This is a genomic window from Vibrio sp. GLN_1 (assembly GCF_043106015.1).
In the GTDB taxonomy this organism is placed as follows: domain Bacteria; phylum Pseudomonadota; class Gammaproteobacteria; order Enterobacterales; family Vibrionaceae; genus Vibrio; species Vibrio parahaemolyticus.
Genome location: NZ_JBICMD010000016.1, coordinates 1 through 115343, shown reverse-complemented (window position 1 = coordinate 115343; position 115343 = coordinate 1). Strand labels below are relative to the sequence as shown.

Genomic DNA, 115343 nt, shown 5'->3' with positions numbered 1-115343 from the left:
GAAAGAAAAAAGCTCATGGCATCTATCTTACTGATACCATGAGCCTTTATTGAAAGTGCATTTATAGCGACGATTTTGCTTTTTTTCGCTTGAGTAAGCCTAGGAGCATCAATGCGAACACAACCGCGGCGCTCGCCCAGATTGCGTATTTGTAGTGGCTATATAAATGGCTGAGTGCGCTGAGGTGCTCAAATGCAAAATGCGTAAGTAAACTGAACACCAAAACCCAAATGGTGGCAGCGAGTGCGTTGCCGAGTAAAAACTCTCTGCGTGGCATTTTTGCTATCCCACATGCCAGAGGCATAAATTGCTTCATCCCCTCAATAAATCGGCTGACCACCAAACAAGCAGGGCCATATTTTTGAATGGTGATTTGGAGTTTCTGCATTTTAGGGCCAGAGATGTAACCTTTTTTATCTAGCCATCCTTCAAAGTAGTAGCCAAGCAAGTAGCCACAAGTATTGCCTAAAAAGCAGCTGAGCCAAGATATAACCATAACCATAGTCAGATTCATGACTTGTTCTGAGGCCAGAATTGACGCTGCGATCATCAGAGATTGCCCGGGCATGGGAATGCCAATACCTTCAAAAAAGATGCTAACAATAAGCGCAAGGTAGCCGTACTGCTCCAGCAGAGGCTTCATGGAGATGAGTAAAGCGTTAATGTGTTCCAAATGCTTTCCTCTAATAAAATCGGAAGGAAATGGGAGTGATACTCCTGTTGTTTTCTCTGGTCAATTCTTGTTTCTCATTCCCGAGAAAAACTGACACACCTCTGATAATTGTGTTTACCTGATGCGCTGTTGCGCTGGATTCCGCTCGCCGTTTGGTTCGCGACGGCGAGCGGTCATTACCATGGCTTGGGTCTCAGGCTACTCTTTTGGTGCTGTGAACGCACCGTACAAATCGAGGCGTCGATGGCGCAAGTTCGTTACCGAGCCTTCGGTGTTGAGCTGTTTCAGCTTGGTTAAGTCAACATCGGCAAAGATGATCATTTCCGTATTTGCACTGGCTTCCGTCAATGTGGCGTCGTGGGGGAAATAAATGTCTGAAGGTGAGAACACCGCTGATTGAGCATATTGAATGTCCACGTTGTCCACGCGCGGTAAGTTGCCGACACTGCCGCCAATCGCCACATAACACTCGTTTTCGATCGCGCGAGATTGAGAACAGATCCGCACACGTTGATAGCCGTTTTTGGTATCGGTCCAGAATGGCACAAAAATAATTTGCGCACCTTGTTCGGCGAGCATACGACCTAACTCAGGGAACTCGCTGTCGTAACAAATCAGAATGCCGACCTTACCAGCATCGGTTTCGAACACTTGTACATTATCACCGCCATCAATTACCCAGTCTTTTTGTTCGTGTGGCGTGATGTGGATTTTGTACTGAGCGTTAATTTCACCATCGCGTTGCAGTAAGTAAGCAACGTTGTAGAGCTTGCCATCTTCGATGAGCGGCATACTGCCAGCAATGATATTGATGTTGTAAGTGACCGCCATTTGCGAGAAACGGTTTTTGATCTCTTCTGTAAAGCTAGCAAGAAAGCGAATAGCTTCAACCGAGTTTTGATCGTTTTGCAATCCCATCAACGGAGCGTTGAAGAACTCGGGAAACAAAGCGAAGTCGGCTTTGTAGTTGGCCAGAGAGGAGATAAAAAACTCGGCTTGATCGAGCAAGTCTTCCAAATCGTTCATCGCGCGCATTTGCCATTGCACCACGCCAATACGAATCAAGGTTTTCTCAATGTCGTGAACGGATTGAATGTCTTCCTCGTAGAAAAAATTATCCCACTCTAGCAACGTGGCGTAGCCTTTTGAGGCGTTATCTTCTGGCAAATAGCCACGCATGATGCGTTTAACATCAAAGTCATTCGCAAGCTGGAAGGAGAGGATCGGGTCGTGCAATTCACGGCGTTTTACTTTGTCGATGTACTCTGCAACGCTTAGTTCGTTCGCGTATTGGTGGTAATTCGGAATGCGGCCACCGGCTAGTATTGCTTTAAAGTTTTTGCTGCGGCACAACTCTTTGCGCGCGTCGTAAAGACGTCGGCCCAAGCGAAGCCCACGGTAATCAGGGTGAACAAACACATCTAGGCCATACATGGCATCGCCTGTCACTTGGTTCTGAATGACGTTATTTTCGGTGATGATGTCAGTGTACAGGTGAGGAAGTGAAAATCGGTTGTAGTCCACTTTGATCGTCAGCGCAGCGCCGACAATTTTGCCGTTATCCTCAATACAGATTTGTCCATCGGGAAACTGATGAATGAGATCCATGATGGTCAGGCGCGGCCATGAGCCGCCCACATCAGGAAAAACGAGGTCCATTAATTCCGCGAGCTCTGGGTAATCGGTCGGCTCAATGGTACGTAAAGAGAGTCTTGGCGTGTTGCTGTCCATATCCTACTATCCATTTATCCTTTTCAAATAGTATGGATGAGAATGCCACAAATTTAACCATACTTACATTTGAGGCGCGGTAGGTGATAGGCTCTGCACAATCTTCATATTTATACTGGTTTCATATCGGTAGCTTTATGTATGATGGGTAAGTTTGTCTTTTAACCAGTCATGAAAAAGTGCCACTTTTCTTGACGTTAACCGGAAGTTTGGGACCATCACATAATAGCCATAGCCGCTGTGAAGCTTTAGATTCTCAATATGTTGGATGTCACCACGCAAAATAGAAAATTGCGCCATAAAATCGGGCAGCAAAGCCAAGCCCTTCTCCATTCTCACGGCTTCACACGCCAAATAAAAATGCTCAAACCCGACGGAGTGATAGGTGATTGGGCACTCTAAATCGTTCTCCTGTTTGAATTGCTCCCACAGCTGCGGGCGAGTCGTTTGCGGAATAAATGGGTAATGGCTGATAGCTTGGTTGTCTGACAGTTTTGGTAGGTTGGTGTTGCCAATCAGCAACAAGGTTTCCTCACATAAGAGCTGGCTATATTCATAATGAGTAGAAAGAGGCAAACACCGCACATGCAGATCACTTTCGCCATGAATGTTTTTAACTGCGCCATCTCCGGTACGAATTTTCACGCGAATATTTGGATGGCGCTGGTGGAAATCATCGATATTTGGCACCAGCCAAAGACTGGCAAACGAGGGTGTGACATCGACAACCAACAGTTCTTGATCAGTATTGGTCTGAATTAGGCTGGCGGTTGCATGCTGAATGAGCTCCAGAGCTTCTGTTATTTGGGGCAAATAGCGCTTTCCTTCCTCTGTTAGCTCCACGCCGTTTAACCCTCGATGAATGAGAGGAAGCCCAACGAGTTGCTCTAAAGATGCCATCTGTTTACTGACCGCTCCTTGTGTTACGCATAGGTCATCGGCGGCTTTAGAAAAGCTGAGATAGTTAGCCACAGCAACAAAAGTCCTCAACGCACGAATGGAAGGGTACTCACTGCCTTTTATCATTCTTTCAATTCCATTGAATTTGCTTAGGCACAGAGTAGAGGATTTGTGCTTTTAAGCAAAGCAAGGCACGACGGATGTGTGATTGGCTTCCTTTCTAATAAACACGCAACGCGATATTTCAATGACTATTTAACAACTCAAGAATATTCACGCTGTGTATTTTTATTTTGAAAAAACTACAAATTAGCGAGAAGCTTTTTCATTAGTTATATTTATCCTAAATTTATATTGTTTGTGTAAGGTAAATAAATAGCCGGTATTTTGTTTTTTGTACGAGTGCTTTTAGCTAATTGTCAGAATCTTATTAAATAAAATAGTTTTTCATTAATTTAATATTGGCATTGCTTTTGCTATTTATGATTGGAACTTTCGATAATCAGTTAATTTAGGAGAACGAAATGAAAAGCAATGTTGTTACTCTGGTTGGTCTATTTTCTCTAGCAACGTTTAGTACTTTATCTTACGCAGCGGACTCCAAAGATCATGGCGTTTATGTAGGTGCGAACTACGGTTATTTAAAAGTTGATGGACAAGATGATTTCGATGACGACAGCGATGCAATGCAAGCATTGGTGGGTTATCGCTTTAACCGTTACTTAGCGTTGGAAGGTGGCTACATTGATTTTGGTAGCTATGGTAACAACTTGGCTAATGCAGAGACGGATGGTTATACCGCAGCATTGAAAGTGACGGCTCCAATCACCGATAGAGTGGATGTGTACGCGAAAGGTGGCCAAATGTGGTATTCGACAGATTATAACGTTGCTGGATTCCATGGGAACAAAGATGACGAAGGGGTATTTGCTGGTGCTGGTGTAGGTTTTAAAGTAACGGATAACTTTTTAGTTAACGCAGAATACACTTGGTACGATGTGGAATTGAATGCAGAAAATGTATTTGATGGTGCGAATAAAAATACAGACTTTAAACAAGCATCTTTAGGTGTGGAATATAGATTCTAATAATTCTAAGCCATAATAAAAATGCGAAGCTTAAATAGCTTCGCATTTTTTGTTGTGTTATATGAACCAGACCTGAAATTCTTAGTAAGGAGAAAATTGAAGAGACTATTTTACTCACTCAATCTGTTGCTAATGAAGCAAGAGCACCACTTAAACTATGACCTACGCAGTGTATTACCTTTGGTGCTTTTATGTTCTTTTTCGAATAACCAGCGATGCATGCTGCAAGTTGTGGCTTTATTGTATTGAAGAGATTTACAAAACCAGCATGTACTCTGTAACCGGATGAAGTACCTGATATCCCAAAAGCTTAGAGAACTTTAAATTGAAAAGCATATAGTAAGTACACACTTTCTATCTTTTAGTGAGTACTTTTGAATTCTCATGTGTGGTTGATGTTGTACTTATGAGCGTATAGTCTGCGACTTAATACTCAACGAGTTTTTAAATTAGCATAGGTTGTAAAGTTACGCAGTAATGCTTGTGATAAGTTATCAGGTAGCATGAGTGCCTGAGAAAAGAAGGCAATATGATTGTTGATACAAAAAAAAGGCCACCCGAAGGTGGCCTTTTCCAAACGTTTGGTGGAGCTGGCGGGACTCACCTTCAACTGCCTTAAAAAACAGTTACTTCAATAGGTTAGGGTGTTTGTGATTTTTGAGAATAACCCTTAAGTACCTCATCTTAGTACCATATGAAGCCAGTATCAAGATGGAAGCCTATTATCCTAAGCTAAGGACGCCAGTTCAGCTCCCTGTTTGGGAGCTGAACTGATATCTATGATGCGCTGATCACTTAATCTGACTTTTGACGGCGTTAATCCTTTCCAACTGCGACGCACTTAGTGAGTGTTGCTTTAATTGCTCATAGCTTTTTAATAGTCTGTTTTGTTGACGTTGAATTTGTCGCTCATTTAGCTCTTCTTTAGCGTTTAACCACTTATCAAACTGCGTTTGCATCTGCTTGATGAGTTTTTCAATTTCAAGGGCTTCAGTGGCTTTTTTATATTGGTATTGCCAAGTTGATAGTCTGCGTCCTTTCTCTTTTTCAATTGGCTCATAGCTCCGGTAATCTATGCCGACATGTTGCAGTACTGCGCTGTTGAATGCTTGCTTAATGACTTTTGTTGCTTTTTTCCGTTGTAGTTCCGTGAGGACTCGATTGCCGACAATCTTACCAATCATCAAATGCACATGGTCGCCACTACCTTTTTTTCCTTTCTGTTCCTGCTGGTGCAAGACAGCTCGAATTTGTTGTCGGTATTGCGAAAATTCAGATTTGTTAAGTTGACATAATTTAGCAAGAGCCAATGCACAATCTTTGACAATGGATTGCCACTGTTCATAGCTAGGTCTGTAGCCCCTTGGCAACGTAAGGCAATATTCCATGGCGTAGGTCGATAGTGGGCGGCCTCCACGGCGGTTATTTAGCTGCTGATTAAGCCTGAATTGTTCTCCTGTAAGAGCAATGCGCTTGGAGGTAGCGCCACATCCGAAGAGTGATACGAGGTCTTCGGTGTATTTGTGGTTGGCGTGTTCGGCGTTTAGTAGGTAACGCTCTCGCATCATTACACCATCTGATGCAAGTCGAACGGGTTGTGTTGTTACAGTCCAGTTTTTAATCATGAGATATGTTTTTTATAAACATAGAAAATTATTTTTTTAGATTCAAACAACTTAAAATCAACTGGTTATGCTGGATGGTGGTTTCCAGATAGAACAACCCACTTCGTTCTTATGTTGTTCTCTGGCAAGAATGGAGACCCTTCTTGACTACCCCTTTTTCAAAAAATGCCATCGTTTGAATAAAGAAAAAATAGTTATTACTCTTTTAAATAAACGCTATGGAAAAAGAAATTACTGCTTCGGATTTAATTAAACTTCTGCATGATTTAGAAGACCTTGAAACCACTAACCTTGAAGATTTGGTTCTTGAAGGAGCTATGAACGCTGGTTTTGTTACCAAGGGTGATTCAGTGAAAAACCTATACAGACGAGCATGGGTTAAAAAAGTGACAGAACATGCTAACGATGCTTATAGATTAGAGGATGTTGCTACAGGTGAGAACTTGGCAGCTACGATCGAAAACGTAAAGGTACTATTGAAAGCGAGAGAGACCAAAGTCACTGATATACTGGAATTGCTCGCTAAACAAATATTAGATGCAACACCTCCGTATAAAAGCTGATTGGATTCAGTAGCAATTTATATTTGGTTATTTGATTCAAGCGTCCGAAAGGGCGCTTTTTTGTTAGATGTCGCTGTCACCATATGAGCCGTAGGGTATAATCAGCGCAATTTTCTCAATTGTGCTATTTACAATGACTAACAACAATTTCTCCCAAACCGCTGCCTTTATCTGGTCGGTCGCTGACCTGCTTCGCGGTGACTTCAAACAATCTCAATACGGCCGTGTTATCTTGCCGTTTACCCTGCTTCGTCGTCTTGAGTGTGTGCTTGAGCCAAGCAAAGATGCTGTGGTTGCTGAACATGAACGCATTAAAGCGATGAACTTGCCAGAAGAGGCACAGGAAAAGTTCTTGCTGCGTGCAACGCAATCACCAGTACAACCTGATGGCTTGTCATTCTTCAACACCTCGCCAATGAACCTTGGCAAGATGGGGCAAAGCAACATCAAGGCGAACCTTGAGAAGTACGTGCAGTCATTCTCCAAAGATGCGCGTGAAATCTTTGAGCACTTCAAGTTCGATGAATTTGTTGGTTTACTGGAAGATGCCAACCTGCTTTACAAAGTGGTGAAGAAGTTTGCCACCACCGATCTTAGCCCAAACAGTATTTCTAACCACGATATGGGCTTGGTGTTCGAAGAGTTGATCCGTCGCTTTGCGGAAAGCTCGAATGAAACCGCTGGTGAGCATTTTACCCCGCGTGACATCGTGCGCCTGACCACCTCATTGGTGTTTATGGAAGACGATGAAGCCCTAACCAAAGATGGCATCATCCGTACCATCTATGACCCAACAGCGGGTACAGGCGGCTTCCTTTCTTCTGGCATGGAATACGTGCACGAGCTTAACCCGAAAGCGGTAATGCGTGCGTTTGGTCAGGAGCTAAACCCAGAGTCCTACGCTATCTGTAAGGCAGATATGCTGATCAAAGGGCAAGATGTTAGCCGTATCAAACTGGGTAACACCTTGTCTAATGACCAACTGCCAGCAGATCAGTTTGACTACATGCTGTCTAACCCGCCGTTTGGTGTGGATTGGAAAAAGATTGAAGGTGAAATCAAAAACGAGCATCAGCAAAAAGGCTTTGATGGGCGCTTTGGCGCAGGCTTGCCGCGAGTCTCTGATGGTTCGTTACTGTTCCTAATGCACCTTATCAGCAAGATGCGTGATAAGAAGAATGTCGACAACCAAGTGATTGATGGCGGTCGTATTGGCATTATCCTTAACGGCTCGCCACTGTTCACTGGTGGTGCAGGTAGTGGTGAAAGTGAAATTCGTCGCTACATCTTAGAAGCTGACCTGCTTGAAGCTATTGTCGCGCTACCAACAGACATGTTCTACAACACAGGTATTGCGACGTATGTTTGGGTTCTGAGTAACAAAAAAGACCCAGCACGTAAGGGCAAAGTGCAATTGATTAATGGTGCTAACTTGAGTACGAAAATGCGTAAGTCATTAGGCTCTAAGCGTCACTATTTAACTGATGAAGAAATTCGCACCATCACGAAAAACTTTGGTGACTTTGAAGAAATCGACACCTTGACCAAAGATGGTGTGACGGACAATCAAAAACACTTCGCCAGCAAAATCTTTGATACGCATGAGTTTGGCTATCGTCGCCTAACCATTGAGCGTCCACTGCGTCTGTCAGCACAAATCACCGATGAAGCGGTGGAATCACTGCGCTTTGCTCCCAAGCCATTTAATGCCGTAATGCAGGCAGTCTTTGAACAGTTTGGCTCAGAGTGGACGGAAGACACCTACGGCTCACTAACTGACGTGGAAAAAGAAGTTCGAGTTCTGATCAAAGCAGACTTCCCTGAGTTGAAAGAAAAGCAAATCAAGGATGTACTGGATAGTAAGTTGTGGCTGAATCAAAAAGCTTTGATGGATGCGGCGAAAGCCCTGCAAATTGCCGTTGGTGACAGTCTTGGTGGAAAAGAGCAGCAATCCGACGACTTCAACCAGTTTGAACTAACTCTGAAAGGCGCTTTTAAGGCTACGGGCATTAAGTTCGACGCCAAGCAGAAAAAACAGTTTATCGATGCGATCACTTGGAAGAACCAAGACGCAGAGCCTGTGATCAAAAAAGTGCTGAAAGAAGACGCACAACCGCTATACGGGGCGTTCGACTATAAAGGTAAGGTTGTTGAGTTCCAACAAGATGGCGACCTACGCGATAACGAGAACGTGCCGCTTGACCCAAGCGTAAACACATCAACCCTAATTGAAAGCTACTTCAAGCGTGAAGTGCAGCCACACATTGCCGATGCTTGGATCAACGCAGATAAGCGTGATGACAAAGACAATGAAATTGGTGTGGTGGGTTACGAAATCCCATTCAACCGCCATTTTTATGTTTACCAACCTCCACGCGCACTGGAAGCGATTGATGCCGATTTGGATGCGGTCAGTGCCGACATTATGAAGCTACTGCAAGAGGTGCATTCGTAATGGGCAAGTATCAGGGTTATCCAGATTACAAAGAGACGCATTTAGAGTGGCTTCAGGAAATACCAAACCACTGGCAAATCAAACGTCTGAAATATCTTGGTGAGGCAATAATTGGTCTAACCTATTCACCAGATGATGTGGTCGATAGTGAAGATGAGGGTACGTTGGTACTAAGGTCATCGAATGTTCAAAATAAAGCGTTAGCTTTTGATGACAATGTATTTGTAAACAAGCCTATTCCAGAGCATTTGAAAACACGTAAAGGCGACATTCTTATATGTGCTAGAAACGGAAGTCGAGCATTGATCGGGAAAAATGCTCAAATTGATGAACGAGCAGAGGGAATGACGTTTGGCGCGTTTATGTCTGTGTTCAGAAGTCCATACAATGACTATTTGTCGAAAGTGTTTAACTCGGCTTTATTCGAGTACCAATCAGGTACATTTTTGACAGCAACGATAAATCAGCTAACGACTGCAAATCTGAATAGCTTTGAAGTACCGTTGCCACCAGAGTCAGAAAGAGAAACTATCGCCAACTTCCTCGATCACGAAACCGCCAAGATTGACGCTTTGATCGAAAAGCAGCAGCAACTGATCAAACTGCTAAAAGAAAAGCGCCAAGCAGTGATTAGCCATGCGGTGACCAAAGGCTTGAACCCTCAAGTACCAATGAAAGATTCAGGTGTGGAGTGGTTAGGGGAAGTGCCTGAGCATTGGAATGTGACGAAGTTTGGTTACATTTCGCAAGTTGTGCGCGGAGGTTCACCAAGACCAGCGGGAGACCCTACTCTTTTTGATGGAGACTATTCCCCTTGGGTGACCGTTGCTGAAATCACTAAGGATGATGAAATATACCTTTCTGAAACTGAGACATTCTTAACCAAGAAAGGAAGTGAGCAATGTAGAGTGTTTACATCAGGAACACTATTGCTATCAAACAGCGGAGCAACATTGGGTGTACCCAAAATACTATCGATAAATGCAAACGCAAACGATGGGGTGGTAGGTTTTGAGAACCTGACTTTAAATTCAGAGTTTGCTTATTTTTATTTGAGTACGTTGACACACGACTTAAGGGAAAGAATTAAGCAAGGCTCAGGGCAACCGAACTTAAATACAGATATTGTTAAGAATATTTTTGTTCCTGTTCCGGCATCGCCAGAAGAGACAGACACGATTGTGTCATACATCAAATCAATGTGTGACAAGTTTGATGCTTTGGCATCGAAAGCGAAAAATGCTATTTCATTAATGCAAGAACGCCGAACAGCACTTATATCTGCCGGAGTTACAGGCAAGATAGATGTTCGCAACTGGCAAGCGCCAATATCTCAAAATCAGGCTTTAGAACAAACAGCTTAAGTTTATTGCCATTCTCTAAAGGGAGTGGCTTTTCGCTTTGGTTGGTTAAAAAGAATTAGAAGAACAAGGTTATGAAAGACACTACACAAGAACGGGTATTTCAGGACGACATCATCAGCCAGATGGTTGCCAATGGCTGGGTGCAAGGAACTGGCGATGGCTATAACCGCGAATCGGCATTGTATGAAGTGGATGTGCTGACCTTTATCAAACAGACACAGCCGAAAGAGTGGAAGAAGTTCTGCAAAGTTTTCCCGACTGACTCAGAGCGTCACTTCCTTGATGCCTTGGTAACACAGCTTAAAAAAGCCGATGAGAATGCCACTGATCGTGCATCACGCACCTTTGGCACGTTGGGGGTGTTACGTCATGGTCTGAAAATCCGCAATGCCCGCTTTGAATTGTGTCAGTTTAAGCCAGAGCATAACCTTAACCCTGAAACTCTAGCTCGTTATGAGCAAAATATCTGCCGTATCGTGCCAGAGCTGGTTTACAGCCCGCATGCAACGCAAGCGGAATTCGAAGCGACAGGCAAGCAAGCTAAGAAGTGGCGGATTGACTTGGTGCTGTTCGTTAACGGCTTGCCCGTCTCTACCCTTGAGCTGAAATCTGAGTTCAAACAAGCGGTAGAAAATGCCATTGCGCAGTACAAACTCACTCGTTTACCGAAAGACCCTGCCACTAAAAAGCCGGAGCCACTTTTGAGCTTTAAGCGCGGTGCCTTAGTGCATTTTGCGGTAAGCCAGTATGAAGTCTACATGGCAACCAAGCTCGCGGGTGAAGAGACATTCTTCCTGCCATTTAACAAAGGCACGCATGATGGTGGCAAGGGCAATGACATTCCCGAAGATGAAAACCGCTACGCGACCGACTACCTATGGAATGAGGTATTAACCCCAGATAACCTGCTTAACATCATCGGGCGCTTTATCCATCTCCAAATTGAAGAAAAAGAAGATTGGGAAGGGCGCAAAACAAAGAAAGAAACCCTGATCTTCCCGCGCTACCACCAGTGGGATGTAGTGACGAAATTGGTTGATGCTGCGATTGTCGAGGGCACAGGCAATAAATACCTGATCCAGCACAGTGCAGGCTCGGGTAAGTCCAACTCTATTGCGTGGACGGCGCACCAACTCTCGACTTTGCATGATGAAAGGGGTAACAAGCAGTTTGATTCGGTGATTGTCGTCACTGACCGCACCGTTCTGGATGATCAGCTTCAAGACACCATCTATCAGTTTGAACATGCTGATGGTGTGGTAGGGCGTATCAACCGCAAAGAAGGCGATGGCTCTAAATCCGAGAAGTTAGCAACGGCACTGGAAACCTCTCAGCCTATCATCATCGTGACCATTCAAACGTTCCCGCATGTGTTAAAGGCGATTGAGAACTCAACCTCACTTAAAGAGCGTCGTTACGCCATTATTGCCGATGAAGCGCACTCATCACAAACAGGCGCAACCGCTCGCCAACTCAAAGAAGTGTTGATGACGGATGAAGCCGACGATGACACGGAGCTTTCTTCAGAGGATATTCTTGATGCTACAGTTGCAGCGCGTCGAGGCAGTGCCAACCTTAGTTACTACGCCTTTACTGCCACACCAAAGCCCAAAACACTGGAGTTGTTTGGTCGCAGACCCGATCCAGAGCAACCCGCGTCTAAACGCAATTTGCCAGTGGCTTACCACATCTATTCCATGCGTCAGGCGATTGAAGAAGGCTTTATTCTTGATGTTTTGAGGAACTACACCAACTACAAAGTGATCTATCAGCTCAAGCAAAAGCTGGAAGCGGAAGATAAAGAAGTAGATGCAGGCAAAGCCAAGGTGAAACTCAATAACTGGGTACGCCTGCACGATCACAACATCTCGCAGAAAGTGAAAGTGATTGTTGAGCATTTCAAAAAGAACGTGATGGGCTTATTGGGTGGTCAAGCCAAAGCAATGGTCGTCACCAGCTCACGTAAAGAAGCGGTGCGCTACAAGCTAGCTTTTGATAAGTACGTTTCTGAGCATGGTTACGCTGGCATTCGTGCGATGGTCGCGTTCTCTGGCGAAGTGGAGTTTAACGCCGCCGACCCAGACAGTACTGCGTTTATGGCTCAGAAGTTCACTGAGCACAATATGAACCCTGAACTCAACAAACGTGAGATGCGAGTTGCTTTTGATAGTGATGACTATCAGGTGATGCTGGTTGCTAATAAATACCAGACTGGATTTGACCAACCGAAACTCTGCGCTATGTACGTGGATAAAAAGCTCGCAGGTGTTGAATGTGTACAGACGCTTTCACGACTTAACCGAACTTATCCGGGCAAAGCCGAATGTGGTACATTTGTGCTCGACTTCTACAACGATCCGCAAGATATTTTGGATGCTTTCCAGCCTTATTATCAAGTGGCAGAGCTTGAGGATGTCACTGACCCTGACAAGATTTTCGACCTATCAGAGAAGCTGCGTGCGAGTGGTATTTTCTTATGGTCGGAGGTAGATCAATTCGTTGATGCCTTCTTTACTAAGAACAAATCTAATGCGGCTATCAGTAATATCTGCAAGCCAGCGATAGACCGTTGGCGCAAGCGTTATACTTCTTCGGTAGAAGCATATATTCACGCTAAAAACGTGTTTGAACGCACCAAGAAAACAGGCGATGCGGTGTTAATCGCCAATGCGGAAAACTCCTTCAAAGAGTGTAAGCAGGAGAAAGACCGCCTAGAGATCTTCAAAAAAGACTTAGGCAGCTTTGTACGCTTTTATGAGTTTATGTCGCAGATTGTCGATTACGACGATAAAGAGCTAGAGAAACTGAGCCTGTATGCACGCCACCTGCGTCCAATGTTGCGCGAAAAGGTGATTGAAGAGGATGAGCTTGATCTTGGTAATGTGGTGATGAGCCACTATCGTCTGTCGAAGATCCGTCAACAGGACATTCAGCTTCAAGAGAACTCCCCTGAGTACAAGTTGCACCCAAGCAACGACGTGGGTACAGCCAAGCCAAAGGATAAGAAAGAAGAGTTCCTCTCTCACATAATTGAGCGATTGAACGAGGTGTTTGTTACCGACAACCTAACCGACAAAGACATGATCAATTATGCCTTTACGGTGCGTGACAAGCTCACAGAGAACGAAACAGTTATGAGTCAAATCGCCAATAACACGCGTGAGCAAGCCATGCTGGGCGACTTCCCACGTGCGATTGATGATGCGATTTTGAATAGCAACGAGGCGCACCAAGAACAAATGATGCAGTTGTTGTCTGACCCGAACAAAACCAAACAATTTGCGCGGGTTATCTTCGATATGTTGAGTGGGTATAAAGGGTAAGGAAGTGGTTTTTGTGGTGAAGGGGCTGGTTGAATCAGCTTAAAGTTTTTTGAGTGAATTGGATGAGCCAGTTTATGGCTGGCTCATGCTTTAGGATATTCCGTTCTTTCAGTTAATTAAATAAACGTAAAAAACGGAATCAACTGATACCAGTTAAGCGTTGTTGATAAGGTAATATATTTTCTTTCGTCCTGTTTTTCCGCTAACCTCAAAGTTGATGAGTTTACCGGATACACGGTCAATTATTTCAGCGCACTTGTCACGGCCATATTTTGTGTTTTTTAAAAGAAAATCTCTTAATTCCGTTTTATCCATCTTATTGCCATCTAAAACAGACTTTATTAATGAAACGGCATCAGGGTACTTATCAAGATAATCATTATATTTAAACACTTCATCTTGTAAAGATTTTGCCTTTGTATGCGTATTTTTATCGATATTGCGAACAGAATTTATCATATCAACATACTTCAAACTTTCTGCTTTTTGGTATGCGAATGTCAGCTCAAGGGCATTATTACCACGGAGTTTTTGGTTTATCAGTTGAATGTGTTTTGTTTGGGTTCCATTTTCGTCAGTATTGTCATATTTAATGTCCATCATGTAGATACAATCTACGTCTTCGACAAGATCTGATGTCCCAGAATAGACAAGTTTGTTGTCGCCATCTCGATTTTTGTTGGTATGACCTAAACCGATAAAGGTTCCCCCCCTCATAACAAAATCTCTGACAGTGATACCAAATCTACGCATATGTTTTTTGTCCATTGTGTCAGCGAACTTCTTAAGAGTATCCACAATGATCACAACATCCTTTGCTGCATCATCATCAGATAATCCGTCTAAGATGGCTAACAGAGAATGTGATTCGAAGCCGTTATATCCGGGAACAAGCACGTGAACCCCAATACTTTCCAAAATTTCAGTTTTTTCAATAACTCCATTTTGAGTGTCATCAGCATTTATATAAAAGACCGATAGATCGTTAGTAAGACCTGCTGCATGAGCTTGTTTTAGTTGGCTGATGATTAATAAGGTTTTGCCAGCATTCGGTGGTGCAAAAAGAGTACTTGACTGTCCTTTGAGAACTAAACGGTCAAAGATAAAAACGCTCTCAGCAGCGTTCTGTTTAATATTATCTAAGTCCTCATTGATAGCGAGTTCAATGAGTGTTTCCAATGTGTTTTTTTTCATTAAATAAACTTTCAGTAAATTTTGGGTGAGCGAAGCCGTTCACCCAAAATATATGGGTTAATAAAATATTTTTTAGTTGTGGTGGTGCTGTTTAAATAGATATCACGCTAAATTATATGGGCGAATATATGCGGTATGGCTCGTATCTATCATATTAACAACAGGAGCAAGAATTCTAGGATGGTATTGCTCACTGTACGTATCAAACGACTCAGAATTATGTTTATGGCCAACAATGCACTCTATAATCTCTTTGGAAATTCCTAACTGTTTCAACTCATTGATGAACGTGTGTCGGAAAGAGTGTGCATCTAACCCTTTACCTAAACCCAATGAATCCCTACGGCGACTAAACCACTTCGAAGCGTTAGTCGAGTAGTAGCCATCAACAAGAGGCAGTTCTGGGAAGAGACGACCCTCGTTTTTTGAATCTACGAATGATAAGAAACCTTTTGCAATCAATTCATTATGAATAGGGATCAGCCTGATAGATGAACTATTTTTGACACTCTGCCCTTGGAAGCTCTCCCTAATCTTAAGACAGTAAACACCATCAACTTGAGTTACATCATCAAAGATTAGTTGGCAGATTTCATTTAGCCTTGCCCCTGTGTAACGTAACAATAGTGGTACCCAGTAGTAATAAGAATGAAGGTAGCGATGAGATTTGTAGTCTGTCATGTTGAAAATGGCAGCAAGGTGGTGGTCGGAGAAACATAGGCGTCTCTTGCCACCTTTTTCACTCTTTTTTGGAAGTCGATAGAACACATTGTCCTTAACGTATCCATGATCTTTGCTCCAGTTAAGAAAAGTAGAGAACTTTTCGATTATCCCTTTAATGGTTGTAAGGGAGAGGCATGGTTTAGGAGTCGGCAATGCAGCATTTTTGAAGATTACGTCGTACCCTGTTAGTCCCATAAACTCAGAGTGTTTCTTTGCGTTCGTGGGATAGTGGCTCAAGGCGTCTCGGACGTTTTCAGCGCCAGAACGATCAAGCTCATTTAAGTCATCAAAGCCGATGAGGTGCAATACTCTCGTAAGAAGCTCATGATCTTGCTGGATGTTTTTTAGCTTAGATTTCCCGAGTTTGATACGTGAATCTGTGTAAGCATCTAGTAGTTCTACACCTGTTAGTGGTTCTAGTGTCTTATGGCTTCGTTGCACTGGAATTTTAAGGTTGAGGATAGCTTCGAAATTTGTATTCTCGCAGGAATTGGAGCGCAAACCTTGTGCCACAGATGAGGATAAATTCATAATAGTTCCTAGTTATCAATTGCTTTCCAATTAATCTAAGAAGGTCTTTCACGGCCGTAAAGAAAAAAAGCTAGCAACCTATTAATCACATACATGTATGCATATTTAACTGCAACTTGTTTTTTAAATTGTTGTTTTTAAATTGTTTATTTGGTTTTTTTGAGCTGATTGCTGAAAGAATGAGCGAATGAGTTTGTTTTTTTGGGGCGTGAAATCACGCCCAAAATTAAAGCCACATAACTGTTTAAGGGGTCGCTAGGGTCACTCAGTTGAATAGTTTTTCACCTTATCTAAAGGGAGAGGATCAATCAGGTTTACGACAGTCATCACTTGCTCAATGTTTAGATCCTTCCCGTATCGGTCGTAGGTAATGTTATTCAAGGTGTGACCTAGTATCGCACCAGCCACAATATGGGAAACTTGCTTTTGTTTAAGTTGTGTCGCTACCGTATGACGGAAAGAATGAAAGTCATGTCCTTTGCCAAAACCAAGTTTGGTTTTAAAGCGTCCATACCACTTAGAGGCGGTGCTACCAAAACCATCTCGTGAATTTTTCAGTTCAGGAAACACACGCTCATGTTTGATTGAGTGTAGGTATTTAATGAATCCAAGTTCTATTAATTGTCGGTGAATTGGGATAACGCGACGACTCGTTACATTTTTTAGTTTCTGTCCCTCATATCGGTCATCAATTCGGATCACCCAAATACCACTCTGTTGATAAATGTCCGCTTTGTAGAGTTGGCACAGTTCATTCTGCCGAGCACCTGTAAAATAAGCTAAGAGAGGGAGCCAGTAGTAGTAGGGATGTCTGAAGTCTCCCTTCGCATGAATTTCTGTACTAAAAATTTCCTGTAAGTCTGTTTTTGCATATGCGTTTTTGGCTTCACTATCTTTACGTTGCTTTCGGAAGCGAATTGCTTTGAATGGGTTGATATCAGTAAATTCGTTCAAATGGCACCACTCAAAGAATCCTGACGTTTTCTGACAATAATCTTTTACCGACTCTTCACTGAGTGTAGGCATATTAAGGCTATTATTGAGTTTAACCGCCTCCTTGGCTGTTAGGCCTTTGAACTGGGGGTGTTTCTTCATGTTTACGGGGTAATGTCGCAATAGCTGCACTGCGTCTTCTGCATCGCGTCTGCGAATTAAAGGGAGATGGGATTTTCCAACTAAATCAAGAACGGTTTTGCACTTAGCTTTCAGCATTCCAACGGCCTTAGGAGAAATATGCTGAGCCTTATAGAGACAAAAGCGCTCTAGCATCTTTTCTGGGCATAACACCTTAAGCTTTTTCTGTTTTGCTGGTGGGTGCTTTTTTTCGTTATGAATGGGTCTGACTTGCTTTGGTGCTGTGGTTGCAGTCGGGGATATGATGGTGCGACGAACCTGTATCTCTAGTTCTAATGCTAAAAGCGTAGCTTTATCTTTGCATGATGTTTTTAGCGATCGTTTAACTTCACGAAGCCCGTCAAATAAGTGTCGATGCTCAGATGGGATTTGATAGCGAAACTGCCAAATGCCAGATTTTGAAATAGATAAATAGCGCATGTTTTAGTACCAAAATGTAGTACAAACAGCCTAATATTGAAGTGGCGAATACAAAAAGGGCGATAACTCAAAGAGTTACCGCCCTTTCCAAACGTTTGGTGGAGCTGGCGGGAGTTGAACCCGCGTCCGAAAACCGTTCATCATTGGTACTACATGCTTAGTCGATCTTTAAATTCACCATCCACCTGCGAACCGACACGCTAATGAATGACTATCCTGAATTATAATTCGCCGTTCATCTCTCAGGCGGAAGAATCCGGGCTAGCGCGTTTGGGTTTGATCTCTCGTTATTCCCCGTCTTACGTGCGGAAGCTAGGGCGAGAGAGCTCTGAGCAGGGTATTAAGCTGCTAGTGCGTAGTTTTCGTCGTTTGCGACTATTTTTTTGCGGTTTGTTAACGAGGCCTACCGCACCTCGGCATGCACCTCAGACTTCTGAATTCCCGTCGAATCCTAAATCAGCCCCAAGGTATGATTCGCATAGTAACAGAAAAGACTTAGCTGTCCAGCACTATGCGTTTAAGTGGTCAAGATTAACGCAGTGCGCTCTTCATTACGCGTGCTTTTTCTCTTGCCCAGTCTTTTTCTTTAAGATCTGTACGTTTATCGTGAAGCTTTTTACCTTTTGCTACACCTATTTTTATCTTCACCCAAGAGCGAGACCAGTACAGAGAGAGTGCCGTAAGTGTCATACCTTCACGGTTAATGCGACCGAGTAGGTTGTCAAGTTCACGACGACTCATAAGTAGTTTGCGCACACGAGTAGGGTTCGCCACTACGTGTGTCGATGCCTGATTTAAAGGAGTGATTGTCATGCCACTCACAAAGGCTTCACCGTCACGCATGAATACGTAACTTTCAGAAATATTGGCTTTACCTTGGCGAAGGGCTTTCACTTCCCAACCTTGGAGCTCCAAGCCAGCTTCGATTTCATCTTCGATGAAATACTCGTGGCGAGCTTTTTTGTTCAGCGCGATAGTGTTACTACCCGCTTTTTGTTTTGATTTTTTCTTTGCCATAATGGCGTCATTATACGGGTTGGATATCGGATAGGAAATCCTTTTATTTGCGCAATCGTGGAATAAAAGTAAAATTGTCGCGAGCTTTAAATCTGTGCATGTATCGATAGGAGTATGTATGAAGCAAGTCAGCCGTTCTGCGTTGGTGTCTTTTAGTGCAGAACAGATGTTTAATCTGGTCAATGATGTTGCTAAATACCCTGAGTTTTTGCCTGGTTGTTCGGGCTCTCGAATTATTGAGTCTTCGGGTAACGGCATGGTCGCTTCTGTCGATGTTGCGAAAGCGGGCATCAGTAAAACGTTCACTACGTCCAATGAGCTTATTCCTGGCCAAGCTATTATGATGAACTTGGTTGATGGTCCGTTTAAAACGCTCCGAGGTGGTTGGATTTTTACTGCGTTGGATGAGCAGGCATGTAAGGTTGAACTTAAGCTTGAGTTTGAGTTTTCGAGCAAAATGATTGAAATGGCGTTCGGCAAGATTTTTAACGAGCTAACTAGCAATATGGTTAATGCATTTACCAAACGCGCGAAACAGGTGTACGAGTGTTATGAGTATTGAGTCAGACATGATTCACGTTGAGGTCGTGTATGCATTGCCTCATGAGCAACGCGTGTTTAACTTAGTTGTGAATAACCACGCGACGGTTGAAGAGATCATTCGTCAGTCGGGTGTCTTGGAATTGTATCCAGAAATTGATTTAGCGAAAAACAAAGTAGGTGTGTTTAGTCGTAATGTAAAACTAGACGCGACCGTACGTGATAAAGACCGCATTGAAATCTATCGCCCTTTATTGGCAGATCCAAAAGAGATTCGTCGTAAGCGAGCAGAGCAAGCAAAAGCTGCTGGGAATGCCGATCCAGTGACTGGTGGCAAGCCAAATGCTCTGCGCAAGTAAGCAGAGTAAGCAATATTTTAGATGATAAAAAACCTCCCAAGTGGGAGGTTTTTTTGCATAAAGGTTTTATGATGCCAATCGATGTAATGACAGGATTGGTTTATTGGATCTGTTCGTAAAACGCGTCACTTTTCGGGAAGTCACCGCTGATATCGGCCAGCGTTCCTTGGTCATTAAAGTTTACGACAAGATCTTTCTGTACTGGGTCACCGTGGCCTGGCGTGTGATGGTAGATATAATACCAAGTGTTAGGATAGCCATTTTCGATAAGCATTGGCGATCCAAGTACGAAGCGAACCTGTGCTTTAGTCATCCCAAACTTTAATTTATCAACCGCACTTTGTTCTACATAGTTGCCTTGGTTGATATCAATACGATAAACCAGTTTTTCCAATACCGAACATCCTGTCAGCAATGTCATTGCTAATGGTACGGCAACTAACCACTTCTTTAATTGCATAATAATTTCTTAGTAACCTTTAAAATACTGCGCTGATAATAAACAAGCTCGACGCAGATGTAAAAAGCTATGCGTCGCATGGTAGGGAATCTGACAACGAATTTTGAGTTGAGTTGCATTTATTAGCAGATATTAAGGGGTGATAGGGGGCCTAATGGCGTTTTCGTTAGCCGAGTCACTGAAGCGATTAATACGAAAAGAGTCATCAACTGGATTGCCGATGACTCTGTGTCATAGGGTTAGGCGGCGATAAGGAGTTCTTTCGCGTTAGCTAATGTTGAATCAGTGATTTGGCTACCACCGAGTAAACGAGCCAGTTCTGCCACACGTTGTTCTTCATCTAGTGCGCGCATTTGTGTTTCCGTTTGACCACCTTTGGTGTGTTTTGCGACAAACATTTGTTGGTGGCCACAACCGGCTACTTGCGGTAAGTGTGTGACACACATGACTTGAGTCGATTCTCCAAGCTTGCGTAGCATTTTGCCTACTACCGCAGCTGTTGGGCCACTAATACCCACGTCCACCTCATCGAAGATCAAACTTGGCGTATCTACTTTTTGAGCAGTGATCACTTGGATCGCTAGCGAGATTCGGGATAACTCACCACCTGACGCAACTTTCGCAATTGGTTGTAAAGGTTGACCCGGGTTAGTGGAAACCAAGAAGCACACACTGTCCATACCCAGTGGCGACGGATGTGTGTTTTCGTTGTTTACTTCAATGCTGAAGACGGCTTTTTCCATGCTCAGTTCGTGCATGCTTTGCGTGATCAGCTTGTTCAGTTCTTTTGCGTAACGGCTGCGTGATTTATGCAGCTTTTCCGCTTGAGTCAGGAAGCTTTGGTATTTCTGTTCCACTTCTTGAGCCAATTCATCCAGACGTTCATCAGAGCAATCCAATGCTTCGATTTGTGCTAGAAGGTCTTGGTGATGTTGGTATAACTCATCAGGCATAACATGATGCTTACGAGCCATCGACATCACTTTAGAAAAACGCTCTTCGACATAAGCCATACGACCTGGATCAACATCGATGCCATCCAAGTAGCTACGAAGTTCGTTTTTGGTTTCTTCTAGCTGGATCATCGCGTCAGCCAGCATATTTGGTAGCTCGGCTAATTTTTCATCTAATTCCGCTAATTGAATTAGGGAGTGATTGGCCGATTGCAAAATACCAAGCGCATTGACTTCTTCACCTTCGTAAATAAGTTCGAGGGCTTGCTGACAGGTAGCGGCGAGTTCACCGCTATTGGACAGTCGTTTGTGCTCTTGCTCGAGTTCTGCGAATTCTTCTTCACCTAGCGATAGCTCATTCAGTTCTTTGATTTGGTATTCAAGCAACTGTTTTTGCGCCTGATTCTGCTGGCTGTTTTCCTTGAGTTGCTTGAGGTTATTGTCTGCCTGACGCCAATGTTGGTACGCACTGCGTGTACTCTTTAATAGATTTAAGTGTCCGGCATATTGATCCAACATCGCCATTTGGTATTCGCTTTTCATCAGTTGGTGATGCGCGTGTTGTCCATGGATGTTGATTAACAGCTGCCCAAGAGATTTTAATTGTGAAAGTGGTACTGGGCTGCCGTTGATGAAGGCTCTTGAACGGCCTTCTTTAGTTATGATGCGACGCAAGATACATTCAGTGCCATCCAGCAGATCGTTATCTTCTAGCCAACGCGTTGCATGTAGGTTGTTGTCCAGTAAAAAGGCGGCACTGACTTCGGTTTTCTCTTCACCTTGACGCACCATACCTGCATCGGCACGTCCGCCTAGACACAGACCTAACGCATCAATCGCAATAGATTTACCAGCGCCTGTTTCACCTGTAATGGTGGTCATGCCCTTAGAAAGCTCGAGTTGTAAAGACTTAACAATCGCAAAATTATTAACACTTAGATGAGCCAGCATTTTTATTTACCTGTATAACTGAACAATACTGTATATGAGAACAGTATATACTGTTTCTTTATACAGTAAAGATGAGCGGGAATATTTTTATCTAACAGGTTATTTTTTGTGATGAGGTGGGAAAAATGAGTCGAAGTCTCGACAACGACTCATTGAAATTGAAAGGGTTATGGGCGAGTTGGATTGATCGTCAGTGGCTCTAGTGTCACGACAGCATTAACACTTGCTCCTGGGTGATCGACATACGACGTGTCTTGCATCAACGTGTAGAAAACGTCAACAAAGTCATCATCGTTGGTAAGCACACCATCTGGAATTGCATCGATGATCTTGTTTGTGATTTGTGGGATGACTGCGTATGCCTGAACTTGCGGATCTGGGATGGCTTTCAGAACTTCTTCAGCGACTTGCACCAATAGTTTAGCCAGCTGTTTGTAGTCTGTGCCGTCATCTTGCTCCATCAGAACAATATCTGCAGCGCCCCAGCGGTAGCGAGACCAGTGAATGATGATTTGATTTGGGTAGTAATCTTGGTTGTCGTAATCCAAGTAAGGAAGCTCTACCAGATCAATTGTCGGCTCGTCGCGGCTTGGATTGACACCTGTCACGATGGCGTAAACCTCTGCTTTGCCAGAGATCCACGGTTCTTTGTCATCCGCTAAGCGAATTTTCTTCAGTTGAGTTGTTTGAATCGGAGCGACATCACTTGTCGCTGCGCTTTGTAGCGTTGGTGAAGATTGTTTTTGACTCTCTGAATAATAAGGCTGAATTAGAGCTGGCTGACCCAGCTTTTTCATTTCTGCCTGCATCGCCTGTAAGCCTGCTTTGAGCTCTGCAGAGCTGTTGTTATCGACAACTAGAACGGGAACGTCAGGAAGCTGATACACATCAAGTTGATGAATTTGCCCGTAAACGTCAAACGCTTCGATGTATTGCCAGCTTTCATCATCACCGCTTGGTTCAAAGGCAAAGAGTGGCGCAACGTCGCCATTAAGCCATGCTCCTAGCATTTTTTCGTTGGCTAAGCGCACTTCTAGCAATTGATCTGAGAATTCAGTAATGCCTTTCCAGCTACGAATTTGAGCGTCGGCTTCAACGAGCTGTTGGCTAAATTCTGCAGTAGGGTTTTGCTCAATGAAAGAGGAGACAGGAACATTGGTTTGTTGAGCAGTAATATCTCTTCTCAACATAGGCTCAATTGCCGTATAGTTTTTGCTCAGTTGTTGAGCAAGTTCCCGTTTGGTTTGTGTAATGTCGTCCGCACGCGCATTAGATACGTTTGTCACTTTAGTATCTTCAGATTGGCAGCCAATCAGTGCTAATGTACTGAGAACAGACAGAATGATAGTTTTTTTCATAGTATGTCCTTTATTGATTTTATGAAATAGAGTTAATACTCTATTCATGGTGAGAATATCACCCGACATACTCCATTCAATTTGCTTTTCTGGAATAAGTTAAACTTTGCACACAGGATCAAAGTTTATAAATTTCGTTTTAACGGCAGGATATATCGCGTCGCCTTATTAGTAAGTCTTTACGTGTTATCCCCAAAAAGAAAAAAGCCAGCAGCAATCAGCAACTGGCTTAAATTCGTGTTCATGAAAGCTAGAATAACTTACTAGACCAACCGAGTTTGTTCCTTAATACGTGATAGTAGCTGTAGTCTTTCGGATGGATGAGTTTGAGCACATTTGGGCTTTGATAAATGTGGATCTCATCGCCGGGAGAAACTGGCAGCGACACTTGTCCATCACAACTTACTTCTTGTGTACCGCGATTTTCTGGTGACACAATCAGTTTGATTCTACGTTTGCCATCAACCACCAACGGTCGGCTAGATAAGGTATGAGGGAACATAGGCACCAGTGAAATGGCATTCAGGCTTGGTGACAGAATAGGGCCACCACCAGAAAGTGAGTATGCTGTCGAGCCTGTTGGTGTGGAGACAATCAACCCATCGGCGCGTAAAGAGAAGGCAAAGCTTTCATCAATGTACACCTCAAACTCAATCATATGTGCGATTTGCCCAGGATGGAGTACGGCTTCGTTTAAAGCGGCGTTATGACTTTTTATTTGACCATGACGATGCACTTCTGCCTCAAGTAAGAAACGCTCTTCTTCAATGTACTCTCCCGCAAGTACGGCTTTGAGTGCCGCTTGGAAATCGTCTGGGTTTAAATCAGTTAAAAAGCCTAGATTGCCACGGTTTACGCCAATCACAGGCACGTCAAAACGCGATAAAATTCTCGCTGCACCCAGCATGTTGCCATCACCACCGACAACTATCGCAAGATCTGCGTTTTTGCCCAACTCAACTAAGCTGGCGAAGTGGTTTTGCGGGATCTCGTCCAAAATCGCTGCAAGGCGATCGTCAATAAACACTTTGTAACCTTCTGAGGTCAGCCATTCGTAAAGCTCTTTATGAGTCTGAATCGCTTGTTGATCTCTTGGTTTTCCGATAATCGCGATCACGTTACATGGATTTTTCATAGCATTTCCGCATTAAAGAGGCTTGAATCAGGAATCTTCATCCCCATAATAATGGCAAGTTACCTAAATATGCGAATTTTTATGTGGTTAAAGCCCGCAAAACGAGCATGGCTTTAAGGGCATTACGTTGAATTCTGGAGATATCATGAGCAACGAAGAAAACAAAGTTACAGAAGAAGAGCTTGATCAAATCATCGAAGAGGCTGAAAAAGTAGAAGCTGCAGCTCAAGAAGCTGAAGCAGAACTTGAAGAAATTGGTGACGAGAAAGACGCTAAGATTGCTCAACTAGAAGCGGCATTATTGTCTAGCGAAACCAAAGTAAAAGATCAGCAAGATGCAGTGCTTCGTGCAAAAGCTGAAGTTGAAAATATGCGTCGTCGTACTGAACAGGAAATCGACAAAGCGCGTAAATACGCTCTTAACAAGTTCGCTGAAGAACTGCTTCCTGTTATCGATAACCTAGAGCGTGCGATTCAAGCGGCAGATACAGAAAACGAAGTGATTAAGCCGATCCTTGAAGGTGTTGAGCTGACCCACAAGACGTTTGTTGATGTGGTTGCTAAGTTTGGTTTGAAAGAAATCAACCCTGAAGGCGAAACGTTCAACCCTGAATTCCACCAAGCAATGTCTATTCAAGAAAGCCCAGATCATGAATCAAACACCGTGATGTTTGTTATGCAGAAGGGTTATGAGTTAAACGGCCGTGTGATTCGTCCTGCAATGGTCATGGTTGCTAAATAACGACGCAAGTCACTGCAAAGTAAATACAAAATGCCTGTCACGTTTGTGATGGGCATTTTTGTTTTAAACAAAGGCGTGCTCCCTCCGTCTCGCTGAACCATCGATATCTAAAATTTGATCCCTTTCAAAGTTTTTCCTATTTGGGATATTTTTTCTTATAGGGAATTTTCTTTCTATCAACTGCGTAGTTATACAACCTTAAACCGATAACTGGTTGTTATCATTTGACTAAGTGAGTTTTGTTCTGAATATGAATGTATTCATAGTTTGTTTTGCTGAATTTTGTTGTTAACAAAAATGTAAATTATCGCTTTATTTTGTAACTTTGATATGTATTATTTGCGACCACTGCTTTAGAAATAAGCAGATATAACTACAAAAATGTAAATAGTAAACACAACATATCGGAGATTTATAATGGATAAATCGCTTTCTAGTAAGATTTTCATAGGCTTGTTTGCCGGCCTTGTGCTGGGCACAGCTATTCAGTACTTATTTAGTGGTATTGCGATTTTTGATACTTACCTACTTGGAACGGCAGAAGGGGTTGGCGGCATGTTTGTCTCGCTGATCAAGCTTTTGGTTGTGCCTCTTGTGTATGTTTCAATCGTGTGCGGCATTGTCGATTTGAAAGACATTAGTGCTTTTGGTCGTCTTGGTGGGAAAACTTTTACTCTCTACATTCTCAATACCATCATTGCGATCGCAGCAGCGTTGACCGTAGGTTTAATTTTCCAACCGGGTGCTGGTGCAAACTTAGCGGGTACGGTTTCTGAAACCGTCAAACTGACGACAACTGAAACACCAGATATTTTCTCGCTCGTGGTAAACATTGTACCAAGCAATCCAGTACAAGCTTTTGCTAACGGCGACATGCTACAAATTATCTTTATGGCTATTTTGACAGGTCTAGCCATTCAAGCTCTGGACTCTCGTGGAGGCCCTGCTATCCGCACGTTTAAGATGGCCAATGAGATCATGATGAAGCTGGTTGGTTTGGTCATGAGTCTAGCACCTTACGGTGTGTTTGCTCTGATGATTCAACTAGGTGCAACCTTAAATGCGAATACACTGATGTCTGTTGCAGGTTACGTTGCGCTTGTCGTGGCTATGCTTGTGTTCTGGATTTTCATCTTCTATCCAATGGCTGTTGGCATTACGACTGGAACATCTCCAAAGGCGTTTCTCCGCGCAACTCGTGAACAAATCCTATTTTCCCTATCTACGGCAAGTTCAAATGCAACCATCCCTGTAACCATGCGTACTCTGACAGAGAAACTGCAAGTTTCTAAATCAGTTGCGGGTTTTGGTGTACCGCTAGGCGCGACGATGAACATGTCAGGTGTATCTATTTACATCGCGCTTGCTACAATCTTCGTTGCTAACGCGTTTGGCCAGCCAATTAACACCGCTGATGTGTTTACACTCGGTCTGACGATTCTTCTTCTTTCTATTGGTGCTGGTGGCGTACCAGGTGGTGGTGTAGTGATGGTTGGTGTGCTTCTTCACCAATTGGGTCTTCCACCAGAAGGTTTAGCTATCATTGCAGCGGTTGACCGTATCAACGATATGTTCTGTACCTCTTCTAACGTGGTAGGGGATACCGCAGTGAACACTATTGTCGCCAAAACAGAAGGTGAGATTGGCAATCAAGAAGAAGTAGAGGCGCAGCCTGCACAAGCTAATGCCTAGTCTTGAACAATAGAGTTGAATCTATATACAGAAAGCGAGCGGAATGAGCTCGCTTTCTTGTTTTTTATGTCACAGAAAAATAACCGCTTTTCATCATGTTTACTTTGGAAGTTGTCTCTGGAATGTGATGCATTCCCAACAAGCTTGAAAGAAATCAATTAATTCATAAAAAATACGCTTTTTTTCAATTCTGCCCTTGAAAAGCGTTTTGACGCCCTTATCTATGTGGCATAGAGAAGCAAACATTGATTATTTTTGTTTGTGAGCAAGGGTTGAAACCCGATTCTCCTCCCCCCACATTGGGGTTATAACCAAACGAAAATAGAATTTATTCGGAGATAGCCAGATGGGTAAAATCATTGGTATTGACTTAGGTACTACTAACTCATGTGTTGCTGTACTAGACGGCGACAAACCACGTGTAATTGAAAACGCAGAGGGTGAACGTACTACTGCATCGGTTATTGCTTACACTGACGGTGAGACGCTAGTAGGTCAACCTGCGAAACGTCAAGCAGTAACTAACCCAACTAACACGCTATTTGCAATTAAGCGTCTAATTGGTCGTCGTTTTGAAGACGAAGAAGTTCAGCGTGACATCGAAATCATGCCTTACAAAATCGTTAAGGCTGACAACGGTGACGCTTGGGTAGAAGCGAAAGGCCAAAAAATGGCAGCTCCTCAGGTTTCTGCTGAAGTTCTTAAGAAAATGAAGAAAACTGCTGAAGACTTCCTAGGTGAGGAAGTAACTGGCGCAGTTATCACAGTACCTGCTTACTTTAACGATGCACAGCGTCAAGCAACGAAAGATGCTGGCCGTATCGCAGGTCTAGAAGTTAAACGTATCATCAACGAACCAACAGCAGCTGCGCTAGCTTACGGCCTAGACAAGAAAGGCGGTGACCGCACTATCGCTGTATACGACCTTGGTGGTGGTACATTCGATATTTCAATCATCGAAATCGATGAAGTTGAAGGCGAAAAAACATTCGAAGTTCTAGCAACTAATGGTGACACTCACCTAGGTGGTGAAGACTTTGATAACCGTCTAATCAACTACTTAGTAGACGAGTTTAAGAAAGAGCAAGGTATCGATCTTAAAAACGATCCACTAGCAATGCAGCGTGTTAAAGAAGCAGCAGAAAAAGCGAAAATTGAGCTTTCTTCTACTTCTCAAACAGACGTAAACCTACCTTACGTTACTGCTGATGCAACTGGTCCTAAGCACATGAACATCAAAGTGACTCGTGCGAAACTAGAATCTCTAGTTGAAGACCTAGTACAACGCTCTCTTGAGCCACTAAAAGTAGCTCTAGCTGACGCTGACCTATCAGTAAACGATATCACTGACGTAATCCTAGTTGGTGGTCAGACTCGTATGCCAATGGTTCAAGCGAAAGTTGCTGAGTTCTTCGGTAAAGAAGCGCGTCGTGACGTGAACCCTGACGAAGCAGTAGCAATGGGTGCTGCAGTTCAAGGTGGTGTACTTGCTGGTGAAGTTAAAGATGTTCTACTACTAGACGTAACTCCACTGTCTCTAGGTATCGAGACTATGGGTGGCGTAATGACTAAGCTAGTTGAGAAGAACACAACTATCCCAACTAAAGCGAACCAAGTTTTCTCTACTGCAGAAGACAACCAGAGCGCGGTAACTATCCACGTTCTACAAGGTGAGCGTAAGCAAGCGATGTACAACAAGTCTCTAGGTCAATTTAACCTAGAGGGCATCCAGCCTGCACCACGTGGCATGCCACAAATCGAAGTAACTTTCGACCTTGATGCGGATGGTATTCTACACGTATCAGCGAAAGACAAGCAGACTGGTAAAGAGCAGAAGATCACAATCCAAGCTTCTGGCGGTCTAAGCGACGACGAAATCGAGAAAATGGTTCAAGAAGCAGAAGCTAACAAAGAAGCGGACAAAAAGTTCGAAGAGCTAGCAACTGCACGTAACCAAGCAGACCAAATGATTCACGGTACTCGTAAGCAAATGGAAGAAGCGGGTGACGCACTTCCAGCTGAAGAGAAAGAGAAGATTGAAACTGCTATCTCTGAGCTAGAAGAAGCACGTAAAGGCGAAGACAAAGAAGCAATTGACGCGAAAGTTCAAGCTCTTATGACTGCTGCTCAAAAACTAATGGAAATCGCTCAACAACAAGCTCAAGCGCAACAAGCACAAGGTGCTGACGCTGGCGCACAGCCAAAAGATGACGACGTTGTAGATGCGGAGTTCGAAGAAGTTAAAGACGACAAGAAATAATCTTTCTTAACCAGATGGCTGCAAAGCCATCTGGAGTCGATACGACTTCGGTGTGCGGGCGTTTGGGGTGACTCTTACGCCCGTCTGTTTGTAAACGCTGTCTTTCTAGTTAAGTATTTTGCAATAAGTGCACTTACCTAGAACGATACAAACACCAAGCGGTGAATCGATGCCGTTTGTAGTAATTAACTGGTGACGAAGAACATGTCAAAACGTGATTTTTACGAAGTATTAGGCGTAAGCCGTGATGCCTCAGAGCGTGATATCAAAAAGGCGTACAAGCGCCTAGCGATGAAATTCCACCCAGACAGAAACCAGGGTGATGAGTCTGCGGCGGACAAGTTTAAAGAAGTAAAAGAAGCGTACGAAGTTCTAACCGACTCTCAGAAAAAGGCGGCTTATGACCAATATGGCCATGCTGCTTTTGAACAAGGTGGCGGTGGTTTCGGCGGCGGCTTTGGTGGAGGCGGTGCTGACTTCGGCGACATCTTTGGTGATGTGTTTGGCGATATCTTCGGTGGCGGTCGCCGTGGTGGCGGTGGTCATCGCGCGCAACGTGGCGCCGACTTACGTTACAACATGGAGCTAACGCTAGAAGAAGCCGTTCGTGGTGTAACTAAAGAGATTGAAGTTCCGACACTGGTTCACTGTGACTCTTGTGACGGTAGCGGTGCGAAGAAAGGCTCATCAGCGGAAACATGTGGTACCTGTCATGGCCATGGCCAAGTGCAAATGCGTCAAGGTTTCTTCGCTGTTCAGCAAACCTGTCCTACCTGTCATGGTAAAGGTAAGATCATTAAAGACCCTTGTAATGAGTGTCATGGTCAAGGTCGCAAGCAAAAAACGAAAACACTTAACGTTAAAATCCCAGCTGGCGTGGATACCGGCGATCGCATTCGTCTATCTGGCGAAGGCGAAGCGGGAGAAATGGGTGCACCATCAGGTGATTTATACGTACAAGTACACGTGAAAGAGCATCACATTTTCGAGCGTGACGGCAATAACCTCTATTGTGAAGTGCCAGTAAGCTTTGCTATGGCTGCACTCGGCGGCGAAGTTGAAGTTCCAACACTTGATGGACGAGTAAGCCTAAAAGTGCCGTCAGAAACACAAACTGGCCGTATGTTCCGTATGCGCGGTAAAGGTGTGAAAGGTGTCCGTGGCGGTGGTATTGGTGACTTGATCGTTAAATTGGTTGTAGAAACGCCAGTTAACTTAAGCTCTCGCCAAAAAGAACTGTTGAAAGAGTTTGAAGAGTCTTGTGGCGGTGAAGCTGCAACTAAACACAAACCAAAATCTGAAGGCTTCTTCAATGGTGTGAAGAAGTTCTTTGATGATTTAACCAGCTAAGATAAGTTTATTAAAAGCTCAAAAACAAAGGCCTGCTGAAACGCAGGCCTTTTTGCATTTGTAGTTTTTTAGTTCCAGCAAGCACTTGGTGATTCAACATTCGTTGACGTTAAAGTGATAGTTGTAGTGCCATTCAAGCACTCGTCGTCGTCCTGCCCAAGATCCGATTTTGCTGTTGCTGTAATGGTGTAGGCTGTGCTTGCAGAGCTCGCAATATCGAACGAAAATCGATCTGTGTCGGAATCACATAGAGTACAGGCGCCACCAGAAATAATATGACTCCAGTCATACCCACCATCATAAGATGTCTCTAGTTCCAGTTGAATTCGACTAAGATCGCTCAAGGCAACCGTTCTATGGGACTTGATCACATGATTGGTATAAGAAGGGTAGGCGATTGCTGCAATGATTCCGACGATCGTTACGGCTATCAGTAATTCGATCAATGTCATCCCTCTCAATCTTTTTTTGTAGCTGTTACAACGAGAAATTCGAATCATCACGAGTAGTTTCCTTTTCACTTTTCCGCCTATTTTTGGCAGGTGATAGCATCTGTGCAAGATGAATTACGGTCGACTAGCCGTTTGCATAGGAATTTGGGAAATGCCTCGCGGGTTTACGTTGTTGGAACTTATGATCACTGTTGCTGTACTGAGTATTATATTAGCGTTTGCAGCGCCAAGCTTTAGTCGTGTTTCTCAAACAGTACAAATGCAGAGACTTGCAACAGAGTTGGTCGGTTTTTTGAGCCAAAGTAAATCTGAAGCAGTCGTACGAAATAAAAAACTATATGTCCATTTCTCTATGAATAAAGGCAATGTAGTGAGTCAAGGTGCTTGGTCAATCACCTTAACCGATGCAGAAAGTGGTGCGGGGAATGTTATTTTACACCTTTCCGGGACACAGTTTTCAGAATTATCAGTGTTACATAGTTATGAGACTAAAAAAATGAGTTTTGAGGAAGTGAGAGGTCGACCGCAAAGCGGAAGTATCGAGTTCTTCCCGACCGGTGAGCAAAGTACAAAATTAAAAGTGGCACTTTCTAATCCGCCAGGGCGAATAAAAGTTTGTAGTATGTCTGGAGCTAAATTGTATGATTACCTTAAATGCTAGCAGACGTTACCAAATAGGTAGCTCTTTGATTGAACTCATGATTAGCTCTCTAATTGGACTCATGGTTTTAGGAATAATTGGTTCGATATTTATTAGCATACAACAAACAGCGAAAGAAAAAAGCTTAGAACTAAATTTGCTACAAGGGCTTAATATTACTCTAGCTGTCATGAAAGAGGATATTCAAAGAGCGGGTTATGATGGTGGTCATGGTATGTCTCTTAAATTATCCGGAGCCTCGGAAACAATAACAGTTAGTGGTGCATCTTCTATTGGGTTTGTTTATTTTAGAGATGACTCTCCGTTAAATAAAAACTATAGAAATATTAAGTATGAGAAGCGAGATAGCAAACTTGTAATCTGTGAGAATGGTGTAGTATCCCAAGCCCAAATACTGTCTTTTGATGGTGTGGATTTTTGCCGTTCTCTATTTGATGAAGATATTTTTCAAGTGACGAATTTTACAGTGAATTCTAAAGTCGTAACGAATGGCACAAATATTAGCGCTGTAACGGATGTTACTTTGGCTTTACAAACTGTAGACGGCGTAATTAATCAAGTTGCAGAGTTTTCAATTAAGCAAAGGAATTGGCAATGAGATCTAAATTTGGATGTTCTGGATACACGACGTTGTTAGTAACATCCATACTATTATTGTTTGCTTTGATTGCATCTCTCGCATCATCAAAGGGCGTATTCTTTCAATTAAAAGTGGCTCAGAATGAACTAAAAGCTCGACAAGAACATTGGAAGGCTGAAGGAGGATTGGAATGTGCTTTTGCACAAATAAAGGAGAAGATGTTAGTACTTCCTCCTTCGGGAACAATTACTCTACTGGGCTGTGCAGTATCTACTACGATAAGAAAGCTCAGCGATTATGAATATTTGGTTACATCTAAAGAGGGAAATACAAATTTAAGTAAAGTGATAATTTCGACAGGAAACGGCCTTGGTGCAGTACTAAAAACGAGTGCGTCGGTAGAGCTTACTGGCTCAATGCACTTTGTCCCTAAAGCAAAAGGTTTGTCGTCTGACAGTGAGTGTACATCCATTATTGCTGGTGGAACCGTGAGTTATGTAGCAAGTGTAAGTGGTTCTGATGAGCACTTTCTGACGGTGGACAGTTCAGTCAGTAGTCATGCTACTGGGATTTTAGGGGCTCCTAGCTTTACTTGTAAGAATTCGCACAAATCCAATTTATTTGAAGAAACCAAACGTCCAACCTACCTAGCTACTACTAGCACTTCGAATAAAAATGAAGATATCAAAGAAAATGTTGCAAATATTTCGGTTTTCAAAGACTTATTCACTATGGATTTCAACGCAGTTAACGTAGCAAAACTCAAAAACGAGATTAAAGCGGATCCTGTTGGCGTTGTAATTGCTAGCGGTAAGACACCTAAAGGTTGGGTTAAGTCATGCCATACTAAGTTAGCTAATGCTTACGCTGCTGGAAAACGAAGGTTTTGGGTCGATGGCAGTTGCGCAATATCAGGAAATATTTTTGGTTCTACTACTCAGCCTGTAGATAATGCTATTCAGCTTATTATTTATGATGGTGTTCTCTACAGTCAAAGTATGAGTTATTTTGATGGACTTCTTTACCAATACCTTTCAAAGCCAACTGTGTTGGATGTTAAAGAAATATGGATTGATCTTTTTGATTCTAAAAATGATATAGGTGTAACCCCTACTTCTTTTCACAAGCATGATATTAATAATGACTTTAATAAATATGCTTTTTTGCTAGATGGTTCATTGAAGCTTGATGGCGGGATAGGGTTAGATGCAGAAGATAGAACTATAAAATTAAATGGATCTTTGATACCTGCCTACAATGGTGGAAAGAGCGGCAAGTACATTGAGAAACTAAAGTGGCAGCGAGGCTCTTGGAATGATCTCTAAACAAAAAGGTTTTAACCTTCTTGAGGTTCTAATTTCTTTTTTGCTTATCGGTGTCGGGGCTCTAGGTTTAACAAAGCTAAACGTGTATCTCGAACGAGAATCCGACTATGCGATAGAAAGTATTGAAGCGTTGCGTCTTGCTGAAAATAAATTGGAATGGTTCCGTACGCGTGGAGCCTCGGATGCGCTTTCGACGATCTCTACGGCTAGCTTTGCCTCTATTGCAACAGGATCTTCCGCTACTGGTGCGTATACAGTGGAGTGGGTTGTGCCGTCGGCTACTGTGTCTGGATCTCTTAAAACCATTACTATTACGACCAGTTGGAAAGATAGAATGGGACAAACGCAATCAGTTCAGTTGAAAACTATGATTTCACAGTACAGTGAATTCGAAAACTAAGTTCAATTGCATACATAGCTTGAGACAAAGTCGCGGATAATTTCTTTTTGATACTGGGTTTGTCTCGGTTAATGAATGGTTTTCGAACTGTTAATGCGGTTGATGTGCTACTGTTTTTATTATGTTTAATTGGAGTGGCGTTTTTGCAAAATATGTCTCCAATTATGGAAAAAATCATAGAACCTTGTGCTTTCCCTATCCTTATTTACTAGAATGCTGTGTTGATAATAGGCCGTTATAATTATTCAAATAGGCCTTGGCACCAACATCATTCATATGGAGTTACCATGAGTAACCAAGCTGTAAATAAGGCACCATCATCGAAGCCGAGCGGGATGGATCGCTTTCTAAACTTTATCGAGCGTGCAGGTAATAAAATTCCTGATCCTGCGATTTTGTTTTTCTGGGCACTGATCATTACTTGGGCTACGTCTGCACTTTTGTCGAATGTGACTTTCGACCTTCCAAACCCTCGAACGGGCGAAGCTCTTACCATTACTAACTTACTTACGGGTGAAGCTCTAGCAAGTTTCCTTGCTAACATGGTCACTACGTTTACTGGTTTTGCACCTCTAGGCATCGTATTAGTTGCAATGTTGGGTGTAGGTGTTGCGGATTCTTCCGGTTTTATCACGACTGGCCTTAAGAAGATGCTGAACTTCACTCCAGCGAAGCTACTTACACCAATGCTTATTCTTGTCGCAATCATCTCGCATACCGCGGCTGATGCGGGCTACGTTTTGGTTATTCCTCTAGGTGGTATCATTTTCCATGCTGCTGGTCGTCACCCTCTAGCTGGTATCGCAGCGGCATTTGCTGGTGTGTCTGGTGGTTTCTCCGCAAACTTCATTCCTTCAGGTATTGACCCATTGCTCGCTGGTTTCACACAAACGGCAGCACAGGTTCTTGATCCTGAATACGTGGTTAACCCTCTAGCAAACATCTTCTTCACTGGTCTATCTTCAGTGATCATCGTTGCTATCGGTTGGTACGTGACTGAGAAAATCATCGAGCCACGTCTTGCAAAGATGCCAATTGATGAAGATGCAGAAACGGCACCAAACTTAGGCTCTTTCACTGAGTTGGAATCAAAAGCATTCCGCTACGCTGGCTGGGCTATGATGGCGGGTATCGCACTTCTTGTTGCCGCGTTATTGCCTGAGAACTCGGCACTTCGTTCTCCTGAAGGCGAAATTACGGCGTTTTCTGCGCCTATCATGAAGTCGATTGTTCCACTGATCTTCATTCTATTTATCATCCCTGGTTACGTTTACGGCAAAGTATCTGGCACCTTTAAGACAAGTAACGACATCATCAAAGCGATGGCGGACACCATGTCGACCATGGGCGCATACATTGTCATGTCGTTCTTCTGTGCTCAGTTCCTATCTGCATTTGCTCAGTCAAACATCGGTACGATGCTAGCGTTGTATGGTGCTGAAGGCTTAAAAGCGATGAACCTACCAGGTGAAGCAACCATCATTGGTATGATCTTGCTAACAGCGGCTGTAAACCTACTTATCGGTTCCGCTTCTGCGAAATGGGCTTTGATTGGTCCAATCCTAGTTCCAATGCTAATGGCGGTAGGTATTTCTCCTGAACTATCTCAGGCGGCTTACCGTGTGGGTGACTCAGTATCGAACATCATTTCGCCTCTGATGGTATTCTTCCCTCTTGTAGTGGTTTACTGTCAACGTTACGTGAAGTCGACAGGCATTGGTACACTTGCGTCACTGATGATGCCATTCTCTATTGCTATGTTGATTGGTTGGTCAATCTTCCTAGTTCTTTACTGGATGGTAGGTATCCCACTAGGTATTCAAGCACCTTACACATACACGATGTAAATGATCGAATATTAGAGAAAAGCGCAGGTCGAAAGGTCTGCGCTTTTTTGTTTTGAGGTGCCATTACGAAAGAGGCGCATCTCCAAAACTTATGTCTTGCTGTAGTGAAAGCGATGTTGGTGGTAATATTTCGCTATTCATAGTTGCCTTCCTTTCTGGAGTCCTTTTGTCAGAGCATCAATTTACCCCACAAGACGAAATTTTTATGCGCCGTGCACTTGCATTAGCTGAACAAGCTGAATTGGAAGGAGAGGTGCCTGTGGGAGCGGTATTAGTTAAAGATGGAGAAGTGATTGCAGAAGGCTGGAACCGCTCTATCTGCTCTAATGATGCAACAGCACATGCGGAGATTCAGACTCTACGTAATGCTGGGACTGTGTTAGAAAACTATCGACTTTTAGACACCACTCTCTATGTCACACTAGAGCCTTGCCCTATGTGCGCAGGAGCACTGTTGCACAGCAGAGTGAAACGCGTGGTATTTGGCGCGCCAGATCTTAAAGCGGGCGCGGCTGGTACGGTATTGAACTTGTTTGAGAGCCAAGCGGCTTACCATTACGCAACGGTCGAAAGAGGGCTGTTAGAGGATGAGTGCCGTGAGCAGTTGCAGGCCTTTTTCAAGCGTCGTCGCAAAGAAATTAAGGCCAAGAAACAAGAGAAAAAAGCGTCAGAAGGTAAGCAAGAAGATTAAGTTGGTGAGTTGTGTTCAGCAAACATCTACGGGTGTGTAGATGTTTGCTTTAAGTTCTTAGTGATTTACTAAGTGAACGAATACACGATTGCGTGAGCTGACTTTCTTTTTCATCGTTGTCAGCTTTCGCTTACGGCGAATCGCAGCCACTGTCTTATTCAAACGCTTTGACTGCACTCTACGTCTTCTCATATCCGAACCTCCTGCAGACAAGACTACAAACACCCTCTCGCGATACAGCGCACGCCGCATCTACTTTGCATTGTGGATGACATTCTAGTGATGGAGTCACTTCAAATTAGGAGAGAGGGAAACCAACCGAACCGATTTATTCCGCAGGCATCAATTAATGGGTATGGACGCTGCGGCAAGGTGTTGACCAATCACGTTTGTATGCACTTACTATGATGACCAGTCTGGTTCGGAACATCGGATTCTAGATAAGTTCTACCTTGGACTCAACAAAAAAGACGAGCTTCACACTCGTCTTTTTGCGTGTTTATTCTTCTTCTTCTTGGTCTAAATCTTCATCGACTTCATTGGTGATATCAGAGGCTCCAGACACTTCTTCTGCAATGGTTTCCACCGCACCAGAAATAAGCAACTCTGGATTTAGTGGTGGGATAACCTGTAGATCATCCGTATCTTCATCAATGGAAGGTTTTTGACTGACATGCCCAATGATTGATTGGTAGTAGCGTCGAATATTTTCAACGTAATTACGCGCCTCGTCTCCACGAGCGTAGCCATAACGGGTTTGGCTGTAGTAACGCTTTTGTCGTAACAGCGGCAGTCGGTCTTTTACATCCGCCCATGCGTTTGGATCGCCACCTTGTGCCTTGGTTAATCGACGCGCGTCCATCATGTGGCCATAACCAATATTGTACGATGCCAATGCAAACCAAATTTTTTCATGTTCGTTAATCGTATCAGGTACGCGAGCGACAATGCGACGCAGGTATTCCACACCACCACGAACAGATTGCTCTGGGTTTAGACGATCGGTTACACCAACACTTTTCGCAGTTGGTAAAGTCAGCATCATCATGCCACGAACACCCGTAGGCGATTTTGCTTTTGGTTTCCAATGAGATTCTTGGTAGGCCAAAGCCGCGATTAAACGCCAATCAAACTCTTCGCTGTATTTTTGGAACAGCGGAGCCCATCTCGGCAACTTATCATCAAGAGCACGAATAAAGGCACGCGTGTCCACGTAGTCAAACGCTTCAATATGGCCAATGTACTTCTCTTCAAGAGAAGCTAGCTCGCCAGATTGTTTGATATTGCCGAAAAACTCAATCAGCATCGCATACAAGCTCTCATCCTCTGAGCGGCGAGTAAACCATGATACTGGTTGATCTTCGGTGAGCTCAAAAGCAAGTGCTAAATCTGGATACAGGCGTTGCGCGAGAGACAGCTCTACGGAATCAGTGACGGTGAAACGCAGTTCTCCAGTCGATACATGTTTCAGTAAATCGCGAGTGTCAGCATCGCCCACGATTTCAAACTGCAATTCAGGATACTGCTTTTTCAATGCCGTCAGTGTCGGAACATATTGTGACTGTTCGACAATTTTCAATGTTTGTGCGCCAGCATTCACGTCTTCTTCTGATTGACTGTCTTTGGATGCTTGATACTCGATAAGCTGCTCAATATCACGAGGACGAAGCTGGCCCTTTTTGTAGACCACTTGCTGGCTTACATAATAATAAGCAGGGCCAGGCCTAAAACGTTTGACGGCTTGTGAGGTTTGATTAAGCCCCGTAGCAATAATATCGATGTCGCCCTTCTTTAAGGCAGGGAAAAGGTCGGCTTGTCTGAAAGCGGGTTTGATTTCTAGCTTTACGCCCAACTCTTCTGCAAATTTACGCGCCAGCTCATAATCCAAACCCGCAGGGCCATCAGGACCAATGTAGTACGAGAGTTGGTTGTTGAGCGTGCCAACGCGTAGCACTCCGCGCTCTTGGATTTTCTCGAATTCACTTTTCGGCTGCGACTCAATTTGGCAGGCAGAAAGTAGTAGCACAGAAGCAAAAAGTAGGACGCTGCGCTTGAGTCGGTTGAAGTGGCGTATTTGCATTGATCGGTACATCTCATAAAATTTCTAGTGGTCTTTATATCAAAGCGTGGAGATGGGGCAAAGCGAATCGGACAGATAGAGTGCGACATTGTGTGTTTTATCGACATTTCGGCTACAACTCAAATTTGACAAAAAAAATGACGCAAACGGTTGCTTTTGATGTTACATCACAAAAACAATTGCTATATAATGCGCTCGCAATGACGAGGTGGAATCGGCATAGGTTCGATAGAGCTCAAGTTAAGTATCTGAATTTATTCCAATATCACCTTAATCAATTGCATAAGAGACCTAAGCACATGAGAATTTTGCGTGGCTCCCCAGCTCTTTCTGAGTTTCGTGTTAATAAACTACTGGAACTTTGTCGTGAACAAGATCTGCCTGTAACTGGCATCTATGCCGAGTTTATGCATTTTGCAGATATAAAGTCAGACCTTGATGACCAAGAGTTAGAAAAACTTGAAAAGTTACTAACTTACGGCCCAACAATTGAAGAGCATGAGCCAGAAGGTCTTCTACTTCTTGTTACGCCTCGTCCAGGCACTATCTCGCCTTGGTCTTCTAAATCTACCGATATCGCTATTAACTGTGGTCTGGACACTGTTAAGCGTCTGGAGCGCGGTACGGCTTACTACGTAGAATCTTCAGTTGTTCTATCAGAAGCTCAAGTTGACGCTGTCAAAGCGTTAATTCACGACCGCATGATGGAAACGGTGTTCACAGAACTTGAAGCCGCGTCAGCGCTGTTTACAGTCGCAGAGCCAAAGCCTGTGGCGCATGTTGATATCTTAGCGGGTGGTCGTCTTGCGCTTGAAGAAGCAAACGTTTCCCTTGGTTTGGCACTAGCAGAAGATGAAATTGATTACTTGGTGGAGAATTTCACTAAGTTAGGTCGCAACCCTAACGACATCGAGCTGATGATGTTTGCTCAGGCGAACTCAGAGCACTGTCGTCATAAGATCTTTAATGCAGACTGGACTATCGATGGCGTAGACCAAGAGAAGTCTCTGTTTAAGATGATCAAAAACACATTTGAAACGACACCAGACCATGTTCTGTCTGCTTACAAAGATAATGCAGCGGTAATGACTGGTTCTAAAGTGGGTCGTTTCTTCCCAGATCCTAAAACTCGTCAATACACTTACCACCATGAAGATGCACACATCTTAATGAAGGTAGAGACGCACAACCACCCAACGGCTATCTCTCCATGGCCGGGTGCATCAACCGGTTCTGGTGGTGAAATCCGTGACGAAGGCGCGACGGGTATCGGTGGTAAGCCAAAAGCGGGTCTGGTTGGTTTCACAACCTCTAACTTGCGTATTCCTGGTTTTGAACAGCCATGGGAAACGGACTTCGGTAAGCCGGGTCGTATCGTAAACGCGTTAGATATCATGCTTGAAGGCCCTCTGGGTGGCGCAGCATTCAACAACGAATTTGGTCGTCCAAACCTATTAGGTTACTTCCGTACCTACGAAGAGAAAGTGACTTCTCACGCGGGTGAAGAAATTCGTGGTTACCACAAGCCAATCATGATTGCTGGTGGTATGGGTAACATCCGTGACGAACACGTTCAGAAGAAAGAGATCCCTGTTGGTGCGAGCCTAATCGTACTTGGTGGTCCTGCAATGAACATCGGTCTTGGTGGCGGTGCGGCGTCTTCAATGGCGTCAGGTCAGTCAGCTGAAGACCTAGACTTTGCTTCAGTACAGCGTGAAAACCCAGAGATGGAGCGTCGTTGTCAGGAAGTGATCGACCGTTGTTGGCAGCTAGGTGAAGAGAACCCAATCGCATTTATCCACGATGTGGGCGCGGGCGGTATCTCTAACGCACTTCCTGAGCTTTGTGACGACGGCGAGCGTGGCGGTAAGTTCCAGCTACGTGATGTACCAAATGATGAATTGAGCATGAGTCCTCTGGAAATCTGGTGTAACGAATCTCAGGAGCGTTATGTTCTTGCGGTAGCGCCAGAAAACATGGAGGCGTTCGATGCGATTTGTAAGCGCGAGCGTGCACCTTACGCAGTGGTTGGTGTGGCAACAGAAGAGCGTCATCTGACGCTAGAAGATTCTCACTTCGATAACACGCCAATTGATATGCCAATGGATATCTTGCTTGGTAAAACACCGAAGATGCACCGTGAAGCAACGACTTTGAAAGTAGATAGCCCAGCGATCGTACGCGACGGTATCGAAATCAACGAAGCGGTAGATCGCGTACTTCGTCTTCCTACGGTTGCTGAGAAAACATTCCTGATCACGATCGGTGACCGCTCAGTTACTGGTTTAGTTGCTCGTGACCAAATGGTTGGTCCTTGGCAGGTGCCTGTGGCGAACTGTGCAGTTACGGCGGCAAGTTACGACACATACCACGGTGAAGCGATGTCGATGGGTGAGCGTACTCCGGTTGCTCTATTAGACTTCGGCGCGTCTTCTCGTCTGGCGGTTGGTGAATCTCTGACTAACATCGCAGCGACAGATATCGGCGATATCAAACGCATTAAGCTGTCAGCGAACTGGATGTCTCCAGCGGGTCACCCAGGTGAAGATGCGGGTCTTTACGAAGCAGTGAAAGCGGTTGGTGAAGAGCTATGTCCGGCGCTAGGTCTGACTATCCCGGTTGGTAAAGACTCAATGTCAATGAAGACTAAGTGGGAAGAGAATGGCGAAAGCAAAGAAGTGACTTCGCCACTATCGCTAGTTATCACTGCGTTTGGTCGTGTTGAAGACGTACGTAAGACAGTAACGCCTCAGCTACGCACATCTGATACCTTGGAAGGACTAGGTGACACTTCACTTGTTCTTGTAGACCTAGGTAACGGCAAAAACCGTCTGGGTGCAACAGCACTGGCACAGGTATACAAGCAGCTGGGTGATAAGCCGGCAGACGTAGACAACGCAGAGCAACTAAAAGGCTTCTTCGATGCAATGCAAAATCTCGTACGTAACGACAAGCTGCTTGCTTACCACGATAAAGGTGACGGCGGTCTATTTGTAACGTTGGCTGAGATGGCGTTCGCGGGTCACTGTGGCGTAAAAGCGAACATCGCAGAGCTGGGTGAAGATGCGCTGGCGGTTCTATTTAACGAAGAATTAGGCGCGGTTGTTCAGGTTAAGAACGAGGATCTGGATTCAGTTCTATCTACGCTAGCAGCAAACGGCTTAGAGTCATGTTCACATGTAATTGGTTCTGTTGAAGCATCAGACGACTTTGTTATCACTTCTGGTGATGATGTTGTGCTTAAGCGTTCACGTACCGAACTACGTGTTATCTGGGCAGAAACTACGCATAAAATGCAGGCGCTACGTGATAACCCTGCATGTGCAGACCAAGAATTTGAAGCGAAGAAAGACAACTCAGACCCAGGTCTGAACGTATCTCTAAGCTTTGATGTGAATGAAGATATCGCAGCTCCTTATATCGCGAAAGGCGCGAAACCTAAGATGGCGATTCTGCGTGAGCAAGGTGTTAACTCTCATGTTGAAATGGCAGCAGCGTTTGACCGTGCTGGTTTTGAAGCAACTGATATCCACATGAGCGATATTCTGACAGGCCAAGCGGTACTGGATGAATATCAAGGTCTGGTAGCATGTGGTGGTTTCTCTTACGGTGATGTACTAGGTGCGGGTGAAGGTTGGGCGAAGTCTATCCTATTTAACGCACAAGCGCGTGAGCAGTTCCAAGCGTTCTTTAATCGTGAAGATACATTCTCTCTCGGAGTATGTAACGGCTGTCAGATGCTGTCGAACCTGAAAGAGCTGATCCCGGGGGCAGACTTGTGGCCACGTTTTGTTCGCAACGAATCTGAGCGTTTTGAAGCGCGCTTTAGCTTAGTTGAAGTACAGAAGTCTGATTCTGTGTTCTTCGATGGCATGGCGGGCTCTCGTATGCCTATCGCGGTATCTCACGGTGAAGGTCGTGTCGAAGTACGTGACGGTGAGCACCTAAACGCAATTGAAGCATCAGGTACTGTAGCGCTACGTTACGTTGATAATAACGGCAACCCAACGCAACGATACCCGAACAACCCGAACGGCTCGCCAAATGCGATTACCGGTCTGACTACCGCAGATGGCCGTGTAACCATTATGATGCCTCACCCAGAGCGTGTATTCCGCACAGTTGCAAACTCTTGGGCTCCGGAAGGTTGGGGTGAAAATGGCGCTTGGATGCGTATGTTCCAAAACGCGCGCAAGAACATCGGTTAAGTCTTAATAATTTACAAACGCAAAGCGCAGATTGAAAGATCTGCGCTTTTCTTTTTTGGGATTGTGGAAGTGCGAAGTCGAAAACGGGCTTGTACACTTATTGCCTACAACCAATATGGTTTAAGTGTGGAAAATAAAATTTTTGCAGCCAATCATAATGATTTATGCTCTAATACCGCGCTTACCAAGGGATGGTGTTAAACAGCTCAGCTTAGATGGAGTTATCAAGTTGACCGAATCCCTGATTAATCCCTTAGGAACTGAAATAGATGTCTAAAAATCCAAAATTTGCTATCCGCGTAACCGAAAAACGTAACGGTTGGAGCGCAGAAATCACTCGTCAAGTAACGTCTCGCAAAACAATGGTTTCAAAACGTGAAACTGGGTTTGACAGCGAAGAAAAAGCACAAGCTTGGGCTGAACAAGAACTTGCTGGCTTCATTGAAAACCAAGTTGTTCGTAATGAGCGTAAAGCTGTACAGCGTCAAGAACGTGAAGCAGAGCAACTTGCGGCAAAAGTCCGCAAAGAAGAAGCTCGTAAAGCACGCGAAGCTGAAGCTGACGAAGAATAATGGCATATATTCCGATTGATGTTTCGATCTGTCGGTAATGCTAAAAAGCCCTGAAGTTTTCTTCAGGGCTTTTTTGTTGGCTCATTTTCATAAGCAGTCAGAAGAAACCGAGAAGCCAAAAGAGCCTTCGGAAGGTGCGGCAAACTGTTGGTTGCCAGGCAGTAAGTGAGGATTGTTTGCGTAAACACGATGAGATGATTTGTTATTACGTGTATGCACAGGCGGTAAATCAATATGATGTAAGCCATCCGAAAGATCGTTGGCCTCACCGTAGTCAAAGTCTGTTGTGACCTCGGCGTTATTTTTTGTGTGGTAACAATGATCTGGCTTGCCTTCCTCTCGCCATTTGAGTTCTGAGCGTTGCGCGTCCAAGTTGAGTTCATCTGGAACAGATGAAGCATAATGATCTTCTAGTGAATGTTGTTGACTTTGTTCTTGTAAGTATTGAGCGATGTTTTCAGATTCTTGAGCGAGGAGATTTGCAGAAAGTCCAAGTCCCAACAAACAGCTAATGAGTTGTGTTTTATTCATAGATGTGTGCAAGCAAAAAGAAAACATAATACGAATAAATAAAACGCTGTGCAATTGTGCGGTGAACAAGATGAATTGAAATAAGCTAAACACGAAGCACAAACATTAAGCTTTCGTGATTAAGTCTTTGTAATAAATAATATTGGTGAGTAAACATAACAAAAAAAGCCCGGCAACAGGTACTGGGCTTTGAGATCATAGAGCATGCAATTATGACTGAGTGTCGAGTGGGATTTGTCCCGTCGTTACCTGTTCGACGTCAAACTCAGTTAATCCTTCAATGTAGCTTTCTACCGCTTGTTCTACTTCATCGTCGCTTTGGCTGAAGTATGCGAGGTGGAAAATGGCATCGCCTTCGTTTACCAATGGCAGCGTTTGCTGACCGATCACTAAACCACTTTTAGGTGCTTTTAGCTCTATTTCATCGTGACCGAGGGGTGAGCTGATGTAAGCTAAGGTTTCACCTTTTTCTACTTTATCGCCTAGGTTCACCACCGTGCGCAAAATACCGTTGCCTGGCGCTCTAACCCAGCTGGTCGATTTCGCGATAACAGGTTCAGGCAGTTTTTTACGGCTGGCTCTTAACATACCGATCGCTTGCATAACGCGTTGAACGCCTAAAACACCAGCACTGATAGATAGCGGATCAAAGCGAAGTGCTTCACCAGCTTCGTAAGTCAATACTGGGATATCACACTTCTCGGCTTCGCTACGTAGCGAGCCATCACGCAATGCAGAGTCAACGATCACTGGCGTGGCAAATGCTTTAGCAATGCGTAGTGTTTCTGGATTGCTCAGGTTAGCGCGTATTTGGGGTAGGTTAGTACGATGAATCGCACCTGTGTGTAAATCTAAAATGTAATCACAACGTTTCGCTATATTATTGAAGAATCCATACGCCATACGCGAGGCGAGTGCGCCTTTTTCGCTGCCAGGGAAACAACGGTTTAGATCGCGGCGATCGGGTAAGTAACGAGACTTATGGATAAAGCCAAATACGTTTACGATTGGCACCGCAATAACCGTACCTTTTAGCTTTAATGGGTTTAACTGGTTGATCATCTGACGAACGATCTCTACGCCATTAAGCTCATCACCATGGATTGCGGCGTTCACCATCAGCACTGGACCTTCTTGTTTTCCGTGAATGATTTCCACAGGGATAGAAAGTGGAGAGTGCGTGTATAGCTGAGCAGCTTCGAATTCTACTTCTAAACGCTGTCCTGGTTGTATTTTATGCCCGAGCAGCTCAAATACTTTGCTTGTTTTACTTCTGGCCATAAACCATCTCTGTCAAATAAGTTAGCAACAATGTAACAATCGCGTCAAAATCACACTAATCATTCTAATTAAGGATACGACAAATTATTTTAATCAAGGAGGGCGAATAATAACCTTTTGTGGAAAGTTTGTTGTAAATGTGACGTTTATTATTTGCTGAATATCTCGTCATCCTTATCTTAAATTGGTTATTTATTGTTTAGATAAATATCCACGTATTAAAAATAATAAAGATGCTTTCTTCGGAAAATTCTGTCTTTTATCCCTAGTTTTTATAAGCTAATATCCGCGCCGAATTTTCGACCTAATACTTTCTAACTAGAGGTTTTGATGAAAAAGGCAATTGCTAAAATTGGCGCATTGACTGCTGTGGCAGTTTCACTTTCAGGTTGTGTTGGCAGCAACGCGGTAACTGGCTATGTTATGGGCTTCAACTTGAAAGCGGTAGATAACCGTTACGCTCGTGGTGGTCTAAACATGCTTATGGCACCAGTTTACGGTGTGGCAATCGCAGCTGACTACATCGTATTTAACTCTCTAGAGTTCTGGACTGGTAAAAACCCGCTAAACGGCAAACCACACATCTTCGATACTAAGATGGACACTTACATTGATGTAAATCACCAGCTAGATAAGTCGCTTACAACAGCGCCGATTGGCCCACTTACAAACAACCGCGTTATCGAGCAAGGTCAAATGCACCAAATCGATGAAAATACGGTTCAGATGAACATCACATACAACAATGGCGAAAAAGCGACGTTAATGGGTGTACGTGAGGGTGAGTTTGTTACTTACTACATCAATGGTGAAGTGGTTGCGAAGACTTCTATGGATGAGCTCGCAGCGTACGCGCAAACTCGTGCATAATTCGCGATACCCTCGTGACAAATAGCAATAAAAAAGGGTGCCTTGGCACCCTTTTTGTTTTGTTGTCGCGTTTGGATTACGCTTTCTCAGGAATTGCTTCTAGAAGCGCTACCATTTGATCCCAGAACAGTTGAACGGTATCAATCTTCACTTTTTCATCAGGAGAGTGAGGGAACTTGATCGTTGGGCCGAAAGAAACCATGTCCATGTTCGGGTATGGCTCTTTAAATAGACCACATTCAAGACCTGCGTGAATAACCATGATGTTTGGTTTGTGACCGTAAATGCCTTCGTACATATCACGGAAAATCGCCATAATTTCTGAATCAGCGTCTGGTTTCCAACCAGGGTAAGCGCCTGAGAACTCAACTTGTGCTCCTGCGAGTTCAGCAACAGAGCGTAGCGTGCTCTCTACTTGGCTGCGGCCAGAATCAATTAAAGAGCGAATCAGACACAGAACCGTGACTTTATTTTCTTCAGTAGTGATCACGCCAACGTTCAGTGACGTTTCAACCACACCTTCAATTTCGTCGCTCATGCGCATCACGCCATTTGGACATGCGTTGAGAGCAGCAATAAAGCGTTGTTGGTCCGCCGCGGTGAAAGCTTGTGATTCGGTTACGATCTCTTCATTGAACGTCACAATACCCGTTTCTACTTTGCCAAGCTCTGCTTTTAATAGCTCAGTGTAGTAGTTGAAAAGCTCTGCAAGTTTCTCTTGGTTTTCAGCAGGAACAGCAACTGTTACGAAAGCTTCGCGAGGAATAGCATTACGCAAACTACCACCACGGAATTCAACCAAGCGAAGATCCAACTCTTGTGCATGGCCCGCTAGGAATCGGCCAAGCAGTTTGTTGGCATTACCACGACCAGTGTGGATATCACAACCAGAGTGACCGCCTTTTAAACCCTTCAAGGTTAGCTGACGAGTCACAAAGCCAGTAGGGATCGCGTCGCGTTTGATGTCAAAAGTCATCGCACCATCGATACCACCAGCGCAGCCCATGTACACTTCGCCTTCTTGCTCGGAGTCTGTGTTTAGAAGAATATCACCTTCCAACCAACCTGCTTCAAGCCCGAATGCACCTGTCATGCCTGCTTCTTCATCAATTGTTAGTAGAACTTCAATTGGCCCATGCTTGATATCTTTAGATGCTAATACAGCCAGACAAGAAGCCATACCAATACCGTTGTCTGCACCAAGCGTCGTGCCTTTCGCTGTTACCCACTCACCATCGATGTACGGTTGAATTGGATCTTTTGTGAAGTCGTGGTCAGTGTCTTCATTCTTCTGTGGCACCATGTCAATGTGTGCTTGAAGAACCACGCCCTTTTTGTTTTCCATCCCAGGCGTTGCTGGCTTTTTGATGAATACGTTGCCCGTTGGGTCTCGGCGAACATCGAAGCTTTGCTCTGTTGCCCAGTTGATAATGTACTGTGCTAATGCTTCTTCATGCTTAGATGGATGAGGGATGGAACAAATCTTATCGAAAAACTGCCAAAGTGGAGCAGGTGACAAGGTACTGATTTCAGAATGGAATTCAGACACGGAAGACTCCTTTTGATGTGCTTTGCCAAATATATACCGTATAAATAATGTGTGATTAGCAGGAAATGCTAATGATATTTGGCATGAATTAGCTCAAGGATACCACCAGACGAAGGCTACTAGTAGTCGAGAACAAAAGGATTTCCTTCCTCACTGTCACACTTTATGAACATGGTATAGGTCGTAAATGCGCTTATGTTTATATGAACTGAAAGTAGAATAATTTTTAATTCACAAAAGTGTAATTTAATTACAGTTAAAATTTGATTGACGTCAATTTATGGATTTTTTGTGACTTTTATCACTAAAATGCTTGTAATTAAATTTCTTGGTGGTATATTTGTAACCAGCTTCTGAGATGAAGAATGAAATGCTCAAAGGATGAGTCCGTTTATCGCCTCCAAGGAACCGAGAAATCAACGACTGTTTTAATTGATTTAGAAGGTGATATTTATGAAAGGTTTACCAAGTGCAATGTTCTGGAATAGCAAATCTGTATATACCGGTAACTTTGTATACCCAACAAGCTTTGGCTACTAAGTGAAGTCAACGCATGTGACTCGAACAGTTTGTTCACCCCTATAAATTGGAATTTTTTTTCAGTGATAGTGCTGACATGATTCACCGCCACTCAAATTGAGTGGCGTTTTTTTATCTCTTTTTTCTACTTCCGACCAAATTTCCACCACTAAGCCTCCATTCTCTTATTGCTGCTAAAAGGAATCCCACTTACGCAGTAAATTGTGAGTGAATATTGCCCTTTAACGTCCATTTCTGTTTGAAAGTTTAGAACATTGCTCAATTTGCACGCATTGAAGGCAAAGTGAACATGAGCGGTTAGTTATTGTTTAATAAGCGCTATATTCATTCTTGATTTTAAATACTAACGGATGGGTTTCATATCCTGCGAAAAAAATCGCTTTAGAGTGATGATTCTATCTAGAATTTGCTATTTGATAACTTTATAATTCCTGCCAATCGATTACGCAACCGTTTACTTTTTACCTTTACAGGATTCGATCATGCTCGAAAGGCTCTTTAAACTTAGTGAAAACGGCACAAATGTGCGCACTGAGATCATTGCAGGTATTACGACCTTCCTTACCATGGCTTACATTATTTTTGTAAACCCAGCGATTTTGTCTGATACCGGTATGGATCGTGGTGCGATCTTTGTTGCAACGTGTCTTGCCGCAGCGATTGGCTGTTTCATTATGGGCTTAGTCGCAAACTACCCAATTGCTCAGGCTCCGGGCATGGGTCTAAACGCATTCTTCACATATTCCGTTGTGTTAGGCATGGGTTACACATGGCAAGTCGCGCTGGCTGCAGTGTTTGTTTCTGGTGTTTTATTTATTCTGCTGAGCATTTTTAAGATTCGTGAATGGATCATTAACTCGATCCCGCATTCGCTTCGCACCGGCATTTCTGCAGGTATTGGCCTTTTCTTGGCGTTTATCGCCCTTAAAAACGCAGGTATTGTGGTTGATAACCCAGCGACATTGGTTTCAATGGGCGATATCACGTCATTGCCATCAGTGTTGGCGGCGATTGGTTTCTTCCTTACTATCGCGCTTGTTCACCGTGGTGTGAAAGGTGCGGTGATGATCGCGATTTTGGGTGTGACGGCGCTTGGTCTTCTATTTGGTGATGTGCAATGGAACGGTGTCATGTCAACACCACCAAGTATCGCACCAACATTCTTACAATTGGATTTCTCGGGTCTATTTGAAGTCGGCATGATCTCTGTTGTGTTCGCTTTCTTGTTCGTCGACTTATTTGATACGGCTGGTACGCTCGTTGGCGTTTCTCAAAAAGCCGGTCTAACGGATGAGAATGGCAACATTCCTCGTCTAAACAAAGCACTACTTGCTGACTCAACAGCGACTTCTGTTGGTGCGTTGCTAGGTACGTCAAACACGACTTCATACATTGAAAGTGTTTCGGGCGTAGCTGCTGGTGGTCGTACTGGCCTAACCGCAGTGGTTGTTGGTGTACTCTTCCTGCTTGCACTATTGTTCTCGCCACTAGCGGGTATGATCCCTGCGTATGCAACGTCAGGTGCATTGTTCTATGTAGCAATTTTGATGCTTTCTGGCTTGGTGAGCATTGATTGGCGTGACCTAACTGAAGCATCTCCAGTCGTTGTAACTTGTCTTGTGATGCCGCTTACATTCTCTATTGCAGAAGGTATCACCCTAGGCTTTATTGCGTATGCTGCTATCAAATTGTTTAGTGGCAAAGGCCGCGATGTATCGATGAGTGTTTGGGTTATGTCTGCCATCTTCATCGTTAAATACCTAGCCGGGTAATTACTTTTAAAAAGCCAGCGCGAGCAGCAAAAGCTGTTCGTGCTGGCTTTTTGCTTTTAGCGTTGTTCACTGAATTCGATTTTTCTGCGTAATAGACGGAGAATTTTGATATCACCGTTGGTATTAACGGTGTGTTTCGGTAGAATAATCGTTTGCGCAGCTTGAAATCCTCGTCTCCTGACCTCTGGAGAGCATAGTGAATATTCCGCTTTAAAGCCGTTTCGCTAGATTTTGAGGATGCATATTTTCAAATTATTAGGTTATTACAATGAGTAAAAAATTCATTATCACTTGGGATGCGATGCAGACTTACTGCCGTGAACTGGCTGAGAAACAGATGCCAGCTGAGCAATGGAAAGGTATTTGGGCGGTAAGCCGTGGCGGTCTAGTACCGGGTGCAATCTTGGCTCGTGAACTGGGTATTCGCTACGTTGATACAATTTGTATCTCAAGCTACGACCATGATCATCAACGTGATATGACAGTGCTTAAAGCACCTGAAGGCGATGGTGAAGGCTACCTAATCGTTGAAGACCTAGTAGATAGCGGTGATACAGCGCGTAAACTGCGTGAAATGTACCCGAAAGCAAAAATGATTGCAGTATGTGCAAAACCGTCGGGTAAAGAATTGTTAGATGACTACGTAGTAGACATCGCGCAAGACACTTGGATCGAGCAACCTTGGGATATGTCTATCCAGTACGCAGAGCCAGTAAACCGCAAGCAAAAGTAATCGCTAGCGAAGAATATTGAGAAATGCCCCTTTATAGGGGCATTTTTTTTATTATCATTACATCTAATGCTAATAGCCAAAGGTTCTTCCTATGTCTGAAGACGTCAGTAAAAATCTTTCCGAGACTTTGTTCGTAAAACATAAGCAAGCGAAAGAAACCTCCGCGCTCACTCAATACATGCCAACCAGCAAAAAGATTCTTGATGATCGAGAACAGCAAGAAGATCGTGCTTGGTATCGTCATTTGCGTCGCTTGCAGTGGGCGTGGCAAGGCTTATCTCCAATTGAAATGGAAGGAGTGTTGTCGCGCATTGCTTCGTCAACGCATTCTCGTACTCACGATGATTGGTTAGATACTGTGATGGGGTATCACAGTGGTAACTGGACGTTTGAGTGGATCAAGTTAGGTATGGAACACCAACGACGTGCCAATGATCTTAAAGGTGAGGATGCTGCCGACGAGCTGTTTACCGCATCGTTGTGTTTCAGCATTGCGGGCTATCCTCATTTAAAAAACGACAACTTGGCGCTTCAGGCTCAGGTGTTAGCAAACAAAGCCTATTCTGAAGGGGCTGAGAAAACTCAATACACCATCAAGCAAATTGAGGTGCCTTACCAAAAACGCAAAATTATCGCTAACTTGCATTTGCCAAGAACCGATAAGCAGCTGCCAGTTGTGATGGTGAGTGCAGGACTCGACAGTTTACAAACCGACATGTGGCGTTTGTTCCGCAATCACTTTGCTCCTAAAGATATTGCAATGCTGACCGTCGATATGCCATCAGTCGGACACAGTTCTCATTGGCCTTTGACGGAAGATTCAAGCTGTCTTCATCAAGCCGTGTTGAATGAGCTTTATTCCATTCCTTACGTTGATCATCACAAAGTTGGTTTGGTCGGTTTCCGTTTTGGTGGCAATGCCATGGTTCGTCTGTCTTTTCTTGAGCAAGAAAAGATCAAAGCGTGTGTGGCACTAGGCGCACCGGTGCATGATCTGTTTACCTCACCGAAAAAGCTGCAAAAAATGCCGAAGATGTATCTGGATATGCTGGCTTCTCGTTTGGGTAAAAGCGCAGTTGATATCAACAGTATGGCTGGGCAGATGATGGCTTGGTCATTGAAAGTTCAAGGCTTCTTGAGCAGTCGTAAAACTAAGGTGCCAATTTTAGCGCTGAGCTTAGAAGGTGACCCCGTTTCTCCTTACAGTGACAACCAGTTAGTCGCGCTATTTAGCCACTATGGGCAAGCGAAGAAGATCAGTTCCAAGACAATTACAAAAGGATATGAGCAATCCCTCGATTTGGCGATAAAGTGGTTGGAAGATGAATTATTAAGATGACAAATCTCCTAATTTAGTTAAGAGTGATATACCTGAGCAAAAAATAAGCTCATGATAATAAAAAATAATAATCATTATTGGGTGTTTACTTTAACTATATGGAAACGGAGATTCATATGTCAGAGACGACTCAGGGTCCAACACACTTTCGCTTGATGTCAAAGCTGAAGGCCATTGGGCCTTACCTGCGTGAACCGCAATCACAAGAAGGGCGCTACTATTTTGATTGTCTATCTGTTTGTGTAGACGATAAAAAGTCACCTGAGAAACGCGAGTTCTGGGGCTGGTGGATGGATTTAGAATCCATCGAAGGGGGCTTTACCGCTAAGTACCATATTGGGAAATACAACAAAGAAGGGAAATGGGTGTCTGAAGCTCTGCCGCAAAAAGTGGTAGAGGAAGTGTACTTTACACAAAGTACCTTTCATCAGAAGCTCATTGATACCTTGGCTGAACACTTCAAACTCGAAGTGGAATATCATACCGAGTCATTTGATTTCGCCTGATTTGGCGGTTTTCTTTTTCGACTGAACAAAAAGGTGCGTTTTCGCACCTTTTCTCTTGTTAAATCCCTATTTGATTGTTAAAACATCCTCTCTTTATTTGTTTTTCACTTCAGAAGACATCATGACAACGAATCAACAAAACGCAGTTGTTTCGCAACCACAAACCGTCGTTGTGAAACTGGGTACAAGTGTGCTGACAGGCGGCACATTGGCACTAGATCGCGCTCACATGGTTGAGCTAGCGCGTCAGTGTGCTGAGCTTAAGAAACAAGGCCATTCAGTGGTAATGGTTTCGTCTGGTGCAATTGCAGCAGGCCGTGAGCATCTTGGATACCCCGCACTGCCCAACGAGATGGCGAGCAAACAGTTGCTTGCTGCTGTGGGTCAGAGTCGTTTGATTCAAACATGGGAGTCTTTGTTTGGTATTTACGGTATCAAGATTGGTCAAATGCTACTGACTCGTGCTGACTTGGATGATCGTGAGCGTTTTCTTAATGCGCGTGACACCATCAATGCGCTTGTGGCGAACGATATTATTCCAATCGTGAACGAAAATGATGCAGTAGCCACCAGTGAAATCAAAGTCGGCGACAATGACAACCTATCGGCTTTAGTGGGTATTTTGTGTGGTGCAGATAAGTTATTGCTACTGACAGACCAAAAAGGTCTGTTTACTGCAGACCCACGAAAAGATCCGAATGCAGAGCTGATCAAAGAAGTTAAAACCATTGATGACACGTTGCGTAAAATTGCTGGCGGCAGCGGTACAACACTCGGTACGGGTGGTATGGCGACAAAACTTCAAGCTGCTGACATCGCACGTCGCGCGGGTATTGAAGTTATTATCGCAGCAGGTAGCGCGCCAAACGTAATTTTTGACTCGTTGAGCACGGAGCCTCAAGGTACGCGTTTCCTACCTTGTTCAGAAGCATTGGAAAACCGTAAGCGTTGGATCCTCGCAGGTCCTGCAGCATCGGGTGACATTATCATCGATGATGGTGCGGTGAATGCGGTTGTTGGTAAAGGCAGCAGCTTGCTAGCAAAAGGGGTCATCAAGGTGAGCGGTGATTTTGCCCGTGGTGAAGTTGCTCGCGTAACAAATTCTCATGGCAAACTGGTTGCGCGTGGTATTAGCGCCTACTCAAGTGAAGACTTGGCAAAAATTACTGGCAAACACAGTAAAGACATCATCTCTATTTTGGGTCATGACTACGGCTCAGAAGTGATTCATCGCGATGATCTTGTCGTCATTCAAGAATAGAAATTGAGGGAAGCAACGTGGATTTAACGAATATGGGTAAAGCTGCTAAAGATGCAGCTTTCGAATTGGCGACAGCGTCAACTGCTCAAAAGAACCAAGCTCTAGCGATCATCGCAGATGAGCTAGAAGCAAACTCAGCTGCGATTTTGGCAGCAAACGCAAAAGACATCGAACTTGGTCGCGAAGCTGGTCTGACCGATGCGCTGTTAGACCGTCTACTGTTGAATGAAGAACGCTTAACGGGCATTGCAAATGATGTTCGCAATGTGATCAGCCTAAACGATCCTGTGGGCAGCGAAATCGACAGTAAAGTGCTAGAAAACGGCATGTCTCTCTCTCGCCGCCGTGTACCACTTGGTGTTGTGGGTGTGATTTATGAAGCGCGTCCAAATGTGACCATCGACATTGCCGCACTGTGCCTGAAAACGGGTAACGCCAGCATCCTACGCGGTGGTAAAGAGACGTTTTTCTCTAACATGGAACTTGTGAAAGTTATCCAATCAGCCCTTGCAAAAGCAAACTTGCCAGCCGCTTCAGTACAGTACATTGAAAAGCCAGATCGCGAACTGGTTTCTCAACTGCTTAAACTGGATGACTACGTTGATATGATCATCCCACGTGGTGGAGCTGGTCTGCACAAAATGTGTAAAGAGAACAGCACAATTCCAGTGATCATCGGCGGTTTTGGTATCAGTCACATTTTTGTTGATGAATCCGCAGACCTAGAGAAATCTCTAAACGTGGTTGAAAACTCGAAAGTTCAACGTCCTTCGGCATGTAACTCGCTAGACACACTGCTTGTTCACGAGAAAGTGGCGGCGAAATTCTTGCCAATGATTGTCGAGCGAATGAGTGACAAAGTGACGTTTGTAGCAGAACCAAAAGCGAAAGCGCTAATGGCTCAAGCTACGCAAATTCGCGATGCCGCAGAAGGTGATTTTGATACCGAATGGCTAAGCTACACGTTAGGTGTAAAAGTTGTCGCTGACGTGAAAGATGCGATTGATCACATGCGAGTTCACAATGCGAGTCACTCAGATGCAATCATGACCAACAGCTTGATTAACTCAGAGTTGTTCATCAATTCGGTGGGCTCGGCTGCAGTTTATGTGAATGCGGCAACGCGCTTTACTGACGGTGCTCAGTTTGGCTTGGGGGCTGAAGTGGCCGTCTCAACTCAAAAGCTACATGCACGTGGCCCGATGGGTTTGGAAGAATTAACAAGCTACAAATGGGTCGGCAAAGCGAACTACTTAGCACGCAGTTAACAGATTCGACTCGATATTGATTGAAAAAGGGGCACTAGTGCCCCTTTTTGTTTTCTCTCACATATCAATTCCGCTACACTAGTCTGGCTTTTGGGACGGCCCCAAAGGCACGTTATTTGGAGGTGATATGCATTGTCCTTTTTGTTCAGAGAACGATACAAAAGTAATTGATTCCCGATTGGTTGCGGATGGTCATCAAGTCCGTCGCCGCCGCCAGTGTTTAGCCTGTAGTGAACGTTTTACTACGTTTGAAACGGCAGAATTGGTCATGCCTAAAGTCATTAAGTCGAATGGCAATCGCGAACCATTCGATGAAGATAAAATGGTCGGTGGTATTCAGCGCGCATTAGAGAAACGTCCGGTAAGTGCCGACTCTATCGAGCTTGCAATCAGTATGATTAAGTCGCAACTCCGCGCAACTGGTGAGCGTGAAGTACCGAGCCAAATGATTGGTAACTTGGTTATGGATCAGCTTAAAGAGCTCGACAAAGTGGCTTACATCCGTTTTGCATCGGTTTATCGTAGCTTTGAAGATATTCGTGAATTCGGCGAAGAAATTGCCCGCCTTGAAGACTGATTAAATCATGCCTCAACACACTTCTGCATCTCCATTTTCTCCTCAAGATTTTTCAATGATGTCGCGTGCGCTCAAGTTAGCTCGACGCGGCATTTATACGACGGCTCCAAACCCGAACGTCGGTTGCGTAATTGTTCGTGATGGCGTGATCGTTGGTGAAGGTTATCATCATCGCGCTGGAGAGCCTCATGCTGAAGTGCACGCGATGCGCATGGCTGGTGATAAAGCTGAAGGTGCAACGGCATACGTTACCCTTGAACCGTGCTCCCACTATGGACGCACGCCACCTTGCGCTGAAGGGTTGATAAAAGCCAAAGTGGCGCGAGTAGTGTGTGCGATGGAAGATCCGAATCCAAAAGTGGCTGGACGTGGCATCCAAATGCTACGTGAAGCCGGGGTCGAGGTTCAGGTTGGATTGTTAGAAAACGATGCGATTGAGCTCAATCGTGGCTTCATTAAATTCATGCAAACAGGCATGCCATTTATCCAATTAAAAATGGCAGCAAGCTTAGATGGACAGAGTGCGCTAAGTAATGGCAAGAGCCAATGGATCACCTCCCCACAGGCTCGCCAAGACGTGCAGTGTTATCGAGCGCAAAGCGGTGGCATTCTGTCTACAAGCAATACAGTGATGGATGATAACGCTTCTCTCAACGTTCGTTGGGATGATTTGCCGCAGAGTGTTCAAGCGCACTATGAGCTGACGGAAGTTCGCCAACCAGCAAGGGTAATACTCGACCGTCAACAGAAACTGAGTGATGACCTTAAACTGTTCAGTACCGAAGGTGAGCGAATTATTGTCAGCAGCGAAGGCGATGTTTGTCCACAACTAGACCAAAGCGGAAAAATTGATTTAGCTGCGACCCTAAAAGCGGTCGCGACTCAGCATAATATCAACCATTTATGGGTGGAAGCTGGCGCGACGCTCGCGAGTTCTCTAATCAAAGCTAACCTTGTAGATGAGTTGATTGTCTATCTCGCTCCGAAACTAATGGGAAGCGATGGACGTGGTTTAATTGGCGCGCTGGGATTGACGGAGATGGCGCAGGTCATCGATTTAAATATTACTGATGTGCGAATGGTGGGCAGAGATATCCGTATTACCGCCACCCTTGTACGTAAAGAAATTTAGAAAAGAAGCACTATGTTTACAGGAATTGTAGAAGCAGTTGGTAAATTAACTGCGATTACGCCAAAAGGCGAAGACATTACCGTTACGGTAGAAGTAGGTAAGTTAGACATGTCTGACGTAAAGTTAGGCGACAGCATCGCAACTAATGGTGTGTGCTTAACGGTGATTGACTTTGGAAGCAATTATTACAGCGCGGATTTGTCTCTCGAGACCTTGAAAAAAACCGGTTTTGCAAACTACCAAGTAGGCGAAAAGGTTAACTTAGAAAAAGCCATGCTGCCGACGACACGTTTTGGCGGACACATTGTATCTGGACACGTGGACGGCGTGGGTGAAATTGTGGAGCGCAATCAAGTTGGTCGTGCGATAGAGTTTTGGGTCGCGATGCCTGCTGAGATCAGCAAGTACGTGGCAGAAAAAGGCTCTATCACCGTTGATGGTATCAGCTTAACGGTGAATGATTTGCGTAAAAACGCATTCAAACTGACGATTGTGCCTCACACCAGTGAAGAAACCACCATCGACCAGTTCCAAGTGGGCCGCAAAGTGAATTTAGAAGTGGATGTGTTGGCGCGTTATATGGAACGCTTGCTGCAAGGTCAGCAAGAAGAGCAGCCTGAATCTCGCATCACCATGGACTTCTTACAACAAAATGGCTTTGCGTAAGCGCTCAGCTACGTTGCGATAATTGCCATAACAGACCGGATTCACAGAACATCGTTAGGGCAATTGACTTGCATTGTGCAAGGCTCAAACTGTTGATGTCATTACCATTGCAATAAGATTTCACGCATTGCTGTCGGAAAGTAAATTTTAGAATAACGGGAAACAGAATATGCCAATCAGTACACCACAAGAAATTATTGATGATATTCGCGCAGGCAAAATGGTCATCCTAATGGATGATGAAGACCGTGAGAATGAAGGTGACTTGATCATGGCTGCCGAGCATATTACGCCGGAAGCGATCAACTTTATGGCGACTTACGGTCGTGGCTTGATCTGTCTGACCATGACTAAAGCGCGTTGTGAAAATCTCGGCTTGCCGCCAATGGTGCAAGACAACAACGCGCAGTACACCACTAACTTTACCGTTTCTATTGAAGCTGCTGAAGGCGTCACCACGGGTATTTCAGCGGCTGACCGCGCACGCACCGTTCAAGCTGCGGTTGCGCCAAACGCAAAAGCGGCGGACTTGGTTCAACCGGGTCATATTTTCCCTCTTGCTGCGCAAGATGGTGGTGTATTGACTCGCGCTGGTCACACCGAAGCGGGTTGTGATTTAGCTCGCCTTGCTGGGCTTGAGCCTGCTTCTGTGATTGTTGAGATTCTAAACGACGACGGCACCATGGCTCGCCGTCCTGATCTTGAAATCTTTGCTGAAAAACACGGCTTGAAGTTAGGCACTATTGCGGACCTTATCGAATACCGCAACAACACAGAAACGACCATTGAGCGTGTAGCAGAATGCAAACTGCCAACTGAACACGGTGAGTTTACTTTGGTGACTTACAAAGACACCATCGATAATCAAGTGCATTACGCGATGTGTAAAGGTGATTTGGCTGGCGAGGCGCCGCTGGTTCGTGTGCATCTACAAGACGTATTCACCGATGTATTACGCAGTGACCGCAATGCAGAGCGCAGCTGGACACTGGATAAAGCGATGAAGCGTATCGGTGAAGAAGGCGGTGTTCTGGTTGTTCTTGGCAATGAAGAATCAACCGAGTTGCTCATCCACCGCGTGAAGATGTTCGAAGCGCAAGATAAAGGCGAAGCACCGACTTTAGCGAAAAAGCAGGGCACGTCTCGCCGCGTGGGAGTGGGGTCGCAAATTCTCGCTGACCTTGGTGTTCACGATATGCGTCTTCTGTCTTCGACCAACAAAAAATACCATGCATTGAGTGGTTTCGGCCTGAACGTGGTTGAATACGTTTGCGAATAAGAAGTGAACGATAAGTTCCTAGTCCCATGCACACCTATTTTGGTGTGGACTAGGAACTCGTGACACGCGGCCAATTTCCATTAGATATTGCTCACAAATTTGTGCTAGAATCCGGCGATTCTCACTTGATGAACAAATTTCACTTATAAATAGAGTTAAAGGAAAGCTTATGAAAGTGATCGAGGGTGGCTTCCCAGCGCCAAATGCAAAAATTGCTATCGTTATTTCTCGCTTCAACAGTTTTATTAACGAAAGCTTACTTTCTGGTGCGATCGATACACTAAAGCGTCACGGACAAGTAAGCGAAGACAACATCACTGTTGTACGTTGTCCAGGTGCCGTAGAACTACCTCTAGTAGCTCAACGTGTTGCTAAAACTGGTAAATACGATGCGATCGTATCTCTAGGTACAGTAATCCGTGGCGGTACACCACACTTTGATTATGTTTGTAGTGAATGTAACAAGGGCCTAGCACAAGTGTCTCTGGAATACAGTCTTCCAGTCGCATTCGGTGTGCTGACTGTTGATACTATCGATCAAGCGATTGAACGCGCAGGAACCAAGGCTGGTAATAAAGGTGCAGAGGCTGCACTAAGCGCACTTGAAATGATTAATGTACTATCTGAAATTGATTCCTAATGGGGGCCAGTGTGAAACCAGCCGCACGTCGTAACGCACGTCAATTCGCTCTACAGGCGATCTACTCATGGCAAATTACTAAAGAGAATGTTGCCACGATTGAAGAACAGTTTTTGTCTGGCGACAAATACGATGAAGAAGAACTTCGTGCATCTGAGCCAGCACTTGCTGCTCCAGAAACAGACGTTGCTTACTTCCGTGAACTATTAAGCGGTGTTGTACTTAGCCACGCTGAGCTAGATAGCAAAATTCGTCCTTACGTATCTCGTCCTATGCAGGATCTAGATATGATGGAACTTGCTCTTCTTCGCCTTGCTATGTACGAGATGACTCGTCGCGAAGATGTTCCTTACAAAGTGGTAATCAACGAAGCGATTGAACTTGCTAAAGTATTCGCTGCAGAAGACAGCCACAAATTCGTGAACGGTGTGCTAGATAAAGCCGCACCACACGTACGTAAGAAATAACGATTTCTTCAATAAAAAGGTCAGCATATGCTGACCTTTTTTGTATGATATCAATGCCATTGGCATGAAAAGATAAATGAATTATGTCTGGTGAATTTAACCTGATTGATAAGTATTTTGTTGGCCGACAAAACCAGCGCAAAGACGTACACCTCGCCGCAGGGGACGATTGCGCTCTCGTTAAGGCGCCAGCAAATGTACAGATTGCTATCAGCACCGATACCTTGGTTGCTGGAACCCATTTCCTTCCTCACGCGAACCCTGCTTGGGTTGCTCACAAGGCGCTTGCATCCAACATCAGCGACTTAGCTGCCATGGGCGCAACACCAGCTTGGGTAAGCTTTGCATTGACCATGCCTGAAGCGGATGAAGAATGGCTCGCACCATTCTGTGATGCGTTTTTCGAACTGGCGGATTACTTTGGTATTCAGTTAATCGGCGGTGATACAACGAAAGGCCCATTAAGCTTAACACTGACAGTGCAAGGTTTTGTGCCTGAGGGCAAAGCGCTGACTCGCTCTGGCGCGAAAGTCGGGGACTGGGTGTATGTCACTGGGAATTTGGGTGACGCAAAAGCAGGGCTGGATGTCATCTTAGATGAAACACTTCGCAGTCGCATTGGTGCTGATGAACTAGAAAAAGCCCACTACCTAAGTACTCCGAGAGTGTTAGCGGGGCAAGCTTTGGTAGGATTAGCATCTTCGGCGATTGATATTTCAGACGGCCTGATTTCGGATATCAAACATATTTTAAAATGCTCACAAGTTGGTGTGAGTATCGATGTGTCTCAATTACCAATCTCTTCAGAGCTGGTACAATTTTTAGATGATAAGGTCAGCGCACAGCAGTATGCTTTATCTAGCGGTGAAGAATACGAGTTGTGTTTCACTGTATCAGAACAAAATCGAGGTTCTTTGCAGAGTGCTTTGTCTTATAGCGGGTGCAAAGTGACGTGCATTGGCCAAATTAGACCAAATGGAACGTTTGAGCTTCACGATAACAACCAACCTCTCGACTGGGATTTAAGTGGTTTCGACCACTTTAAATAAGCTCATCGAGTTAAACTAGCAGTATAGGTTTAAGGATATGACCAACCCTCTTTCTCTGATCTCATTAAAGAACCCGTGGCATTTGTTGGCGACGGGGTTTGGCAGTGGTTTGTCGCCAGTAGTTCCTGGAACAATGGGGACGCTTGCTGCGGTTCCGTTTTTTCTGTTGTTGGCGCAGCTGCCATTTCCGGCTTATGTCGTTGTGGTATTACTTTTGTGCGTGATTGGCATCAAAATCTGCCAAGTCACGTCAGATGATATGAAGGTGCATGATCACGGTTCAATTGTATGGGATGAGTTTGCGGGCTTTTGGATCACCATGAGTATTGTACCAGCCCTGAATATTCCTATCACGGAATGGAAATGGTTGTTGACGGGTTTCATTCTTTTCCGCTTTTTCGATATGGTCAAACCGTGGCCAATAGGTTGGTTAGACAAACGCATCCATGGCGGGCTTGGCATTATGCTCGATGATATTGTGGCGGGTATTATGGCAGGTATTGCTTTGTTTCTCGTTGCAAAGTATGCGGGTTGGATGAGTTAGTACATCACCTATCACTCGAAGAACAACAAGAATTAAAAAGGGATGCCATTGGCATCCCTTTTTGCTATTGAATTGCTTACTTCGCAAGGTATTCCGCAATGGATTTTTCAATCCCTTTTGCGTCTAAACCGAGTTCTTCGTGAAGTTCTTCTTGAGTACCTTGATGGATGAATTTATCAGGCAAGCCAAGGTTGAGTACTGGTTTGATGATTTTTTCTTTCATCATGAACTCAACTACACCTGCGCCAGCACCACCTGCGATTGCGTTCTCTTCTAGTGTGACAAGAACGTCATGTTCATCAGCGAGTTGGCGAATCAATGCTTCATCAAGAGGTTTGACGAAACGCATATCAGCAACCGTTGCATTGAGGTTTTCAGCTGCTTCTAGTGCATTCGGTAAGAAAGTACCGAAGCTCAGGATTGCCACCTTTTCACCTTTGCGTACCACTCGACCTTTACCAACCTCAAGAGCGGTAAACTCTTTTTCGATCTCTGTACCCATACCACTACCACGAGGATAACGTACGGCACTTGGTCCAGTGTGCTTATGACCTGTGTACAGCATTTGGCGACATTCGTTTTCGTCGCTTGGAGCCATGATCACCATGTTAGGAATGCAGCGCATAAAGCTAAGATCAAATGCACCTTGGTGTGTTTGACCATCTGCACCGACCAAACCTGCGCGGTCGATAGCGAACATTACTGGTAAGTCCATGATAGCGATGTCATGGATAAGTTGATCGTAACCACGTTGCAAGAAGGTCGAGTAGATAGCAACGATCGGATGATCGCCAGCAATTGCCATACCCGTTGCAAGTGTCACAGCGTGTTGCTCTGCAATTGCCACATCAAAGTATTGGTCTGGGTACTCTTTCGAGAAACGTACCATGCCAGAACCTTCACGCATTGCTGGCGTAATTGCCATTAGCTTAGGATCTTGCGCTGCCATGTCACATAAGAAGTCACCAAAAACCTTTGAGAAAGTTGGTTTGCCGCCACTGCTTTTTGGTAAGCAGTTATGGCTTGGATCGAACTTAGGGACGCCGTGGTAGCCAATAGGATCTTTCTCTGCTGGCTCATAACCTTTGCCTTTCTTAGTCATGATGTGCAGGAACTGAGGGCCTTTAAGCTCACGCATGTTCTTCAGTGTTTTAACGAGCTCATTCACATCGTGCCCATCAATTGGACCAATGTAGTTAAAGCCAAACTCTTCAAACAGAGTGCCAGGGACAACCATGCCTTTTAGATGTTCTTCAGTGCGACGAACCAGTTCTTTGATTGGTGGTACACCTGATAGCACTTTTTTCCCACCTTCACGGATAGAGGTGTAAAGACTACCGGAAAGCACTTTCGCTAGGTGGTTGTTTAGAGCACCAACGTTTTCTGAGATCGACATTTCATTGTCGTTCAGAATCACCAACATGTCAGGATGAACATCGCCTGCGTGGTTCATGGCTTCGAATGCCATGCCTGCAGTAATCGCACCATCACCAATCACACTGATGACTTTACGACCTTTACCTTCTTTTTGAGCGCTGATGGCTAGGCCAAGCCCTGCACTGATGGAAGTAGAAGAGTGACCAACTGATAGCGTGTCGTACTCGCTCTCTTCGCGCCAAGGGAAAGGGTGTAAGCCGTCTTTCTGGCGAATCGTTGGCATTTGATCGCGACGACCCGTCAAAATTTTATGTGGGTAAGCCTGATGACCAACATCCCAGATAAGTTTATCTACTGGTGTGTTGTAAACATAATGCAGAGCCACAGTTAGCTCTACGGTGCCTAAGCCAGACGCTAAGTGTCCGCTAGATTGGCTCACTGAATTTAGCAGATACGTTCGCAGCTCATCACACAGAGTTGGTAATGTTTCTTTTGGAAGAAGACGCAATTCTTCCGGTGTATTTGCTAACGCCAGTGTTGGGTACTTTGAAATATCAAGAGTCATATAAATGCGCGCTTATAGTGTTAGTTTTTGCGCTCGATGACGTATCGGGCGAACTCTTCGAGTAACTGAGTATTGTATGGGATAGCTTCCAATGCTTGAAGTGCTTCCTGTAATAGAGTGTGAGCTTTCTCAATGGCTCCCTCTAAACCCAGCAGGGATGGGTAAGTGCTTTTGTTCAGTTCTTGGTCTGAACCTTGAGGTTTACCCAATGTTTCTGTGTCACTAATGATATCAAGAATATCGTCTTGAACCTGAAACGCCAAACCAATTGCTTTTGAATAGCGTTCTAAATGAGGTAAAACCTCGATACCTTTTTCACCAGCGGCCAGAGCACCTAATTTTACCGCACAATCAATCAGAGCTCCGGTTTTTTTACGGTGTATCTCTTCCATTTCTGCAAGAGAAACTTGGCGATTCTCCGCACCCAAATCCAATGCTTGGCCGACACACATGCCGTTCGCACCAGAGGAGTGAGCTAACGCTTTGATCATGTTGACACGTTGGTTTTCTGCGCTTGGGCTCAACGGACCGTCAGCAATGATGGTAAAAGCAAGAGTTTGTAGGGCATCACCGGTTAAAATGGCGGTCGCTTCATCAAATTTGATATGGCAGGTCGGCTGACCTCGGCGCAGATCATCATCATCCATAGCAGGAAGATCGTCATGGATGAGCGAGTAGGCATGAATACACTCGATGGCTGAAGCTGGAGTGTCTAGATCTTCAGGTTTACAGCCGAGCATTTGACCTGTGATGTAAACAAGAAATGGGCGAACGCGTTTGCCGCCTAACAAAAGGCCGTATTTCATTGCTTGAATCAATGGCTGCTCTTGATATGGAAGCTGTTCTAGCCACAAATTCAATTGCTGATTGTTTCTTTCTTGGAAAGACGTCAATGTCTGTTGCATCACATTGCTCACTACTGATGGTTATTCTGAATCTGGTTTGAAGTCGCTAAGAGGGGCTTCGTCATCTTCGCTAAGAAGAATGCTTACGCGCTGTTCTGCGTCGCTCAGTTTGGTTTGGCCAGCACGAGCTAAGGCAATGCCTCGTTCAAATTTACGTAAGGCATCATCTAGGGCAAGATCGCCGTTTTCTAATTGATCAACCAAGCTATCAAGCTCTTCAATGGTTGCTTCGAAGGTCATGTTTTCTGGTTTCTTGACCGCCATCTTTTTTCTGCCTTAATCAAGCCTTGAATAGGATGCACGAAAGTTACCTTAGCCTAGTTACTTGGTCAAATTTAACCTTACATAATTGTCACAAAATTGGCTCTAAACGGGTCTGATTAGACAAACCCCATATTTTAGTTAGGGTTGTTGGCGTTAATTTGTGATCTATTAGCTAAGATTTTCCTAAAAAATCTGTTCTAGTTGTCGATACAAGTAATAATCCGCCTAACGGCAGTATTTAAATAGCGTGAGGAGTGCTTTGTGGATTTAGCAACCCTAATAGGTTTGATCGGTGGTTTTGCCTTCGTCATCATGGCAATGGTGCTAGGTGGCAGTATCGGCATGTTCGTCGACGTTACATCGATCCTTATCGTAGTAGGTGGCTCTGCATTTGTAGTATTGATGAAGTTCACGCTCGGCCAGTTCTTTGGTGCGGCGAAAATTGCAGGCAAGGCATTCATGTTTAAAGCCGATGAGCCAGAAGACCTCATCGCAAAGATTGTTGAAATGGCCGATGCGGCGCGTAAAGGCGGTTTCCTAGCTTTGGAAGAGATGGAAATCAACAACAGCTTTATGCAGAAAGGCATTGACCTTTTGGTGGATGGTCACGATGCGGATGTGGTTCGCGCTGCGTTGCAAAAAGACATTGCCTTGACGGATGAGCGACACACGCAAGGCACGGGTGTTTTCCGGGCGTTTGGTGACGTTGCACCAGCTATGGGGATGATCGGTACGTTGGTTGGTCTGGTTGCGATGCTTTCGAACATGGATGACCCAAAAGCGATCGGCCCTGCAATGGCGGTAGCCCTTTTAACCACACTTTACGGTGCGGTGTTGTCAAACATGCTGTTCTTCCCAATTGCCGATAAGCTTTCTTTACGCCGAGATCAAGAAACGCTTAACCGCCGTTTGATCATGGACGGCGTACTTGCCATTCAAGACGGTCAAAACCCACGAGTTATCGACAGCTACCTGAAGAACTACCTCAACGAGGGTAAACGTGCTCTTGAGATTGATGAGTAATCGCGGAGATTTGTGATGGATGATGAAGATAACAAATGCGATTGTCCGCCACCCGGTCTCCCGTTGTGGATGGGGACATTCGCGGACTTGATGTCGCTGTTGATGTGCTTCTTCGTACTGCTGCTTTCATTCTCTGAAATGGATGTTTTGAAGTTCAAACAGATTGCTGGTTCGATGAAGTTTGCATTTGGTGTGCAAAACCAACTGGAAGTGAAAGACATTCCTAAAGGCACCAGCATCATCGCACAAGAATTTAGACCAGGCCGTCCTGAGCCGACACCGATTGATGTCATCATGCAACAAACCATGGACATCACTCAGCAGACGCTAGAATTCCACGAAGGTGAGTCTGACCGAGCTGGTGGTACTAAGCGTGATGAAGGCAAGCTGACGGGCGGTCAATCACCGGAAACCTCGACGCAAAGCAATCAGTCCGCAGAGTCAGACATGCAACAGCAGCAGTCTGAAGAGATGTCACAAGAGATGGAAACCTTGATGGAGAGCATCAAGAAGGCGCTCGAACGTGAAATCGAACAAGGTGCGATTGAAGTGGAGAACCTCGGTCAGCAAATCGTTATACGAATGCGAGAGAAAGGCGCATTCCCAGAAGGTTCTGCATTCCTGCAACCGAAGTTCAGACCATTAGTGCGACAGATTGCTGAGCTAGTGAAAGATGTGCCAGGTATTGTCCGAATCTCTGGTCACACAGACAATCAGCGTTTGGATTCTGAGCTGTATCGCTCGAATTGGGACTTGTCATCGCAGCGTGCGGTGTCGGTCGCTCAAGAGATGGAAAAGGTCAGAGGTTTCTCGCATCAGCGTCTTCGTGTGCGAGGTATGGCGGATACCGAGCCTTTGGTGCCGAATGATTCTGATGAAAACCGCGCACTTAACCGTCGTGTTGAAATCAGTATCATGCAAGGTGAACCTTTATACAGTGAAGAAGTGCCCGTTATTCAATAACAAAGCGCGTCTATAAATAGTTCAGAAGATAAAAAGCGAGCAGAGTGCTCGCTTTTTTATTAAAGACTTTTAGTCGAGAGTCGCTTGTTCTTAAAATCGTAGCCTTGCCTGCAATCCAAGGCATTCTCGCTGCACCTAGCATCTTAAGGTTGTTTGGGTATATAATCTTGCGCCCTAAAAGTGAGCTCATTACATCGTTGAAAACGGCGTGCCTTTCACGCGGATTTCGATTTGATTCTATAGTTATGAGAGTTCACTCATTGTTGATTGCGAAACTAACCTGCGAATTAGACTATGAAATTTATTGTAAAGCCCCATCCAGAAATTTTTGTAAAAAGTGAATCTGTGCGTAAGCGCTTCACAAAGATTTTAGAGTGCAACATTCGTAATATCGTCAAGAGCCGCACGGAATCTGTCGCAGTATTTAACCGTCGTGATCACATTGAAGTGACCTCTGAGAGCAACGAATACCACGCTGAAGTTTTAGAAATCCTGACTCACACGCCAGGCATTCATCACGTTCTAGAAGTGAAGCAATCAGAGTTTAAAGACCTGCACGACATCTACGAGCAGGTGCTGGAACTTAGCCGTCCGCTTATTGAAAACAAAACGTTTGTGGTTCGTGCAAAACGTCGTGGTAAGCATGACTTCACGTCTATCGAGCTTGAACGTTACGTTGGTGGTGGTCTAAACCAAGCAGTAGAAAGCGCACGCGTTAAATTGCACAACCCTGATGTGACGGTAAAAGTTGAAGTATCGGGTGACAAACTTAACCAAGTGTTGGCACGTCACAAAGGTCTAGGTGGCTTCCCTTTAGGTACTCAAGAAGACGTACTAAGCCTGATCTCAGGTGGTTTCGACTCTGGTGTATCAAGCTACCTACACATCAAACGTGGCTCTAAAGTTCACTACTGTTTCTTTAACCTAGGTGGTCCAGCTCATGAAATCGGCGTTAAGCAGGTTTCTCACTACCTATGGAACAAATACGGCTCATCAGCGAAAGTGCGTTTCATCTCTGTTGATTTCGAACCTGTGGTTGCTGAAATTCTTGAGAAAGTAGATGACGGTCAAATGGGCGTCATCTTGAAGCGTATGTTCATGCGCGCTGCTGGCATGATTGCTGAGAAGTTTAAGATTGAAGCGTTGGTAACGGGTGAAGCTCTTGGCCAGGTATCTAGCCAAACGCTAACGAACCTTCGTCACATCGATAATGTTACGGATACGCTGATTCTGCGTCCTCTTATCAACTGGGATAAAGAAGACATCATCAACTTAGCTCGTGAAATCGGTACAGAAGACTTCGCGAAAACCATGCCTGAGTACTGTGGCGTGATCTCTAAGAAGCCAACAGTAAAAGCGGTGAAAGAGAAGCTAGAAGCAGAAGAAGCGAAGTTTGACTTCAGCATTCTAGAGAAAGTGGTTTACGAAGCGCGTCAAATGGACATTCGTGATATCGCAAAAGAATCTGAGCAAGCGGCACCAGAAGTCGAGCAAGTACAAGCGGTAGAAGAACACGCAGTGGTACTGGATATTCGTAGCCCTGATGAGGAAGACGATAACCCACTAGAAATCGCTGGTGTGGATGTGAAACACATTCCGTTCTACAAGCTGGGTACGCAGTTCGGTGACCTAGACCAGTCGAAAACTTACCTACTGTACTGTGACCGTGGTGTAATGAGCCGTCTGCAAGCGCTTTACTTGCAAGAGCAAGGCTTTAACAACGTGAAAGTTTACCGTCCATAGTCACTCAGTAAATAAACACACTTTCGATGTCCGTCAATGGCGGTGATCTGAAGCAGACCCAAAGCGCAAATTGCTGATGTAATTTGCGCTTTTTTGTTTTTGATCGCGCAATAAATAAGCGTAACTCGGCATAATGTTGAGGCTTATCGCAAAGCTATATTGGTTGTGTTGATATAACGATAATTAATCCGAAATACAGATAAAAAGTGATGTTGATGCCAGATTTGAAAGATGGGATTTTCTTTAGATAAAAAAACACCGCCTAAAAAGGCGGTGTAACAAATTTGACAGACAGGTCAAAAATAAATACAGGAAGTATCTGTTTTGTCACAGGGAGTGTGGACAAAACATCATGGTAGAAATCTACCTAACTCGAAATACGAGTTTGCAAACACAACATCGCAACAACGAAGCCAATTGATTTCCAAGGAAATCAAGCCGTTCAGGCTCGTGTTGCGGGGTGAAATATAGAATTTATCTGGCTGTTCGACAACGGACATTTTATAATGTTTCAGATTAAAAAAACTAATCCTATTTGAGGTCCCATATGTCTCGCAGATTGCCTCCTTTAAATTCGCTTCGAGTATTTGAAGCAGCCGCTCGTCATCTCAGTTTTACGCGTGCGGCAGAAGAGTTATTTGTGACTCAAGCCGCAGTGAGTCATCAAATTAAAGCCCTAGAAGAGTTTCTATCTCTAAAACTTTTCCGTCGCCGTAACCGTTCTTTGCTGTTAACAGAAGAAGGGCAAAGTTACTTTCTCGACATCAAAGACATCTTTACCTCGATTGCTGAAGCTACCGATAAGGTATTGGAACGTAGTGAAAAAGGTGCGTTGACCATCAGCTTGCCACCGAGCTTTGCCATTCAGTGGTTGGTGCCTCGTTTGGCGGACTTTAATGCTCAGGAGCCAGACATTGATGTACGCATCAAAGCCGTGGATATGGATGAAGGTTCACTGACTGATGATGTAGATGTAGCGATCTACTACGGCCGTGGGAACTGGCCGGGTTTGCGAGCGGATAAACTGTACCAAGAGTTTCTGATCCCACTTTGTTCACCTTCGTTACTTTTAGGTAACAAACCATTAGAATCTCTAAGTGACCTCAAATTACACACTTTGTTACATGATACTTCGCGTAAAGATTGGAAGCAGTTCGCTCGTCATTACAACATCGAAGGCATTAACGTGAATCACGGTCCGATTTTCAGTCACTCGACTATGGTGCTGCAGGCTGCTGCACACGGACAAGGCGTAGCATTGGGCAACAACGTGTTAGCGAAACCAGAAATGGAAGCGGGACGGCTGATTGCGCCGTTTGATGAGGTGCTTATCTCCAAAAATGCCTTCTATGTGGTGTGCCATGAGCAGCAGGCAGACATGGGACGCATCGCGACATTTAGAGATTGGATGCTGGCAACGGCGAGAAAAGAACAAGAGGAAGTATTGGATGAGCCAGTGGATAGTTGAGGGGCCTGAAAACGGGCCGCTGTTTGTTTTTGCTCACGGCGCAGGGGCGGGGATGGAGCATGACTTCATGACTGCTGTCGCCAAAGGATTAGTTGAGCAAGGCATTCGTGTGGTGCGTTTTAATTTCCCTTACATGGTGAAACGTTCGGAAGATAGCAAAAAGCGTCCGCCCGATCGCGCCCCAAAGTTGCTCGAAGCATACAGCGAAGTGATCGCTCACTTTGCTTCTTCTCCCGTGGTCATTGGTGGCAAGTCGATGGGGGGCAGAATGGCGAGTTTACTCGCAGAGCACGAGCTGGTGGCGGGCATTGCCTGTTTAGGCTTTCCATTTCACCCTCCGGGTAAGCCAGAAAAATTCAAAGGTGATCATCTTGCAAGCATCGACAAGCCCACTCTGATTCTTCAAGGTGAGCGAGATACTTTTGGTAAGCGTGAAGAGTTTGATGAGTTTGTCTTTTCTCAGCAAGTGAAAGTGAGCTTCTTACCTGATGGCGACCATAGCTTTAAGCCGCGCAAGAGCTCGGGACATACCGAAGCGGGCAATATTGCACTTGCAGTAGAGCAACTGTCAGCATTCATCAATGAGGTGTACAGTGAAAAGTAAGTGGTTACTCTCTTTTACGGGACTTTCGGGACTAGTTTCTGTTGCACTAGGCGCTTTCGCAGCGCACGGCCTAAAAGCCAAGCTTGCGCCTTATTTGCTTGGCGTGTTTGAGACGGGCGTGTTGTATCAGTTCATCCACACCTTAGCGGTTGCATTTTGTGCCATTTTGCTTCTGCTCAATTTGGGACAAAAAGCACAAAAATATTTTTTCATCGCGGCGATTTGCTTTATCATCGGCATCTTTTGTTTTAGCGGCAGTCTTTACGCGCTGGCGCTGACGGGCATTAAATGGTTTGGACCCATCACCCCAATGGGAGGATTCATGTTCATGATCGGCTGGTGTCTGTTCTTTTTTGCTGCGTTTAATATCAAAGAGGTCTCCAAGTGAAACAACTAATGCTCTATTGCCGTGCTGGCTTTGAGAAAGAGTGTGCTGGTGAAATTCAGGACAAAGCGACACAGTTGGAAGTGTATGGCTTCCCTCGTGTGAAGAAAAACTCAGGTTATGTTGTCTTCGAGTGTTACCAAGATGGAGACGCAGAGAAGCTAGTTAAAGGCTTAGACTTTAGCTCATTGATTTTTGCGCGTCAGATGTTTGCTGTAGCGGCTGAATTTGAAGCGCTGCCAAGTGAAGACCGCATCAGCCCAATTCTTGCCGAGCTGTCAGAGTTTGAATCGTTCCCACGTTGTGGCGATCTACGTATCGAAACACCAGACACGAACGAAGCAAAAGAGCTATTGAAGTTCTGCCGCAAGTTCACCGTACCAATGCGCCAAGCGTTGCGTGGTAAAGGTTTGATGTGGAATAAAGACAACGCGAAGAAGCCAGTGCTGCACATCTGTTTTGTCGCACCGGGTCATTGTTATGTGGGTTACTCACTACCAGGCAACAACTCGCAGTTCTTTATGGGTATCCCTCGCTTGAAATTCCCAGCAGACGCACCAAGCCGCTCAACGCTAAAACTGGAAGAAGCTTTCCACGTATTTATTCCGCGAGATGAGTGGGATGAGCGTTTGGCGCCTGGCATGTGGGGCGTTGACTTAGGTGCATGTCCAGGTGGTTGGACGTACCAATTAGTGAAACGTTCTATGTTCGTTCATTGTGTTGATAATGGCATGATGGCAGACAGCTTGATGGAAACCGGTCAAATTAAGCACCACATGGTGGATGGCTTTAAGTTTGAACCAGACCGCAAGAACGTGACTTGGATTGTGTGTGATATGGTTGAGAAACCAGCTCGCGTGGCACATCTTATGGGCCAATGGCTGCTTAAAGGTTGGGCGAAAGAAGCCATCTTTAACCTGAAATTGCCAATGAAAGGCCGTTACGATGAAGTACTGCAAGATCTTGAAAATCTAAAAATGTTCTTGATTGAGAACAAGGTGAAATTCAAGCTGCAAGCGAAGCATCTGTATCATGACCGTGAAGAGATCACGATTCACATTCAGTGTCTATCTAATATCTCTCCGCACTAAGTTATCGTTTCTATGTGGTTGAACATTATCAAAAAAGCGCCTACTTCAGGCGCTTTTTTATTGCGGTTTAGGAATCGCGACAGTCACTCAATTACTGGTTGGTTGGCCACATCTCTTCCCATTTTACTGATTCCATGTTGTCTTCGATGCTATCTGGCGTTTGAGCAAAAAAGTCTAATCCAGTTTGACGTTCTACTTCGTCAATGGTGGTAATAAAGTTAGCTAACTCAGAGCTTGAAACATCACGATGCGGGACAATGAACGCAATGGCTTCATCAAAGCTTGGATCAAGAATGACTTTGTAAAATGCGCTCGGGATCACCACGCCATTACCGATTGTTCCTTCGTTACCTTGGTAAATCGGTCCGGTCACCACATAAAGCTCATTGTACTCATTGGCGAGATCACGAACATGTTCTTCTAGAACGCGCCAACCAACTCGGTTAAACCCCGGCAGTTGAGGTGACATGTTGCTCATCAAAAAGCTTTGCTTCATTGACTCTTGGGTGAAATCCATTGTCGCTGACGGCGCAAGGTGCCCTCTGTCGTATCCTGAGCCTTTGTAGTCCGCTAGGGTAGATCGCGCGTAATCCGGCATTTCAGTGTCTTCTTGGAAGGCGTTACTGCGTTTGTTGGTGATGTTCACGCTTTCTGCGGTAATGTGGTAGGCAACCCAGTCTGCATTTTTGGTGTTGTAGTTGTACCCAACCGCATAGCCATCTCGGCAAAGGAACTGATCGCTGTTGCTTGAAGGTATGCCTTTATCAAGGTGTTGACCACAAGTTTCAGCAAGAGTAGGGAAGGATAAGAGTGTGACTAAAGATACTAAGATGATGTTTTTCATTATTTTTCTCCGTTATTAAGAGATTTAAAAATAATGAAATTACTCACTAAGACTGTGAATTAGCTTATAAACTAATCAGTATCTTGTAGGTTAATGATGAGGTAAATATCATTGCCGTGAATGTAAAGGGTTACACAACAGATTTTATAAACGTATTGTCTAACCCAAAACTTACAGCGTAAAAGAGATGTACTTACTCGGCTTTATTTGGTCCGGTAAAGCGAATGTCTTGCAGGTTAAAGCCGAGCTCGATATCGCATTTCAACGCCGCTACTCGTTTACATAGACGTGCAGACTCAATGTGTTCATCCAGCTTCTTGCGATATTTCGGTGCAAGTTCATCGCTGGCGTAGGCCGCTTCAATATCTTCAAATTGAGTTAGGATCTCTTTGGCAGCTTTTGGTCCAATGCCCGGAACGCCCGGCACTTGGCTTGAACTAATGCCAGTTAACCCCCAATAATCAGCGAGTTGGCTTGGCTTTACGCCAAACTCTTTCTCGATAAACGGTTCATCCAACCAACGGTGTTGAAAGTAATCGCGAATTTGCAGCGTCGGTGAAAGTAACTGGCAGTAGCCTTTGTCGGTTGAAACGATCGTTACTTTCTCACCGTGGCTTGCCACTTTGGTCGCCAGTGTCGCAACTAAATCGTCCGCCTCATCACCTTCTGATAGCAGTGAATCAATGCCTTGCTCCCACCATGCTTGTTGGATGGCATCCAAACCTTGCATCAGCGGATCTGGCATCGGTTTGCGATTTTGCTTGTAGTCAGGAAGGATTTCAGCGCGCCAACCTCTATCTTGTTCATGGTGATCAAACACCGCGATGATATGTGTTGGTTTCGCTTCGGAAAGAATACGCGTAAGGGTTCGCTGAGTCGTCGTGATGGTTCTTGCGATGTCAGTTGGATCCGGCTGTGCAGAGTGCACACGGCGAATCAAGTTGAGGGCATCAATAATAACAAGATGAATAGACATAATGACTTAGCAATAAAAAAGGGGCGTAATGCCCCTAGTGTAACGAATGCAAGCCAGACTATCGACCACCAATTTATGGATGGGCAATTCGATAGCATGGTTCGTAATCAGAACCGCCTGGCAATTTCATTCGATGCTGTTCAACGAAGTCTTGCAGTAGCTTGTCGAGTTTCTTCATCAGTACAGGATCGCCATGAATAGAAAATGGACCTTTGCATTCGATTTCGCGAATGCCCTCGGCTTTGACATTACCTGCCACAATACCAGAGAAGGCTTTGCGTAAGTTAGCCGCCAGAACCTGAGGTTCTTGATCTAAGTTCAAATTCAACCCTTCCATTGATGTATGCGTTGGGTCAAATGGCAGTTGGAAATCCGGTTCGATTTTCAATGACCAGTTGAAGCTGTAAGCATCGCCTTTTTCTTTACGATGAAGGCGTACATCTTCCATCGAGCGCTTCATGATACGTGCAACTTCGGCAGGATCATCAATGACGATTTGGTAGTGTTTTTGACCTTCTTCACCTAAGGTATCGCGAATAAACGCGTCGATAGAACGGAAGTATTCTTCGCTCTCTTTTGGTCCGGTTAACACAATCGGCATCGGCTGATCAGCATTGTCTGGATGCATCATGATACCAAGAATGTACAGCAACTCTTCGGCAGTACCCGGACCACCCGGGAAGATCACAATACCATGCGCCATACGAACAAACGCTTCTAAACGTTTTTCGATGTCCGGCATGATGATCAGCTCGTTGACGATTGGGTTTGGCGGCTCAGCGGCAATGATTGAAGGCTCTGTCAAGCCAAGGTAGCGTTGCTCAGTGTAACGCTGTTTAGCGTGACCGATTGCCGCTCCTTTCATCGGGCCTTCCATCGCACCTGGTCCACAACCCGTACAGATATTAAGTTCACGTAAGCCAAGCTCGTTACCCACTTCGCGCGTGTATTGGTATTCAACGCCATTGATTGAATGGCCGCCCCAACAGACGACGAGATTTGGTTCAATACCGGGAGTGAGCGCGCCTGCGTTACGCAAAATACCAAACACAAGGTTGGTAATATGCGTTGGGTTAGTGAGATTGAGGCGCTGACTGTCAGCCAAGTGCATGTTCACGTAAACGATGTCACGCAGTACAGAGAATAAGTGTTCTTGAATGCCTTTAATGATCTCTCCATCGACAAACGCATGCTCTGGTGGGTCGGTCAGCTCTAGCTTAATGCCACGCTCGCGGCGCACTACATTCACATCAAACGATTGGTGTTTATCGAGAAGCTCTTTGGAGTTATCTGTGTGGCTACCAGAGTTCAATACCGCTAACGTACAGTTACGATAAAGCTGGTAAAGATCACTCGAAGCGGTTTTCTTTAAGCGTTCAACTTCCAGTTGGGATAGCAAGTCCATGCTACCTGCGGGGCTTATATGGGTAATCATAACGCCTCCTTGTGTTGCATTATTTTGAGGGATAGTTCCAACGCATCTTACTTAGTTGTACGTGTCGTTTTACTCAGATGGCTGGAGGGTTTGGTTTTATGGTTATCGAGTCCCAAGCAACCTCAAGATGCCATATTCGTCATGAATGAATACATCATCTTGAAGTGACTTGGGTTTTAATAGCTTAGCAGACTGAAAGGGGATAAATGTGATAACTCGTTGAAAATGGGAGGTTATGAGCGTTTGAGAGGGGATAAAAGTGTTTGTTTGCTTGTTTTTTGAACGGTTTTTAGTTCCAGTTTAGCTGGTTTGTGCCCCGTTTTTTAGCGTCAGTGAGCATTTGCCCAAGGCGATCGAGCACATATTCTGGTGCGTCTGATTCCTTAAATGAAGTAGAGACGGCTGTCAGAGTAATGATGATGTTTTGCTCGCGGAACTTAAACGGCAGCTGACAGATATCGCGCTGAATATTTTTCATCAGTTCTAATGTGTATTCTTCACTTTGTTCTGGGATCAGCAGAATAAACTCTTCACCGCCAAAGCGAGCGACGGTTTCGGTATCAGACACGCGCTTATTGATAGCACGAGCGATGATCTTCAGCGCTTTATCACCAGCGGTATAACCATAGCTGTCGTTTACGGCTTTGAAGTTATCGACATCAAACAGTACCACTCGTAGATTTTGTTGAGAGCGAATCCAACGACGGTATTCGAGCTCAAGACGATCGTTAAATGCTGTTCGGTTGTAAACCTTCGTGAGTGGATCAAGCAACATTCGCTGTGTCTGGTCGTCTAAGCGGCGGCGGTAATCTTGTGTGGTTTCAAACACCGCTTCAAGCTGATTTTTGCTGTAGCTTAAACGCTCTTGCAGGGCCTGTTCTCTCTCTTCCGTCATCTTGAGGCGCTCGGTTAACGAGGCCATTTTGGCCAGCAATGGAGCGACTTCTTGTTTGAGTTCTGCTAAATCCTGTGCTTGGTCGAGAGATTGTTGGCTGAGCTCAACCAAACCATTCATTTCTGCATTCAGCTCTTGGCGATGCTCAAAATAAGTATGGTGTTGATCGACGTTTTGATGGACGGTTTTGAGGTTACTCGCCAGCGCTGAGTTTAACTGATCGAGAAATTGGCTTGACGCTTTGCGCTCAAACTTAGTCGCTTCGACGACTAACTTCAGAGTGCTTAACGTCAGCTCGATTAAGGATTCTGCATTCACGCCAAGCAACAGTTTTGCACGAATATCAAGCAGTCTCTCGCCACATTCGCCTTCAAAATCAAGTTCTGTAATCGTATGTTGCAGATCGACGGCGAGGCATTCTAGCTGAGATTTGTCTGGGTTGTTTTCGAATTCGCTGAGTTGTAAACGCGAGTTCGAAGTGATGATTTTAATCGCGCGTTCGTAGATGCTCAGTAGACGGGTAGCTTGATCGACTTTCTTCCCTGCGTGTACTTCCGAGAAGCTCATTAAGTTGCGCAGTTCGCGTTTTAACTGCGCTGGCAAACCCGTAACACGTTGGAGTGTCTCACCGCTGTGTTTGATTTGTTCATCGAGGTAGCCGTTCTGTTTATCCATCGTTTTCGACTGCTGTTTGAGCATTCTTTCAAGTACCGCCAAACGCGGGATCAGAGTGCTGATGTCTTTTTGATGTTGCAGCTCTTGCTGAATTTCAAACAGATAGTTAGCAACTTGGGTGTTTGAGCCTTGGCAAGCAGACGACAAAGATGCCACAACGCGCTTGAGAACTTGTTGTTCTCGCTTAAATTTGAGCGAAGTATCACGATGTGTCAGCCTGAGTTGGTCAAGTTGACAACTCAGCTGATGAAGCTGCGACTGAATATCGGATTCCAAGATTCCCATGAAACGACTACGGTTAAGTCCATGTACTACTGACAATTAACTGATAATAACAAAAAACTTTATAGCGTCATTAGTTATTACGCTTAACCGATGGTTAATTATCCATTTTTTAATATTTTCTTGATGTCGTCCTCATTCTTGTAAGAGGAGTGGATCTTGATCAGGCCTTGGTTGATGGCGTGTTGGCAAGCGGTTCTTATGTTACCGGTTGCAAAGCTCGCTGCTGGCGCGTTGTCTATGGCTTTCAAAAATACCCAATGACTTTGTTTATCTTTGAGGCTAACTTCGCGTGCAATGTGCGTCGCAAGTAGCAGTAAATCGAGCAGCTCTTCGTCATTGATAGCGGTGTAAGCACGAGGCAAGAACGGGTAGTCGCTGATGCCCATACGAATGATGCGATTGACGTTATGCTGAGTCGCAAATTCGTCTACCCACGCTTGGAATTTTTCAAACATGACTTCGGCAGAGGCGTCGCGGTCGGCGTTAGGTTCGATGTAGAGTAAGTTTGCATCCGAGAAGTGGTACAAACGTGCCGGTTTTTCGATGCGCTCTGCTAGGTATTCACCGAATGCGCGTTCTAATTCCAAGCCCGCTTTGTAACCATTTTGAACGTACATGCTGCGTAAGAACGGTAGGTCGATCATCACAAAACGTAGTCGGTCGTTGAGCGGTTCATGGATAAGTTCACCCATTTGCCACTGTTCAAAAGTGTCACGCGATTTTTTCAGTGAGCGAGACAACTTCACGTTCAGCATGCGCAGATTACGTAAGCGAGAGCGGGAATGGGTAAAGAGGTCGTTACGAAGTTTTTCGATTTCACCCGCTTGGCGCTGCATGATCACGCCGCGGCGCATAATGAACAAAAACATAACCAGAACGGTGATGAATAGGGCAAAGGAAATTTTCTGGAACTTACGGTGTTCCATTTCCACCTGCTCTAGACGCTCTGATTGACCGACATAGTGAATGGTCTGTTCCGCAAACTCTTTTTGCTGACGGAACGCATCTTCACTAATTTGGTTGAGTTGTTTTTGCTCCAAACGCACTAAGCTGGTGTATTTTTTGTACGCTTGCAGTGACAGTTGATATTCGCCCGCCTGTTCGTAACCCAAGCCCAACAAACGGTAAGATTGCTGTTTGATGAAGTTTTTGTTTTCCGGCGCTTTTTCGACAAGCTCTAAGGCTTTCTTCGCGTTTTCAATTACTTTTTTGCTGTCGTTCTGATGATAAGCGAGACCAGACTGAAGTAGGGCTGCTTTCGCTTCAAGCTGAGGGATATCCGCGTATTCCAGTAACTCTGTCGCACGTTCCAGATATTGCTCTGCAAGTGCGTAGTTGTAGAGTTGCAGGTAAGTCGCAGCCAAGCTCAACCGAATCTTAATGGTGCGATTGATATTACGACTGGTGCTTTCGTGATCCAGTACGTTGAAGTAGTGCACCAAAGCAAGATTGAACTTGCCTTGATAAAAATAGATGTCGCCCATTTGTTCAAGTACATCGGCCAAAATAGGGGAGCTTGGGTAAGAGTCGTAGAAATCTGCAGCCTGAGACAGATATTCAATGGCTTTGTCGTACACACGACGTTCTTGGAAAAGTCTCGCCAGCAAGCGGTTTACTTTGGCAAGGCGAGTACCGCTGTCACTTTCGATGGACTGCCAATAACCGTAAAGCAGTTCTGAAAGCGCAAGGTTGTATTTTTTACTGTTAAGGTAAAACTCACCAACAGAAGTGTAGTAATCAATTAAGGCCAAATCGGAACGGCTGTCCTCAAGCATGCTTTTCGCTTGAGCATACAAACGCTCTGCGCCAACGTTATCGCCACGATGAGCCGCTAGCAGGGCTCGTTGCATCACAAGACGATAACGGACGCTGTCTGTACGTTGAAGTACAGAGTCGGCTTCGTCTAGCTGTTTTTCAATTTGATTGAGGGTGTCTTCGGCTGCTGAATAGTTGTGGTCGTACATCCAAATCATTTGGTTGCGCATGAGTTGCACATCCAAAGTCATGTAAGGCAGTTGGTATTCTTTCGCGAGCTTTTCTGCTTCATTGAGGTTATCGATCGCTGAGCGGACATTGCCCATCGTATAGTCGGCTTGCGCAATGATCTTGTGTGCTTCGATGGTGCTGGCTGGGGTACGAATGCTGCGGTCGGTCTCTTCTCGAGACATCGCTGAAGGGCTACCGCTTTCTTTACGTTCGGTCAGTTCGCGTTGCGATAAGTAGTTTTTGGCTGCTTTCTTTGCTTGAGCTGGCTCTATCTCAGCCAGTTGTTGTGCTTCGTTAAGCAAAGCTGAAGATAAAATGGTCGCGTGAAGTGGCTGTGCCAAGAGTAGACAAAAAAAGCCTATTAATTTAATTAGACGCGAACTGTCCCAAAACATTCTTTTCGTTCCCTCGAACTGTTTTAGATAGCGGATAAACCCAAATGACTTCAACTTGCTTTTTATAGCCGGTTGAAGTCGTTTGGTATAGTAACATGCTTGGGCAATAAAAACGCCCGGCAATCCTCTTGATTGCCGAACTTATTTCTGCCTATGACGCTATTATTGACGAGCCATGCGATGATTATGAGCTGGCTTATCTTGTTCTGTCGAACGGTAAGGGTTGATATCCAAGCCGCCACGACGAGTGTAACGCGCAAATACCGTCAATTTGTTTGGTTGGCAGTATTTCATCAGGTCAGTGAAAATACGTTCTACACATTGCTCATGGAACTCGTTGTGTTCACGGAAAGACACCAAATAGCGCAGCAACTTCTCACGATCGATCTTGGCACCTTGGTAGCGAATTTCAACGCTGCCCCAGTCTGGCTGGTTGGTGATCAAACAGTTCGATTTCAATAGGTGGCTATGCAGCACTTCTTCCACTTGATCTTCGCCAGCAGCACCTGCTAGCAAATCAGCATCAAAATCGTAGCTGTTGATTTCAATGTCTTGGTCGTCAATGCATTCGCCTTCCATTGTCACGATAGGTTGGTTGGTGTAGTGACCTACAGGGTTCACTTCGACCAATACCTTTTCGCTCGCACACGCGGATAGGTCTTGCGTTAAACGCTCTGCTACTTCTTCCCAACTCGCGAAACGGGTTTGGTTGTAGCTATTTAGGTAGAGCTTGAATGACTTCGACTCAATTAAGTTTGCACTGGTTGCAGGAATGTACACTTCACCAACGGCCACTTGAGGCAAGCCTTTGCTGTTTAGCCAAGACAGTTCGTACAGAGTCCAAATGTCATGTCCCAAGAAAGGTAAGGTGTCGCCTAGTTCAAGGTCATCACGGTTTAGGCTGCGAGGTACAGGTTGCAGTAGGCTTGCATCGTACTGGTTAGCGTACTCAGTCTTTTTGCCCAGCGTCAGGCCAGCAAGCTCTTTAGCGTCAGAATATTTGCTCATACTTTGTGGTCGTTTTCGATTAGAATGGCGAGAATTTTACTGAATCCGCTGATTAATTGCTATCCGGCAAATTCTGCTATCTGACAAATAAGGAATGAGGAGACCTTCATGACCCAAACCGTTACTCAGGCGCTACAAGACTTCAGCCTGCGCTACCAACAAGCTTGGCAAAATAAGCATAATGAATTGCCTCGCAATGAGGAGCTTGCTGATCTTGTTTCTCCATGTGTCGAAGAGAAGTGTGACGGCGCGGTATTGTGGAAAGCATTCCCGCGAGAAGAGATGGCGGATTTTACTAACGTTGAAAATGCGATTGAGTTGACGCTGCATGAAGACATTAAAGCGTTTTATGGATCTCAATACAGTGCGGATATGGACGCAACGTGGCAGACGAATCCTCTGACATTGCTTCAAGTTTGGAGCGATGACGATTTTGTTCGTTTACAAGAGAACATTTTGGGTCATTTGGTGACACAGCGTCGTCTAAAGCTAAAACCGACGGTGTTTATCGCAGCGACGGATGCAGAATTGGACGTGATTTCAATTTGTAACTTAACGGGCAATGTGATTTTAGAGCGTTTAGGAACAGATAAGCGCGAAGTGCTCGCAGAGAATGTTGTGGAGTTTTTGGCCAAAATTGAGGCTGCGGTGTAAGCATGTACGTTGTTGAGTTGCAATTTGAGTGTTTTGATAACACCACCGTCAGTGCGGTAGATAAAGCCATTAACGGTTTGATGGATGCGTTGCGTTACAACGGCCAAGTGCTAGGTCGTGAATTCCCGATAGTGATGGGCGATGGCGAATTTTTTGTGCGCGTGGTTTGCCCGGAGCAAGACAGTTTGCATCCGCGTTATCATTCAGATTTCGTTAAAGTGTGCATGAATCGTTTGTCGGATGCGTCTTTGCTTGCGCCGAAAATGCGTATGCTTGGTCGTGATTTAAATTCAGAACAAGCGGCCGAAGACGAAGCGCCAAATTGGCAAGTGCTCTACACGACGTATGTGCACACGTGCTCGCCACTGCGCAGTGGTGAAACTTTGTTGCCAATTCCACTGTATCGTAATGATCCGACACTCAACGGCGATCATAAAGCGGTCATCAAATGGCAGACGGAATGGCAAGCGTGCGATGAAATCCAAATGGCGGGCGGGTGCCGCGCGGAGCATGCGGCGCTGCACGAGATTTGCGACGTAGACAGTGTGTTGTTCCGCCGCGGTTGGGATTTGCGTGGTCGTATCGAATACATCACCAAGATTCCAACTTACTATTACCAGTATCGCGTGGGCGGTCAGTCGTTGGAGAGCGAGAAAGCACGTAAGTGTCCGAAGTGTGGTGGAGAATGGCTGCTTGATGAGCCATTGCATGACATCTTCTATTTTAAGTGCGACGAGTGCCGAATTGTTTCGAACATCTCTTGGGATCATATTAAATAGGTTCTCACCTGACCTAACTTGATAGATTGAGAAAGACTAAAAAGGGCTGATGTTTTCACATCAGCCCTTTTGTTTTCGAATAGTTCTGTTTTAGAAAAGCGAGATTACCAACCTTTCACTACGCCGCCTTTGAATAGTTTTTTCGCTGCTTCGTAAACTTCTTCAGTTTGATAAGCTTTTACGAAGTTTTGTACGTTTTGAGCATTAACGTTCTCTTCACGCGCTACGATTAGGTTTACGTATGGAGATTCTTTATCTTCAACAAACACACCGTCACGCTCTGGAGACAGGTCGATAGAGCTTGCGTAAGTGGTGTTAATGATAGACAGCGTTACGTCATCCAGAGAACGAGGAAGTTGTGGTGCTTCTAGCTCAATGATTTCAATGTTCTTAGGATTGCCTACGATGTCACGTACTGTAGCGAGTAAACCAACGCCATCACGTAGAGTGATCAAACCTTGTTGCTCAAGAAGCAGTAGTGAGCGACCTAGGTTGGTTGGATCGTTTGGAACCGCGATGCGTGCGCCATCTTGAATTTCATCCACAGATTTTACTTGCTTTGAGTACCCTGCGATTGGGTAAACAAACGAGTTACCTGCGATAGCCAGTTTGTAGCCGCGATCTTTAACTTGTTGATCTAGGTAAGGTTTGTGTTGGAAAGCGTTCGCGTCTACAGAGCCGTCATCTAGCGCAGCGTTTGGTGTTACGTAGTCCGTGAACGTAACCAGTTCAACGTCTAGGTTGTACTTTTCTTTCGCTACTTTTGCCGCTACTTCAGCAACTTGCGCTTCAGCACCTGCAATAACGCCAACTTTTACCTTGTTAACGTCCACTTCTTTATCGCCACAACCCGCTAGAACAAGAGCAGAAGCAGCGGTTGCTACAGTCAAAAGACCTTTAAGGCTAAATTTCATGTTTATCTCCTTATAATATGTATTTTCAATGCTTATCGGTGGTCTACACGGCGCACCACTGCGTCACCGATAGACTGAATAATTTGTACTAGAACAATCAACATCACAACGGTTACTGCCATGATAGTAATGTCGTAGCGGTGGAAGCCGTATCGGATGGCTACGTCACCGAGGCCGCCGCCGCCAACCGTTCCTGCCATCGCAGAGTAGCTCACTAATGTCACTAGAGTAATCGTCACTGAGTTAACAATAGTCGGCATTGCTTCTGGTAGGAGAACTTTTGTGATGATTTGCGTTGGTGTTGCGCCCATGGATTGCGCAGCCTCAACCAAGCCAGTTGGTACTTCCAGCAATGCCCCTTCAATGAGACGAGCGACAAACGGAATCGCACCAATAGTCAGCGGAACGATTGCCGCAGTTGTACCAATGAAAGTGCCCACTAACATCTTAGTTACTGGAATGATCGCAACCATCAAAACAAGGAAAGGAACTGAGCGCCCAACGTTAACCACTGCACCAAGAATTCCGTTCAGTTTGGTGTTTTCTAGCAAGCCGCCTTTCTTAGTAATATGCAGAATCACCCCCAATGGAATGCCGACCGCAAAACCCACTACGCCAGCAACCGCGACCATATAGATGGTTTCCCACGTAGCACCTAAAAGTAGTTTGCTGTTTAAACTTAGCCATTCAAAAATCGTATTAAAGGACATAACCAAGTACCTCTACTTTTACGTTGTGCTCGCGCAGATATTCAATTGCTGCACTGTCGTCTTGTTCATTACCAAACAGCTCTGCGACCATCATGCCGAACTTCACGCCGCCGGCGTAATCAAGATCGGAACTCAGAATGCTGACGTCGATGTTGTACTTACGCGAAATCTGCGACATCAACGGTGCATCTACGGTTGCGCCAGTAAATTCCATACGGACAAGAGGGTAGCTGCCTTCAACGCGATTTGGTTGCAAACGCGCTTGGTAATCTTCTGGAATGGAAAGATCCAATGTGGAACGAATGAACTCGTGAGCCAGTTCCGTTTTAGGGTGCGCAAAAATATCGCCAACCGTGCCTTTCTCAACCAATTCACCACCACCGATGATCGCCACTTCGTGACAGATGCTTTTTACCACTTCCATTTCGTGGGTGATCAGTAGAATCGTGATGTTGAGTTTGCGGTTGATTTCTTTTAATAGCTCAAGGATGGATTGAGTTGTTGCAGGATCCAGTGCGCTGGTGGCTTCGTCACACAACAGTACGCTTGGGTCGGATGCCAATGCACGAGCAATAGCCACACGTTGTTTTTGACCGCCACTTAGGTTGGACGGATAGCTTTCGTGCTTGTCCGCTAAGCCAACGAGCTTTAGCAACTCAGTCACTTTTGTTGTGATTTGCGATTTGTCTTTGCCAGCCAGTTCCAGTGGTAGAGCCACGTTATCAAACACAGTACGAGACGAAAGCAGATTGAAGTGCTGGAAGATCATGCCAATGTTGCGGCGCGTTTCAACCAACTGCTTTTTGCTGAGTGTTGTTAAATCAACACCATCAACGATGATGGATCCAGAGCTTGGTGCTTCTAGCATGTTTACACAGCGGATCAGCGTACTTTTACCAGCGCCTGATGAACCGATAACACCGAAGATGGTGCCCTTGGCGATGTGTAGGTTAATGTCTTTCAGGGCAAGGATTTCCTTACTGCCTTGGTAGAACACTTTATTGACGTTTTTTATTTCTATCATGTTTCAACCTGCCCAGAGATAAGGGGAACTTCGCTGTCAAAAACGGCCTTTGACAGAACTTAATTTTGAGCTTTATCTCAATTCTCAGTTGATGCTATGGGTTAACCAGAATGAAGTCAATAGATATTTTTACGTCTAGACGTCTAAATGTATGGATGTTCTGTTTTGGAAAGAAAGAGGCGTAGATAACAACAAGAAGATGAGCGGAGGGGCACCCTCAGATTTACCGATTCTTGCCCAACAAATCAACCGTTTTGTCGAGGCCTAGAACGAATTAGATAGTGTTGAAGTTTATAAGGTATGTAATAATCTGATTAAACCGAGTTAATAGAGAAATACGTTTTGGCAAAACCTGCTGTTTTTATCGATCGTGACGGCGTGATCAACGTTGACCACGGCTACGTTCATGACGAACATAATTTTGAGTACATTGACGGTGTGTTTGAAGCGACAAAAGCGCTGAAAGATAAAGGTTACCTGTTGGTGCTTGTAACGAATCAATCGGGCATCGCGCGCGGTAAATTCAGTGAAGACCGTTTCTTGTCTCTGACACAATGGATGGACTGGAACTTCGTTGATAATGGCGTTGAGTTTGATGGTTTTTACTATTGTCCACATCATCCTGAGCATGGCATCGGTGACTACAAGCAAGATTGTGATTGCCGCAAACCTAAACCTGGTATGTTTATCTCTGCTCGCGACTTCTTGAAAATCGACATGGAAAAATCTGTGATGATTGGTGATAAAGCCGAAGACATGATGGCAGCAGAAGCCGCAGGTGTTGGCACTAAGATTCTGGTTCGCACAGGTAAGCCAATCACCGAGCAAGGTGAAGCATTAGCTACAGTAGTGCTCGATAGCATCGCAGATGTGCCAGCGTATTTACAAAAATAACACCACAATTTGCATGTTTAAGGGAAGCGTTTGCTTCCCTTTTCTTTTATTGCTGTTAAAGTTCAGTCACCTAAGCATTCATCCATTCTAGTTTGATCACTTATGAGCAAAAAACTCACCATTCTTGATATCGCGAAATTGGCAGGCGTTGGCAAATCAACAGTAAGCCGTGTGCTTACCAATGATCCAAAAGTGAAACCTCAAACGCGAGAGAAAGTAGAGCAAATCATTCGTGAATCTGGCTATGTACCGTCCAAATCTGCGCAATCAATGCGTGGCGGTAGCCAAAAAGTCATTGGAGTTATTATCTCCCGTCTGGACTCACCATCCGAAAATCGTGCTGTTGGTACAATGCTCAATGCATTGTATTCCGCTGGCTATGACGCGGTGATCATGGAAAGCCAATTTGATCGCGACAAAACCAACGAGCATCTAAACGTGCTTAAGCGTCGCAATGTGGATGGGGTGATCGTGTTTGGCTTTACTGGGTGCGATGAGCAAGCCTTAGCCGAGTGGGGAAATCGCATTGTGGTGATTGCGATGGATACCAATAACGTCTCTTCCATCAATTATGATAACCAAGGCGTGATAGACATGGCTTTGTCTCATCTTGAGCAGCAAGCTTTATCTCGCATTGCTTACATTGGTGTTGATCCTGAAGACAAAACCACAGGCTTGGCGCGTTTAAATGCTTATAAAGCTTGGTGTCAACGTAAACAACTCACACCTTGTTTCCAAACCGGTAAGCTTAGCCATGAAAGTGCTTATCAGTTGGTGGATCACGTTTTAAAAGCAGATACGCAAGCCATTGTGTGTGCCAGCGATACCATTGCATTGGGCGTAATTAAGCGTCTTCAAGAGTTAGGTCGTGAAGATGTGGTCGTGACAGGCGTGGGTGGTAACGAGTTGCTTTCTTTCCTTTTCCCTAAAGTATTTAGTGTTGACCCGGGTTATACCCTTGCGGGTGAAAAGTCCGCTAAGATGCTGATTAATCAGTTAAATGGTGATGAAGAAGTCGTTCACTTCACTCAACATCCTGTTTGCCGTTAACCCGTTCTAAAACGATCTGCTCTAAAATTATACTGTGATCATTCTCAATTAATGGGACTGTTCCCATTTTGTTTTTTGTCTTTGGGTGGCAATATTAAAATTAAGAAATGGGAATGTTCCCATTTATAAAAATAAAATGATGAATCGAATGTATCCAATACAGGGTGGACAAAGTTATGAGTAAGATTGCGCGTAAAGACGTGGAGCGTCTTATTGAGCTGGTCGGGGGGCCGGACAATATTGCCAGTGTAAGCCACTGTTTAACTCGCTTGCGTTTTGTTCTAAATGATACCGACAAAGCGGACACGAAACAGTTAGAAGCCTTGCGTATGGTGAAAGGCTGTTTTACCAACGCAGGTCAATTCCAAGTCGTCATCGGCACTGAAGTTGATGAGGTTTACAAAGTTCTGATCGAGCTAAGCGGTAAAAGTGAAGCGAGCAAAGACGAATCCAAGAACGCTGCTCGTCAAAACATGAATATTGTTGAGCGTGGTATTTCCCACCTTGCAGAAATCTTTGTACCGTTGCTGCCTGCGATCATTACTGGTGGTTTGATTCTTGGTTTCCGTAATGTGATTGGCGACATCAAAATGTTTGATGGTCAAACCCTAACGGAAATCAGTCAGTTTTGGGCGACTGTTCACTCATTCCTATGGTTAATTGGTGAAGCGATTTTCTTCTTCTTACCCGTTGGTGTGTGTTGGTCGACCGTGAAAAAGCTAGGCGGGACACCGATTCTGGGTATCACGTTGGGTGTGACGTTGGTTTCGCCGCAGTTAATGAACGCGTACTTGATCGGTAAACAAGCACCAGAAGTCTGGGATTTCGGATTGTTTGTTATTGAGAAAGTGGGCTATCAGGCGCAGGTGATTCCAGCGATGTTAGCGGGTATGGCACTGGCGTTTATCGAAACGCACTTAAAACGCATCATCCCATCTTATCTATACCTCGTGGTCGTGCCGTTTGTTTCTCTCATTGCCTCGGTGATTTTAGCGCACTCGATCATTGGTCCATTTGGTCGCATGTTGGGTGATGGCGTGGCATTCGCAGCAAAAGCGGCCATGACTGGTGACTTCGCGATGATTGGTTCAACTATCTTCGGCTTCTTATACGCGCCACTTGTGATCACAGGTATCCACCACACAACCAACGCCGTTGACTTGCAGTTGATGCAAGAATTGGGTGGCACGCCGATTTGGCCTTTGATTGCACTATCGAACATTGCTCAAGCATCGGCAGTGGTTGGCATCATTATCATCAGTAAAAAGCAGGATGAGCGTGAAATCTCAGTGCCAGCAGCGATTTCTGCCTACCTTGGCGTAACAGAGCCGGCGATGTACGGCATCAATTTGAAATACAAGTTCCCAATGTTGAGCGCGATGATCGGTAGTGCATGCGCTGCTGCTATCTGTGGTAGTGCGGGCGTAATGGCGAATGGTATCGGCGTAGGCGGCTTGCCGGGTATCTTATCTATCCAGCCGCAGTTCTGGGGCATCTTTGCTCTGGCGATGCTAGTCGCGATGGTGGTACCTGCCGCATTAACATTAATTCTTTATAAGCGTGCACAAGCGAAAGGTGAGCTTGAAGCGGCAAACGCGTAATTCAATTTGAGGCAGTGACTTGGCTGCCTCCTCCTGTTTTTCTTTTCAAATTTTAAGTTTCCGATTACTGGTAAGTGAGTGTTAGAAATGGCTATGACCAAGCATGATGAGAGCTGGTGGAAAACCGCGACCATCTATCAAATTTACCCAAAAAGCTTTTGTGACAGTGGCAGTAAAGGCACGGGCGACATTAAAGGGATCATTTCTAAACTGGATTATCTAAAACACCTTGGTGTGGATGCGATTTGGCTGACGCCAGTGTATCAGTCTCCTATGGTTGATAACGGTTATGACATTTCCGATTACTACGCGATCAATCCACAGTTCGGCACTATGGAAGATTTCGATACCTTGCTGGCAGAAGCGCATCAGTTGGGTATTCGTATCATCATGGACATTGTAGTGAACCACACGTCGACTGAGCATCATTGGTTCCAATCCGCGTTAGGGGATAAAAACAGCCCATACCGTGACTACTACATCTGGAAAGATCCGGTTGAGGGCGCAGAACCTAACAACTGGCAATCGAAGTTTGGAGGCAATGCTTGGGAATTGGATGACGCGACAGGGCAGTACTACTTGCACCTTTTTGCTAAAGAGCAGGCGGATTTGAACTGGGAAAACCCAGCGGTGCGTGAAGAAGTCAAAGAAGTCATCAGTTTCTGGGCAGACAAAGGCGTGGACGGTTTCCGTCTCGACGTCATCAACCTGATTTCTAAACAGCAAGACTTCCCAAGTGATGATATTGGCGATGGCCGTCGTTTCTATACGGATGGTCCTCGCGTGCACGAATATCTGCAAGAAATCAGCGAAGCCGTGTTTCAAAAGTACGGCAGCGTGACGGTGGGGGAAATGTCTTCGACCATGTTAGAGCACTGCCAGCAATACTCTTCATTAGATGGCAAAGAGCTGTCGATGGTGTTCAATTTTCACCACCTGAAAGTCGATTATCCGAATGGTGAAAAATGGACCAAAGCGCCGTTTGATTTCATTCAGTTAAAGCAGATCTTCAACCATTGGCAAACGGGCTTAAATGGCAAAGGGTGGGGCGCACTGTTCTGGTGTAACCACGATCAACCTCGTGTGGTCAGCCGCTTAGGTGATGATAAACAATACCGCGTTGAGTCGGCGAAAATGCTGGCGGCGTCTGTACATATGATGCAAGGCACGCCGTATGTTTATCAAGGTGAAGAGATTGGTATGACCAACCCAGGTTACACTGAGATCAGCCAGTACCGCGACGTAGAAAGCACCAACATGTACGACATCATGGTCAACCGCGATGGCGTATCACACGAAGAGATGATGGCGATTTTGGCGCAGAAGTCGCGTGATAACTCACGTACGCCAATGCAGTGGAATAGCCAAAAGCACGCTGGTTTTACCGAAGGCACACCGTGGCTTGAGGTGGCGCAGAATTACTCTGAAATCAACGCAGAAGCAGCGGTTGCAGATTTGAACTCGGTGTTCTACTTCTACAAACGTTTGATTGAGCTACGTAAACAGGTTCCGGTGATCACCGATGGCCGTTATGAAGATTTACTGCCAGAGCATCAACGCATTTTTGCTTACGCTCGCCAGAACGACAAACAAACGCTGCTGTGTGTCAATAACTACTACGCTGAAGAGGTGGAATGCGTTCTGCCAGAACGTTTTGAACTGAGTAAAGCGAAAAACTTGCTATCCAATTATCAAAACTCAGCGAGCGCAGTCGCGTCAAACCATCAAGTGTTACGACCTTACGAAACTCGTATTTTATTGATAGAAGAATAAACTCGGGTGTCATCACCCCTAGGATTGATGTTCGAGATGAAGGCTTTGGTGTGCTCCCCAAAGCCTTCTTTTATTGAGACGCCGTATCTCAAAAAGATGCGAGCTTATTTTGTTTCAATCGCTGTTAGCTGCACTTTCTCTTCGTTGATTTGTACTTGTTGTACTTTTAGTAGTTCGATTTGCTCAATCAGACCTAAGCTCGGGTTAAACCAACGTTCTGCTGAAGTGGCGAATTCCATTGAGTCCATATCATCGCAGTTTAGGTTGTAAGTATTCTCTTCCGTCAGGTACGCCGCTTCAATTGTCTTGCCCGAAATCGAGAACGTTTTACGTACGCCAGTCTCTCGGATTTGCTGTTGCCAAACCACTTGGCAAGATGCTGTCATTGGCAGGTTTTGTACCCACTCATGTTCTTCAAAACTGTCTAACAGGTGGTGTACTGCGTTGCCTGTAAGAGTGGTTTGCAGAGACATGGTTTCTTCACCGATATCAATGTTCGGGCTTTTCTCTTTTACGTCGTTACCGTTCAGGCGGAAAATCGGGCTACTGTGCATTAGCATGGCAATAAACTGATTGCCAATAGAATAAACGTCGGTGACTTCATGAAGTGCACCATCAGAGCCTGCAAAATAAAGTGTATTGCTCTCTTCTTCGTTATTGAACTGTTCGTCAGAGTAATAGAACTGTTGAGCGCCGTAGTTCACCAAGTCATTAACCAACTGGATGATTGCTTCGCTGTTTGGGATTTGTGCCAATGCTGCCAATATTTGCTCGCTATCCATCGCTTGAAAGCTCAGCTTCATGTCACCTTCAGATTGGCCATCCAAGCTAAACGAATAGCTAAGTTGTGTGTTTGTCTCGGGAGCGAAAATGGAGTTTTGAATCGCGATGTCGAAACTTTCTTGAGGCACTTTGTTTGGATTAGCACTGCCAGAAGACGAACCTCCGCCACAGCCGTAAAGAGCCAGAGTTGCTGCTGCGATAAGCGTCATTTTGTTTAGCATGGTTTACATTCCTGATTGATAAGGCCGCTTCATGTTGGGCCGTTGCTTGAATGCGAGCATGCTAAGTTCGGTGAGATAAAAAGGGCAAAAAACAAAAGCTAATAGCGCTTAACGAAAGCTTAATTTTATATTTAGGTCTTTGTTTTATTTGGGCTTATTTCGTTAGCTACGTTGGTGCAATACTCATTGATGAGCGCTTTCCATCGGCTGATAATTTCTTGATCGGTCAAACTGACATGCAACGTTTTCCATGGTTGAAGGCAAGTTTCTTTCGATTCTGATTGAGAAAGACGTTCAAACAATGTCTCGGAGGGTAAAACGCGCAGCAGTGCCACCAGTGATTCCATGTAGTTGAGACGGAACTGTTCAAGTTTGTTTTGCTTATAAGCGATGTGAGACACAAACGTATAAATCAGCGCGTTTTGAATGCGTGAGTCGCCATCTGGAGTAGTCAACAGAACTTTTGCTCGGTCTAGGTTACCTAGTTTGAAATGCAATACGCCCAACCAGAGGCTTAGCTCATCTGGCAAAACATCGAACGACGACTGCACTTGCGTCAAATACGCTTCCAGCTTTTGAGGCTCTTGCTCGTATAACGCGAGATGCCTTGCGGTTGTGATAGCTGCAAACTCATCAGCTTGTTGGAGAGGTTGGTTAGAAAAGACATTCTCAAACAGCATTTTTTGGTGAACGTCTGACAGTTGCCATGTGCTTGCCGAAGGTGCAGGCAAGTTGAAGTATTGTGCGACATCCGAGTGAATTTGGAAGATGTCCGATTGTAGGTCGGATAAGCGCAGTGTGTATTCATTGCGAAATGCCAGTTTCCCTGTCGCAGGATAAATAAGGTTCATCTGCGCTTTCAAGGTGCCTTGTTCTGCGCCGTCTTTTAACTCTATGTTGAGTTCGTAATCACTGGTCTGCATATTTCGTGCACCAGGGAAATACGGTGTATGACCAATGGGATCCAGAAAGTAACTTGGAGCGTCTTGGTTAGCGATGTCGGTATATGGATATTCGACTTGTTGTTGCAGTAAGACGGCTTTGACCAGTGTGCGATATTTTCGTGCCTGAGAGCCGATTGCATCGACACGGTTGAGCAGCAACTCGACTTTGGGGATAAGTAACTGATGACGTGTTTGTTGTGTTGAAATCTCTTGGCGTTGCCATAGCAAGCTTGCGAGCGTCACGCTACAAACTGCAAGTATGGCACACAAGCTATAAGCAAAAATTAGCTTGAAGTTCTTATTACTCGCAACCTGAGTTGGGATAACGCGTCGATGGTTTTTCGCTGGTGGTATTAAACGGATATTGGCAGGGTTAAGAAAATAACCCTTGCGAGGATAAGTGACCAAGAGCTTAGCCGCATCGTACTCGGGTAGGTGTTGCTGTAGCAGCGCACGTAAGGTGCTAATGCGGTTAGTGAGCACATTCTTGGAGATGAATTTGCTCTGCCAAATGGTTTCGATAATGGTGTCGGCAGAGATCGGATGCCCCACGCTTGTTAGCAGTAGCTCTAATAACTCAATGGTACGAGGTTCGAGATCAATCGCGATAGTGTCTTGATGAAGAGTCTGAGTTTTCGGATTGTAGACCAACTCGCCAATCGCAATACAACTGTGAGTTTGTTTGGCTTGTTGTAGAAAGTCGCGCATACCGTACCGAGTTATTTGGAAATCGCGAAATATTATATAGTTATTGAAGCGCGAAATCTTATAAATCGCGCGTCAATTATCATCAAAAGTTTATGAACCGTAGGTAACGGAATATCGGTGTGGTTTGTGATTCATCGCCAATACGACATTCAGTGCAAAGGCACCCAAAATCGAAAGGCCAATCACCTCTGGAGTGACAAAGAAGAACGAAGCAAACAGGATACATGCATCGATTGCCATCTGGCTTTTGCCAACAGAAATTCCAAACTTGTCCTGAATAAACAAACACAACACGTTAAAGCCACCTAGGCTGGAGCGATGTCGGAACAAAATCAGCATACCTAATCCCATCAATAGGCCACCAGCTACCGCGCAATAAATTTCGTTAACCGATTCGAGTGAGATCAGCAAATAAAGGTGATCGGCAAAGATAGAAACCAAAGCGCCAGAAATAGCGCTATTGATTGCGAAATGACGGCCGAAGCGTTTCCATGCGAGTAAGTAAAAAGGACAGTTTGCCAAAAAGTACAGCACACCAAAGGTAAAAGGTGTAAATTGGCTTATTAGCAATGCCAATCCAGTCGTGCCTCCTGTTAGAAGGTTCGCGGATTGGAGAAAGAAAACGCCCTGAGCGACCAAAAAGGTACCAGTGAGAATTGCTATCCAGTCTTCTTTTCTTGAGTGTTTTTCCATCAAAATTGCAGTCATCGGTGAGAAATAAGGCGTGCATAGTAGTAAAAAGATGATCTTTTCGGTAGCTAGAGGGTAAAATTTGCGGTAAACCTATGTAATTGCTGTTTTACAGGGTGTAAAGCACAAAATTGACAGGCAATAAATCGTGGTTGAACAATTGCAACATCACCATGATAGATATTGCTTGTCATCATGAAAAAACTGCATGAGAAAAATTGTAAATTTCTCTTTATGACCTAGATCAAATTATGTAGAATGCGCGCCATTGATGCGACGAAAACGTTTGCGTTAGGTCGTTAACCAGTTTTTTTGCAACTTTCAGTACTAATCTGAGTCAGGAGATACAGATGCTTAAGCGTGATATGAACATCGCAGATTACGATGCGGAACTGTTCGCAGCTATCCAGGAAGAAACCCTTCGCCAGGAAGAACACATTGAACTTATCGCTTCTGAAAACTACACAAGCCCACGTGTAATGGAAGCGCAAGGTTCTCAGCTAACGAACAAATACGCTGAAGGCTACCCAGGCAAGCGTTACTACGGCGGTTGTGAGTACGTAGATAAAGCAGAACAGCTTGCTATCGATCGTGCATGCAAACTATTCGGTTGTGAGTACGCGAACGTACAACCTCACTCAGGTTCTCAAGCAAACAGCGCAGTTTACATGGCGCTTCTTAACCCAGGCGATACAGTACTAGGTATGAGCCTAGCGCACGGTGGTCACCTGACTCACGGTTCTCCAGTAAACTTCTCTGGTAAGCATTACAACGTTATCCCTTACGGTATCGATGAAGCGGGTCAAATCAATTACGACGAGATGGAACAGCTAGCGCTTGAGCACAAGCCTAAGATGATCATCGGTGGTTTCTCTGCTTACTCGCAAATCGTTGATTGGAAGCGCATGCGTGAAATCGCGGACAAAGTAGATGCTTACCTTTTCGTTGATATGGCACACGTAGCTGGTCTTATCGCAGCAGGCGAATACCCAACACCTGTTCCACACGCTCACGTAGTAACAACAACGACGCACAAAACACTAGCAGGCCCTCGCGGTGGTCTTATCTTGTCTAATGCTGGCGAAGATATGTACAAGAAGCTGAACTCAGCTGTGTTCCCTGGTGGTCAAGGTGGCCCTCTAATGCACGTTATCGCTGGTAAAGCAGTAGCGTTCAAAGAAGCGATGGAGCCAGAGTTCAAAGCTTACCAAGCTCGCGTAGTGAAAAACGCAAAAGCAATGGTTGGTCAGTTCCAAGAGCGTGGCTACAAAATCGTATCTAACGGCACAGAAAACCACTTGTTCCTTGTTGATCTAATCGACAAAGACATCACTGGTAAAGATGCAGACGCGGCACTAGGTGCAGCAAACATTACAGTAAACAAGAACTCAGTACCAAATGACCCACGCAGCCCATTCGTAACGTCTGGTATTCGTGTAGGTACACCAGCGATCACTCGTCGTGGTTTTACTGAAGAAGACGCAAAAGATCTAGCAAACTGGATGTGTGACGTCCTAGATAACATCGGCAACGAAGAAGTTATCGAAGCGACTAAACAGAAAGTATTAGAAATCTGTAAGCGTCTACCGGTTTACGCCTAATTGTTCTGCCTGATTCACTCTATTTCTGTGTCAAAGGTGCTCATTTACAGTTGTAAACTGCGCGCCTTTTCCTTGAACTAGAAACAAATCAATTTGAAAATACTAAAGGTCCTCAATTGAGGGCCTTTTTGTTTTTCTGGCGTCTGGGATTGTTTAATCGTGCCATCGAATAAAAGAGAGTGGTGCAGGGCATCTCTTGTTTGGCAGATACAAAAAAGGTTGGCACTAAGCCAACCTTTTCAGTTTTCGAGTTCAAGATGCTTATTTTATCTCAAGACCTTGTGCCTGCATATCGGCATGGTATGAAGAGCGAACAAATGGACCACATGCTGCGTGCGTGAAGCCTAGCTCTAGTGCGACTTCTTTCAGCTCGTCAAACTCTGATGGTGGAACGTAACGTTCTACAGGCAAGTGGTGACGGCTTGGCGCTAGGTACTGACCTAGAGTTAGCATCGTTACACCGTGTGCACGTAGATCTTTAAGCACTTCGATGATTTCTTCTTTGGTTTCACCAAGGCCCATCATCAGACCTGATTTGGTCGGTACATCTGGATGCTGCTCTTTGAACTTCTTAAGAAGCTCAAGTGACCACTTGTAGTTCGCCCCTGGGCGAGCTTTACGGTAAAGACGCGGTGCAGTTTCTAGGTTATGGTTGAAGACATCAGGCGGGTTGTCTTTCATCAGGTCAAGCGCTACGTCCATACGACCACGGAAGTCAGGAACCAGTGTTTCGATCTTGATGTCTGGATTTAACGCGCGGATCTCACGGTTACAATCGGCAAAGTGTTGTGCGCCACCATCACGTAGGTCGTCACGGTCTACTGAAGTAATAACAACGTACTTCAGTTTCATGTCGGCGATAGTTCTTGCCAGCTTTTGTGGCTCTTCTGCTTCTGGTGGTAATGGACGGCCATGAGCAACGTCACAGAAAGGACAACGACGAGTACAGATTGCACCTAGGATCATGAAGGTTGCTGTACCGTGGTTAAAACATTCCGCTAGGTTAGGGCAAGACGCTTCTTCACATACGGAGTGAAGTTTGTTCTTACGCATCGCAGCTTTGATGTCTTGAATTCGTTGGCTGTCGGCTGGTAGCTTGATCTTCATCCAATCAGGCTTACGTAGCACTTCTTTCTGCTCTGTAGGCATGTTCTTTACGGGAATCAATGCCATTTTATCGGCGTCACGATATTTAACGCCTTTTTCCATCTGGATTGGTTTGCTCATGCTTTATTACCTTGAGAAGGTGCTTCTGTGCTGAATTCTACTCGCTCGTAATTGAGCAAAGTAACGAGTTCTTCTATTAATTGTTTTTCTACGGTTTCTACGTCACTCGGGCCGTTAAATTGGCTCACTTGAACCATTTCCATGCCTGCATAACCACAAGGGTTGATGCGTAGGAACGGCGTTAAGTCCATATTTACATTCAGGGCTAACCCATGGAATGAGCAACCTTTACGAATACGTAGACCGAGAGAGCATATTTTCTTGCCATCGACGTAAACGCCAGGGGCGTCTGGTCTTGCGGCAGAGTCGATATTGTATGCTTTTAATGTGTTGATCACGAGGTTCTCGATGGTTGTAACGAGATCTCGTACGCCTAATTTTTTGCGACGTAGGTTGATCAAGAAGTAAGCCACGAGTTGACCAGGACCATGATAGGTTACCTGACCACCACGGTCACTTTGTACGACAGGAATATCACCAGTGTTAATTAAGTGCTCGGCTTTGCCTGCCTGCCCTTGGGTAAATACTGGGTTATGTTCGACCAACCAGACTTCATCAGGGGTTTCTTCTGTGCGTTGGTCGGTGAACTCATGCATCGCCTTCCATACAGGCTCATAGTCTTGGCGGCCAAGTCGTTTTACAACAAGTTGGTGTTGCATGGGAATTCCTGTCGCTAATATATAAAGTTTTTGGATTATAAACCGGATGACCCAGATGCTCTACCGCTGAGTAACAGATTTTTAACTGAAAGCACAAGGATATCGAGTTATCTGGCTGATAAATAAAAAGAAAGCAGCCGAAGCTGCTTTCAAAAAAAATTTAATCTATCAAAAAATTATAGAACCATACGAACGATGTCGATTTCGCCCAATTCTTTGTATAGGGTTTCAACCTGCTCGATAGACGTTGCAGTGATGTTGATAGACACTGAGTGGTAGTTGCCTTTAGCGCTTGGTTTGACTTTTGGGCTGTAGTCACCTGGAGCATGGCGCTGGATTACTTCAAGAACGAGTTCTGGAAGCTCAGGCTTTGCATGACCCATTACCTTGTAAGTAAAAGAACAAGGGAACTCAAGCAGGTCTTTCAATTTTGCATCAGAGTTGATGGTTAGCATATCGATAACTCCAGTTGGTATTCGTTGCGGTGCGAAATAGTACAGTCAAATTAGGGTGAACTCAAGGTGAGGATCACAGACTTAAAAAGCCGCCATAATTGGCGGCTTTGCGAATAAGTTTGCTATTCTGCGACTCGTTTAGAAGAAGCTCTTGAATAACAATACGATGTAATCCCATAAACGGCTGAACAAGCTGCCTTGCTCTACGGTTTCTAGTGCCATTAGCGGGTATTCAGCAATATCTTCACCATCGATTTGATAGTATAGCTTACCGACTACATCACCTTTATTAATTGGGGCTTCTAGCTCTTTTTCAAGTACGAAGCTTGCTTTTAGGTTTTTCGCTTCACCGCGTGGCAGTGTTACGTAAGTGTCTTGATCAAGACCCAGAGCAACGGTGTCTTTGTTACCCATCCACACTTTTTCTTCTACGAAGGTTTCACCCGCTTTGTGAGGCGCTACTGTTTCGAAGAAGCGGAAGCCGTAGCTCAGTAGTTTTTTGCTTTCTGATTTACGAGCATTTGCATCTTTAGTGCCCATCACTACAGCAACCAAACGCATTTGGCCTTCTGTTGCTGAACTTACTAGGCTGTAACCTGCATTGCTTGTGTGGCCAGTTTTGATGCCATCAACGTTCATGCTCTTATCCCAAAGTAGACCGTTGCGGTTGTATTGGGTGATGCCGTTGTAAGTGAATTTCTTTTCAGAGTAAACACGGTACTCGTCTGGCACGTCACGAATCAGGGCTTTACCAAGTAGCGCCATGTCGTAAGGTGTTGAGTACAGTTCAGAGTTATCTAGGCCGTGAACGTTGGCAAAATGAGAGTTCTTCATGCCTAGGGTATTTGCCCACGCGTTCATTAGGTCAACAAATGCATCTTCAGAACCTGCGATGTGTTCAGCCATTGCCACACACGCATCGTTACCTGATTGAATGATGATGCCACGGTTAAGATCACGTACTTTTACCGTAGTACCTACTTCAATGAACATTTTTGAAGAATCTGGGAAGTTTTTCGCCCATGCATTCTTACTGATGGTTACGTCATCATCTTCTGAGATATTACCACGTGCTAGCTCTTGGCCGATTACGTAGCTGGTCATCATTTTAGTTAGACTAGCAGGAGACAATTTTGTGTTCATTTCTTTTTCTGCTAGCACTTTACCTGAATGGTAATCCATCAGTACGTAGCCTTTTGCCGCAATTTGAGGCGCATCTGGAACAACGACTGGTGATGCAAAAGCAGATTGAGCGAAGGTTGCAGAAAGGGCAACCGAAGAAACGAGAATAGATTTCACAAACTTATTTTTATTCATGGTAATTCAAATTTTTGGGTTTAACTGCACACATCTTACCAGAATCCCCACTTATGTAAGAGGGGCTTCGTTTAGAAATTCATGACTCAAGGTCATTTCGCAGTGTTGTGTTTTTTAATAAATGCGGACGAATAGCCGAGCAACTTTACTTTATCCAGTGTGGCTTGCGTCAGGGAATAGTCAGTAAATGGACCCAATAACAAGCGATAAGACTCTTTCGCGTTTTCTAAGAAAGTTTCGGTATCCAGCTTTTGACCAAGCTCTGCGCCTAAAGTTCGTGCGCGATCTTCATTTTTTGAAGATGCGACTTGAATGACGTACTTTGGGTGAGAGTCTAGCGATTTTTGATCGGTAGGTTTCTCTACGCTGATAACTTCGATTTCAACATTCGCCGTTCCTGTTTTTATGACATCCAATTTATGCGCAGCGGCGTAGCTCAAGTCGATGATACGGCCATCGTGAAACGGACCTCGGTCATTTACTCGAACGACTGTGGTTTTGCCATTGTCGGTGTTGGTCACTTTCACATAGCTTGGTAACGGTAGCGTTTTATGCGCAGCCGTCATGGAGTACATGTCGTAGATTTCACCGTTAGACGTCAAATGCCCCTGGAACTTTTTACCGTACCAAGATGCACGACCTTTTTCAGTAAACCCTTTTGCGTCGCGAACGATCTTGTAATCATTACCGCGCAAGTGGTAATCGGTATTACCACCTAGGCTGTAAGGTTCGTATTTGGGATGCGCATCCTCGATGTGTTCGACTGAAAGCGGCGTATCGGGTGCTACATCGGATTCAAGTTCGTAACGGCCTTCTTGTGTCTTTTGACTGGTGGATGAACAACCAGCCAAAATCAGTGCAGAAAAAACTAAGGAATATAAAGCGCGTTTTTGCATGTCTAGGTCGCCTTAGAGAATGCTTTTCGGTGCGTATGAATCGACATCAAAATGCCAAAACCAGCCATTAGGGTCACCATCGAGGTGCCACCGTAGCTGATCAGTGGTAACGGTACACCTACAACAGGTAGGATGCCACTCACCATGCCGATATTTACAAAAATATACACGAAGAAGCTAAGTACAATACTGCCTGCCATCATTCGTCCAAACGCGGTTTGTGCTTGGCTAGCAAGGTACAAACCTCGACCAATAATGAAGAGATAGATGGCTAATAGGCAAAGGAAGCCAATCATACCCCATTCCTCAGCAATTACTGCAAAGATAAAGTCAGTGTGTCGTTCAGGAAGAAATTCCAGTTGTGACTGCGTACCGTGCAACCAACCTTTACCGGAAATACCGCCAGAACCAATCGCAATTTTACTTTGGATAATGTGGTAACCCGCGCCAAGTGGGTCAGATTCTGGATTGAACAGAGTACGAACGCGAACCTTTTGGTATTCGCGCATCAAGAAGAACCACAAAATTGGTATGAAACCACCTAAGGCAATGGCAGCCGCTGCGATGATCTTCCAACTGATGCCTGCTAGGAAAATAACGAAAATACCTGAAGCCGCAATCAGAATCGACGTTCCCAAATCTGGTTGTTTCGCGATAAGAATCGTTGGTAAGCACACCATGATTAGCGCAACAATCAGCGTTCGGAATGTTGGTGGTAATGGTTGGCGACCTATATAGCGCGCAACCATCAACGGTACCGCAAGTTTGAGTAATTCGGACGGTTGGAATCGAACAAAGCCTAGGTTGAGCCAGCGTTGCGCACCTTTCGAGGCCTCTCCAAAGAACAGTACGCCAAATAGTAAAACTACACCGGCAACAAACATTAGTGGCGCCAGGCTTTCATATGTTCGTGGAGAAAGTTGAGCCAGAACCACCATCACGACAAGAGACAATACCATGCGCATTGCTTGGCGATCCATCATCTCCAAACTTTGTCCGCTGGCACTGTACATGATCACAAGACCAAAACCCATTAAAGCAAAGATGCCGAGTAGGAGGGGCAAGTCGATATGGAAGCGCTCAAACAAGGCGCGGTTTTTACCTGTAGAGGGATCCATCTTCATTAGCGTGTAACCTCTTTTTGCGCGTTGGTTTTGTCATCTTCTGGTTTGATTTCTTCTGGGCCAAGTACCACTCGGTCAAAGATTTTTCTCGCCATTGGACCACCGTTACTTGAGCCACCGCCTGCGTTTTCTAGCACGAGAGTAACGATAACTTTTGGATCGTCAAACGGAGCAAAGCCCGTAAACAGGGCGTGGTCACGCAAGTGTTCCGCGATTTCATCTGCGTTGTACTCTTCGTTCTCGCCCAAGCCAAAGACCTGCGCTGTACCTGATTTACCGGCTGTCTGGTAGCTCATATTGTAGAAAGAACGACGAGCTGTACCACGAGTACCATGGTTTACACGGCGCATACCTTCTTTCGCAATATCCCAGTATTTTTCTGGCACATTTTGAATCGGTGGGTAGGTTACGTATTCAGAGGTTTCTTGTTCCTCAAAGTTATCACCATTATCGATGGTGGACTTTAGGAGGTGAGGAGCGGAAACCGCACCATTATTCACTAACACCGATGTTGCTTTCGCAATTTGCATTGGTGTCGCCGTCCAATAGCCTTGGCCGATACCAACAGGAATGGTGTCACCTTTATACCAAGGCGTTTTGTGACGAGACATCTTCCAATCACGAGTTGGCATATTAGCCTTACTTTCTTCGTAGATATCGATGCCTGTGTAGTCACCAAAACCGAACATCATCATCCAGTTTGAAATTCGGTCGATCCCCAAGTCATAAGCAATTTGGTAGTAAAACGTATCAACAGACTCTTCAATGGATTTAATGACATCTACGCGGCCATGTCCCCAACGCAACCAGTCACGGAATGGACGAGTGTCTGAGTTAGGAATGCGCCAATAACCTGGGTCGTTGCGAGTAGTATTTGGCGTTATTACGCCTTCTTGCAACGCTGCGACAGCCATAAATGGCTTGATTGTTGAAGCTGGCGGATAAATACCTAGCGTCGTGCGGTTTACCAACGGGCGGTTTTTATCGTTCAACAAATCGCGATAGGCTTTACCAGAAATGCCGTGGACAAAAGCGTTCGGGTCGTAACTTGGGCTAGACACCATAGCTAGCACCCCATTGTCACGAGGATCAAGCACGATAGCGCTGCCACGTCGACCATCCAAAAGCTGATGAACGTAAAGCTGCAAGTTGATATCGAGGTTTAAGACAATGTCTTTGCCCGGAACTGGCGGTACGTACTTTAACGTGCGAATCACGCGTCCTCGGCTGTTGACTTCCACTTCTTGGTAGCCAGCAGTGCCGTGCAGCAGATCTTCGTAGTATTTTTCGATGCCCAACTTACCGATGTCACGAGTCGCTTGGTAGTTGGCGTCTTTTTCTTCTCGAATCAAACGCTGCATGTCGCGGTCATTGATACGAGAAACATAGCCGATTACGTGCGTTAACACTTCCCCGTAAGGATAGTAACGTTTGAGTGTGGCACTGATTTCAACACCAGGAAAACGGTATTGGTTGACGGAAAAAACCGCGACCTGCTTTTCGTTCAGCTGAGTTAGCAATGGGACGGATTTGAATCGACGGGTACGCTTACGCTCACGATGGAAGCGTTCGATCTGTTCTGGTGTGATTTCCAGAATGGTTTGCAATTCTTGGATAGTAGCGTCGATGTCTTTGATTTTTTCTGGAGTCAGCTCCAAGTTAAAGACAGGACGGTTTTCGGCTAACAGGACACCATTTCGGTCGTAGATAAGACCGCGGTTTGGCGCAATAGGAACCACTTTGATGCGGTTGTCATTTGAACGGGTTTGATAATCTTGAAACTGGTTCACCTGAATGTTGTACATATTGGCGACCAGCAAGCCCATCAATATAACGATGCCGAAAAAAGCAACGATAGCGCGGCTGGCGAACAGGCGCGCTTCGGCTTGATAATCTCGGATTTGACTGCGGCGTCTACGAATCATTAACGCTTGGCTCTAAAGTTAAACAACGATTATTCGCGATGGTAAGGGTGGTTAGCGGTAATGCTCCACGCTCGGTATAAGCTCTCTGCCATGACGATACGCACAAGTGGATGCGGTAACGTTAGCGCTGACAGTGACCAACTTTGGTCGGCTGCGGCTTTACATGCAGGTGCTAAACCTTCAGGACCACCTATCAGAATAGAAACGTCACGACCATCGAGTTTCCAAGCTTCTAGCTGCTCTGCCAGTTGTGGGGTGTCCCACTTTTTACCGGGAATATCTAGGGTCACGATACGATTGCCTTTTGGCACTGCTGCTAACATCGCTTCGCCTTCTTTTTGTAGAATTCGAGCAATATCAGCGTTTTTGCCGCGTTTTCCTGCTGAGATTTCAACCAACTCAAGTGGCATATCATGAGGGAAACGACGACGGTATTCTTGGAAGCCTTCTTCAACCCACTTTGGCATTTTTGTGCCAACGGCAATTAGTTGAATTTTCAAAAGATTAACCCCAGAGTTTTTCTAGTTGGTACAGAGAGCGGTGTTCTTCCTGCATGACATGCAGCATTGCGTCGCCCATATCTAGGACAACCCATTCACCTTCGTTTTCTCCTTCCATACCTAAAGGTTCAAGGCCTGCTTTTTTTACTTCAGATGCAACGTGATCGGCGATGGATGAAACGTGGCGTTTAGACGTACCCGTACAAATGATCATGTAGTCTGTTACGCTGGATTTGTCTTCCACGTTTAGGATGACAATATCTTCCGCTTTCATATCGTCGGCTTTGTCTGCTAAAAAGTCTTTCAGTTCTTCGCGAAGCACTCGGTTTTCCTCGGGTTATCTCTTTTTACATCTCATCTATTTTGCGTGTAGTTGGGCAAAATAGGTCGCGCACTATAGCACGCTTTGATTTTTAAATTGCCAGCTTAATATCAGGAGAGCAGGTTTCTAAGCTCAATTGATGAATAGTTGGCCAGACGGACTCGTCATACTGGGTTTTGGCTTTAATCTCAGCTTGCGCAAGCAAGGAGATTAGGGCACATATACGGCTTGCTGATAAGCGCATTAACGCGGCGTTATAAAGCGGACGTTTATTTTGCCAAACGCGATACTTCTCAAAGACTTGGCTAATCGACATTTGAGTCAGATCTTGATGCATGCTTAATAGTTGATTGAACTCTTTCTGCACACTTCGGATGAGAATGACCGTTTCAATGCCTTCGGCTTCTAATTGACGCAGGATGCGTTGAGCACGATTAGCTTTACCTGCAAGTAACGCATCAATCCAATTAAACGTCGTAAAGTGGTTGTGTCGACTTAAGGCTTCCTCTAAGCGTACAACAGTCAGTTCGCCATCAGGATAGAGCAAAGCCAGTTTCTCTAGACTCTGAGAAAGTGCAAATAAGTTGCCTTCATGCCACTGTGCCAACATCTGTAAGGATTGCTGATCGGGCTTTAAACCTAATGCGCGGCAGCGCGTTTGCACAAACATAGGCAAACGCTGAAGATCCGGCGTTAAGCAGCTGACCCAATCGCCTTTGGTATTCAGTGCTTTAAACCATTTGGCATTTTCTTGCGCTTTAGTCAGCTTCGTTCCGATGATCACTAGCATGATGTCATCATGCAACATGTCACACAGAGTCTGTAGCTCTTTGCTGATGGCTGTGGTGACACCGCTTTCTGGGATCTCAAGCTCAATGAGTTGTCGACTAGAAAATAAGCTCAGAGCTTGAAAGCAGTCATACACTTGGTTCCAATCTAAACTTGCATCGACAGCAAAACGGTGTCTTTCTTCAAAACCATGTTGTAGAGCGGTTTTTTGAATCGCTTGGCGGCTTTCTTGGATCAGTAGCGGTTCGTTTCCGAAGATCAGATAAACCTGCTTTAAGTGTTTGGCTAGATGGTCAGCTAGCTTGTCAGCATAAATTCGCATGTTGATTAAGAGTTTGTTTTCTCAGTTGGCGCTGCAATTTGCCCCGCTTCGTACTCAGCACGGATTCGGCCAAGTTGACGCATCATTTGTTTCGCTGCTTGTTGACGCATCTCGTCTTCGATTACGTCACGTTCAACCGATTTTGCCAATGCTGTTAGCGGGTTGTCTAAGTAGTTGCGGTTCACGGTTGTGGTGAAATTTTTTGAGCCAAACCCTGGAATTGTGACGCGATATTGCACCACGTAAGTCAATTCTTTTTCTGCCGCACGACTGTTTTGGTAAAGCGAGAGCGTTCGCTCATCCATGGTTGCTTTGATTAAATGCAGATTTGGTACTGAAGATGACGGCTGAACTAGGTCAACTTTGTTGAGTTGCAGCTGAGAGCGTACATAGCGTGTGAGTTTGCTGTATTCATCGTAGCTAGAGAATGACATGGTGTGCAGCTCTTCCGGAACGGAATACTCGCCACGAAGGTGAAAACCACAGGCAGAAAGAAGCCCCGCTAGTACCAATACCACTGGTAGTTTAATCAAAGAGAAAAAGCGCATTGATTGTATTCATCCTAAATTGAAGGGGTTATTTACCTTAAACCACTCACTGCGAATGGTTTGAGGTAAATAAACAGGGTAGTGAACTACCCTGTTTAAAGACTCTTAGCGCGCGAATTAGTTCGCTCTGCGTTGCGTTATTGCAAGCTGTAATTTGCTTACAGTGACCGCTTAGTTTGCAACGATGTTCAGCAGTTTACCTGGTACGTAAATTACTTTACGGATTGTTAGGCCATCTGTGAACTTAGTAACGTTTTCGTCGTTTAGACCAAGCTCTTCAACTTGTTCTTTCGTTGCGTCTGCCGCTACTGTTAACTTCGCACGTAGCTTACCGTTAACTTGAACAACGATAGTTTTTTCGTCTTCAACTAGCGCTTTCTCATCAAACGTTGGCCATGCTGCGTTGTCGATGTCTGCTTCACCTAGCGCAGCCCATAGTTCGTATGAGATGTGCGGAGTGATTGGGTAAAGCATCGTTACAACTGCTTTTAGCGCTTCATCAAGAATTGCACGATCTTGTGCAGATTCTTGAGGCGCTTTCGCTAGCTTATTCATCAGTTCCATGATTGCTGCGATTGCTGTGTTGAACGTTTGACGACGAGCGATATCGTCAGTCACTTTCGCGATAGTTTTGTGAACGTCTCGACGAAGTGCTTTTTGCTCACCAGAAAGTGCTGCTGTATCCACTGCTTCTGCTGCGCCTTTCTCTGCGTGTTCTTTCACTAGTTTCCAAACACGTTTTAGGAAGCGGTTTGCACCTTCTACGCCAGACTCTTGCCACTCAAGCGTCATGTCTGCTGGAGATGCGAACATCATAAATAGACGCACTGTATCAGCACCGTACTTGTCTACCATCTCTTGAGGGTCGATACCGTTGTTTTTAGACTTAGACATTTTGATCATGCCTGAGTGTGTTACATCACGGCCTTCGTTGTCTTTAGCAGAAATGATGCGGCCTTTACCGTCACGCTCTACAGCAACATCTGTTGGTGCAACCCACTCTTTACCGCCTTTCTCGTTCTCGAAGTAGAACGCGTCAGCCAGTACCATGCCTTGACATAGTAGTTGTTTGAACGGCTCGTCAGACGTTACGTAGCCTGCATCACGTAGCAATTTGTGGAAGAAGCGTGAGTACAATAGGTGCATACAAGCGTGCTCGATACCGCCGATGTACTGGTCTACTGGTAGCCAGTAGTTTGCTTTTTCTGGATCTAGGATATCGTCAGCTTGTGGTGAACAGTAACGTGCGTAGTACCAAGAAGATTCCATGAACGTATCGAACGTATCTGTCTCACGTAGAGCCGGTTCGCCGTTGAATGTGGTCTTCGCCCATTCTTTGTCTGCTTTGATTGGGCTGGTTACGCCGTCCATTACCACGTCTTCTGGAAGAATCACTGGTAGTTGGTCAGCAGGTACTGGGTGAACTTCACCGTCTTCAGTGGTTACCATTGGGATTGGTGCGCCCCAGTAACGTTGACGAGATACACCCCAGTCACGTAGACGGAAGTTAACCGTCTTAGTGCCTTTACCTTCCGCTTCTAGCTTCGCTGCAATTGCATCGAATGCCGCTTGGAATTCTAGGCCGTCGAACTCACCTGAATCGAACAATACACCTTTTTCTGTGTATGCCGCTTCAGAGATGTCTAGCTCGCTACCATCTGCTGGTTTGATCACTGGGATGATGTCTAGACCGTACTTAGTTGCGAATTCGAAGTCGCGTTGGTCGTGTGCAGGTACTGCCATTACAGCGCCTGTACCGTAGTCCATCAATACGAAGTTTGCGACGTAAACTGGTACTTCACGACCGTTCAATGGATGAATAGCAGTAAGGCCAGTCGCCATACCTTTCTTCTCCATTGTCGCCAGTTCAGCTTCAGCAACTTTGGTGTTCTTACATTCTTCGATGAATGCAGCAAGCTCTGGGTTGTTCTCTGCAGCTAGCGTTGCTAGAGGGTGACCCGCTGCGATACCAACGTAAGTCACACCCATTAGCGTGTCTGGACGCGTTGTGTAAACTTCTAGGTCTTGTTGACCTTTTACTTCAAATTTCAGTTCCACACCTTCAGAGCGACCAATCCAGTTGCGTTGCATGGTCTTAACCATTTCTGGCCAACCTTCAAGTTTGTCTAGATCGTCAAGTAGCTCTTGCGCGTATTCTGTGATCTTGATGAACCACTGAGGGATCTCTTTTTGCTCTACTGGAGTGTCACAACGCCAGCAGCAGCCGTCTTCAACCTGTTCGTTTGCAAGAACGGTTTGGTCATTTGGACACCAGTTAACAGAAGACGTTTTCTTGTAAACTAGGCCTTTTTCGTAAAGCTTAGTGAAGAACTCTTGTTCCCAACGGTAGTACTCAGGCGTACAAGTTGCGAATTCACGATTCCAGTCGTAGCCAAAACCTAGCAATTTAAGCTGGTTTTTCATGTATTCGATGTTTTCGTAAGTCCATGGCGCAGGTGCTGTGTTGTTTTTCACCGCTGCGTTTTCTGCTGGTAGACCGAACGCATCCCAACCAATTGGTTGCATTACATTTTTGCCTTGTAGGCGTTGGAAGCGAGATACTACGTCACCGATGGTGTAGTTGCGCACGTGACCCATGTGCAGTCGACCACTTGGGTATGGGAACATAGATAGACAGTAGAATTTTTCTTTATTTGGGTCTTCACTTACAACAAAGGTCTTGTTGTCATCCCAGTGCTTTTGAACTTTCTGTTCAATGTCTTGTGGATTGTATTGTTCTTGCATCGATGATATCCGGTTATCTTGGAATTTGTGAGTTCGGTTAGAACAGACTTAAATAGATCGTCATAGAATACCTAAAGCTAGGGATCACAACAATAGCCAATCTGTACCCATGCGCACTGAATGCGCCTAGGTAGGAGAAAGAATGGAGGTCAGTTATGCCTAAACGTAAAACAGGTTATGAGGAAATGCTCGAGGATGTGATTGAAACCTTGAAGCAAAGTCCGGAAGAAGTTAACAAAGCTTTAGAAACGTCGGGCAAAGTGGTGGAAGCCGCCAATGACTTGACCAAAGATGAGTTGGCCTTAATTGCCGCGTATGTGAAAGCCGACTTAAAAGAGTTTTCTGAGAGCTATGAAGACAGCAAAAGCGGTCCTTTTTACTTAACGGTAGCGGATTCCATTTGGCAAGGCTTACTAGAGATTACGGACCGTACCAAAGTGGAGTGGGTAGAGCTCTTTGATGACTTGGAGCATCAAGGCTTGTATGAAGCTGGCGAGGTTATCGGCTTAGGCACACTTGTCTGTGATGAGTGCGGACATAAAACTACCTACAACCATCCAACTATCATTATTCCTTGTATCAAATGTGGCCACAAAGGCTTTAGTCGTCAGTCCTTGAAACCATAGCCATCTATACAATCTTTTTGTATTTGCTTGATAAGCAAAAAAAGAGGCCGTGTGGCCTCTTTTTCGTTATTCGTCTTATGTTTAAAATTGACGTTTTTAGTCTTTCTTTCTCGGTAACCACCAAGCCAGCATTAAACTCAGCGCAACCCAAAAATACAATGGCCAAGTGCCAAACGTTCGGTATGGTGTTGTTCCATCTGTTGGGGTGAGCTCTGCACGTAGTACAGCTGTTTCAAATTGAGGAACTTGCTCTACAATCTTGCCTTTATAATCGGTTACTGCTGTTAAGCCGTTGTTTGTTGAACGGATCAGCGGTTTGCCCAGTTCCAGAGCACGCATACGAGCGATTTCCATATGCTGAAGTGGTCCAATCGAATGTCCAAACCATGCATCGTTCGAAAGCGTTAGAATGAAGTCGGTTTCGTCAGTAACGTTTTGACGCACTTGTTCATTGAAAATGATCTCGTAACAGAGCGCTGGTGCCATGTGCATGCCGTTAGCAACGATATTAGGTTGCACGAACGCCCCACGGCTAAACGACGACATTGGTAAATTGAAGAATGGAGCCAGCGGGCGCAAGATATCTTCAAACGGGACAAACTCACCAAACGGTAATAGGTGATGCTTGTGGTAGCGTTCGCTCATATCAAGGCTGTAATCACCGTATGGTGTGACGCCTAGCGACAGAATGCTGTTATAGAACTGCTTGTCTTCCGATTGATTAACAATGCCTGTGATGATGGCGCTGTTGTTCATCTTCGCGGCACTGTCGATGTTGCTCAAGAAGGAAGGTACTTCAACTTCAAATGCTGGGATTGCTGCTTCTGGCCAGACAATGATGTCGGCGTCCCAGTTTTCACGCGTCAGGTCGGCGTACTTCATGATGGTTGGCCAGCGTTGGCTTGGCAGCCATTTGAGGTTCTGGTCGACGTTACCTTGAATCAACGCCACTTTGGTGGTGTCTTCTGGGCGAGGTGTCACCCAATCATATTGGCGAATCCCAAAACCTGCGCTCATCAAAACAACAGGGATGATAATCATCAACCACTGTTTGTGAATCCACGCATATGCTAATGCACCTGCACTAATAAGAACAAACAGCGTGAGCAGTTCTACACCACCGATCGGTGCAAAGCTTGCTAGTGGCGCATCAATTTGACTATAGCCCAACCACAACCAAGGGAAGCCAGTCATCACCCAACCGCGTAACCAATCGGTAATTAGCCATAATGCCGGAGCAGCAAGAAGCGCTTTACTGAGGCTAAATTGAGGGAAAAACTTATTGTTTAGCCAAGCGAACAATCCGGAATAAACTGCAAGGTAGGCAATGAGCATACCCATCAAGAAGAGGTTCGCAATCAGCGGCATCCCGCCGAAGCCAGAAATGCTGACATAAACCCAGCTAACACCTGTTGCAAATTGGCCTAATCCCCAAGCATAACCTATCCAAAGCGCGCGCTTAGGCGTTTGGTTTGCAAGAAGAATTAGCAATATTGCAGGGCTAAGAATGGCAATTGGCCATAACTGGTAAGGAGCAAATGCTAGGGTAGTGGAGGCGCCAACAAAAGCGGCCGCTAAGGGCCGCTTGAGGCGATGAAAGAGTAAATTCATCATTATTGTTTTTTCTGATATTCCCGGTAGTAGGGTATCGCGTTACTCTTGAGTGGCTTCAACCAGCGTTTCTTCGTCTGGAATGGTCACTTGGAGTTGAATGACACGACGGTTATCGGCAGCGGTGACTTTGAAGTTGTAGCCTTCAATTTCGACCAATTCGCCGCGAGAAGGTAAGTGACCAAAGGCAGTCATGACCATGCCACCTACCGTATCTACTTCTTCATCGCTGAAGTTGGTACCGAATGTCTCATTAAACTCTTCGATGGTTGTCAGCGCTCTGACAGCAAACGTATGCTTGCTTAGCTTACGAATGTCTGTTTCTTCGCTTTCATCGAATTCATCTTCGATATCCCCGACGATTTCTTCCAGGATATCTTCAATGGTCACAAGACCAGAAACACCACCGAATTCATCGACAACAATCGCCATATGATAGCGTTCTTCACGGAACTCTTTTAGCAGGCGGTCAACACGTTTGCTTTCCGGTACCACAACTGCAGGTCGAATTACTTCTTCAATATCAAATGGGTTACTGCCTGAGCCTAAGTATTTAAGTAAGTCCTTCGCAAGAAGAATACCTTCCACATGGTCTTTATCTTCGCTGATTACTGGGTAGCGAGAGTGCTGAGCATCGGTAATAAGTGCGATTAGAGTATCTAAATCGTCAGTGCGCTCAACGGTGACCATTTGCGAACGCGGGATCATGATGTCACGCACACGCATTTCGGAGATTTCCATAACACCTTCGAGCATATCGCGAGTGTCGTGGTCAATCAGGTCATTTACTTCTGAGTCGCGGATTACATCCACAAGCTCTTGGCGGTCTTTTGGTTCGCCTTGAAATAGTTGACCTAGGCGTTCAAAGAAGGACTTTCTACTCGGACCTTCTGCCTTTTCTTTCTTACCTTCGTTAGAAGAGGGAGAATTATCTTCGTTCATTGTTTCTCAATTAAGTAACGCTATCAGACGTGTGATAGCTCACGTAGAGAGGCGAACGCGAGAACTGTTTTATTGGTTCGCCTTTCCCTGTCGAGTACCCAAAGGGTTACTCTTTTTCAGCAATATAAGGGTCTTCATAACCCATACCTTGCATGATTTCGGTTTCGAGTGACTCCATCTCTTCAGCTTCGTCATCCTCGATATGATCATAACCTAGCAGATGCAAGCTGCCATGTACAACCATATGCGCCCAATGTGCTAACAGAGGCTTATTCTGTTCAATTGCCTCTTTTTCAACAACTTGGCGGCAAATAATAAGATCGCCCAAAAGGTCAATCTCCATGCCAGGAGGCGCTTCAAATGGGAAAGAAAGCACATTCGTCGGCTTATCTTTACCACGATACTCATGGTTAAGATCGTGGCTTTCTTTCTCATCGACAATTCGAATTGTCACTTCTGCTTGAGGTTGGAAAAGAGGGATGGTCTTGTCTAACCAAAGTTGGAAGTCTTGCTGCGAAGGTAGGCCTTCTTCATTTTCGACTGCCAGTTGCAGATCAAGTTCAATTGCCATTTTTATTCCTTAGTTGCAGCGACTTGAGCGCTAAGTTCTGCTTTCGCTGCTTCTAACAGTTTAGCATCACGCTCTTCACGGCGACGTTTCTCGAACTCTTTACGTTCTTTTTGATCTTGCGCTTCCCACTTCTCGTAGGCGTTGACGATGCGAGCAACCACTGGGTGGCGAACAACGTCATCTGCTTGGAAGAAGTTAAAGCTAATGTCGTCGACTTCACTGAGCACTTCAATCGCATGACGAAGACCTGACTTCGCCCCACGAGGTAAGTCTATCTGAGTGACGTCACCAGTAATAACCGCACGCGAATTGAAACCAATACGAGTCAGGAACATTTTCATCTGTTCAACGGTGGTGTTCTGACTTTCATCTAAAATGATGAAAGCATCGTTCAGCGTACGACCGCGCATGTATGCCAGAGGAGCAACCTCTATAACGTTGCGTTCAATCAGCTTCTCAACTCGCTCGAAGCCTAGCATCTCGAATAATGCGTCGTACAGTGGACGAAGGTATGGGTCAACCTTTTGGCTTAAATCACCAGGTAAGAAACCCAGTTTTTCACCCGCTTCTACCGCCGGACGTGTCAAAAGAATGCGACGAATTTCTTGGCGTTCTAGTGCATCAACTGCTGCTGCAACGGCAAGGTAAGTCTTACCTGTACCTGCAGGACCAATACCAAAAGAGATGTCGTGCGTAACCATATTGACCAAGTATTGAGCTTGGTTTGGTGTGCGCGGTTTAATGACGCCTTTTTTGGTTTTTACGAACACTTCTTTACCGTGCGCAATACTTGATTCGGTATTTTGTTCTAATACGCCTGACTCTTTGATCGCCAGATGAATTTGTTCTGGTTCGATATCTGGGATCTCGCCACGCACAGGCGCAGTATCTACATAAAGCGTTTTTAGAATGTCCAGCGCAGCCGCTGAGGTGTGAGGCTTACCAACAATGGTAAAATGGTCACTACGATGGTTGATTTCAACGCCTAGACGGCGTTCTAAATGCTTGATGTTGTCGTCGAATGGACCGCACAGGCTAGCAAGTCGGCGGTTATCTGAAGGTTCTAGGTTAATTTCTAGAGTTACGATTTTATTGCTCAATGTTGCCTCTCATTTTATGCCACTCAATGAGAGCCTGATGACGACCAGGCTCTCCATGGCGATTTATACGAGCTTTATGGCGTAAAAGTAGCTACACCTAGCTCATCTTCGCGACGTGTTTTCGCCATCATTTGTGTTGGAGAAATCACACTACGAAGGTCCATGTCTTTTTCTGTACGTACTAGCTCACCACGTAGCGAGTTTGCAAATACGTCCGTAATCTTCACGTCAACGAACTGACCAATTAGGTCTGCGCTACCTTCAAAGTTTACTACACGGTTGTTTTCTGTACGAGCGCGCAGTTCCATTAGGTTTTTCTTAGAAGGGCCTTCAACCAGTACACGCTGCTCAGTACCAAGCATTAGGCGTGAGTAACGCATTGCTTGTGCATTGATGGTTTGTTGCAGCTCGTATAGACGCTCTTTTTTCACTTGCTCTGGAATATCACAAGGGTAATCTGCCGCTGGTGTACCTGGACGAGGTGAGAAGATAAAGCTGAAGCTCATGTCAAAGTCTACGTCTTTGATTAGCTTCATTGTGTCTTGGAAATCTTTGTCTGTTTCACCAGGGAAACCAACAATAAAGTCAGAACTGATTTGGATATCAGGACGCGCTTTACGTAGTTTACGGATGATTGACTTGTACTCGATAGCTGTGTGAGGACGCTTCATCATCGTTAGAATACGGTCACTACCACTTTGTACTGGCAAGTGCAGGAAGCTTACTAGCTCTGGTGTATCTTCATAAACAGCAATGATGTCGTCTGTAAACTCTAGCGGGTGGCTAGTCGTGAAACGAATACGGTCGATACCATCAATAGATGCAACGAGACGAAGCAGTTCAGCAAAAGAGCAGATCTCGCCGTCGTGCATAGGGCCACGGTATGCGTTTACGTTTTGACCTAGTAGGTTAACTTCACGTACACCTTGTTCCGCTAGCTGTGCAATCTCGAATAACACGTCATCCATTGGACGACTAACTTCTTCACCACGAGTGTATGGTACAACGCAGTAAGTACAGTATTTTGAACAGCCTTCCATGATAGAAACAAACGCCGTCGCACCTTCTGCACGTGGCTCAGGTAGGCGGTCGAACTTTTCAATCTCTGGGAACGAAATGTCCATTACCGGTGCATCGTCAGTTTGAGATTGTTTGATCATCTCAGGTAGGCGGTGCAGAGTTTGAGGGCCAAAGATTACGTCAACGTATGGTGCACGCTCACGGATGTGGTCACCTTCTTGTGTTGCTACACAACCACCTACACCGATAACTACGCCAGGTTTTTTATCTTTTAGTGTTTTCCAACGGCCTAGCTGGTGGAAAACTTTTTCTTGCGCTTTTTCACGGATCGAACAGGTGTTAAGTAGAAGTACGTCTGCTTCCTCTGGCTCTTCCGTCAGCTCATAGCCGTTTGCAGCATTAAGCAGGTCGGCCATTTTTGATGAATCGTATTCGTTCATCTGGCAGCCCCAGGTTTTAATTAGCAGTTTCTTACTCATCTCACTTTCGCTCGTTCAGTTGTACTTAAATTGGAGAGCTATTGCTCAAATTATAGCCGCCATCACGGCGGTAAGCGGCGTATTGTACTGCTTTAAAAAGCACCTGACTAGTGATCTGACGAATTCTCTGCAAACCCTGATGAAATCTAGTTTTTTGCCCTATATACAGCAAGGTTTTTTGTTAAACAATTTTGTAAAAATAGCCTCGGAACGTACAATTGAAAAACGCCAAATAATCAGCATGATGAAGAGCAAAAAATGAACAAGTATGACATCGCCGTAATCGGTGGCGGCATGGTCGGGGCAGCTGTCGCGGTTGGATTTGCCAAGCAAGGTAGAAGCGTAGTGGTAGTTGAAGGAGCGGAGCCTAAAGCATTTGATGCTGCTCAAGCTCTGGACGTGCGAGTTTCTGCTATTTCACATCAATCGGTGAAATTACTTGAATCATTAGATGCTTGGTCGGCGATCGAAGCAATGCGCGTATGTCCCTATCGTCGTCTGGAAACTTGGGAGCATCCTGAGTGTCGTACTCGTTTTCATTCTGATGAGCTTTCATTGGATCAACTTGGCTACATCGTTGAAAACCGCCTAATCCAACTTGGCCTTTGGCAAGCTTTCGCTCAATTCGACAACTTAACGGTGAAGTGTCCTGAGCGATTAAAAGACATCGACTTCAATGATGGAAACCGTATCAAGCTAGAAAGCGGCGAACAGTTTGATGCGAACTGGATCATTGGCGCTGATGGTGCCAATTCTAAAGTACGTCAGCTAGCGGGTATTGGCGTGACTGCTTGGGATTACCGTCAACATTGTATGCTCATCAATGTTAAGACTGAGTTGCCACAACAAGACATTACTTGGCAACAGTTCACCCCTAGTGGGCCTCGCTCTTTCCTACCTTTGTGTTCATTGACAGAAGATGGACAAGAAGTCGGGCAAGGATCTCTAGTTTGGTATGATTCCCCAAAACGAATCAAACAGCTTTGCGCGATGACCAAACCTCAATTAAGAGAAGAGATCGTGCGTCACTTTCCTAAAGAGCTTGGAGATATCGAAGTTCTGCAGTTTGGTTCCTTCCCTTTGACGCGTCGACACGCGCAATCTTATTCGCATAGAGGTTGTGTGCTAGTTGGTGATTCAGCGCATACAATCAATCCATTAGCGGGGCAGGGCGTGAATTTAGGCTTTAAAGACGTTGATGTATTGCTATCAGTGACACAAGGGCAAGATGAGTTAACGGATGCTCTATTAGCAAAATATGAGCGTACTCGTCGCCCGGATAATCTTCTAATGCAGACCGGTATGGATTTTTTCTATAAAGGCTTTAGCAATGATTTGGGGCCTTTGAAGTTTGCACGCAATGCAGCATTAAAGCTGGCTGAAAATTCAGGGCCGATCAAAGCACAAGTATTGAAGTACGCGTTAGGTATGTAGGCTAAGTATTACGTAGCAAACCAGATAGAAAAAAAGCGAGCCATGAGCTCGCTTTTTTAATTCGGTAAATCAAAGATCTACCGAGTCCAGAATCGGAAAAAAGAAAAAACCCAGCAAATCAATGCTGGGTTTTCAAT

The 115343-nt window shown here is 45.0% G+C and carries 101 protein-coding genes and 1 other RNA gene; 50 read left to right on the top strand and 52 right to left on the bottom strand.

Annotated features, from left to right (window positions below; translation table 11 throughout):
• Positions 1-61 precede the first annotated feature (61 nt).
• From ACF8OV_RS08270 to ACF8OV_RS08260, 3 genes are all read right to left on the bottom strand, one after another.
• Positions 62-649 carry a DedA family protein gene (locus tag ACF8OV_RS08270; protein ID WP_031831358.1) on the bottom strand — a complete coding sequence of 196 codons (588 nt, stop codon included), beginning with the start codon at positions 647-649 and terminating at the stop codon, positions 62-64.
• A gap of 222 nt (positions 650-871) precedes the next feature.
• Complete coding sequence (locus ACF8OV_RS08265; protein WP_274055981.1) at positions 872-2404, bottom strand: bifunctional GNAT family N-acetyltransferase/carbon-nitrogen hydrolase family protein; 1533 nt, start codon at positions 2402-2404, stop codon at positions 872-874.
• A 135-nt stretch (positions 2405-2539) separates the two neighbouring features.
• A complete protein-coding gene (locus ACF8OV_RS08260; RefSeq protein ID WP_203504916.1) occupies positions 2540-3430 on the bottom strand; it encodes a LysR family transcriptional regulator in 891 nt (296 codons plus the stop codon).
• Positions 3431-3828: 398 nt separating this feature from the next.
• Between ACF8OV_RS08260 and ACF8OV_RS08255 the strand changes: the two genes are divergently transcribed.
• Positions 3829-4392, top strand: a complete 564-nt coding sequence (locus ACF8OV_RS08255; RefSeq protein ID WP_317675875.1) for a porin family protein — start codon at positions 3829-3831, stop codon at positions 4390-4392.
• A gap of 118 nt (positions 4393-4510) precedes the next feature.
• Here ACF8OV_RS08255 and ACF8OV_RS08250 read toward each other — a convergent pair whose 3' ends face one another.
• Together ACF8OV_RS08250 and ACF8OV_RS08245 are read right to left on the bottom strand one after the other, a co-directional pair.
• Positions 4511-4693 carry a hypothetical protein gene (locus tag ACF8OV_RS08250; protein WP_228097855.1) on the bottom strand — a complete coding sequence of 61 codons (183 nt, stop codon included), beginning with the start codon at positions 4691-4693 and terminating at the stop codon, positions 4511-4513.
• Positions 4694-5183: 490 nt separating this feature from the next.
• The gene (locus ACF8OV_RS08245) at positions 5184-6017 is read right to left on the bottom strand and encodes a hypothetical protein (RefSeq protein ID WP_025636770.1); all 834 of its coding nucleotides are present in this window, start codon (positions 6015-6017) and stop codon (positions 5184-5186) included.
• 218 nt (positions 6018-6235) lie between these two features.
• On the opposite strand from ACF8OV_RS08245, the gene ACF8OV_RS08240 reads away from it, so the two are divergent.
• The 4 genes from ACF8OV_RS08240 (at position 6236) to ACF8OV_RS08225 (ending at position 13722) form a co-directional block, all read left to right on the top strand.
• A complete protein-coding gene (locus tag ACF8OV_RS08240; protein WP_025636771.1) occupies positions 6236-6580 on the top strand; it encodes a hypothetical protein in 345 nt (114 codons plus the stop codon).
• A gap of 133 nt (positions 6581-6713) precedes the next feature.
• Positions 6714-9035: a class I SAM-dependent DNA methyltransferase gene (locus ACF8OV_RS08235; protein WP_203504914.1), complete on the top strand. Its 2322-nt coding sequence runs from the start codon at positions 6714-6716 to the stop codon at positions 9033-9035.
• The gene (locus ACF8OV_RS08230) at positions 9035-10399 is read left to right on the top strand and encodes a restriction endonuclease subunit S (RefSeq protein WP_203504912.1); all 1365 of its coding nucleotides are present in this window, start codon (positions 9035-9037) and stop codon (positions 10397-10399) included. Before ACF8OV_RS08235 ends, ACF8OV_RS08230 begins: the two co-directional genes overlap by 1 nt.
• Positions 10400-10470: 71 nt before the next feature.
• Entirely contained in the window at positions 10471-13722 is a 3252-nt protein-coding gene (locus tag ACF8OV_RS08225; protein ID WP_203504901.1) for a type I restriction endonuclease subunit R, read from the top strand.
• Positions 13723-13875: 153 nt separating this feature from the next.
• Here ACF8OV_RS08225 and ACF8OV_RS08220 read toward each other — a convergent pair whose 3' ends face one another.
• The 5 genes from ACF8OV_RS08220 to smpB all read right to left on the bottom strand — a co-directional run bounded on the left by ACF8OV_RS08220 (position 13876) and on the right by smpB (position 18741).
• Positions 13876-14916 (bottom strand): hypothetical protein, encoded by a 1041-nt coding sequence (locus ACF8OV_RS08220; protein ID WP_203504899.1) that lies wholly within the window; start codon positions 14914-14916, stop codon positions 13876-13878.
• A gap of 102 nt (positions 14917-15018) precedes the next feature.
• A complete protein-coding gene (locus ACF8OV_RS08215; RefSeq protein ID WP_317675874.1) occupies positions 15019-16170 on the bottom strand; it encodes a site-specific integrase in 1152 nt (383 codons plus the stop codon).
• A gap of 261 nt (positions 16171-16431) precedes the next feature.
• Entirely contained in the window at positions 16432-17724 is a 1293-nt protein-coding gene (locus ACF8OV_RS08210; protein WP_203504897.1) for a site-specific integrase, read from the bottom strand.
• A gap of 96 nt (positions 17725-17820) precedes the next feature.
• Positions 17821-18188, bottom strand: a transfer-messenger RNA (tmRNA) gene (ssrA, locus tag ACF8OV_RS08205).
• Positions 18189-18255: 67 nt separating this feature from the next.
• Positions 18256-18741, bottom strand: a complete 486-nt coding sequence (gene smpB, locus ACF8OV_RS08200; protein WP_005455975.1) for an SsrA-binding protein SmpB — start codon at positions 18739-18741, stop codon at positions 18256-18258.
• Between the two features lie 118 nt (positions 18742-18859).
• On the opposite strand from smpB, the gene ACF8OV_RS08195 reads away from it, so the two are divergent.
• The gene (locus tag ACF8OV_RS08195) at positions 18860-19303 is read left to right on the top strand and encodes an SRPBCC family protein (protein WP_005381641.1); all 444 of its coding nucleotides are present in this window, start codon (positions 18860-18862) and stop codon (positions 19301-19303) included.
• Positions 19293-19640: an RnfH family protein gene (locus ACF8OV_RS08190; RefSeq protein ID WP_005456005.1), complete on the top strand. Its 348-nt coding sequence runs from the start codon at positions 19293-19295 to the stop codon at positions 19638-19640. Before ACF8OV_RS08195 ends, ACF8OV_RS08190 begins: the two co-directional genes overlap by 11 nt.
• Positions 19641-19740: 100 nt before the next feature.
• Here ACF8OV_RS08190 and bamE read toward each other — a convergent pair whose 3' ends face one another.
• The 4 genes from bamE to nadK form a co-directional block, all read right to left on the bottom strand.
• Entirely contained in the window at positions 19741-20100 is a 360-nt protein-coding gene (gene bamE, locus ACF8OV_RS08185; RefSeq protein WP_005455981.1) for an outer membrane protein assembly factor BamE, read from the bottom strand.
• A gap of 239 nt (positions 20101-20339) precedes the next feature.
• Positions 20340-22004, bottom strand: coding sequence for a DNA repair protein RecN (gene recN, locus ACF8OV_RS08180; RefSeq protein ID WP_005456006.1), 1665 nt, complete (start codon positions 22002-22004; stop codon positions 20340-20342).
• 167 nt (positions 22005-22171) lie between these two features.
• Positions 22172-23362: a DUF3103 domain-containing protein gene (locus ACF8OV_RS08175; RefSeq protein ID WP_029830846.1), complete on the bottom strand. Its 1191-nt coding sequence runs from the start codon at positions 23360-23362 to the stop codon at positions 22172-22174.
• 250 nt (positions 23363-23612) lie between these two features.
• Entirely contained in the window at positions 23613-24497 is an 885-nt protein-coding gene (nadK, locus tag ACF8OV_RS08170) for an NAD(+) kinase (RefSeq protein WP_005455932.1), read from the bottom strand.
• A gap of 145 nt (positions 24498-24642) precedes the next feature.
• Between nadK and grpE the strand changes: the two genes are divergently transcribed.
• From grpE to dnaJ, 4 genes are all read left to right on the top strand, one after another.
• Positions 24643-25239: a nucleotide exchange factor GrpE gene (gene grpE, locus ACF8OV_RS08165; protein ID WP_005455958.1), complete on the top strand. Its 597-nt coding sequence runs from the start codon at positions 24643-24645 to the stop codon at positions 25237-25239.
• Positions 25240-25656: 417 nt separating this feature from the next.
• A complete protein-coding gene (locus ACF8OV_RS08160; RefSeq protein WP_017448814.1) occupies positions 25657-26931 on the top strand; it encodes a dicarboxylate/amino acid:cation symporter in 1275 nt (424 codons plus the stop codon).
• A gap of 346 nt (positions 26932-27277) precedes the next feature.
• Entirely contained in the window at positions 27278-29191 is a 1914-nt protein-coding gene (gene dnaK / locus ACF8OV_RS08155; RefSeq protein WP_025625949.1) for a molecular chaperone DnaK, read from the top strand.
• Positions 29192-29395: 204 nt separating this feature from the next.
• Complete coding sequence (gene dnaJ, locus ACF8OV_RS08150) at positions 29396-30541, top strand: molecular chaperone DnaJ (protein ID WP_005482993.1); 1146 nt, start codon at positions 29396-29398, stop codon at positions 30539-30541.
• 68 nt (positions 30542-30609) lie between these two features.
• Here the strand turns inward: dnaJ and ACF8OV_RS08145 are convergent, their stop codons facing one another.
• A complete protein-coding gene (locus tag ACF8OV_RS08145) occupies positions 30610-31041 on the bottom strand; it encodes a type IV pilin protein (RefSeq protein WP_005483031.1) in 432 nt (143 codons plus the stop codon).
• 103 nt (positions 31042-31144) lie between these two features.
• Here ACF8OV_RS08145 and ACF8OV_RS08140 point away from each other — a divergent pair, with 103 nt between their 5' ends.
• The 6 genes from ACF8OV_RS08140 to tadA all read left to right on the top strand — a co-directional run bounded on the left by ACF8OV_RS08140 (position 31145) and on the right by tadA (position 36497).
• A complete protein-coding gene (locus ACF8OV_RS08140) occupies positions 31145-31654 on the top strand; it encodes a GspH/FimT family pseudopilin (RefSeq protein ID WP_021454347.1) in 510 nt (169 codons plus the stop codon).
• The gene (locus ACF8OV_RS08135; protein ID WP_005496288.1) at positions 31635-32252 is read left to right on the top strand and encodes a PilW family protein; all 618 of its coding nucleotides are present in this window, start codon (positions 31635-31637) and stop codon (positions 32250-32252) included. Before ACF8OV_RS08140 ends, ACF8OV_RS08135 begins: the two co-directional genes overlap by 20 nt.
• The gene (locus ACF8OV_RS08130; protein WP_021453869.1) at positions 32249-33559 is read left to right on the top strand and encodes a hypothetical protein; all 1311 of its coding nucleotides are present in this window, start codon (positions 32249-32251) and stop codon (positions 33557-33559) included. The genes ACF8OV_RS08135 and ACF8OV_RS08130 overlap by 4 nt, the downstream gene beginning before the upstream one ends.
• Entirely contained in the window at positions 33549-33959 is a 411-nt protein-coding gene (locus tag ACF8OV_RS08125; protein WP_021823009.1) for a prepilin-type N-terminal cleavage/methylation domain-containing protein, read from the top strand. The genes ACF8OV_RS08130 and ACF8OV_RS08125 overlap by 11 nt, the downstream gene beginning before the upstream one ends.
• Before the next feature lie 287 nt (positions 33960-34246).
• Complete coding sequence (locus ACF8OV_RS08120) at positions 34247-35806, top strand: AbgT family transporter (RefSeq protein ID WP_203504895.1); 1560 nt, start codon at positions 34247-34249, stop codon at positions 35804-35806.
• Between the two features lie 166 nt (positions 35807-35972).
• Positions 35973-36497: a tRNA adenosine(34) deaminase TadA gene (tadA, locus tag ACF8OV_RS08115; protein ID WP_020904162.1), complete on the top strand. Its 525-nt coding sequence runs from the start codon at positions 35973-35975 to the stop codon at positions 36495-36497.
• A gap of 57 nt (positions 36498-36554) precedes the next feature.
• Here tadA and ACF8OV_RS08110 read toward each other — a convergent pair whose 3' ends face one another.
• Both ACF8OV_RS08110 and mltF read right to left on the bottom strand, forming a co-directional pair.
• On the bottom strand, positions 36555-36689 hold the full coding sequence (locus ACF8OV_RS08110) for a hypothetical protein (RefSeq protein ID WP_005488686.1): 135 nt from the start codon (positions 36687-36689) through the stop codon (positions 36555-36557).
• Positions 36690-36996: 307 nt separating this feature from the next.
• Positions 36997-38577, bottom strand: coding sequence for a membrane-bound lytic murein transglycosylase MltF (gene mltF / locus ACF8OV_RS08105; RefSeq protein ID WP_203504893.1), 1581 nt, complete (start codon positions 38575-38577; stop codon positions 36997-36999).
• A gap of 299 nt (positions 38578-38876) precedes the next feature.
• Here mltF and purL point away from each other — a divergent pair, with 299 nt between their 5' ends.
• Together purL and ACF8OV_RS08095 are read left to right on the top strand one after the other, a co-directional pair.
• Complete coding sequence (gene purL / locus ACF8OV_RS08100; RefSeq protein WP_203504891.1) at positions 38877-42785, top strand: phosphoribosylformylglycinamidine synthase; 3909 nt, start codon at positions 38877-38879, stop codon at positions 42783-42785.
• 269 nt (positions 42786-43054) lie between these two features.
• Positions 43055-43357 carry a DUF3622 domain-containing protein gene (locus ACF8OV_RS08095; RefSeq protein WP_005455950.1) on the top strand — a complete coding sequence of 101 codons (303 nt, stop codon included), beginning with the start codon at positions 43055-43057 and terminating at the stop codon, positions 43355-43357.
• An 87-nt stretch (positions 43358-43444) separates the two neighbouring features.
• On the opposite strand, the gene ACF8OV_RS08090 is transcribed toward ACF8OV_RS08095, so the two are convergent.
• Positions 43445-43888 carry a hypothetical protein gene (locus ACF8OV_RS08090; protein WP_021823167.1) on the bottom strand — a complete coding sequence of 148 codons (444 nt, stop codon included), beginning with the start codon at positions 43886-43888 and terminating at the stop codon, positions 43445-43447.
• Between the two features lie 210 nt (positions 43889-44098).
• Positions 44099-45169, bottom strand: a complete 1071-nt coding sequence (locus ACF8OV_RS08085) for a succinylglutamate desuccinylase/aspartoacylase family protein (RefSeq protein ID WP_005455969.1) — start codon at positions 45167-45169, stop codon at positions 44099-44101.
• 330 nt (positions 45170-45499) lie between these two features.
• On the opposite strand from ACF8OV_RS08085, the gene ACF8OV_RS08080 reads away from it, so the two are divergent.
• Complete coding sequence (locus ACF8OV_RS08080) at positions 45500-46039, top strand: DUF3332 domain-containing protein (RefSeq protein WP_005455994.1); 540 nt, start codon at positions 45500-45502, stop codon at positions 46037-46039.
• A gap of 76 nt (positions 46040-46115) precedes the next feature.
• On the opposite strand, the gene ACF8OV_RS08075 is transcribed toward ACF8OV_RS08080, so the two are convergent.
• A complete protein-coding gene (locus ACF8OV_RS08075) occupies positions 46116-47588 on the bottom strand; it encodes an aminoacyl-histidine dipeptidase (protein ID WP_031827989.1) in 1473 nt (490 codons plus the stop codon).
• A gap of 1022 nt (positions 47589-48610) precedes the next feature.
• Between ACF8OV_RS08075 and ACF8OV_RS08070 the strand changes: the two genes are divergently transcribed.
• The 14 genes from ACF8OV_RS08070 to pgpA all read left to right on the top strand — a co-directional run bounded on the left by ACF8OV_RS08070 (position 48611) and on the right by pgpA (position 61361).
• The gene (locus ACF8OV_RS08070) at positions 48611-49900 is read left to right on the top strand and encodes an NCS2 family permease (protein ID WP_005456001.1); all 1290 of its coding nucleotides are present in this window, start codon (positions 48611-48613) and stop codon (positions 49898-49900) included.
• Between the two features lie 268 nt (positions 49901-50168).
• Positions 50169-50633: an oxytetracycline resistance phosphoribosyltransferase domain-containing protein Tet(34) gene (gene tet(34), locus ACF8OV_RS08065; protein WP_005381590.1), complete on the top strand. Its 465-nt coding sequence runs from the start codon at positions 50169-50171 to the stop codon at positions 50631-50633.
• A gap of 91 nt (positions 50634-50724) precedes the next feature.
• Positions 50725-51972 (top strand): esterase FrsA, encoded by a 1248-nt coding sequence (frsA, locus tag ACF8OV_RS08060; protein WP_005455935.1) that lies wholly within the window; start codon positions 50725-50727, stop codon positions 51970-51972.
• A 116-nt stretch (positions 51973-52088) separates the two neighbouring features.
• The gene (crl, locus tag ACF8OV_RS08055) at positions 52089-52478 is read left to right on the top strand and encodes a sigma factor-binding protein Crl (protein ID WP_005455997.1); all 390 of its coding nucleotides are present in this window, start codon (positions 52089-52091) and stop codon (positions 52476-52478) included.
• 121 nt (positions 52479-52599) lie between these two features.
• Positions 52600-53739 carry a glutamate 5-kinase gene (gene proB / locus ACF8OV_RS08050; RefSeq protein WP_005483011.1) on the top strand — a complete coding sequence of 380 codons (1140 nt, stop codon included), beginning with the start codon at positions 52600-52602 and terminating at the stop codon, positions 53737-53739.
• A gap of 17 nt (positions 53740-53756) precedes the next feature.
• A complete protein-coding gene (locus ACF8OV_RS08045) occupies positions 53757-55007 on the top strand; it encodes a glutamate-5-semialdehyde dehydrogenase (RefSeq protein WP_017448803.1) in 1251 nt (416 codons plus the stop codon).
• Positions 55008-55134: 127 nt separating this feature from the next.
• On the top strand, positions 55135-55584 hold the full coding sequence (gene nrdR / locus ACF8OV_RS08040) for a transcriptional regulator NrdR (protein ID WP_005482986.1): 450 nt from the start codon (positions 55135-55137) through the stop codon (positions 55582-55584).
• 7 nt (positions 55585-55591) lie between these two features.
• Positions 55592-56716, top strand: a complete 1125-nt coding sequence (gene ribD / locus ACF8OV_RS08035) for a bifunctional diaminohydroxyphosphoribosylaminopyrimidine deaminase/5-amino-6-(5-phosphoribosylamino)uracil reductase RibD (protein ID WP_203504889.1) — start codon at positions 55592-55594, stop codon at positions 56714-56716.
• A gap of 12 nt (positions 56717-56728) precedes the next feature.
• Complete coding sequence (locus ACF8OV_RS08030) at positions 56729-57382, top strand: riboflavin synthase (protein WP_005483039.1); 654 nt, start codon at positions 56729-56731, stop codon at positions 57380-57382.
• 169 nt (positions 57383-57551) lie between these two features.
• The gene (ribBA, locus tag ACF8OV_RS08025; protein WP_086458917.1) at positions 57552-58661 is read left to right on the top strand and encodes a bifunctional 3,4-dihydroxy-2-butanone-4-phosphate synthase/GTP cyclohydrolase II; all 1110 of its coding nucleotides are present in this window, start codon (positions 57552-57554) and stop codon (positions 58659-58661) included.
• Between the two features lie 169 nt (positions 58662-58830).
• The gene (gene ribE, locus ACF8OV_RS08020; protein WP_005440184.1) at positions 58831-59301 is read left to right on the top strand and encodes a 6,7-dimethyl-8-ribityllumazine synthase; all 471 of its coding nucleotides are present in this window, start codon (positions 58831-58833) and stop codon (positions 59299-59301) included.
• Complete coding sequence (gene nusB / locus ACF8OV_RS08015; protein ID WP_005456038.1) at positions 59301-59768, top strand: transcription antitermination factor NusB; 468 nt, start codon at positions 59301-59303, stop codon at positions 59766-59768. Before ribE ends, nusB begins: the two co-directional genes overlap by 1 nt.
• An 83-nt stretch (positions 59769-59851) precedes the next feature.
• Entirely contained in the window at positions 59852-60817 is a 966-nt protein-coding gene (gene thiL, locus ACF8OV_RS08010) for a thiamine-phosphate kinase (protein ID WP_021487297.1), read from the top strand.
• Positions 60818-60854: 37 nt separating this feature from the next.
• Positions 60855-61361 (top strand): phosphatidylglycerophosphatase A, encoded by a 507-nt coding sequence (gene pgpA / locus ACF8OV_RS08005; RefSeq protein ID WP_203504887.1) that lies wholly within the window; start codon positions 60855-60857, stop codon positions 61359-61361.
• Positions 61362-61437: 76 nt separating this feature from the next.
• Here pgpA and dxs read toward each other — a convergent pair whose 3' ends face one another.
• The 3 genes from dxs to xseB are packed head-to-tail and all read right to left on the bottom strand — an operon-like array spanning position 61438 to position 64472.
• Positions 61438-63303 carry a 1-deoxy-D-xylulose-5-phosphate synthase gene (gene dxs, locus ACF8OV_RS08000; protein ID WP_203504885.1) on the bottom strand — a complete coding sequence of 622 codons (1866 nt, stop codon included), beginning with the start codon at positions 63301-63303 and terminating at the stop codon, positions 61438-61440.
• A 20-nt stretch (positions 63304-63323) separates the two neighbouring features.
• Complete coding sequence (gene ispA, locus ACF8OV_RS07995; protein WP_005488700.1) at positions 63324-64208, bottom strand: (2E,6E)-farnesyl diphosphate synthase; 885 nt, start codon at positions 64206-64208, stop codon at positions 63324-63326.
• 21 nt (positions 64209-64229) lie between these two features.
• Positions 64230-64472: an exodeoxyribonuclease VII small subunit gene (xseB, locus tag ACF8OV_RS07990; protein WP_005381566.1), complete on the bottom strand. Its 243-nt coding sequence runs from the start codon at positions 64470-64472 to the stop codon at positions 64230-64232.
• Positions 64473-64733: 261 nt separating this feature from the next.
• Here xseB and pomA point away from each other — a divergent pair, with 261 nt between their 5' ends.
• From pomA to rlmM, 7 genes are all read left to right on the top strand, one after another.
• Positions 64734-65495, top strand: coding sequence for a flagellar motor protein PomA (pomA, locus tag ACF8OV_RS07985; protein WP_005482965.1), 762 nt, complete (start codon positions 64734-64736; stop codon positions 65493-65495).
• A gap of 15 nt (positions 65496-65510) precedes the next feature.
• Positions 65511-66458, top strand: a complete 948-nt coding sequence (locus tag ACF8OV_RS07980; protein WP_005460634.1) for a flagellar motor protein MotB — start codon at positions 65511-65513, stop codon at positions 66456-66458.
• Between the two features lie 294 nt (positions 66459-66752).
• The gene (gene thiI, locus ACF8OV_RS07975) at positions 66753-68201 is read left to right on the top strand and encodes a tRNA uracil 4-sulfurtransferase ThiI (protein WP_005488737.1); all 1449 of its coding nucleotides are present in this window, start codon (positions 66753-66755) and stop codon (positions 68199-68201) included.
• A gap of 547 nt (positions 68202-68748) precedes the next feature.
• Positions 68749-69669: a transcriptional regulator GcvA gene (locus ACF8OV_RS07970; protein ID WP_011105705.1), complete on the top strand. Its 921-nt coding sequence runs from the start codon at positions 68749-68751 to the stop codon at positions 69667-69669.
• Positions 69650-70273, top strand: coding sequence for an alpha/beta fold hydrolase (locus ACF8OV_RS07965; protein WP_203504883.1), 624 nt, complete (start codon positions 69650-69652; stop codon positions 70271-70273). Before ACF8OV_RS07970 ends, ACF8OV_RS07965 begins: the two co-directional genes overlap by 20 nt.
• Positions 70263-70661: a DUF423 domain-containing protein gene (locus ACF8OV_RS07960; protein WP_005496247.1), complete on the top strand. Its 399-nt coding sequence runs from the start codon at positions 70263-70265 to the stop codon at positions 70659-70661. The genes ACF8OV_RS07965 and ACF8OV_RS07960 overlap by 11 nt, the downstream gene beginning before the upstream one ends.
• Positions 70658-71749 carry a 23S rRNA (cytidine(2498)-2'-O)-methyltransferase RlmM gene (gene rlmM, locus ACF8OV_RS07955; protein ID WP_015296337.1) on the top strand — a complete coding sequence of 364 codons (1092 nt, stop codon included), beginning with the start codon at positions 70658-70660 and terminating at the stop codon, positions 71747-71749. Before ACF8OV_RS07960 ends, rlmM begins: the two co-directional genes overlap by 4 nt.
• Positions 71750-71840: 91 nt before the next feature.
• Here the strand turns inward: rlmM and ACF8OV_RS07950 are convergent, their stop codons facing one another.
• The 6 genes from ACF8OV_RS07950 to queF form a co-directional block, all read right to left on the bottom strand.
• Entirely contained in the window at positions 71841-72593 is a 753-nt protein-coding gene (locus ACF8OV_RS07950; RefSeq protein WP_024700108.1) for a DNA/RNA non-specific endonuclease, read from the bottom strand.
• Positions 72594-72786: 193 nt separating this feature from the next.
• Positions 72787-73569, bottom strand: coding sequence for a flap endonuclease Xni (gene xni, locus ACF8OV_RS07945; RefSeq protein WP_045586971.1), 783 nt, complete (start codon positions 73567-73569; stop codon positions 72787-72789).
• A 73-nt stretch (positions 73570-73642) separates the two neighbouring features.
• Positions 73643-75004 carry a nucleotide 5'-monophosphate nucleosidase PpnN gene (gene ppnN, locus ACF8OV_RS07940; protein ID WP_005496242.1) on the bottom strand — a complete coding sequence of 454 codons (1362 nt, stop codon included), beginning with the start codon at positions 75002-75004 and terminating at the stop codon, positions 73643-73645.
• 289 nt (positions 75005-75293) lie between these two features.
• Positions 75294-76859: a diguanylate cyclase gene (locus tag ACF8OV_RS07935; RefSeq protein WP_017448796.1), complete on the bottom strand. Its 1566-nt coding sequence runs from the start codon at positions 76857-76859 to the stop codon at positions 75294-75296.
• A 98-nt stretch (positions 76860-76957) separates the two neighbouring features.
• Positions 76958-79240: a tetratricopeptide repeat protein gene (locus tag ACF8OV_RS07930; RefSeq protein ID WP_258496184.1), complete on the bottom strand. Its 2283-nt coding sequence runs from the start codon at positions 79238-79240 to the stop codon at positions 76958-76960.
• Between the two features lie 162 nt (positions 79241-79402).
• Complete coding sequence (gene queF, locus ACF8OV_RS07925; protein WP_258496183.1) at positions 79403-80248, bottom strand: NADPH-dependent 7-cyano-7-deazaguanine reductase QueF; 846 nt, start codon at positions 80246-80248, stop codon at positions 79403-79405.
• Between the two features lie 108 nt (positions 80249-80356).
• On the opposite strand from queF, the gene syd reads away from it, so the two are divergent.
• Both syd and ACF8OV_RS07915 read left to right on the top strand, forming a co-directional pair.
• A complete protein-coding gene (gene syd, locus ACF8OV_RS07920; protein WP_005459156.1) occupies positions 80357-80902 on the top strand; it encodes a SecY-interacting protein in 546 nt (181 codons plus the stop codon).
• A gap of 2 nt (positions 80903-80904) precedes the next feature.
• A complete protein-coding gene (locus ACF8OV_RS07915; protein ID WP_025794967.1) occupies positions 80905-81681 on the top strand; it encodes a Zn-ribbon-containing protein in 777 nt (258 codons plus the stop codon).
• Between the two features lie 104 nt (positions 81682-81785).
• Here the strand turns inward: ACF8OV_RS07915 and ACF8OV_RS07910 are convergent, their stop codons facing one another.
• The 3 genes from ACF8OV_RS07910 to metN are packed head-to-tail and all read right to left on the bottom strand — an operon-like array spanning position 81786 to position 84329.
• Entirely contained in the window at positions 81786-82595 is an 810-nt protein-coding gene (locus tag ACF8OV_RS07910; protein WP_005459159.1) for a MetQ/NlpA family lipoprotein, read from the bottom strand.
• Between the two features lie 32 nt (positions 82596-82627).
• Positions 82628-83305 carry a methionine ABC transporter permease gene (locus tag ACF8OV_RS07905; protein WP_005459160.1) on the bottom strand — a complete coding sequence of 226 codons (678 nt, stop codon included), beginning with the start codon at positions 83303-83305 and terminating at the stop codon, positions 82628-82630.
• A complete protein-coding gene (gene metN, locus ACF8OV_RS07900; protein WP_005459161.1) occupies positions 83295-84329 on the bottom strand; it encodes a methionine ABC transporter ATP-binding protein MetN in 1035 nt (344 codons plus the stop codon). Before metN ends, ACF8OV_RS07905 begins: the two co-directional genes overlap by 11 nt.
• A gap of 342 nt (positions 84330-84671) precedes the next feature.
• On the opposite strand from metN, the gene gmhB reads away from it, so the two are divergent.
• The 4 genes from gmhB (at position 84672) to treC (ending at position 89647) form a co-directional block, all read left to right on the top strand.
• Positions 84672-85223 carry a D-glycero-beta-D-manno-heptose 1,7-bisphosphate 7-phosphatase gene (gmhB, locus tag ACF8OV_RS07895; protein WP_392404340.1) on the top strand — a complete coding sequence of 184 codons (552 nt, stop codon included), beginning with the start codon at positions 84672-84674 and terminating at the stop codon, positions 85221-85223.
• Positions 85224-85325: 102 nt separating this feature from the next.
• Positions 85326-86273, top strand: a complete 948-nt coding sequence (gene treR, locus ACF8OV_RS07890) for a trehalose operon repressor TreR (protein ID WP_005459168.1) — start codon at positions 85326-85328, stop codon at positions 86271-86273.
• 176 nt (positions 86274-86449) lie between these two features.
• Positions 86450-87874 carry a PTS trehalose transporter subunit IIBC gene (gene treB, locus ACF8OV_RS07885; RefSeq protein ID WP_005486795.1) on the top strand — a complete coding sequence of 475 codons (1425 nt, stop codon included), beginning with the start codon at positions 86450-86452 and terminating at the stop codon, positions 87872-87874.
• A gap of 87 nt (positions 87875-87961) precedes the next feature.
• Positions 87962-89647, top strand: a complete 1686-nt coding sequence (treC, locus tag ACF8OV_RS07880) for an alpha,alpha-phosphotrehalase (RefSeq protein ID WP_140113113.1) — start codon at positions 87962-87964, stop codon at positions 89645-89647.
• A gap of 104 nt (positions 89648-89751) precedes the next feature.
• Here treC and ACF8OV_RS07875 read toward each other — a convergent pair whose 3' ends face one another.
• The 3 genes from ACF8OV_RS07875 to ACF8OV_RS07865 all read right to left on the bottom strand — a co-directional run bounded on the left by ACF8OV_RS07875 (position 89752) and on the right by ACF8OV_RS07865 (position 92996).
• Positions 89752-90651 carry a hypothetical protein gene (locus ACF8OV_RS07875; protein ID WP_005459179.1) on the bottom strand — a complete coding sequence of 300 codons (900 nt, stop codon included), beginning with the start codon at positions 90649-90651 and terminating at the stop codon, positions 89752-89754.
• A 131-nt stretch (positions 90652-90782) separates the two neighbouring features.
• Positions 90783-92303 (bottom strand): winged helix-turn-helix domain-containing protein, encoded by a 1521-nt coding sequence (locus ACF8OV_RS07870; protein ID WP_086458910.1) that lies wholly within the window; start codon positions 92301-92303, stop codon positions 90783-90785.
• Between the two features lie 90 nt (positions 92304-92393).
• The gene (locus ACF8OV_RS07865; protein WP_005496223.1) at positions 92394-92996 is read right to left on the bottom strand and encodes a YitT family protein; all 603 of its coding nucleotides are present in this window, start codon (positions 92994-92996) and stop codon (positions 92394-92396) included.
• A gap of 347 nt (positions 92997-93343) precedes the next feature.
• On the opposite strand from ACF8OV_RS07865, the gene glyA reads away from it, so the two are divergent.
• The gene (gene glyA, locus ACF8OV_RS07860; protein WP_005479594.1) at positions 93344-94594 is read left to right on the top strand and encodes a serine hydroxymethyltransferase; all 1251 of its coding nucleotides are present in this window, start codon (positions 93344-93346) and stop codon (positions 94592-94594) included.
• 261 nt (positions 94595-94855) lie between these two features.
• Here glyA and lipA read toward each other — a convergent pair whose 3' ends face one another.
• From lipA to leuS, 12 genes are all read right to left on the bottom strand, one after another.
• Positions 94856-95821 carry a lipoyl synthase gene (gene lipA / locus ACF8OV_RS07855; RefSeq protein WP_005496220.1) on the bottom strand — a complete coding sequence of 322 codons (966 nt, stop codon included), beginning with the start codon at positions 95819-95821 and terminating at the stop codon, positions 94856-94858.
• On the bottom strand, positions 95818-96480 hold the full coding sequence (lipB, locus tag ACF8OV_RS07850) for a lipoyl(octanoyl) transferase LipB (protein WP_140311954.1): 663 nt from the start codon (positions 96478-96480) through the stop codon (positions 95818-95820). The genes lipA and lipB overlap by 4 nt, the downstream gene beginning before the upstream one ends.
• A gap of 176 nt (positions 96481-96656) precedes the next feature.
• The gene (gene ybeD / locus ACF8OV_RS07845) at positions 96657-96935 is read right to left on the bottom strand and encodes a DUF493 family protein YbeD (protein WP_005488798.1); all 279 of its coding nucleotides are present in this window, start codon (positions 96933-96935) and stop codon (positions 96657-96659) included.
• 138 nt (positions 96936-97073) lie between these two features.
• Positions 97074-98252, bottom strand: a complete 1179-nt coding sequence (locus ACF8OV_RS07840) for a serine hydrolase (protein WP_005488796.1) — start codon at positions 98250-98252, stop codon at positions 97074-97076.
• 92 nt (positions 98253-98344) lie between these two features.
• The gene (locus tag ACF8OV_RS07835; protein ID WP_062854966.1) at positions 98345-99148 is read right to left on the bottom strand and encodes a septal ring lytic transglycosylase RlpA family protein; all 804 of its coding nucleotides are present in this window, start codon (positions 99146-99148) and stop codon (positions 98345-98347) included.
• Between the two features lie 2 nt (positions 99149-99150).
• Complete coding sequence (gene rodA / locus ACF8OV_RS07830; protein WP_005483658.1) at positions 99151-100272, bottom strand: rod shape-determining protein RodA; 1122 nt, start codon at positions 100270-100272, stop codon at positions 99151-99153.
• Positions 100272-102197 (bottom strand): penicillin-binding protein 2, encoded by a 1926-nt coding sequence (mrdA, locus tag ACF8OV_RS07825; RefSeq protein ID WP_005483660.1) that lies wholly within the window; start codon positions 102195-102197, stop codon positions 100272-100274. The genes rodA and mrdA overlap by 1 nt, the downstream gene beginning before the upstream one ends.
• Before the next feature lie 29 nt (positions 102198-102226).
• Positions 102227-102697 (bottom strand): 23S rRNA (pseudouridine(1915)-N(3))-methyltransferase RlmH, encoded by a 471-nt coding sequence (gene rlmH, locus ACF8OV_RS07820; RefSeq protein WP_005456129.1) that lies wholly within the window; start codon positions 102695-102697, stop codon positions 102227-102229.
• A 4-nt stretch (positions 102698-102701) separates the two neighbouring features.
• Positions 102702-103019 (bottom strand): ribosome silencing factor, encoded by a 318-nt coding sequence (rsfS, locus tag ACF8OV_RS07815; protein WP_005456130.1) that lies wholly within the window; start codon positions 103017-103019, stop codon positions 102702-102704.
• 91 nt (positions 103020-103110) lie between these two features.
• A complete protein-coding gene (holA, locus tag ACF8OV_RS07810) occupies positions 103111-104130 on the bottom strand; it encodes a DNA polymerase III subunit delta (protein WP_005496214.1) in 1020 nt (339 codons plus the stop codon).
• A gap of 5 nt (positions 104131-104135) precedes the next feature.
• Entirely contained in the window at positions 104136-104678 is a 543-nt protein-coding gene (gene lptE, locus ACF8OV_RS07805) for an LPS assembly lipoprotein LptE (protein ID WP_005454508.1), read from the bottom strand.
• Positions 104679-104849: 171 nt separating this feature from the next.
• Positions 104850-107423, bottom strand: coding sequence for a leucine--tRNA ligase (leuS, locus tag ACF8OV_RS07800; protein ID WP_083135482.1), 2574 nt, complete (start codon positions 107421-107423; stop codon positions 104850-104852).
• A gap of 155 nt (positions 107424-107578) precedes the next feature.
• Here leuS and ACF8OV_RS07795 point away from each other — a divergent pair, with 155 nt between their 5' ends.
• Complete coding sequence (locus tag ACF8OV_RS07795) at positions 107579-108049, top strand: zinc ribbon-containing protein (RefSeq protein ID WP_005454505.1); 471 nt, start codon at positions 107579-107581, stop codon at positions 108047-108049.
• Between the two features lie 96 nt (positions 108050-108145).
• Here ACF8OV_RS07795 and lnt read toward each other — a convergent pair whose 3' ends face one another.
• From lnt to miaB, 5 genes are all read right to left on the bottom strand, one after another.
• Positions 108146-109663, bottom strand: a complete 1518-nt coding sequence (lnt, locus tag ACF8OV_RS07790) for an apolipoprotein N-acyltransferase (protein WP_023623206.1) — start codon at positions 109661-109663, stop codon at positions 108146-108148.
• Positions 109664-109702: 39 nt separating this feature from the next.
• Positions 109703-110602 (bottom strand): CNNM family magnesium/cobalt transport protein CorC, encoded by a 900-nt coding sequence (gene corC, locus ACF8OV_RS07785; RefSeq protein WP_005483493.1) that lies wholly within the window; start codon positions 110600-110602, stop codon positions 109703-109705.
• A gap of 106 nt (positions 110603-110708) precedes the next feature.
• Positions 110709-111173: an rRNA maturation RNase YbeY gene (gene ybeY / locus ACF8OV_RS07780; protein ID WP_017448782.1), complete on the bottom strand. Its 465-nt coding sequence runs from the start codon at positions 111171-111173 to the stop codon at positions 110709-110711.
• A gap of 2 nt (positions 111174-111175) precedes the next feature.
• Positions 111176-112273 carry a PhoH family protein gene (locus ACF8OV_RS07775; protein WP_005483495.1) on the bottom strand — a complete coding sequence of 366 codons (1098 nt, stop codon included), beginning with the start codon at positions 112271-112273 and terminating at the stop codon, positions 111176-111178.
• A gap of 74 nt (positions 112274-112347) precedes the next feature.
• Positions 112348-113772, bottom strand: coding sequence for a tRNA (N6-isopentenyl adenosine(37)-C2)-methylthiotransferase MiaB (gene miaB, locus ACF8OV_RS07770; protein WP_005496209.1), 1425 nt, complete (start codon positions 113770-113772; stop codon positions 112348-112350).
• Positions 113773-114030: 258 nt separating this feature from the next.
• Between miaB and ACF8OV_RS07765 the strand changes: the two genes are divergently transcribed.
• Positions 114031-115206 (top strand): 2-octaprenyl-3-methyl-6-methoxy-1,4-benzoquinol hydroxylase, encoded by a 1176-nt coding sequence (locus ACF8OV_RS07765; protein ID WP_140095010.1) that lies wholly within the window; start codon positions 114031-114033, stop codon positions 115204-115206.
• Positions 115207-115343 lie beyond the last annotated feature (137 nt).

What these genes read in the sequence shown, in the direction of transcription:
- ACF8OV_RS08265 (WP_274055981.1), bottom strand. Translation starts at nt 2,404, where the DNA reads ATGGACAGCAACACGCCAAGACTCTCTTTACGTACCATTGAGCCGACC.
- ACF8OV_RS08260 (WP_203504916.1), bottom strand. Translation starts at nt 3,430, where the DNA reads ATGATAAAAGGCAGTGAGTACCCTTCCATTCGTGCGTTGAGGACTTTT.
- ACF8OV_RS08255 (WP_317675875.1), top strand. Translation starts at nt 3,829, where the DNA reads ATGAAAAGCAATGTTGTTACTCTGGTTGGTCTATTTTCTCTAGCAACG.
- ACF8OV_RS08245 (WP_025636770.1), bottom strand. Translation starts at nt 6,017, where the DNA reads ATGATTAAAAACTGGACTGTAACAACACAACCCGTTCGACTTGCATCA.
- ACF8OV_RS08240 (WP_025636771.1), top strand. Translation starts at nt 6,236, where the DNA reads ATGGAAAAAGAAATTACTGCTTCGGATTTAATTAAACTTCTGCATGAT.
- ACF8OV_RS08235 (WP_203504914.1), top strand. Translation starts at nt 6,714, where the DNA reads ATGACTAACAACAATTTCTCCCAAACCGCTGCCTTTATCTGGTCGGTC.
- ACF8OV_RS08230 (WP_203504912.1), top strand. Translation starts at nt 9,035, where the DNA reads ATGGGCAAGTATCAGGGTTATCCAGATTACAAAGAGACGCATTTAGAG.
- ACF8OV_RS08225 (WP_203504901.1), top strand. Translation starts at nt 10,471, where the DNA reads ATGAAAGACACTACACAAGAACGGGTATTTCAGGACGACATCATCAGC.
- ACF8OV_RS08220 (WP_203504899.1), bottom strand. Translation starts at nt 14,916, where the DNA reads ATGAAAAAAAACACATTGGAAACACTCATTGAACTCGCTATCAATGAG.
- ACF8OV_RS08215 (WP_317675874.1), bottom strand. Translation starts at nt 16,170, where the DNA reads ATGAATTTATCCTCATCTGTGGCACAAGGTTTGCGCTCCAATTCCTGC.
- ACF8OV_RS08210 (WP_203504897.1), bottom strand. Translation starts at nt 17,724, where the DNA reads ATGCGCTATTTATCTATTTCAAAATCTGGCATTTGGCAGTTTCGCTAT.
- smpB (WP_005455975.1), bottom strand. Translation starts at nt 18,741, where the DNA reads ATGGCAAAGAAAAAATCAAAACAAAAAGCGGGTAGTAACACTATCGCG.
- ACF8OV_RS08195 (WP_005381641.1), top strand. Translation starts at nt 18,860, where the DNA reads ATGAAGCAAGTCAGCCGTTCTGCGTTGGTGTCTTTTAGTGCAGAACAG.
- ACF8OV_RS08190 (WP_005456005.1), top strand. Translation starts at nt 19,293, where the DNA reads ATGAGTATTGAGTCAGACATGATTCACGTTGAGGTCGTGTATGCATTG.
- bamE (WP_005455981.1), bottom strand. Translation starts at nt 20,100, where the DNA reads ATGCAATTAAAGAAGTGGTTAGTTGCCGTACCATTAGCAATGACATTG.
- recN (WP_005456006.1), bottom strand. Translation starts at nt 22,004, where the DNA reads ATGCTGGCTCATCTAAGTGTTAATAATTTTGCGATTGTTAAGTCTTTA.
- ACF8OV_RS08175 (WP_029830846.1), bottom strand. Translation starts at nt 23,362, where the DNA reads ATGAAAAAAACTATCATTCTGTCTGTTCTCAGTACATTAGCACTGATT.
- nadK (WP_005455932.1), bottom strand. Translation starts at nt 24,497, where the DNA reads ATGAAAAATCCATGTAACGTGATCGCGATTATCGGAAAACCAAGAGAT.
- grpE (WP_005455958.1), top strand. Translation starts at nt 24,643, where the DNA reads ATGAGCAACGAAGAAAACAAAGTTACAGAAGAAGAGCTTGATCAAATC.
- ACF8OV_RS08160 (WP_017448814.1), top strand. Translation starts at nt 25,657, where the DNA reads ATGGATAAATCGCTTTCTAGTAAGATTTTCATAGGCTTGTTTGCCGGC.
- dnaK (WP_025625949.1), top strand. Translation starts at nt 27,278, where the DNA reads ATGGGTAAAATCATTGGTATTGACTTAGGTACTACTAACTCATGTGTT.
- dnaJ (WP_005482993.1), top strand. Translation starts at nt 29,396, where the DNA reads ATGTCAAAACGTGATTTTTACGAAGTATTAGGCGTAAGCCGTGATGCC.
- ACF8OV_RS08145 (WP_005483031.1), bottom strand. Translation starts at nt 31,041, where the DNA reads ATGATTCGAATTTCTCGTTGTAACAGCTACAAAAAAAGATTGAGAGGG.
- ACF8OV_RS08140 (WP_021454347.1), top strand. Translation starts at nt 31,145, where the DNA reads ATGCCTCGCGGGTTTACGTTGTTGGAACTTATGATCACTGTTGCTGTA.
- ACF8OV_RS08135 (WP_005496288.1), top strand. Translation starts at nt 31,635, where the DNA reads ATGATTACCTTAAATGCTAGCAGACGTTACCAAATAGGTAGCTCTTTG.
- ACF8OV_RS08130 (WP_021453869.1), top strand. Translation starts at nt 32,249, where the DNA reads ATGAGATCTAAATTTGGATGTTCTGGATACACGACGTTGTTAGTAACA.
- ACF8OV_RS08125 (WP_021823009.1), top strand. Translation starts at nt 33,549, where the DNA reads ATGATCTCTAAACAAAAAGGTTTTAACCTTCTTGAGGTTCTAATTTCT.
- ACF8OV_RS08120 (WP_203504895.1), top strand. Translation starts at nt 34,247, where the DNA reads ATGAGTAACCAAGCTGTAAATAAGGCACCATCATCGAAGCCGAGCGGG.
- ACF8OV_RS08110 (WP_005488686.1), bottom strand. Translation starts at nt 36,689, where the DNA reads ATGAGAAGACGTAGAGTGCAGTCAAAGCGTTTGAATAAGACAGTGGCT.
- mltF (WP_203504893.1), bottom strand. Translation starts at nt 38,577, where the DNA reads ATGCAAATACGCCACTTCAACCGACTCAAGCGCAGCGTCCTACTTTTT.
- purL (WP_203504891.1), top strand. Translation starts at nt 38,877, where the DNA reads ATGAGAATTTTGCGTGGCTCCCCAGCTCTTTCTGAGTTTCGTGTTAAT.
- ACF8OV_RS08095 (WP_005455950.1), top strand. Translation starts at nt 43,055, where the DNA reads ATGTCTAAAAATCCAAAATTTGCTATCCGCGTAACCGAAAAACGTAAC.
- ACF8OV_RS08090 (WP_021823167.1), bottom strand. Translation starts at nt 43,888, where the DNA reads ATGAATAAAACACAACTCATTAGCTGTTTGTTGGGACTTGGACTTTCT.
- ACF8OV_RS08085 (WP_005455969.1), bottom strand. Translation starts at nt 45,169, where the DNA reads ATGGCCAGAAGTAAAACAAGCAAAGTATTTGAGCTGCTCGGGCATAAA.
- ACF8OV_RS08080 (WP_005455994.1), top strand. Translation starts at nt 45,500, where the DNA reads ATGAAAAAGGCAATTGCTAAAATTGGCGCATTGACTGCTGTGGCAGTT.
- ACF8OV_RS08070 (WP_005456001.1), top strand. Translation starts at nt 48,611, where the DNA reads ATGCTCGAAAGGCTCTTTAAACTTAGTGAAAACGGCACAAATGTGCGC.
- frsA (WP_005455935.1), top strand. Translation starts at nt 50,725, where the DNA reads ATGTCTGAAGACGTCAGTAAAAATCTTTCCGAGACTTTGTTCGTAAAA.
- crl (WP_005455997.1), top strand. Translation starts at nt 52,089, where the DNA reads ATGTCAGAGACGACTCAGGGTCCAACACACTTTCGCTTGATGTCAAAG.
- proB (WP_005483011.1), top strand. Translation starts at nt 52,600, where the DNA reads ATGACAACGAATCAACAAAACGCAGTTGTTTCGCAACCACAAACCGTC.
- nrdR (WP_005482986.1), top strand. Translation starts at nt 55,135, where the DNA reads ATGCATTGTCCTTTTTGTTCAGAGAACGATACAAAAGTAATTGATTCC.
- ribD (WP_203504889.1), top strand. Translation starts at nt 55,592, where the DNA reads ATGCCTCAACACACTTCTGCATCTCCATTTTCTCCTCAAGATTTTTCA.
- ACF8OV_RS08030 (WP_005483039.1), top strand. Translation starts at nt 56,729, where the DNA reads ATGTTTACAGGAATTGTAGAAGCAGTTGGTAAATTAACTGCGATTACG.
- ribBA (WP_086458917.1), top strand. Translation starts at nt 57,552, where the DNA reads ATGCCAATCAGTACACCACAAGAAATTATTGATGATATTCGCGCAGGC.
- ribE (WP_005440184.1), top strand. Translation starts at nt 58,831, where the DNA reads ATGAAAGTGATCGAGGGTGGCTTCCCAGCGCCAAATGCAAAAATTGCT.
- nusB (WP_005456038.1), top strand. Translation starts at nt 59,301, where the DNA reads ATGGGGGCCAGTGTGAAACCAGCCGCACGTCGTAACGCACGTCAATTC.
- thiL (WP_021487297.1), top strand. Translation starts at nt 59,852, where the DNA reads ATGTCTGGTGAATTTAACCTGATTGATAAGTATTTTGTTGGCCGACAA.
- pgpA (WP_203504887.1), top strand. Translation starts at nt 60,855, where the DNA reads ATGACCAACCCTCTTTCTCTGATCTCATTAAAGAACCCGTGGCATTTG.
- dxs (WP_203504885.1), bottom strand. Translation starts at nt 63,303, where the DNA reads ATGACTCTTGATATTTCAAAGTACCCAACACTGGCGTTAGCAAATACA.
- ispA (WP_005488700.1), bottom strand. Translation starts at nt 64,208, where the DNA reads ATGCAACAGACATTGACGTCTTTCCAAGAAAGAAACAATCAGCAATTG.
- xseB (WP_005381566.1), bottom strand. Translation starts at nt 64,472, where the DNA reads ATGGCGGTCAAGAAACCAGAAAACATGACCTTCGAAGCAACCATTGAA.
- ACF8OV_RS07980 (WP_005460634.1), top strand. Translation starts at nt 65,511, where the DNA reads ATGGATGATGAAGATAACAAATGCGATTGTCCGCCACCCGGTCTCCCG.
- thiI (WP_005488737.1), top strand. Translation starts at nt 66,753, where the DNA reads ATGAAATTTATTGTAAAGCCCCATCCAGAAATTTTTGTAAAAAGTGAA.
- ACF8OV_RS07970 (WP_011105705.1), top strand. Translation starts at nt 68,749, where the DNA reads ATGTCTCGCAGATTGCCTCCTTTAAATTCGCTTCGAGTATTTGAAGCA.
- ACF8OV_RS07965 (WP_203504883.1), top strand. Translation starts at nt 69,650, where the DNA reads ATGAGCCAGTGGATAGTTGAGGGGCCTGAAAACGGGCCGCTGTTTGTT.
- ACF8OV_RS07950 (WP_024700108.1), bottom strand. Translation starts at nt 72,593, where the DNA reads ATGAAAAACATCATCTTAGTATCTTTAGTCACACTCTTATCCTTCCCT.
- xni (WP_045586971.1), bottom strand. Translation starts at nt 73,569, where the DNA reads ATGTCTATTCATCTTGTTATTATTGATGCCCTCAACTTGATTCGCCGT.
- ppnN (WP_005496242.1), bottom strand. Translation starts at nt 75,004, where the DNA reads ATGATTACCCATATAAGCCCCGCAGGTAGCATGGACTTGCTATCCCAA.
- ACF8OV_RS07935 (WP_017448796.1), bottom strand. Translation starts at nt 76,859, where the DNA reads ATGGGAATCTTGGAATCCGATATTCAGTCGCAGCTTCATCAGCTGAGT.
- ACF8OV_RS07930 (WP_258496184.1), bottom strand. Translation starts at nt 79,240, where the DNA reads ATGTTTTGGGACAGTTCGCGTCTAATTAAATTAATAGGCTTTTTTTGT.
- queF (WP_258496183.1), bottom strand. Translation starts at nt 80,248, where the DNA reads ATGAGCAAATATTCTGACGCTAAAGAGCTTGCTGGCCTGACGCTGGGC.
- syd (WP_005459156.1), top strand. Translation starts at nt 80,357, where the DNA reads ATGACCCAAACCGTTACTCAGGCGCTACAAGACTTCAGCCTGCGCTAC.
- ACF8OV_RS07915 (WP_025794967.1), top strand. Translation starts at nt 80,905, where the DNA reads ATGTACGTTGTTGAGTTGCAATTTGAGTGTTTTGATAACACCACCGTC.
- ACF8OV_RS07910 (WP_005459159.1), bottom strand. Translation starts at nt 82,595, where the DNA reads ATGAAATTTAGCCTTAAAGGTCTTTTGACTGTAGCAACCGCTGCTTCT.
- ACF8OV_RS07905 (WP_005459160.1), bottom strand. Translation starts at nt 83,305, where the DNA reads ATGTCCTTTAATACGATTTTTGAATGGCTAAGTTTAAACAGCAAACTA.
- metN (WP_005459161.1), bottom strand. Translation starts at nt 84,329, where the DNA reads ATGATAGAAATAAAAAACGTCAATAAAGTGTTCTACCAAGGCAGTAAG.
- treR (WP_005459168.1), top strand. Translation starts at nt 85,326, where the DNA reads ATGAGCAAAAAACTCACCATTCTTGATATCGCGAAATTGGCAGGCGTT.
- treB (WP_005486795.1), top strand. Translation starts at nt 86,450, where the DNA reads ATGAGTAAGATTGCGCGTAAAGACGTGGAGCGTCTTATTGAGCTGGTC.
- treC (WP_140113113.1), top strand. Translation starts at nt 87,962, where the DNA reads ATGGCTATGACCAAGCATGATGAGAGCTGGTGGAAAACCGCGACCATC.
- ACF8OV_RS07875 (WP_005459179.1), bottom strand. Translation starts at nt 90,651, where the DNA reads ATGCTAAACAAAATGACGCTTATCGCAGCAGCAACTCTGGCTCTTTAC.
- ACF8OV_RS07870 (WP_086458910.1), bottom strand. Translation starts at nt 92,303, where the DNA reads ATGCGCGACTTTCTACAACAAGCCAAACAAACTCACAGTTGTATTGCG.
- ACF8OV_RS07865 (WP_005496223.1), bottom strand. Translation starts at nt 92,996, where the DNA reads ATGGAAAAACACTCAAGAAAAGAAGACTGGATAGCAATTCTCACTGGT.
- glyA (WP_005479594.1), top strand. Translation starts at nt 93,344, where the DNA reads ATGCTTAAGCGTGATATGAACATCGCAGATTACGATGCGGAACTGTTC.
- lipA (WP_005496220.1), bottom strand. Translation starts at nt 95,821, where the DNA reads ATGAGCAAACCAATCCAGATGGAAAAAGGCGTTAAATATCGTGACGCC.
- lipB (WP_140311954.1), bottom strand. Translation starts at nt 96,480, where the DNA reads ATGCAACACCAACTTGTTGTAAAACGACTTGGCCGCCAAGACTATGAG.
- ybeD (WP_005488798.1), bottom strand. Translation starts at nt 96,935, where the DNA reads ATGCTAACCATCAACTCTGATGCAAAATTGAAAGACCTGCTTGAGTTC.
- ACF8OV_RS07840 (WP_005488796.1), bottom strand. Translation starts at nt 98,252, where the DNA reads ATGAATAAAAATAAGTTTGTGAAATCTATTCTCGTTTCTTCGGTTGCC.
- ACF8OV_RS07835 (WP_062854966.1), bottom strand. Translation starts at nt 99,148, where the DNA reads ATGCAAAAACGCGCTTTATATTCCTTAGTTTTTTCTGCACTGATTTTG.
- rodA (WP_005483658.1), bottom strand. Translation starts at nt 100,272, where the DNA reads ATGAAGATGGATCCCTCTACAGGTAAAAACCGCGCCTTGTTTGAGCGC.
- mrdA (WP_005483660.1), bottom strand. Translation starts at nt 102,197, where the DNA reads ATGATTCGTAGACGCCGCAGTCAAATCCGAGATTATCAAGCCGAAGCG.
- holA (WP_005496214.1), bottom strand. Translation starts at nt 104,130, where the DNA reads ATGCGAATTTATGCTGACAAGCTAGCTGACCATCTAGCCAAACACTTA.
- lptE (WP_005454508.1), bottom strand. Translation starts at nt 104,678, where the DNA reads ATGCGCTTTTTCTCTTTGATTAAACTACCAGTGGTATTGGTACTAGCG.
- leuS (WP_083135482.1), bottom strand. Translation starts at nt 107,423, where the DNA reads ATGCAAGAACAATACAATCCACAAGACATTGAACAGAAAGTTCAAAAG.
- ACF8OV_RS07795 (WP_005454505.1), top strand. Translation starts at nt 107,579, where the DNA reads ATGCCTAAACGTAAAACAGGTTATGAGGAAATGCTCGAGGATGTGATT.
- lnt (WP_023623206.1), bottom strand. Translation starts at nt 109,663, where the DNA reads ATGATGAATTTACTCTTTCATCGCCTCAAGCGGCCCTTAGCGGCCGCT.
- corC (WP_005483493.1), bottom strand. Translation starts at nt 110,602, where the DNA reads ATGAACGAAGATAATTCTCCCTCTTCTAACGAAGGTAAGAAAGAAAAG.
- ybeY (WP_017448782.1), bottom strand. Translation starts at nt 111,173, where the DNA reads ATGGCAATTGAACTTGATCTGCAACTGGCAGTCGAAAATGAAGAAGGC.
- miaB (WP_005496209.1), bottom strand. Translation starts at nt 113,772, where the DNA reads ATGAGTAAGAAACTGCTAATTAAAACCTGGGGCTGCCAGATGAACGAA.
- ACF8OV_RS07765 (WP_140095010.1), top strand. Translation starts at nt 114,031, where the DNA reads ATGAACAAGTATGACATCGCCGTAATCGGTGGCGGCATGGTCGGGGCA.